Genomic DNA, 88,950 nt, shown 5'->3' with positions numbered 1-88,950 from the left:
GCGGCGCGCAGAGGCTGATCTGCGATGACACCACAGCCAAGGGGCCGCGGGGCTGGCCGGCGGCAGCTGGCCCGGCACTGGACGGCCCAGGACAGGAGCCTGGCCCGCAGCCAGGGCTATCGCCACTTCACACTGGTGGGTCGACGGGGCCGGGCGCGCGATCCGATCGCCGCCTGCGCGGCCGAACTGGAGGCGGTGCTCCAGCCCGGCTTCCGGCTGCTGGTGCCGTTGCCGGAGCTGCACGACCCCAGCCTCTGGTGCAGCGGCTGGCTGTCCCTGCCTGCCAGGGAAGATGGGGCCAGTCACCGCCGCCCCATGCAGATTCTCCCCGCCATCGACCTGCTGGCCGGTCAGTGCGTGCGGCTGCACCAGGGCGACTACGACCAGGTGACCCGCTTCAGCGACGACCCCGTGGCCCAGGCCCTCGCCTGGCAGCGCCAGGGAGCGGAGCGGCTGCATCTGGTCGATCTCGACGGCGCCCGCTCCGGCGAGCCGGTCAACGATGGGGCCGTCAAGGCGATCACCGCCGCCCTCGACATCCCGGTGCAGCTCGGCGGCGGCGTGCGCTCCCTGGAGCGGGCGGAGGAGCTGCTGGCCTGCGGCCTGGATCGGGTGATTCTGGGCACGGTGGCGATCGAGCAGCCGCAGCTGGTGCTGCGGCTGGCGGAGCGCCATCCCGGCCGGATCGTGGTGGGGATCGATGCCAAGGACGGCAAGGTCGCCACCCGCGGCTGGATCGAGGAGAGCACCGTGGAGGCCACGGCCCTGGCCCAGAGCTTCGCCGGCAGCGGCATCGCCGCGATCATCAGCACCGACATCGCCACCGATGGCACCCTGGCGGGCCCGAACCTGGAGGCCCTGCGCGCCATGGCGGACGCCAGCCCGGTGCCGGTGATCGCCTCGGGTGGCATCGGCTGCCTTGAACATGTGCTGTCGCTGCTGCCGCTGCAGGCCCTGGGGGTGGAGGGCGTGATCGTGGGCCGGGCCCTCTACGACGGGCGCCTCACTCTGGCCGATGCGCTGCAGGCAGTTGGTGAGGGTCGACTGCAGGACGTGCCACCGCTGGGGGCACCGTTGGGCTTCGGTGGGGGCGTCGTCGCCTGAACCGCTCCCCCCCCCTACAGCTGTCGCCCCCCTATAACAGAGCCATACCCACTTCGCTTGACCCGTGGTCGCCGCCCCCGCCGAATCCGTCGCTCCGGCACCGGCTGGGTCGGCTGATGCTCAAGCGGGATGCGTTGCCGCCGAATCCCTGGCCGCCTCCGGCTCCACCGAAGACTCTGGCCTCAACTCTGATGAGCCCCGTCTGCCCGGCAGCGTCGACGACGTGTATCAGAGGTGCCGCGATCTGGGGATGCGGCTCAGTCGCCAGCGGCGCATGGTGCTGGATCTGCTCTGGGCCGAACGGGATCACCTCAGTGCCCGCGACATCTTCGAGAAGCTGAACGATCTAGGCCGCAACATCGGCCATACCTCCGTTTATCAGAACCTTGAGGCGCTCCAATCGGCCGGCGTGATCGAATGCCTCGACCGCGCCAATGGCCGGCTCTATGGCTACCGCGCCGATCCCCACAGCCATCTCACCTGCAGCGAGACCGGCGCCATCCAGGACCTGGACGTGGTGCTGCCCGAAGCCCTGGTTCGGCAGATCGAAGAGCTCACCGGATTCGCGATCGAGTCGTACACCCTGCATCTCACCGGCCGGCCACGCCGCTGAGTTCACCCCGTCAAAGCACCTGGTCAGTCCATCCTGTCAACCCGCCACACCTCTGGAGTTCTGAGGCAGTGATCGGTACCTTGGGCCCACTCCGTGCCCCTGGGCGTGCGTTCCACATCGGGCTCGTCGCCCCCTGACTCCGTTCCGCAGCTGCTGCTGTTGGCCGACCCCCTGCTGCGCCATGGGCTGGCCAGCCTGCTCAGCGGTGAGCCCAGCGGCTACCGGGTGGCCCTCACTGCCGAGACGCTTCAGGGTGCGCCGCAGTTGATCCTGTGGTGCCTGGCGGCCCCCTTGCCCGCACCTGAGGCCTTGCTGACCGAAGTGCAGCACCTGAAGGAGCGCTGGCAACCGGCACCGATCCTGCTGACCCTGCCCGCCGGGGCCACCGACCGGCGCGAACAGTGGCTGGCTCTGCCGGTGCAGGGACTGCTGCAGGACCCCGACCCCGACGCTCTGCTGGAGGCGATCACGACCTTGCTGGCCGGCGGGCGGGTGGTGCACCTCGCTGCCAGCGGCAGCGCAGCGGCGGCTCCGCCGAGCAGCGCGCCGGTGCTGGGGCTGGGTCAGTGGTTGCTGCTCAGCGGTCTGCAGCAGATCGATGCCGATCTGGCCCTCTGCGCCCACCTGCTCGATCCGCCGCCGCAGAGCCTGTTGCAGCAACTGCTGCTGGAGGGCCGCCAGCGGGAGCTGCGGGTCGCCCGGCAGTTGCTGCTCTGGATCTGGGCACCGGCCCAGCTGGCCTGGAGCCAGGAGATCCCGGAGCTGCCGTCTCCCCCCGCTGAGGCCAGCGGCACGGCCCTGACCCGCCGCTCCAGCACCAGCCTCACCCTGCGCCAGCGGGATGCCAGCAGCGTCTGGCAGGCGATCCGAGCCCGCCTGCAGGAGACCTGCCGCGCCGAGCTGGCCAACCACAGTGGCCTGCTGCTGGCCCTTGAGGGGCTCAGCCCCAGCCGCCGGGAAGACCTGCTGCTGGCCCTGCTGGAGCAGTTCGACCGCCTGCGCCTGCGGCTGATGCAGGACAACCAGCGTGGTGTGGCCCTGCAGGACAGCTGGCAGGCCTGGCAGGCGGAGCTGCGCCGCGAGGCCCTGCGCTGCATGGCCGGCACCTACGTGCAATTGCCCTGCGATGGCAGCCTCCGGCCCGTGGCCGACACCCTGCTGGCCAGTGCGGCACTCACCGACGACGATCCGGAACTGCCCGATCCCCAGCCGATGCTGATCAGCCTGGTTCAGGCCCAGCCGGTGATGGTCGACGGACGGCTGCTGGCGCCGGATGAACCGCTGGCCTTGCTCCACCTCGAACTGCTGGTCAGCAACTGGCTGGTGCGCAGCGCGGAGCTGATCTGCCTCGATGTGCTGGCCTGCTGCGGGGCCTGGCCGGAACTGCGCCGCTATCTGCTGCGGCCCGAACTGCTCTCGACCCGCAACCTGGAGCGGTTGCGCAACCGCCTCAGCGCCCAGCAGCGCTGGAGCGAATGGTTCGAGCGGCCCGTGCTGCTCTACGAAAGCCGGCGGCAGTTGTTCCGGCTCGACCAGGGTGCCATCAAGACCCTCGCCCTCACCGAGCCCCGTGATCAGGAACTGCGCCGGCTGGGCTGGTGGCAGCAGCTGGTCACCCTGGCGCTGGAGGGCCGCGATGCCCTGGCTCCCCAGCTCCAGGCCCTGCTGCGCCGGCTCGGCGATTTCGTGGTGGTGCTCCTCACCCAGGTGGTGGGTCGCGGTCTGGGCTTGATCGGCCGCGGCATCCTGCAGGGCATGGGCCGCAGTGTGGGGCGCAGCTGATCCCCTGCCGGGCTGGCCAGGTCAGTCCAGACGGGCGCGCGTCACAATGGCGCCACCCGCCCATGCCCGTTGTTGTCTTCGGCCCTGCTTCGTGTTCTGCGGCGCGCCATCACCCGGCTGGTGGCGCTGTTGCTGCTCAGCCTCGGCCTGGTCGCCCTGCCCGCCGGAGCCCAGGCCTCGCTCACCAACGACAACTACGACGGCAACATCTACGCCCTCTACGCCGGCAACGGGTCGCTCGTGCCACCCCGCAACAGCCTGGCGGACGCCCTGGCGGCTCACCGGCCGTCGGTGGTGATCTACTACCTCGATGATTCAGCCGCCAGCAAGCAGTTTTCGCCGGTGGTGTCGGAGCTGCAGCGGCTCTGGGGGAACAACGTCGACCTGCTGCCCCTGGTGACCGATCCGCTCCAGAACCGCCCCGATGGCGGCAGCAGCGATCCGGCCCACTACTGGAAGGGCACCGTGCCCCAGGTGGTGGTGCTGGATGGAGACGGCACGGTGCTGCTCGACGCCGCCGGCCAGGTGAACCTCGAGGCGATCAACGATGCTGTGAGCCGCGCCACCGGGATCGCCCTGCCGGAAGGGCAGGCCACCAGCACCACCGTCAGCTTCAACGAACTCAATGCCGAGGTGGTGACCAGCCGCTGAGGGTGGCCCGATCCCTGTCCAGTTTCTGATCCAGTCCCAGCCCAGGTCCTGCCCCAGATCGTGCCCCCGTCTCCGCCTCTCTCTCCGTCCCAGCCCGGTGCTGCCGCCACCCGGATCGAAACGGACAGCCTTGGTGAGGTGGCGGTTCCGGCCGGCCATCTCTGGGGAGCCCAGACCCAGCGCTCCTTGCGCTATTTCGGCTTCGGGCAGGCCATGCCCCTGGAGGTGGTGCATGCCTTCGCTCAGCTCAAGGCGGCCTGCGCTGAGGTGAACCACGAGGAGGGCAAGCTCACCGCCGATCTGGCGGAGCGGATCGTGGCTGCGGCCGAGGCGGTGGCCAACGGCGAGCTGGATGGCGAGTTTCCGCTGCGGGTGTGGCAGACCGGCTCCGGCACCCAGACCAACATGAACGTCAACGAGGTGATCGCCAACCTGGCGATCAGGGCCGCTGGCGGTGTGCTGGGCAGCAAGAGTCCGGTGCATCCCAATGATCACGTCAACCTCAGCCAGTCGAGCAACGACACCTTCCCCACGGCCCTGCACATCGCCGTGGTGATTGGCCTTGAACGTCGACTGAGGCCAGCGCTGCAGGCCCTGATCGAGGCGCTGCGGGCCAAGGCCGAGGCCTATGCCGACGTGATCAAGATCGGTCGCACCCACCTGCAGGATGCGGTGCCCCTTGGCCTGGGCCAGGAGTTCGGCGGCTACGTGGCCCAGCTGGAGCTGGGCCTGGAGAGCCTCAAGGCCACCCTGCCCCAGGTGCGCCAGCTGGCGATCGGCGGCACCGCCGTGGGCACGGGGCTGAACGCCCCGCGGGGCTACGGCGAGAAGGTGGCCGCCCGCCTGAGCCAACGGATCGGGCTGCCCTTCACCAGCGCGCCCAACAAGTTCCAGGCCCTGGCGGGCCACGAACCGCTGGCCGCCGCCCATGGCGCCCTCACGGTGTTGGCCGGCAGCCTGATGAAGATCGCCAACGACATCCGCTGGCTCGGCAGCGGCCCCCGCTGCGGCCTCGGGGAGCTGATCCTGCCGGAGAACGAGCCGGGCTCCTCGATCATGCCCGGCAAGGTGAATCCCACCCAGTGCGAGAGCCTCACCATGGTGGCGGTGCAGGTGATGGGCAACAACACCGCCGTGCAGATGGCGGCCAGCCAGGGAAATTTCGAGCTGAATGTGTTCAAGCCCCTGATTGCTCACAATGCGATGGAAAGCATCGAGCTGCTGGCGGGGGCCTGCTCCAGCTTCCGGGAGCACTGCATCGAGGGCCTGCGGCCGGATGAGGGCCGCATCGAAGCGCTGCTGGATCAGAGCCTGATGCTGGTGACGGCGCTCACGCCGGCGATCGGCTACGACCGGGCCTGCTCGATCGCCAAGCATGCCCACCAGCACCAGCTCAGCCTGAGGGAAGCGGCCCTGGTGCTGGGCGACCTCACGGCCGAGGAGTTCGACCACTGGGTGCAACCCGAGCAGATGGTGTGAGCCTGCAGAGAAATCCGGCACATGGGTGGGGCTTCACCCGTACGGCCAACGACTCCAAGGGCAAGCAGCATTGAAGAGCCTTGCAGACCAGGCTCCAGATGGCGCAAATCCCTTCATTCTCTGCCTGAATGAACTCTTGCCCAGCAGGATGATCCCAGGTGTGCTGAACCCCTCGCTTCCGTTCCATGACCAGCGCTGCACTCCCCGCCGATGAAGCTCTGCGCCTGGAGGCACTGCAGCGGAGCGCGCTTCTGGATGGTCCCAACGAAGAGAGGTTTGATCGATTGACCCGGCTGGCCCGACGCCTGTTTGATGTGCCGATCGCCCTGGTGACCCTGGTGGATGCCAACCGGCAGTGGTTCAAATCCTGCATGGGGCTGAATACAACTGAAACCCCTCGCGATGTGGCTTTCTGCGCACACGCCATCCTGGAAGACCACATCTTCCTCATTCCCGATGCCCGTGCAGACCAACGCTTTGCGCACAATCCCCTGGTCACCGGCGAGCCGCACATCCGCTTCTACGCAGGCAGGCCCTTGAAGGATCTCCAAGGCTTTGCCCTTGGAACCCTCTGCCTGATCGATCAGAAACCCCGCGAGCTGTGTGACGACGATCTGGCCACATTGGAGGATCTGGCGCAGATCGCGGAGAGTGAACTGGCCGGCTTCCAGCTCTCGATCACCGATGAACTCACCGGGATCACGAATCGGAGGGGATTCCTGAATCTTGCAGCCTACGGCCTTACGCTCTGCCAGCGCCAGAAGCTCCCGGCAACATTGGTGTTCTTCGATCTCGATGGGCTGAAGGCGATCAACGACACCAGGGGCCACGCCGCCGGCGATGGCCTGATTCGTCAGTTCGCCTCACTGCTGGCGGTGGCCTTCCGCAGCTCGGATCTGGTCGCTCGGTTGGGAGGCGACGAGTTCGTGGCATTGCTGGTCAACGTCACCGTGAGTGACGCGCGCAGGGCAGTGGCAGCCCTGGAGCTTGCAGCCATTCAGGAAAAACAGAAACCCGAGAATACGTGGGACTTGCAGTTCTCCTGCGGGGTCGTTGCCTTCGATCCATCACGCCATGGAAGCATCTCTGATCTGATCGAGGAGGGAGATGCTCTGATGTACCAGGCGAAACGAAAGAAAAGCTAGAATCACTGAACTATCCTTTCACGTCTCCTTGCTGATTGGATGCACCATGCACTCGCGAGGCACCAGTGGATGAACCTTGGCATCCATCCGCGCCCGAGAAGGGGCATTGCAATCCTTCGCCCATCAGATCAGCTCTAGGGACCACCGTAAGCTTTCCTTACGTAGGGCTGCACTCCGACCCAGCGGCGCTTGCATCGGACCAGCGAAGGTCCTGCCATGTCCACTCCCGCATCTCCCGCCCCGGATCGGGGCAGCGCTGCCGCCTTTCTGGGTCCGCTGCGGCGCACACCGCCCCTGGTGTTCGCCATGGCGGTGCTGGGGGTTGGACTGGTCACAGCCAGTGCCGTGGCGGTGAAGGGGCTCCGTCGCGCCAATGACGCCATCACCGTGACCGGCGCCAGCACCGAACGGATCCGCAGCGACTTCGCCGATTGGATGGTGGTGGTGAGCGCCGGCGGCGCCAGCCAGCAGGAGTCGTGGCAGGCCCTGCAGCCGCTGGTGCAACGCAGCCGCACCTGGCTCCAGGAGCAGGGCATCGCGGCGGCGGAGCTCTCGCTTGATCCGGTGCGTTCGGACCGGGAGGAGGTGCGCGATCCCCGCACCGGCGAGTTGCGATCGGTGAGCTGGACCAGTCGCCAGACCCTGCGCATCGCCAGCCCCGATGTGGACCGGATCGCGCGGGTCTCGGCCGGCATTGGCAGCCTGATCGGCGAGGGCATCCCGCTCACGATCGAGGAGCCGGCCTACACCTTCACCAAGCTGGCGGAGAAGCGGGTGGACATGCTCGCCAAGGCCACCCGTGATGCGCGGCAGCGGGCCGTTGCCATCGCGCGCGAGGCCGGCAGCGGCATCGGCGCGATCACCAACGCCGACACTGGCCTGTTCCAGATCACCCGTCCCAACTCCACGGACATCGGCGACGGTGGCTCCTACGACACCCGCACCATCGACAAGGACATCACGGCGATCATGGGGGTGACCTTCCGGGTGGAGTGAGGCTCAGAGGAGGTTGGCCGCCAGTTCCGCCAGGGCCGAGCGCTCACCACGCAGCAAGGTGACATGGCCCGCCAGGGGCTGGCCCTTGAAGCGCTCCACCAGCCAGGTGAGGCCGTTGCTTTCCGCATCCACGTAGGGATTGTCGATCTGATAAGGATCGCCGGTGAGCACGATCTTGGTGCCCTCGCCCACCCGGGTCACGATCGTCTTCACCTCATGGGGGGTGAGGTTCTGCGCCTCGTCCACCACCATGAACTGGCGTGGAATCGAGCGGCCGCGGATGTAGCTGATCGCCTCCACTTCCAGCAAGCCCATCCCCTTCAGATCCGCCCAGCTGTTGCGTGGCCCCCGCTGGCCGGCCCGCATCGACCCGCGGTCTTCGCCGCCGAGCAGGAAATCGAGGTTGTCGATGATCGGTTGCATCCAGGGACCCATCTTGTCCTCCAGATCCCCCGGCAGAAAGCCGAGTTCCTTGCCCAGGGAGATCACCGGCCGCGTTACCAGCATGCGGTCGTAGCGGTGCTCATCCGCCACCTGATGCAGCCCCGCCGCCAGGGCCAGCAGGGTCTTGCCGGTGCCCGCCTTGCCCACCAATGTCACCAGCTGCACGGCCGGATCCAGCAGCAGATCGAGGGCAAAGCTCTGCTCGCGGTTGCGGGCCTGTACCCGGCCCAGCTTCACCTTCGTCACCCGCTGCAGCGGATGGATCGCCCCATCGGCCGCGTCATAGCGGGCCAGCAGGGTGTGGCTGGGCTGGGCTGGATCCACCAGCATCACCCCTTCATTGGCCTGCAGCGATCCGCCGGGAATGGCCCCATCCGGCAGCGCCGCGATCGCCAGTCCCCCATCTCCTTTGACCTGATCCATCCGGCCTGCGTCGATCCAGACCTCGCAGACGCCGGGATAGAGATCGGCGATGTCCACCTTGTCGGTGGTGTAATCCTGCGCGGTGAGTCCCACCGCATCGGCCTTGATGCGCAGGTTGGTGTCCTTGGTGACCAGCACCACCGGAGGTTGGCTGCCCATCACCTCCGAGAGCCGCTGCTCAAGGGCTACGGCCAGGATGTTGTTGTCGCCATTGCCAGCCTTCAGTTCTGGCGGCAGTTGGGTGAGGGTTTCACTGCGGCAGAACACCACCTTGAGGTGTCCGCCATCCCTGCCGTCGAGCGGCACTCCTTCCGAGAGATTGCCGCGGCTGCGCAGGTCGTCGAGCAGGCGCGACACCTGGCGGGCATTGCGCCCCTTTTCAGAGGGATCGCGCTTGAAGCGATCGATCTCCTCGACGACCTCGATCGGAATCACGACGTTGTTGTCTTCAAAGCGACGCATCGCCTCGGGGTCGTGCAGCAGCACATTGGTGTCGAGAACGAAGGTCTTGCGCATACCGGAGCTCTCGCCCGATCGGTGCTGGCGAAGCTAGGGCGGCCAGGCCATCTACGCTCCGGCCGTTCGCGCCTCGTAGCGAATCGGATCGGCGGCGCCGATTCCCAGCTCTTTTGTCCCCGCCCTTGCCCGTGCTGCTCCCCTCGATCCTGCTGGTGGCCCTCGCCTTCGGCCTCACCCTGCTGTGGCTGGAGCTGCGCCACCGCCTGAGGCCCGCATCGCCCTTGCGGCTCAGTTCCGGTGCCTGGCGGGTGCAGCGCTGCAACGCAGGCGGCAGCTCAGGTGAACAGGGCGATGCCGGCAGCGGCGGCAGCGTGGAGCTGAGCGGCAGCCTGACGCTGCGCAATCCCCACCCCCGCATGGAGGTGTTCGTGCCGGAGCTGCGGGTCAATCCCGTGCTGCTCGGCCGCGGTGATCTCTCCGCACTCCGCGTCTCCACCCGGGTGACGCCCCATCACCCGGATGAAGACGCCCGCTCCGATGGCTACTGGTTCGCCTACATCCTCAAGGGCCGCAAGAGCACCGAGGTGGAGGTCTCGGTACGGATCAGCGCAGCGGCAGACGTGGACCTCCGCTCCCTGCTCGACACCCTCTGGCTGGAGGTGTTCTGGATCAACTACGGCCCCTTCGGCCGACTCGAGCGGCGTGACGGACTGCTGGTCCCCCTGCGTAAGCCTGGTGTGCTCACCGAGGTCGAGGCCCCCTGGCGCGAGGGTGAACGCTGCCGGGTGTTGCCGATCCGCACCCATCTGCTGGGGGTGCTCGACGATCCCGAGGCTGTGCTGCAGCGCTACGCCGGCCCTCTGCTGCAGCCCGGCGACATCCTCACCATCGGCGAGACGCCCCTGGCGGTGATGCAGGGCCGCTACCACCATCCCGCCACGGTGCAGCCCTCGATGCTGGCCCGTCTGCTCTGCCGTGTGTTCCATCCCACCAGCAGCCTGGCCAGTGCCTGCGGGCTGCAGACCCTGATCGATGTGGTGGGTCCGGCGCGGGTGCTCTGTGCCTGGCTGGCGGGATCGGCCATGAAGCTGGTGGGGCTCAAGGGTGGCTTCTACCGACTGGCCGGGGATCAGGCCCGCCTGATCGACGACATCACCGGCACCACCCCCCCCTACGACCAGACGATCGTGCTGGGCCCGCATCAGCCCGAGGACGTCTGTGAACGCCTGGCTGCCGCCCTCGGTGTGGGTGTGGCGGTCGTGGATGTAAACGATCTGGGCCGCGTCAAGGTGCTGGCGGCCAGCCAGGGTTGCGATGAAGCCCTGCTGCAGCGAGCCCTGCGGCCCAATCCGGCCGGTAATGCCAACGAGCGCACGCCGCTTGTGCTGGTACGCCCGGCCTAAACTGGGAAAAGGCCTGCGAGGGTCGCCACGCTGCGGGAACGCCGTGCCAGCCGCCATCAGCCGCAACATCAGCGCTGCCCGATCCACGTCTGGGCACGCCACCAGCTCGGGTGAAGGCAGTTCACAGCCGGCCGATCACGCCGCGGCTACGCCGCCATCGGCAGGAATTCCCGCCGACTGGGGCGTGCAGCCGCTGCAGCCCTGGCATCTGCCGCTCCTCGATGATCCGGCCTTCCTGCCTCTCCAGCCGCTGCTGCAGCGGGCCGTGCTGCTGGCCCTGCCGGCCCGGCTGATCCATGCCCTCACCCCCCGCCAGCCCCTGGCTCCCCAGGTGCTGGTGGCGACACGCATGCTCTTCGGAGCCAGCCTGCCGCTCGGACTTGTGGTGGTGCGTCCCCTCAACCGCACCGGCAGTTGCTGGCAGGTGCAGCATCTGCGGCTGGCCCGTGGACTGGAGGGCGATCCGGGTCGCCGTTGCGTCGCCGTGGCCCTGCTGCGGGAAGCGATCCAGCGCACCACCGGAGCCACCAGCTGGATCGCCAGCGCCGCCAGCCTCGACACCGACCGCCAGGCCCAACTGCGCGAACAGGGTTTTCAGCCCCTGCGCACCGACCGGATCTGGCGCTGGCAACCCCAGGGGCAGGCTCCCCAACCCATCCCATCGGAGCTGCAGCTGCGTCGCCTGCAGCGCCGCTCCGGACCGTTGCTCTGGCATCTGGAGCAGGCCGCCTGCCCCGCCCAGCTGCGCCAGTTGCTCGATCGCCGCCCCGAAGATCTGCTGGATCAGAGCCAGAACCGCGGCTGGATGCTGGTCGATCCCTGTCGGGATCAGGCGGTGGCGGGGGTGCGCTGGCTCGGCGACCATCCCGGCGGGGGCCACGACGTTGAACTGAGCGTGCATCCGGGCTGGGTGGAGCTGGTCGGTCCGGCCACCGAACTGCTGCTGCAGCGCCTGGCGGCCGAGCTGACGCCGACCGAACCCCTGTGGCTGGCCTGCGACAAGACCCAGCCCTCGCCGCACCAGTGGCTGGAGCACCTCGGTGCAGAGGCCTGCGGCGAACGGATTCTGATGGCCCGCAGCGTCTGGCGCCGTCAGGAACGGGCGGTGGTCCACCCGGCGATGAAACGCCTCACCGCCCTGCTGGAACCCCTGCAGCCCCGCCGGCGCCCGGTTCCCTCCCCGCTGCGGGACCACTGAGCCAGGCCATCAAGCCTCGCCATCCAACCCTGCGCCCTCGCCCCCGCGCAGCCTCCCCACCCCCCGGATGCCTGTCCCCCGTCGCCGCTCGGTGCTCGCCCTCGACGTGGGCCGCAGGCGCATCGGCCTGGCCGGCTGTGACCCGCTCGGTCTCACGGTCACATCGCTGCCGCCGTTGCGGCGCGGGTCCTTCCCGGCCGATCTGGCTGTGCTGGAGCCACTGGCTCGCCAGCGCCGCGTTGAGGCCCTGGTGGTGGGGCTGCCCCTGGATCAGCAGCAGCAACCCACCGCCCAGGCGGTCCATTGCCGCCGGTATGGCGAACGGCTGGCCCGGCAGCTGAACCTGCCGCTGGCCCTGGTGAATGAGTTCGCCAGCAGCTGGGCCGCCGCCGAGCTCCATGGCCTGCACGGCGATCGCAGCGGCGCCCTGGACAGCGCCGCCGCAGCCCTGTTGCTGGAGCAGTGGCTGGGGGAGGGTCCCGAACCGGTCCTGCCGGCGACCCCGAATTCCTGCAGGTCGGACCATGCTGATCCATCCTGAGGGGGACAACGCTCCTCCCCCATGAGTCCCGACGGACCCACGACCCCGTCCTCCGGTGATGTGCCCACGGTGCTCGTGCGGGACAGCCAGCAGCGGCAACTGCTCTGCTTCCTCGAGCAGCTGATCCCGCTGGATGGCAACGACTACGGGCTGCTCACTCCGGTGGACACCCCGGTGTGCCTGTTCCGGCTCACCGATGACGAGACCAACCCGGAACTGATCGACACGATCGAGGGCAACGAGGCGATCTTCTCGGTGGCGGATGTAGTGCTGCAGGAGCATGACCTGACCCTGGTGCGCTCAGCGGTGACTCTTACCGTGAGCGGCGAGCTCGATGAGCCCGATCCTGACGACTTCGACGAGGATGAGGACGAGGATGAGGACAGTGAGACCTATGAGTTGCTGATCCAGTTCAAGGCGGATGGTCAGGACTATGGCCTCTTCATTCCCCTCGATCCCTTCTTCGTGGTGGCCCGGATGAACGGCAGCGAAGCCGTGCTGGTGGAGGGCGAGGAATTCGAGCGGATTCAGCCCCGCCTCGAGGCGGAACTGGAGGAGCGGGAGCAGGGGGACTGATGCCCAGCCGGCATGCAGCCAGCCTTGCCGCCCTGCCGCGGCTGCTCACACCCGATCTGGTGGTGCAGGGAACTCTGGTGGACCTCTCCCTGGAGCGGCTGCAGGACCAGTCGATCGCCGCTCTGGTGCTCGATGTGGACCGCACCATGCTGCCGCGTCACCGTTCCGAGCTGCCGGCCCGGGCCGAGCAGTGGTTGCGACGTGCCCAGGCACGGATGCCCTTGCACCTGCTCAGCAATAACCCATCGCGGCGGCGGATCGGTGGCCTCGCCCAGCAGCTGGGGCTGCCCTTCACCACCTCGGCGGGCAAGCCGCGCCGCTCCGCCCTGAGGAGGGTGCTGGCGGACCTGGACCTGCTCCCCGAGCAGGTCGCCCTGATCGGGGATCGTCTGTTCACGGATGTGCTGGCGGGTAATCGGCTGGGCCTGTACACCGTGCTGGTGCGGCCGATCGATCCGAATGGGGAGCCGTGCCGGCAGGATCACCTGCAGCGGATCGAGCTGGGCCTGGCGCGCTGGATCGGAACCCCCCTGGCCTGATCGGATGCCGACCCGTGCGCCTCACCCTCTAGGCGGATGACCAACAGCAGTCCTGCAGGCGGCGGCCTGCGTCGTGTGATCAAGGTGGGGACCAGCACCCTGCAGGGTCAGCCCGATCGGCCCACGAGCGCCGTGGTTCACGACCTGGCCGCCAGCCTCAGTCGCCAGCAGCGTCGTGGCGATGCGATCGCCCTGGTGACCAGTGGGGCCGTGGGCCTGGGCTGTCGCACCCTGGCGCTGGAGCAACGTCCCAGCGAAGTGGTGGCGCTGCAGGCGGCGGCGGCGGTGGGCCAGGGGCAGCTGATGGCCCTCTATCAGGACGCCTTCGCGGTGCGCGGTGCGCGGGTGGCCCAGGTGCTGCTGACCCGCGGCGATCTGGCCTCCAGGCGGCGCTACCAGAACGCCTGCCGCACCCTGGAGCAGCTGCTCGCCTGGGGGGTGGTGCCGGTGGTGAACGAGAACGACACCCTCGCCACCGAGGAGCTGCGCTTCGGCGACAACGACACCCTCTCGGCCCTGGTGGCGGTGGCGATCAACGCTGACGAACTGATCCTGCTCACTGATGTGGATCGCCTCTATTCGGGTGATCCCCGCAGCGATGCCGAGGCGGTTCCGATCGATGAGGTGCGCGATCTGGCGGAACTGGAGAGCCTCCGAGGCGTGGCCAAAGGAGGCGGTCGCTGGGGGACGGGCGGCATGACCACCAAACTCGCGGCGGCCCGGATCGCCACGGCCAGCGGCATCCGTGTGCGGCTCGCCGATGGCCGTGATCCCGCCGTGCTCGATGCCCTGCTGGCCGGTGAACGGGTGGGCACGGTGTTCCATCCCTCCACCACTCCGTTGCCTGATCGCAAGGGTTGGCTGGCCCATGCCCTGCTGGCCAAGGGCAGCCTCACCCTGGATGCCGGCGCCGAGCGGGCCCTGGTCCATCGGGGGGCGTCCCTGCTGGCGGTGGGGATCCGTGCGGTGGAGGGCGACTTCCGCCGCCGCGATCCCGTGCGCCTGCTGGCCGCCGATGGCCGGGAGCTGGGCCGTGGTCTCTGCAGCCTCAGCAGCGATGAGCTACGTCAGGTGGTGGGCCTCAGCAGCGAAGCCGTGCGCAGCCGGCTCGGGGCAGGTGGAGATGCGGTGGGCGATGCAGTGGTGCACCGCGACCACCTGGTGCTCACCTCCGTGCCGCCGCCAGCCTGACGGAGCCCAGCCCTACGATCCGGCCTCGATCCCTCCTCCCAGGCATGCGTTTCAGCCAGCTGCTCGGCCAGCTCAGCCAGGTGGCGGAGAGCACTCCCAGGGATCTGGCTGCAGACCCGGAGATCGGCGGCGCGGCTGCCCTGGATCAGGCCAGCGGTGGTCAGCTGAGTTTCCTGGAGCCCGGCAACGCCCTGGCGGCGGCCCTGGCTGCCACTGGCGCCAGTGCCGTGTTGCTCCCGGCCGACGCCGATCTGCAGCACCAGGCCAGCGAGCGGGGCCTGGCCTGGGTGGCCCTGGCCGATCCGCGCCTCGGATTCGCCGAAGCCCTGGAGGCCCTTTACCCACGGCGTCCCCTGCCTGCGGGGGTGCACTCCAGTGCCGTGCTCGATCCCAGCGTCCAGCTCGGTGAGGCGGTGCACGTGGGTGCCCATGTGGTGATCGGCGCCGCGGTGACCGTTGGCAGCGGCTGCACCCTGCACCCCGGAGCTGTGCTCTACGACGATGTGCAGCTCGGCGAGGGCTGTGAGATCCATGCCAACGCCGTGCTCCACCCTGGCAGTCGCCTCGGCCGTGGTTGCGTGGTGCACTCCAACGCTGTGATCGGCTCGGAGGGGTTTGGCTTCGTGCCCACCGCCGCCGGCTGGCGCAAGATGCCCCAGACCGGGCTGGTGGTGCTCGAGGATGGCGTGGAAGTGGGCTGCGGCAGTACCATCGATCGCCCCTCGGTGGGCGAGACCCGCATCGGTGCCGGCAGCAAGATCGACAACCTCGTGCACGTCGGCCATGGCGTGGTGACCGGGCGGGGCTGTGCCCTGGCGGCCCAGGTGGGCATTGCCGGCGGTGCCCGTCTCGGCAATGGTGTGATCCTGGCCGGCCAGGTGGGCGTGGCCAACAAGGCCGTGATCGGCGATCGGGCGATTGCCTCCTCCAAATCCGGCATCCACGGAGAGGTGGCCGCCGGTGAGGTGGTGAGTGGCTACCCCGCCATCCCCAACCGGCTGTGGCTGCGCTGCTCGGCTGCCTTCAACAAGCTGCCGGAGATGGCCAGGACCCTGCGGCAACTGAAAAACAGCTCCAGCTGAGGAGCCTGGTCCGGGAGCTCTGAATCCGTGCCCAGAAGGTCGCGGCGTAGCCTCGCGCCCAGCCCGCTTGTCGCTCCTCCGGCTCCCATGACCAGCTACCGGATCACCCTGCTTCCCGGCGACGGCATCGGCCCGGAAATCACCGCGGTGGCCCGGCAGCTGCTGGAGGTGGTGAGTCAACGCCATGGCTTCAGCCTTGTCTTCGACGAGCAACCGATCGGTGGTGCCGCCATCGACGCCTGCGGTGAACCCCTGCCCGCCAGCACCCTGGCGGCCTGCAAGGCGGCCGATGCCGTGCTGCTGGCGGCGATCGGCAGCCCCCGCTTTGATGCCCTGCCCCGCTCGCAGCGGCCCGAGACGGGTCTGCTGGGCCTGCGGGCCGGCCTGGAGCTGTTCGCCAACCTGCGGCCGGTGACGATCATTCCCGCCCTGGCTGACGCCAGCAGCCTGCGGCCGGAGGTGATCGAGGGCGTCGACCTGATGGTGGTGCGGGAGCTCACCGGCGGCATCTATTTCGGCCAGCCCAAGGGACGCGTCGAGGCCGATGGCCACGTGCGCGCCTTCAACACGATGGTCTATTCCGACCACGAGATCGACCGGATCGCCCGGGTGGGCTTCGATCTGGCCATGCAGCGCGGCCGCAGGCTCTGCTCGGTCGACAAGGCCAATGTGCTGGATGTGAGCCAGCTCTGGCGCGATCGGGTGGAAGCGATCGCCTGCGACTACCCGGAGGTGGAGCTCAGCCACATGTACGTGGACAATGCCGCCATGCAGCTGGTGCGGGCACCGAAGCAGTTCGATGTGCTGCTCACCGGCAACCTGTTCGGCGACATCCTCAGCGACGAGGCCGCCATGCTGACCGGCTCGATCGGCATGCTGCCCTCCGCCTCCCTCGGATCGGACGGGCCGGGGCTGTTCGAGCCGGTGCATGGCTCAGCCCCGGACATCGCCGGGCAGGACAAGGCCAACCCGATGGCCATGGTGCTCAGCGCCGCCATGTTGCTGCGGGTGGGCCTCAGGCAGGACGCGGCCGCCGCGGCTCTGGAAGGGGCCGTGGATCGGGTGCTGGCGGCTGGCTACCGCACCGGTGATCTGCTCAGCGAGGGCTGCAGTGTGCTGGGCTGCAGCGCCATGGGTGAGCAGCTGCTGGCGGCGCTGGAGGCCTGAACCAGGCGCCCAGCAGGGAGGCGGACCGGCGACCTGCAAAACTCACTACGGTTTTTCTGCAGTCCGCGCCGATGTCGAAGCGTCACCCCGTCGTCGCCGTCACCGGTTCCTCCGGCGCAGGAACCAGCACGGTCAAGCGTGCCTTCGAGCACATCTTCGAGCGAGAAGGCATCCAGCCTGCGGTGGTGGAGGGCGACAGCTACCACCGCTACGAGCGCGGCCCCATGAAGGAGGCCATGGCGGCAGCCCTGTCTAAGGGCGAGAACTTCTCGCACTTCGGTCCCGAGGCCAACCTGTTCGACAAGCTCCAGGAGCTGTTCCAGAGCTACGGCGAATCCGGCGGTGGCCAGAAGCGCTACTACCTCCACTCCGTTGAGGAGGCCGCTGATCACAACAGCCGCCTCGGCACCAGCCTGGAGCCCGGCCAGTTCACCCCCTGGGAACCCATCCCCGCCGGCACCGACCTGCTCTTCTACGAGGGTCTGCACGGCGGTGTGGTTGGTGAGGGCTACGACGTGGCATCCCTGGCGGACCTGCTGGTGGGCGTGGTGCCGATCACCAACCTGGAGTGGATCCAGAAGATCTCGCGCGACAACGCCGAACGGGGTTACTCCGCCGAGGCGATCGTCGACACGATCCTGCGCCGGATGCCGGACTACATCAACCACATCTGCCCGCAGTTCAGCCGCACCGACATCAACTTCCAGCGGGTGCCCACCGTGGACACCTCCAACCCCTTCATCTGCCGCAACATCCCCACCCCGGATGAGAGCTTCGTGATCATCCACTTCCGCAAGGGAGCCCGGGACAAGTGGGGGATCGACTTCCAGTACCTGCTGGACATGATCCACGATTCCTTCATGTCCAGCCCCACGAGCATCGTGGTGAACGGCGGCAAGATGGGCTTTGCGATGGAGTTGATCCTCACCCCGATCATCCATCGCATGATCCAGGACAAGAAGACGCTCGCCTGAGTTCCAGCTCAAGCCCGGTGCACGATTGGTCTCACCCCCTGCCAAGACCTCTAAGGTGGGTGAACCAGTCGGACAAGGTGGGGCCGATTCCCTTCACCGGACGTGCCACTTCTTCCCCCTCCTTCCTGATCCAGGGAGCCAATGGATCCACTGGCTCGTCTCCGCGGCCGGAACTTCGGCTGGATCAGATCGATAGCCGTCAGGTGTTTCAAGACGCCCGCAGGGCCTATTTTCACTACCTCGAGCAGTGCCCGGGTGGGGCTGAACCCATCGGCATCATCTGGCAGCAGGCTCCGGTTCCGCCGCGGGTGGTGTTCGAGTTGCCGGTGCTGCTGCCGGAGGAACACTTCGTCCCGATTGAGATGATCCGGGGCCGGCCCAACCGCACTGCCTCCACCCGGCTGCGCAATCCGCGCTCCAATCTGCGCCCCTGAACCCGCCGCGTCAGCCATGCTCAGCAGCAACGGGTCGCCCCTGATCATGGAGCCCTCGACCCTGCCCCTGCTTGCCGCGGTCCTCGGTGCCTGCGTGGGCAGCTTTCTGCAGGTGGTCGCCTTTCGCCTGCCTCGGCAGGAGTCGCTCATCCATCCCGGCAGCCACTGCCCCCACTGCGACACCCCGCTGGCCTGGTTCGAGAACGTGCCCGTGCTGGGCTGGCTCTGGCTGGGCGGCCGCTGCCGGACGTGCCGCCGCAGCATCAGCCCGCGCTATCTGCTGGTCGAACTGCTCTGCGCCGGCCTGTGGGTGGCGATGGTGTTTGCCCAGCCGGCCGGTCTGGGGCCGGCCCCTGCCGCATGGATGCTGGTGGCGGCGGGCTGGCTGCTGGTCAGCTGGCTGATCCCGCTGGTGCTGGTCGACCTCGACGCACTCTGGCTGCCTGAGCCCCTCTGCCGCTGGGGACTGGTGCTTGGGCTGGCCTGCACGGCGGTGATCGGCTTCAGCCAGGGTGAGGAGGTGGGCCGGGCGCTGCTGTTTCAGCATCTGCTCGCCGCCGGGATCGGCCTGCTGGGTTTCGAGGGCACCAGCGCCCTGGCCGAACGGCTCCTCGGCCGCCCTGCCCTGGGCCTGGGCGATGCCAAGTTGGCTGCCCTGCTGGGAGCCTGGCTCGGTCCCACCGGTCTGGGCCTGGCCGTGGCCCTGGCCATCGGCGGCGGAGCTGTGGTGGGCGGGCTGGCCCGCCTGCTGGGCCGGCTGGGTCCACAGCAACCCTTTCCCTTCGGTCCGTTCCTGGCCTGCGGTGGCGTGCTCGTCTGGATCGGCGGCCATGGCCTGTGGCTGCAGCTGCTGGGCTGGCCCGGTCCTTAAATGTGATCGGATCCTCCGAGTTTTCCCGTGTCGCTGTTCGACTGGTTCGCTGACCGCCGCAAGGCTGCACCAGTGGTGCGCGTCAACCAGGAAAGCGATGAAGGCGATGGTCTCTGGAGCAAGTGCCCCGAGTGCGGCCTGGTCACCTACCGCAAGGATCTGCAGGCCAACGCCAGCGTATGCAAGGGATGCGGCTATCACCACCGCATCGACAGCGAGGAGCGCATCCGGCTGCTGGCCGATGAGGGCAGCTTCGAGCCCCTTGACACCGAGCTGGCCCCCACCGATCCCCTGGCCTTCAAGGATCGCCGCCACTACGCCGACCGGCTGCGCGACAGCCAGCGCAGCACCGGCCTGCGCGATGCGGTGGTGACGGGGTTGTGCCGCCTCGATGGCCATCCGCTCGCCCTGGGGGTGATGGACTTCCGCTTCATGGGCGGTTCGATGGGTTCGGTGGTGGGCGAGAAGCTCACCCGTCTGATCGAGAAGGCCACCGATCGCCAGCTGCCGGTGCTGATCGTCTGCGCCTCCGGCGGTGCCCGCATGCAGGAGGGCATGCTCAGCCTGATGCAGATGGCCAAGATCTCCGGGGCGCTGGAGCGGCATCGCCGGGCCGAACTGCTCTACATCCCCCTGCTCACCCATCCCACCACCGGCGGAGTGACCGCCAGCTTCGCCATGCTGGGCGACCTGATCCTGGCCGAACCGAAGGCGCTGATCGGCTTCGCCGGCCGCAGGGTGATCGAGCAGACCCTGCGCGAGAAGCTGCCCGATGGCTTCCAGACCGCTGAATACCTGCAGGATCATGGCTTCGTGGACACGATCGTGCCCCGTCCCCAGCTGCGCAGCACCCTGGCCAGCCTGCTGCGGCTGCATGCGCCCAAGACCTGTCTGTCCCTGTCCTGAGCCCCCATGGACGATGTGATGCACCGCTGGATCCGTTATCTGGGCCGCCTCGGCCTGAGCCTGGCCCTGCTGCTGCTGCTTGCCCTGCCGGCCCAGGCTGGTTCTGTCGACTGGCGGGAGCTTCCCGCCACCGAGGAGGGCAAGCAGTGGTGGGATGCGGGCAGCCTGCGGCGCACCCGTGACGGCAACCTCAGCGTGTTGTCACGCTATCTGCCGCCTCCGGAAGAGGAGGGTCGCCCTCGCCTCGGTGATCTCTATGTGATGGAGCTCGACTGCGGTCAGAAGCTCTACCGCGACACTGCCGTGAACGGCGTTCCCCGATTCAAGGCCGACTGGCAGCCAGCCGGTGGTGATCAGCTGCTCGACGCCATGATCGACGCCGTCTGCGCCGCCGGCTCCGACCTGCCCGCCTGAGTGGCCCCAGTCGCTCTCCCTTCCCGATTGTCACAATGAGTCCAGCTCTGTCGACCCTTGGCGGCCGCCGTTCCAGCCAGCCGGTGCGGGTGGCCGTGGCGGGTCTGGGTTTCGGGGAGACGGTGCATCTGCCCGCCCTGCGCAGTGGCCTTCTCACCGAACCGGTGGCCCTGTGGCATCCGCGGGCCGAGCGATTGGAGCAGGCCTGTCACCGCGCCGAACTGCCCGGCCACACCGATTTCGATGCCCTGCTCGGCGACCCGCAGATCGAGGCGGTGGTGATCGCCACCCCACCGGGCCCCCGGTTTGATCTGGCCCGGCGCGCTCTGCTGGCGGGCAAGCACCTGTTGCTGGAGAAGCCCGTGGCCCTGGAGGCGGCCCAGATCGAGGAGCTGCAGCGCCTTGCCCTGCGGCAACGCTGCTGTGTGGCGGTGGATTTCGAATACCGGGCTGTGCCGTTGTTTCAGCAGATGGCAGCCCTGATCGCAGAGGGGGTGCTGGGTGATCCCTGGCTGGTGAAACTGGATTGGCTGATGAGCAGCCGCGCCGATGGCCAGCGTCCCTGGACCTGGTATTCCCAGGTGGAGCAGGGCGGCGGGGTGCTGGGCGCCCTCGGGACTCACGCCTTCGACACGCTCCACTGGCTGGTGGGCCCGACCCGCAGCCTTCGGGCCCAGCTCAGCACTGCCATCACTGAGCGTCCCCTGCCGGGGCCGGGCGAGGGTCGGGCGGCGGTGGATGCCGAAGACATCGCCCTGCTGCAGATGGTTCTGGGCACCGCCTCTGGCGTCCGCACCCCGGCCCAGGTGACGCTGGCCTCGGTGACCCGTCAGGGCCGGGGCTACTGGATCGAGCTCTATGGCAGCGAGGCCACCCTGGTGCTGGGTTCGTCCAACCAGAGCGATTATGTGCACGGCTTCCAGCTGTGGATGGCCCGGCCGGGCGAGGCGCTGCGGCCGCTCCCAGCCGATCCGTCACTCGCCTTTGCCCGCACCTGGGAGGACGGCCGGGTGGCACCGGTGCAGCGGACTCAGCAGTGGTGGGCCGAGGCGATCCGTGAGGGCCGTCCGATGCTGCCGGGCCTGGCGGAAGCGGTGGCGAGCCAGCGTTGCTGCGACTGGGCACGGCAGGGCACGTCGGGCGAAGCGTCCCTGGCGCTTGATCCCTGAGTCAGGCCGTGGAGCGGCACTGGTGAGGGCCTGGGTCTTGAGGGGGATCCCCTAGACTCGCCGCCAGACCAAGGCGGGTTGACCGACCCCGGCCCGGCTCCTGAGCCGGACCCCTTCAGAGCACGGCTCCACCCGAGCACGGCCCTACCTGTCCCCTGGTGTCACCCAGTCCCATACCCACCGATCCGAGGTTCTATCCATGGCGCTCGTTCCGCTTCGGCTGCTGCTCGACCACGCCGCTGAGAACGGCTACGGCATCCCTGCCTTCAACGTCAACAACCTGGAGCAGGTGCAGTCGATCATGGAGGCTGCCTACGAGACCGACAGCCCCGTCATCCTGCAGGCATCCCGCGGTGCCCGCCAGTACGCCGGTGAGGCCTTTCTGCGGCACCTGATCCTGGCCGCCGTTGAAACCTATCCCGACATCCCGGTGGTGATGCACCAGGACCACGGCAACAGCCCTGCCACCTGCTTCGGTGCCGCCGCCAACGGTTTCACCTCGGTGATGATGGACGGCTCACTGATGGCCGACGCCAAGTCGCCGGCCAGCTACGAGTACAACGTGGCTGTGACCAAGGAAGTGGTCGACGTGGCCCACGCCATCGGCGTGAGCGTCGAAGGCGAACTGGGTTGCCTGGGTTCCCTGGAGACCGGCATGGGTGAGGCCGAGGACGGCCACGGTTTCGAGGGCAAGCTCGACCACAGCCAGCTGCTCACCGATCCCGCTGAGGCCGCCGACTTCGTCGCCAAGACCAAGGTCGACGCCCTGGCCATCGCCATCGGCACCAGCCACGGCGCCTATAAGTTCACCCGCAAGCCCACCGGTGAAGTGCTGGCGATCAGCCGCATCGCTGAAATCCACAAGGCCATCCCCAACACCCACCTGGTGATGCACGGCTCCTCCTCGGTTCCCCAGGAGTGGCTGGACATGATCAACAAGTACGGCGGCGCCATCCCCGAGACCTACGGCGTACCCGTCGAAGAGATCCAGGAGGGCATCCGCAATGGCGTGCGCAAGGTGAACATCGACACCGACAACCGCCTCGCCTTCACTGCCGCCGTGCGGGAAGCCGCCTTCAAGGATCCCGCCAACTTCGATCCCCGCCACTTCAACAAGCCCGCCCGGGCCTACATGAAGCAGGTGTGCCTGGATCGCTACCAGCAGTTCTGGTGTGCCGGCAACGCCAGCAAGATCAAACAGCGCGACATCAACTACTACGCCGCTCTCTACGCCAAGGGCGAACTCGATCCCAAGACCGCCGTGGCCGCCTGATTGATTCCCGGTACGTCACCGGTCGACAAGCAGGCCACATTGAATCGGTCCAGGGGAGCATAAGCTCCCCTTTTTTCATGGATGCATGCCGCTCTGGCTAAGGATCAGCTATCGGTGCCTGAGGTGAAGGACTCGCTTGGGTCGCCAGGTTGGAACGACGCGGATCGAGGAGGGCCTCAATCCCTTTCTCCAGGGTCTCCTCCATGGCGATGCGAGTACCGTCGCTCACCACCACCCGCGTCAAGGTGGGCAGACCGCCGTTGCGCGCCTTGAGATACACCGGCTCGACATAGAGCAGCGCCTCGCCAACCGGCATCACCAGCAGATTTCCCTGGATCACCTGGGAACCAGCTCGATCCCAGAGACCGAACTGCTGACTGATCCTGGGATTCTGATTGATCAGGGCCTGAATCTGCTCTGGCCCGAAGATCGGTGTCTGGCTGGGGAAGCGCAGCAGCACCAGTTCACCGTAGTGGGGAGCATCGCTGCGTGCCGCAAGCCAGCCCGCCAGGTTGGGGCGTGCCAGGGGGGTGAGGGGCTGCAGCAGCAGGAATTCAGGTTGTTGCCGGCCAGCCACCTGGCCGCTGATGTGATAAGGCTTCACCGGCACCTGACTGTTGCCGTAGAGCTCCATCGGCACCTGCCAGACGTCGTCGCCGCTGTAGAACACGCGGGGATCGGTCACGTGATAGCGCAGCAACTGGGTCGTCTGTAACTCAAACTGGCGCAGGGGATAGCGGATATGGGCCTGCAAAACGTCGGGCATCTTCCAGAGGGGTTGAAACAACCCCGGGAACAGACGCCTCCAGCTGGCGATGATCGGGTCAGTGGGCTCACTCACATACAGCTGCACGGAGCCGTTGTAGGCATCGACCACGGCCTTGACGGAATTGCGCAGATAGCGGATGTCCGGGTCGCCTGGCACGGCGGCGCTGTAGGGATAGGTGCGGCTGGTGGTGAACGCATCCACGATCCAGTACTGATGCTGCGCGCGGGGGAAGTGGCCATCCTGCCTGAGTTGGACTGAAACCAGATAGGGCTCATTCTCGAAGCGGAGAAACGGCGCCAGGGTGCGAAGTCGTTCACGCACCTCGCGGCGCAGCAGCAGGCGGGTCGAGCTGGTCAGAGCCCCCTGGCTGAGCAGTTTCGGTTCGCTCAGGTAAAGCGATGCCGCCAGCCGCTGCCAGGGATGGCCGATCGGTACGCCGGCGGTGCCGCTGTACCGCGAATAGAAGTTGTCGTCTCCCTGGGGGTAATCGAACTCCTCCACCTTCGACGGAGCCAGGGCATAGGGGGAGCTGAGGGCGCCGAAGTAGAGCGCCGGCCGGCCGATCGGGATGCCGGCCTTCACGGCTGCGGCGCTGATCCCCAGTTGACGACTGCCCTGCACTCGGGTGGAAGCGCCCAGATCACTGATGAAGAATTCAGGCAGTCCATCCGGACCGCTGGTGTTCACCGGCGACACCGTGAAGCCATTGCCGTGGGTGAAGACCAGATGGCGGTTGAGCCAGGTGCGCGCCGCCGTGGGCAGGGCCGCCTGATCCATTTCCCGTGGCGTGATGATCACCTGTTGCCGCCCGCTCCCCTGGCTGTGGCGCAGTGCGTAGCGATCGACGGCCGGCTCGGAGAAGCGGTAGTAGACACGGAGCTGCTGCAGCTGGCGGTTGGTGGCCAGCAGGGGCTGGCTGTCCCAGAGGCGGATGTTGCGCAGGGTGGCCTGACCCTGCTCGACATCGGCGCGGGTCAGCCGGTCGCGTGGGTTGACATTGCGACTGGAGATCCGATCCAGCTGAAAGGCATGGCGGGTCGCTCGGATCGAGCGCTCCAGGTAGGGGGTCTCCCGCTCGAGCTCCCGCGGCTTGACCACCAACAGCTGAACCAGCGGCAGCAGCAGGGCCTCCACCAGTGGCGTGGCCGCCAGGGCGAGAGCCGTGCAGCCGATGGCGGCCCCCCGCAGGCCCCGCCGCGGCAGGGGCACCAGGATCACCACCGCCAGCGTCAACGCCAGCAGGGCAGCGAGGGTGCGCAGGGGTAAGGAGACGTGCACATCGAACCAGCCAGCTCCGGGCACGCTGCCCACGGTGCTGAGCAGGAGCTGGTGGCGTCCCAGCCAGAAGGCGGCGGCGGCCAAAAGGGACAGGGCCGCCAGGGGGGCGCGCAGGGCCAGCAGCTGGGGGGGGGTGAAGCCGGCGAAACGGCCATCGCTGAGCTGGGGTGGCCGGGCCAGCACACCCCAGAGTCCGCAGGCCAGTCCTCCGATCAGCAGACAGCTCAGCAGGGTGAGCAGAAAGGCGAGTGCGGGGAAACGCAGCAGGGCGAAGCTGATGTCGGCCCCGAGCAAGGGTTCGGTGATCCCCGCATCGCGGGCCACCAGGGCCACGCTCCAGAGGCTCCAGCCTCGAGCCAGGGCCATGGCTCCCGCGGCACCCAGCACACCCGCCACCAGCCGCGCCGTTGCCATCGGCCGGATCAGCAGAGCCAGCAGGACCAGGGCGCTCGCCAGCAGCATGGGCAGGGAGGGAGGCCCCTCCAGGGCGATCAGGCCATGCAGGCGGCTGGGATCGAACGGGGCCAGCAGCAACCGCCGGGCCAGCCACAGCGCAATGGTCAGGGCCACCACCTGCAGCCCGGCCAGCAGGGTCAGAACGCCGCCATAGGCCAGGGGCGGCAGGGTGTGGCGCTCCGGAGCGAGGCGCGGCAGACGCCAGAGATGCCGCAGCCAGAGCTGCAGCCCCAGTGCCAGGGCCAGACCCACCCCGAGCCCTGCCAGCTGCAGGGTCCAGCGCAGCAGAAGCACGCCGCTGAAACCGAACTGGGCGAACCACTGCCACTCGATCCAGAGGCGCGCTGAGCTCCAGAGCAGCAGCACGCCCATCATCCCCACCACCAGAGAGAGCAGCAGGCGCTGGGGAAGGGAGAGGCCGGACAGCCGCGGCGTTGTCATGGGCACGCGGATCGCTGATTGAGCGTAGGCAGGCGCGTTGCAGCCAGCACCAGCAGCGCGACAGCCAACGTCACGATTGAAATCCCGACTCTCAAAGTCGGGATTGGTGCAGGCTGCTCGAAACCGCTGATAGCCTCTGTTGAGCTTCAGTCGTAGCCGTGACGGTCACCCTCTCCCGCTCCACCCTGACGGGGCCCACCTTCACGGGGCTGCGCTGCAAGGAATGCGGCCACGCCTATGAGGCCACCGCCCGTCATGTCTGCGAAGACGTCTGCTTCGGGCCGCTGGAAGTGGTGTACGACTACGACGCGATTCGCGCCCGCGTCAGCCGCGCCACGATCGAGGCCGGCCCCACCTCGATCTGGCGCTATCGTGAGTTTCTGCCGATCCAAGGCGACCCGATCGATGTCGGCACCGGCTTCACGCCCCTGCTCAAGGCCAACCGTCTGGCCCGCCGGCTCGGTCTCAAGAATCTCTACATCAAGAACGACGGTGTCAACATGCCGACGCTCTCGTTCAAGGATCGGGTGGTGTCGGTGGCGCTCACCCGGGCCCGCGAACTGGGCTTCACCACGGTGAGCTGTGCCAGCACCGGCAACCTGGCCAATTCCACCGCCGCCATCGCCGCCCATGCCGGCCTGGAATGCTGTGTGTTCATCCCCAGTGATCTGGAGCTGGGCAAAGTGCTCGGCACCCTGATCTACAACCCCACCCTGATGGCGGTGAAGGGCAACTACGACCAGGTGAACCGCCTCTGCTCCGAGGTGGCCAACACCTATGGCTGGGGGTTTGTGAACATCAATCTGCGCCCCTATTACTCCGAAGGTTCCAAGACCCTCGGCTACGAGGTGATCGAACAGCTCGGTTGGCAACTGCCCGACCACATCGTGGCGCCCCTGGCCTCTGGTTCCCTGTTCACCAAGATCCGCAAGGGCTTTGATGAATTCATCAAGGTAGGCCTGGTGGATGAGAAGCCGGTGCGCTTCAGCGGCGCCCAGGCTGAAGGCTGCTCCCCGATCGCCCAGGCCTTCGCCGAAGGCCGCGACTTCATCACCCCGGTCAAGCCCAACACCATCGCCAAGTCGATTGCCATCGGTAACCCCGCCGATGGTCCCTATGCCATCGACATCGCCAACAGGACCGGTGGCAGCATCGCCGCGGTCAACGACGAGGAGATCGTCGAGGGCATCAAGCTGCTGGCAGAAACTGAGGGCGTGTTCACCGAGACCGCCGGAGGCACCACCATCGCCGTGCTCAAGAAGCTGGTGGAGCAGGGCAAGATCGACCCCAACGAAACCACCGTGGCCTACATCACCGGCAATGGCCTCAAGACCACCGAAGCCATTGCCTCCGCCATCGGTGAACCCTTCCTGATCGAAGCCCAGCTCGACAGCTTCAACAGTGCCTGGGAGCGGGCCCAGGCCCTGCACCGGGCCGACTGGGACACGATCGGCTGATCGCTCGTTCTTCGCTCTGTTTCTTCTTTCTTTCCTCCATGGCGATTCAGGTTCTGATCCCCACCCCCCTGCAGAAGTTCACCAGCAACGCCGCCAGCGTTGATGTGGACGCCACCAGTGTCGACGAGTTGCTTCAGGCCCTCGAAGGCCATTTCCCCGGGATCCTGGCCCGTCTGTGTGACGAGAACGGCAAGTTGCGCCGTTTTCTGAACGTCTACGTCAACAGCGAGGACATCCGCTTCCTTGACAACCAGGCCACCCCACTCAAAGACGGCGACGAAGTCAGCATCGTGCCCGCCGTAGCCGGCGGCTGACCAGGAGGGGAGGCCCATGGTTTTCCGCGCCCAGCTGTGCCTGCCAGCACTCAATGGGGCAGGGATTGTCCATAGGCTCAGCGCATCTTCCGTGCAGCTGGATCCATGACCCAAGCTCCCGATGCCCCCATGGCACTGAAGCCGGATCAGAGCGCCGCCCTGTCGATGGCGGCGGCGGGCAAGGCCCAGCTCTTTGACTACCGCCAGGCCGCCAATCCGGTGCGGCGCGGCCTGACCGAGCCGATCCCGGAGGGGCGCTGGGGGCCTGAGCTGCACGCCAACGGCCCAAGCGCCATCCTTCCCCTCGATCTCAGCGACGAACTGGGTTGTCGGGGTCCGGCCACCAGTCCTGCCCTGAGTGCCAACTTCATCCGCATCCTGGCGGGTGAAACAATCAGCGCCGGGGCCAATGCCACCAGCTTCCTGTTTTATGTCTGGCGTGGGGCCGGCCATTGCCTGCGGCCGGCCGGTGCCTACGGCGGTCCGTTCAATCAGCCCTGGAGCCAGGGGGATCTCTTCGTGCTTCCGTGCGGTGAGGCGGCCCAGCTGGAGGCCCAGGAGGAGAGCGTTCTCTACTGGGTCCATGACGAGCCCCTGCTCAACCACCTGGGGGTGAGCGCCGATCAGCCCCGCTTCGAGCCCACCCACTACCCAGGCGAGTGGCTGCGGCGGGAGTTGGCGGCCCTGGCGGCCGACCCCAGCAGCGCCCGCAGCAACCGCCTCAGCCTGCTTCTGGCCAACAGCGATCTGCCCAGGAGCCGCACCGTCACCCACACCCTCTGGGCCATGTATGGGTTGGTACCGGCCGGGGCCATCCAGCCCCCCCACCGCCACCAGTCGGTGGCCCTCGACCTGGTGATCGCCTGCGCACCGGGCTGTGCCACCCTCTCTGGGCCCGAGCTCAATGCTGATGGCACGATCCGCAATCCCCTGCGCATGGAGTGGGAGCCCGGGGCAGCCTTCGTGACCCCGCCGGGCCACTGGCACGGTCACATCAACGAGAGTGGCGAAGACGCCCTGCTTCTGCCGATCCAGGACGCCGCCCTGCACACTTACCTGCGCAGCCTTGACATCCGCTTTTCCGCTCCTTGAACGACACTCTGACCAGCATTGAGCAGCTGCGGCACACCGGGCATCCCTTCATCTTGGCCGATCACCAGGGTCTGATCCTGGAAGTGAACGACAGTTTTGAACAGGTGTATGGCTGGCATCAGGCCGACCTGGTCGCCAAGCCGCTCAGTGTGATCCTGCCGGATGCCTTCAAACTGTCCCATCACCTTGGCTTTTCCCGCTTTCAGGTCACTGAAGAATCGAAGGTGCTCAACCATCCCCTGCGTCTGCGCACGGTCTGCAGCTCCGGCGCCGAAGTGGTGTCGGATCACTACATCGTGGCCGAAAAGCGAGGCGATTACTGGTGCTTCGGCGCCACGCTCACACCCCTGCCTGAAGGCACCGAGCCCACCGTGGGCTGACCTGATCAGTGAGGGCGGATCAGATCCGGCAGGCTGAAGAGACCGAGGCTGCAATGTCTTCGGCCACTGCAGGCGATGGCTGGCCGGCACCGGCTGAAGCGGCGGCGGATTCATAGGCCTCCACGATCCGGCGGAAGTCCTCACCCTGCAGCGTTTCTTCCTCCACCAGGCGATCTACCAGGTCGTCGAGCAGGGGGCGGCGTGTCTCCAGAAGAGACACCGCCTGATCGAGGGCTTCCTGGGCCAGCGTGCGCACCCGCAGGTCAATCTCGCGGCCGGTGCGATCGGCGTAACCCGGACGGGTATGGATCAGATCACGGCCCAGAAACACTTCGGCGCCATCACCCTCCAGAGCCACTGGCCCGAGGCTGGAGAAGCCATAGCGGGTGACCATTTCGCGGCAGATCCTGCTGACCAGCAGCAGATCTCCACTGGCACCCTGGGTCACTTCGCTGGCCCCGAACACGACAAGCTCAGCGGCTCTGCCGCCCAGGGCCACCACCAGGCGAGCCTGCAGATAGGCCTTGGTGATCAGGCCGGAATCGAGGATGTCCTCGTCGGGCATCATGCGAGCAAAACCGCCCACACCACCAGCCCGAGGGAGCAGGGTCACCTTGTCGAGTTTGTCGGCATGGGGCACCAGCGTGGTGAGCAGGGCATGGCCCACCTCGTGGTAAGCGATCAGGCGTTTCTTGGCACCGTCCTGCAGGGGAGCCACCGTCAGCCCCATGGTGATCCGCTCGAGCGCATCGGAGAGGGCGGCATCGTCGAGAACGGTCTGCTGTCTGCGGGCGGTGAGGATCGCGGCCTCGTTCAGCAGGTTGGCCAGGTCGGCACCTGAAAAGCCTGGGGTGCGGCTGGCCCAGACCCCGAGGCTCACCTCGGGACCCAGGGGCCGGCTGCGGGCATGGACCGCCAGGATGGCCTCGCGGCCGCGTCGATCCGGCAGGTCGACAGTGATGCGGCGATCGAACCTGCCGGGCCGCATCAGGGCCGAATCCAGCACATCCGGACGGTTGGTGGCCGCCAACAGAATCACGCCGGAGTTTTCCTCGAAGCCGTCCATCTCGGTGAGCAGCTGGTTCAGCGTCTGCTCGCGCTCGTCATTGCCGCCACCGATGCCGGCGCCGCGCTGGCGTCCGACCGCATCGATCTCGTCAATGAAAATGATGCAGGGCGCCTTGGCCTTGGCTTTGCGGAACAGATCGCGAACCCGGCTGGCGCCGACTCCCACGAACAATTCGACGAATTCCGATGCCGCCATCGAGAAGAACGGCACACCGGCTTCTCCGGCGATCGCCTTGGCCAGCAGTGTCTTGCCGGTGCCGGGAGGGCCCACCAGAAGAACACCTCTGGGGATCTTGGCACCGAGGCTGGTGAAGCGCTCCGGTGACTGCAGAAAGGTCACCACCTCCTGCAACTCCTCCTTGGCCTCGCCGATGCCGGCCACATCTTCGAACCGCACCGTCACGGTGCCGTCCTCCTGAAGCCGCGGCTGGCTGCGGCCGAAGCCCATCGCCTTGTTGGCCGCCGAGGCGGAGCGGCGTAGCAGCAGACTCAGCCCTGTGAGCAGCAGCACCACCAGCAGCACGTTGCCCAGCAGGCCTGCCGCGGCCTCGTCCTTGCGGTCGTCGCGCACCGTGAGCGGCACGCGAGCCTCCTCCGCGGCGCGCAGCAACATCTGGTCGTTGCTGAACACCGCCACCGACTCCTTGCGGCCGTCCTGGAAGGTGACGCGCACCTCCCGCTGACGTGGCGACAGCTCCAGGTCCTTCACTAGGCCCTTGTCCAGATCCCGGAGCAGCTGGCTGTAGCTCAGCTCGGCAGGGCGGCCTGAACTGGTGCCAGCAGCCGAAGGAGCAACAGAAGAATCTGCGGCGGCTTTCGCCGGAGCCTCTGCGCCGGAGGAGGGAGAGGCGGCACCAGGAGCGGCACCATCAATGGGTTTGGACTTGGGATCCCCGTTCGGGGAGGCCGTTGAAGGGCTGGCGCTCACGGGATCTTCGTTCTGAAGACGAGCTTAGCGATTTGACGAAAGGCAAGTTGACCACGGAAGATCGTTGTTTGGCTGCTAAGGAAACCCAGGGATGGCTGTTCCCAAGAAGAAAACCTCCAAGGGCAAGCGCAATCAGCGCCATGCCACCTGGAAGGGCAAGGCTGTTGTGGCGGCCCAGAAGGCCCTTTCGATCGGCAAAGCCGTGCTGAGTGGCCGTGCCCAGGGCTTCGTCTACCCCGTTGCTGACGACGACTCCAGCGCAGACTGAGGATGGAGGTCGGCCTGAGGGCCTGGCCCGCTCCAGAGGCAGCGGCGTCTGCTGTCCAGCAGGATCACCGCTTCAGCGGACAGGTTCTGGTACCAGTTGGGCGGCAGGCTGTAGAGGCAGGAGCGCACCAACCCCTCCAGGCGCTCCATCGGTAAAGCCGATCCACTCAGTCGGCGTTGCCTGGCTTCGGCCTGAAAGCGCCAGCGCCGCGCCAGGCTCCAGCGCTGGGGGCGCAGTTGCCATAGCGCACTCAGCTCCTGCCAGAGGGGCTGATAGCTCTTGAGATGGCAATTCCAGATCGGCAGCCAGGCCTGTTCCTCCGCACTAAACCCCGTAGGGATGAGGCTGATCAGCCGATCAGCAGTGGCGCTGTGCGTTCCTGCGAATCTTTTTTCGGCCGCGTAGCTCTCGCTGGAAAGAAGGGCCTGAAGAGTGGCTTCCGGTATCTCCCGGCAGCCCAGGAGCCAGCCGTCGAGCAGGAGCAGCTGCGGTTCGCCTTGCCACTGGCCACAGCGATCCCCTTCCCCCTGCCGCAGCCGCTTATCAAAGCGGGGCAGCACCAGCGTTCCGCCCCGGCGCCACTGGGCGATGGCAGCCTGGGCCAGGGCGGGATCGTGGCTGCCGGGTGGACCGCGCAGCACACCGAAGGGATTGCCGGCCATGGCCTGCTTTCGCTCCGTCCAAGGCAGATAGAGGTCGTCGATCGATGCCACCGCGATCGGCAGGTCCAGCTCCCGGGCGAGGCGTGTGATCAGGGCCAGCAGGGTGCTCTTGCCGGCGCCGATCGGGCCATTCAGGCCGAGCACATGGCGTTCGCCGCTGTCGACCAGCTGGCGGCAGCGTTCCAGCAGCGGCAGCCAGCCGCCCCAGAGGAGCGATGGATGGGCCGTCGGCGCTGGGCTCAGGTGCGCCAGTTGGGTCTTCCACTTCTGAACCCAGCTGACCGGCTCAGTGACGCCGCCGATGGCCAGCAGGTCTCTGTAAGGCTGTTCAGGAAACATCCTGGCCGGTTCCGGTAGCCAGAGCGGGGCGGCGGAATCGGTATCGGTCACGACGCGACTCACGATCCCAGCTTGAACGCCTCCAGCACCACGGCGTACACCCCACCCATCCGCAGGTTGTCAACCAGAACCCAGATCAGGGGTGGCTCCTGCCGGACCCAGCGGGTGCGGAGCCGCACCAGCAGTTCGGTCCCCAGCACACAACCCAGCACCACCATGGGCCTCCCTCCTGGGGCCTTCAGCAGGAGTAGGGAGGTGAGGTTCTGGCCCAGGTAGAAGCCGATCAGCAGGGCCAGCAGGGCCAGGCTGCGCACCCGCCAACCTCCTGCCACCGCACCGCGCAGCTGCTGCAGCCAGCGGTCCTGGGCCTGTTGCCAGCGGGTCTGGCTGAGGGGAAGGCGGGTCATGGGCGTGCCGGATTTCAGGCCGGATCCAGCAACGATTGCAGATAGGAGAGCGTGATCTGCCCCTGCACGCAAGCCGGCCCCCGCTCGATCAGGTTGGGATGCTCCGCCTCACCAAGGTGATCCACCACGGCGGCGGCCTTGGCGAAGGCCTGGGCCGGCTCGGCCGCGCTGAAGGCGCTGCGGCTGATCAGGCAGGTAAGCCCCGCCCCGCAGGCGGCCCGCAGACCGTTGACGGAATCCTCAAGGGCGATGCTACGGCCGGGCGTCGCCCCCAGCTGCTCGCAGCCGAGCCGATAGGCCTCGGGGTCGGGTTTCTTGCGGGTCACGTCGCCTCCGCAGATCCACACGGGTAACAGGCTGACCGCTTCAGGCAGCTGCGCCTTCATCAGAGCTGCCACCGCCTCGCGTCCGCTGGTGGTCACGATCGCCTGGGCCAGCCCTGCTGCTGCCGCCTGCCGCATCAGCCGCACCACACCGGGTCGCAGCTCCACCCGCCCCTCGCCCAGCAGGCAGCGGTAGTGCTGTTGCTTGCGGCGTTGCAGCGCCTGCACCCGTTCCGGGTCCGGTGCGACGCCCTCCACCTCGGTGAGGAAGGCGCTGATCCGCTCGTGGCCGCCGCTGATCGCCAACAGGCGGCCGTAGGTGTCCACATCCCAGTGCCAGGGCAGGCCCGCCTCGGCGAAGGCAGCGTTGAAGGCCGGCCGGTGTCCGTCGCGCTCGGTTTCGGCGATGGTGCCGTCCACATCCCAGAGCAAGGCCTCCAGTGGCATCGGCAGGTTGACAACGTCTGACCTCAGGCTGCCAGGCCTGCGGCAGCGCCGCAGAATGGGGAGCCTTCGCCGCGCACCGTTGCTCCCTGAGCATCCCGAGCAACGCTGGCAGCTACCGCCGCCCTTGCCCGCAGGCGATCTCACGCCCTCGCTGGATGGCCAGGCATTGCCAGCCGAGCTGCTGGCGGTGTTGCGTCGCCGCGGGCTGAAGAGTGCCGCCGCGATCGAGGCCCTGCTCGATCCACCGGCAGCCCCCGATCCCCATGCCCATTTCGCCGATCTGGCCGTGGCGGTGCAGCGGCTGGAGCAGGCCTGTCGCGAGGGTGAACGGTTAGCGATCTGCGGCGATTACGACGCCGATGGCATGACCAGCACGGCCCTGCTGGTGGGGGTGCTGCAGCGCCTGGGCGCCCGGCCGATGGCCGCCATCCCCAGTCGGCAGGACGATGGCTACGGCCTCAATGCCGCCATGGTCGAACGGCTGGCCGGCGAAGGGATTGCCCTGCTGGTGACGGTCGACAACGGCATCGCCGCCGCGGAGGCCCTCGAGCGCGCCCGGCAGCTGGCCGTGGAGGTGATCCTCACCGACCACCACACGATTCCTGAACAGCGGCCGCCTTACCTGGCCCTGCTCCACCCGGCCTGCACGCCGCCCGAGTCCCCCTTCCGTGGCCTGGCCGGGGTGGGCCTGGCCTATGTGCTGGCCATGGCCCTCAGCCAGCGGCTGGGCAGCCGCCAGGGCCTGGATGCCGCCCGCGATCTGTTCTGCATCGGCACCATCGCCGACATGGCGCCCCTGCTGGGGGTGAACCGGCGCTGGTTGCTGGACGGCCTGCCGCAGCTGCGCCGCAGCCGCCTGGCGGGCCTGCAGGCCCTGCAGCGCGTAGCCGGCCTGGAGGACGATGCTGTGGACGCCCAGGTGGTGGGCTTCCAGCTCGCTCCGCGGATCAACGCGGTGGGACGCCTCGGCGATCCCGAACTGGTGGTGGAGCTGCTCACCACCGACGACCCTGCTCGCGCCCTGGAGCTGGCGCGCGAGTGTGAAGCCCTCAATCGGCAGCGGCGCGAACTCTGCGGCGCCATCGAGGCCGAGGCCATTGCCCTGGTCGACGCCGATGGCCCCCATCGCAGCCACTTCCTGTTGCTGGCCCAGAGCCATTGGCACCACGGGGTGATCGGCATCGTCGCCTCACGCCTGGTGGAGCGCTATGGACGGCCGGTGGCCCTGCTGGCGGGCGAGGGGAATGGCCGCTTGAGGGCTTCGGTGCGGGCCCCGCGTGGTTTTGCGGTGGACAGGGCTCTGCAGGAGTGCACCGATCTGCTGGAGCGCCATGGCGGCCATCCCGCTGCCGGTGGCTTCACGGTGCTGGCCGAACGGGTTGCGGCCCTGCATGAACGGCTCGATGACCTCGCCGCCACCTGGCTGGGCGGGCAGGCCGGTGGTCCGGTGGTGGAGCCGGATGCGCTGCTGCGGCTGGAGCGGATCGACCGGCCGTTCTGGCGGCAACTGCAGCGGCTCGAGCCCTTCGGGATCGGCCATGCCGCTCCGGTGTTCTGGGCCGCGGACTGCCAGGTGAGCAGCCAGAAGGTGCTGCGCGGTGGCCATCTTGAACTGGAGCTGCGCCAGGGGGAGGCGGCCCTGCGGGCGATCGCCTGGCGCTGGCAGGGCGAGGCTGTGGTGCCGCCGCGGGTGGACGTGGCCTTCCAGCTGCGCAACAACCGCTGGCAGGGCACCGAACGGCTGCAGCTGGAGTTGGTGGCCCTGCGGCCCAGCGGCGCCGAGGAGGTGCTGCTGCAACGGGCGCACCGCACCTACAGATGTCGCCGCCAGGGGGAGGCGGTGCTGATCTGTAATGCCGCTGGTGAGAAGCTGCTGTCTCTCCCCGATGGTCGCCTCACCGACGCGGATAGCGGCTGCAGCCGCCCCGACCATCCGTACCTGCGCACCCTGGTGCAGGAGGCTTCGATGGCCCTGGGACTGGTGGCCTGATGGTGCGCCCGAGCCCCCGTGCCCAGATCCAGCATCTCGGTCGCCACCTGATCGATTTGGGATTTCTCGGACTGATGGTGGGGGCCGCCTGCTGGCCCCTGAACCTGGTGGACCGCTGGCAGGATCGCCTGCTGGAGCGGCTGCCCGGTTTCGGCGGGGGGGCGTGGTCGGCCGCCAGTCTGGCGTTGGTGCTGGTGCCGATGGTGGTGATGCCCCTGCTGCTGGTGCTGCAGGCGGGTCCCTGGAAGGACGGGCGGGGATCGGGCATCCCCCAGACGATGGAAAGCCTTCACGATCCGGAGCGGCGGGAGGTGCTGCTGGCGGCCACGCCCACCTGGCGGCGCTCCCTGCTCTGGACGGTCGCCAGCCTCGCCCTGTTCTCACTGGGACGGGAAGGCCCGGTGGTGCAGGTGGGGGCCAGCGTGGCCCATGCCCTGCGACGTCGCTTCCCGGCGCTGCTGCGGGGTCTGGTGCCTGGCGGCGTGCTGGCGATCGCGGCTGGAGCTGGCCTGGCCGGTGGCTTCAACAGCCCCCTGATGGGGGTGGTGTTCATGGCCGAGGAACTCACCGGCCGCTTCCAGTCGGCCCTGATCTGGCCGGGCCTGATGGTCTGTGCCACCGCCGCCCTGATGAGCCATTGGGGTGGTGAACCGCTCTACGGACTTGGCGTGGTGGCCAATGCCACGCCTGAGACCGAACTGCTGCTCTGGGCGGTGCCGATTGGCCTGTCAGCTGGCCTGCTGGGAGGTCTGTTCTCCTCGCTGCTGTTGGCTACAGCGCGGCAGCTGCGGATTCGGGTGCTCCATCACCCCTGGCTCTGGGGTCTGGGGCTGGGACTGCTGGTCACTCTGATGCTGCTGGTCAGCGGCGGCCTCAGCGGCGGGGATGGCGAGCGCCTGATGACCCTGCTGATCGATGATCAACAACCCATTGCCACCAGCTGGCAGTGGCTGGGCCTGTTGGTTCTGCGGATTCTGGCCCCGATCATTCCGTTGGCGGCGGGTGTGCCAGGCGGGCTGATCGATCCGGCCTTCACCCTGGGTGCCGTCTATGGCTCCGGCGTGATCCAGTGGTTCGGTGGCGATCCCCACGTGGGCCTGGCCCTCGGCATGGTGGCAGCCCTGGCCGGCGCCACCCAGCTGCCGGTGATGAGCATGCTCTTTGCCCTGCATATGGCTGGAGATCAGCAGCTGCTGGCCGGTCTGCTGCTGGCAGGGGTCCTTGGGGCTTATGCAGGGCGGATCCTGTTGAAATTGCCTGTCTATCACGCGCTGGCGGCCCTGGATCATCACGATCCGAACGCACCCGCCGAAGGCTCGACGTGATGCTTCGCCATGAATCAATGTGGCGTCAGTTGGGCGCAGATCGTTTGACCTGGTGTGCTGGATCGCAGGTGCCTAACACTGATTATTGATCGGCTTGGCTCCAAGGTTTGTCTCCTCAAGAGCTTTCTCCTATCCGGTCAAGGCGCATCACCAACGAAGCTGTCCTGCGTCATCGCTAAAACCATCAGTGTGCGGAGCTGCCAGATGTCAACTGCGTAGGCGGGCGCTACCTAATCGTCGCCGTGCCATCTTCAGCCAGTACTCCGATGCAGAGGCTGACCTTCTGCTCAGGCTGTCCGACAGTATTGGCGGTACTGGCAGGCTGCCGAACAGGATTTCATTGCCGGTGATTCGGTCGTAGGCATAGGTCTGAATCTTGCCGAAGGTTCCATCGGCAAGCTGAGGTGTAGTCGATATGCCGAACCGTTCGTAGTCGAGGTTTAGTTGAGCCGAGTTATCGGATTGATTGCCAAGCCCGGTCAGGCGTACATCGGCCAAGCGGAGATCGTAAACCGTGGCTACCTTGGAACTAGCGTTCACCACGCCGACGATTTGTAGACTGTCAATCCGCTGCGTATCTGCAATCACCTGTTTAAAGAGGCTCACGGAGGAGCCCAGCTCCAGTTCGACCGTGATTGATGAGAAGTCTGGACTGCCGGTTCTTATGCCCTCCGGCTCAAAGGAGAGTCCGGTCAGGACATCCAAATCATGAGCGGAGATCCTGAACCAGCCAGCTCCGTAGCTGCTATCGAACTGCGTATCGCCGAAGACTCCATCGATGCGAATGAAATATTCTGGCTGCAGCATGGCTATCGCCCTTTAATGCTATGTATAGAGCCTAGCGCATAAGGGCTGGGCGAAGATGCATCCCTAATGATTGTATTGGTGAGTAATTGGCTGGGATTCGTTCCAGCCGAGTGAGTGTCTGGTGAAGTTTGTATGAGTTGGCCGGGTTGGGTTGCTCCAGGGTCGTTTCAGGTCTCAGTCGTGACGAGACACCCCGGTCGAAGCCAGAGCCTCAATCGCACTCGGAGGATCAGGAATGGTGATAGCGCCATGGTTGAAATCATCACGGCCTCGCCGATACCATCGACCAATCAGGCGGCCGGATGTGCCTATTAGGCTGCAGTCTTGCTGATCTGGTTCTGAGCCAAGGGATCGATGCCATTAACGGCTCATCCGAGGCCCAAGGTGGAAAAAGGTCAAGCTTGAATGGGATTGACTTCTATCTATGCACGATCGCGAGTGGTAAGTCGAGCCACCGTGTCAGCTGCTTTGGTGGGTAGCGCTTCTATCGCTGTCTCCCCAGAAAAAGGTGATGCCAGCCTGCGTGGCCGAGGGTAAAAAGATGCCTGTTTATCGTTACGATCAAGTGCAATCAAGGCTCTGCAGTCCGTAATCCTTACCTCGACGGCTGGCTACTGGGCGAGATTGACCTTGCCAATTTTGATTGCCGATTGGTCTTATTCACTGCGGCGTGACACTTTCACTGGTCAGCCATTGGGCTCGCTTCTTGGCTTGGTCTAAAGCCGCACTGTTACCAAGTTCTGCTGGTCTCCTGATCTGGGCGCTCTTCAGAGCGCACCACGGCGATAAAACAGGATGAAGATCACCGCCGGTCCGGCAATGGTGATCAGGGCCAGGGCGGCGAAGTTCGCAATCAGGTGGAAATCAATGCCCATGACTGGTCAGGCCGGTTGAGGATTTGCTCGGCACTCTACGGAGCGCCAGGGACTAGGCCTTGCCCTGGGCCGCGATTGTGAAGCGATGTCACAGCCGCTGGTGTCTGGGCTATCCGCCCGCAGGAGGGTCAGATTGAGACCAGCCCTGCTGCGCCTGGCCGTGATCCGCCGGGCAGTGCTCTACAGGGCAGGACTCCGCCATGCTGAGTGCTGGACCCTTCCCTCTTCGCCCCACGTTTCGATGAGCAAGCCGGAACGCTGGCAGTGCATCGCCTCCTGCGGCGCCTGCTGCCGGCTCGATCCCAGCCTGCGCGAGGACGCGATCGCGGCACTCAGCGACGAGCAGCGCAGCACTTATCTGGCCATGGTGGGGGAAGACGGCTGGTGCATCCACTACGACACCGGCGGCCGTCGCTGCCGCATCTACGAGGACCGACCTGATTTCTGCAGGGTCGAGAACCTCATGGGCCTGTTCGGTGCCGTGGCCGACGAGGCCGATGCCCTGGCCATCGCCTGTTGCAAGCAGCAGATCCGCAGTGAATACGGCGGCCGTGGCAGGGTGATGCGGCGATTCCGGCGCGCCATTCGCCAACGGCCATGAGCAGCACCTCCGGCAGCGACACCAGCCACGCCGGCAGCTGGGGAGCAGCCTTCCTCACCACGGCCACCACCGTGTTTCTGGCGGAGCTGGGGGACAAGACCCAGCTGGCCGCCCTTCTGCTGTCGGCTCAGTCCGGTCAGCCGGTGGTGGTGTTCATCGGGGCCTCCCTGGCACTGATCAGCTCCAGCCTGGTGGGGGTGGTGCTGGGCCGCTGGCTGGCCAGTGTGATGCCGGCCCATCAGCTGGAGCGGCTGGCCGGGCTGGTGATGGTTGCTCTGGGGCTCTGGCTCGGACGCCAGGCCGTACTTCACCTGTCGTCGCTGCACCCCGACCTGCTGCATCTCCCCCAGATCCAGCCCTGAAGGCCCCGCCGTCACCCCGCACCTGCCATGCAGCTCGCCCTCCTGGCCTCAACCTTCGCCACGGTGTTTCTGGCGGAACTGGGCGACAAGACCCAGTTGGCCATCGTCACGATCAGCGGCACGTCCAGCCGTCCCACGGCGGTGTTCGCCGGCAGTTCCGTGGCCCTGGTGCTGGCCAGCCTGCTGGGGGCGGCTGCCGGTGGCTCCCTGTCCAGTGTGGTGCCCACCGATCTGCTGCAACTGGTTGCCTCCCTTGGCTTTCTGTTGATCGGCCTGCGCCTGATTCAGCGCTCCAAGGTCAGCGAGGATGACCAGGCCGCTGGCGAAGCTCTGGTCAGTGACGATCTGGTGAGGGTCGAGGCGGTGGCGCCCAGTGGTCAGGAGCCCCCGGCCTGAGCGATCCGATCCCCGGTTTCAGCACGAACCGGGGCTGTGAATCCGGGCTGTGATCGTTCCCCCTGGCTGGTCGCCTGGGTTGTCCCCTGGCCATGGTCTCGGCCTTGTGGTGGAGCGAGGGTCGGCTGCTGCCTAAAGTCTTGTGGAGAAAAGCATCGCTGCCCCGCCCACGCTTCACGGCCGGACAGCTTCGGTGCCTTTTGCCGTCACGGTTCCACCAGCGCACCCTCGCCGCATGAAGTTCACGGTCGCCGACCTGCTCGACCAGCTCACCCCCGACACCACCGTGCCCATGGCACAACTGGAGAAGGCCCTTGGTCTCTCCGGAGAGCCTGAGCAGCAGCACCTGCGCATCGGCCTCGATGGTCTGGTGCGTCTGGGACTGCTGGAGGAGAGCGAGGCCGGTCTGCAGCGGCGTCAGGACGACTCCCTGATCGAGGCGCGGCTGCGCTGCTCGAGCAAGGGCTTCTGCTTCGCCCTGCGGGATGACGGCGGCGAAGACATCTACATCCGTGACCACCAGCTCAACCACGCCTGGAACGGCGATCGGGTGCTGGTGCGCATCACCCGCGAGGGTGGCCGCCGCCGTTCACCCGAAGGCGGCGTGCAATGCATTCTGGAACGGGCCACCAGCAGCCTCCTGGCCCAGGTGGAGGAGCAGAACGATCGGCTGTTGGCCGTGCCGCTTGACGATCGGCTGCTCACCAGCCTGGAGCTGCCCAGTGCTGATGCCGTTCACCTCGACCCCAGCCAGTCTTCGGTGGTCGAGGTCATGGTGGACCGTTACCCGGTGGGCCAGTTCGCTCCCCAGGGCCACGTGGAGCGCCAGCTGCCCATCCACGGTGGCGTGGAGGCCGACCTCGACCTGCTGCTCACCAAACATGGCTTGCGGGAGCGGCCTGCCGCACCGCGCGCCACCCTCCGGACCCCGGCTCCCAAGGATCGGATCGATCTCACTGCGCAGACCACCCTGCTGCTGGAAGCCTGGAGCAGTGAGGCCCCGGGGCTGCCGGCGCTGGCGCTGGAGCCCCGCGATGACGGGGCCGGCTGGCGGCTGTGGGTCCATGCTCCCTGCGTGGCGGAACGCCTGGCGCTTGGCTCCTCGCTGGATCTTTGGCTCAGGGAGCAGGCCGAGGCCTTCTGCGTCGGTCCGTCCTGGCTGCCCCTGCTCACCCCTGCCCTGGCCAAGGCGAGTGCCTTCCAGCCCGGCCGCAGCGAGTCGGCCCTCTCGGTGGCCCTCGAACTCTCCCCCATCGGCGCGCTGGAGCATTACCGCTTCTGCCGCACCACCATCCGCCCCACGGCGCGGGTCGACCTGGCCGCCCTCACCGCGCTGGCGGAGCGCAAGCCCAAGTCCCGCACGGTGCCGGCTGGCCTCAAGGCGCTCAAAGATCACATCCCGCTGATCGAACAGCTGATCGGTGTGGCTGAGCTGCTGCGCCAGCGTCGTCTGGAGGGGGGGTCGATCGATCTGGCCCTGCCGATGCCCGCGATCCCCGGGCTTGGAGATCTGCTCACCCCTGGCCCCGATGGCGCCAGCCAGGGCTGGATGGTGGACCTGCCGCTGCAGCATCCCGTGGCCCTGCTGCGGGAAGCCGTGGTGCTGGCCCATCGGGCTCTGGGGGGGCACCTCGCCAGCCTCAACCTGCCGGCCCTGTATGCCATCAATCCATCCGCCGATGCGAGCGAACTGAACGAAGTGGCCAAGGCTGCCCTGGCCCTCGAAATCCCTCTGGAACTCTCGGCTGAAGGCAATGCCAGTGCCGCCGAGCTGGCCGCCGCCTTCGCCGCCACCGACCGCAGCCGGGTGTTGCAGCAGCAGTTGCGCGACACGCTGGAGTCTGTTCAGATCAGTGATGTGCCGGGTCCCAATGCGGTGGCCGGCGAGGAGGTTGCGGTGGCTCCCTGGTGTTGCCCCGGCCTCCACTACGCCGACCTCTGGAACCAGCAGCTGCTCACCAGCCTGCTGGTCGATGGCAAGGATCGCCCCACGGTGCGTCACAAGGTGACCGTCGATCTGGCCAGTGATGCCTGCCGCTCCGCCACGATCGACTGGTCGTTGCTCACCCCCAGCCAGCTGACTCCCTATCAGGAGGCGATCGCCCACGGCCTGGCCCAGAGGCTTCAGGGCCGGGCTCGCTTCCTGCAGGAGGTGCTCAACGATGCCCTCGCCATGGCCCAGGCGCGCCAGGCCGAACCGCTGGTGGGTCAGGTGATGCCGGGGGTGATCAGTGGCGTGCAGAGTTACGGCTTCTTCGTGGAAGTGCCGCCCTCTCAGGTGGAAGGTCTCGTGCACGTCAGCTCCCTCAAGGACGACTGGTACGAGTACCGCGCCCGCCAGAACCGATTGGTGGGACGCAAGAACCGCCGCACCTACATGCTGGGCGATGCGGTGGAGGTGGAGATCCAGAAGGTGGATGCCCTGCGCCATCAGATCGACCTGGTGGTGCTCTTGCCCGACAGCGATGACCTGACAGACAGCGGCGAGATGACCAACGGCTCCGGGCCTGATGCCCTGGGTGCCACCTCCGTCGACAACCCGGGCTTCGCGGCCTCTGCTGACGAGAGTTCCCAGTTCGGTGCTGACGAGGACGAATCCTCCAGCGACGACGATCTCAGCCAGGACTGAGCGCGTGACCCTGCCGGTGGTCCTAGCCGTGTCCGGGGCCTCCGCTCAGCCCCTGGCAGAGCGGGGCCTGCAGCTGTTGCTGCAGGCCGGAGAAACTGTTGAGATGGTCACCAGCCGTGGTGCCATCGGGGTCTGGCAGGCGGAACTGGGCCTGCGGGTTCCATCTGAGCCCGACCTACAGGAGCGGTTCTGGCGTGAGCGCACCGGTTGCAACGGCGGTCAGCTCCGCTGCCACCGCTGGAATGACCAGGGGGCGGCGATTGCCAGTGGCAGCTACCGCACCCGTGGCATGGTGATCCTGCCGGCGAGCATGGGCACGGTGGGGCGGATTGCCTCGGGCGTGGCCCTCGATCTGGTGGAACGTGCCGCCGATGTTCACCTCAAGGAGGGCAGACCGCTGGTGATTGCCCCGCGGGAAACCCCTTGGAGCCTGGTGCATCTGCGCAATCTCACGGCCCTGGCCGAGGCCGGCGCCCGGATTGCGCCGCCTGTTCCCGCCTGGTATCAGCAGCCCCGCAGCCTCGACGACATGGTGGATTTCCTGGTGATCCGCATCTTCGACGTGCTCGGGTACGACCTCGGCACGCTCAACCGCTGGCAGGGCCGGCCGGCGCTGCGTTGACTCTGCGTCGCCTGCTGCTGCTGCCCCTGCTGGCGCCCCTTCTGGCGGTGCTCGTGGTGGCTGCCCTCAATCCCCGTCCGCCCTTGCGGCTGCGGCTGCTGCTCTGGGTCAGCCCGCCGCTGCCGAGCGGGCTGTGGCTGGCCTCCGCTGGCCTTGCCGGAGCGGCACTCAGCGCCACCGCCACGGCCCTGGCCCTGCGGGGGGGATCAGCCGGCTCCGCTGCGGTGGAGTCGCCGCCCTTTGCCGCCAGGCGCCGCCCCCGCACGGGTGCCGAGGCCGGTTCGGAGTCCTGGTCGGATGGGGTGGGTCGCCAGGAACCATGGGACGCCCCCCGCCCCACCACTGCCGGGCCGGGGCGCCCCCCCGGCGAACCGCCGCCGACGCTGAGCGTTCCCTATCGGGTGCTCCGACAGGGATCGGCAACGGCCCAGCCGACCACGTCCACTGCGGCCCCTGCTGCGTGGTCTTCTGAACCGAGGGCCGCTGCCTCCAGGTCTGCTGACGCAACTCCCACGGGTGGGTCCAGCGCAGACCTTGGAGACTGGGGAACGCCGCCGCCCAGTGAAGACTGGTGAGCAGGTGCTCCGTCAGGACTGCCTAGAGTCGATACCAGCACCCCGCCATGAGGCCAGCTCCGGTGAGCGATTCCGCCAGTCCCGCCCCCCAGCCTGCCGCCAGCCCGGCTCCTGCCAGCCCAGCCGCCGCTGCTCCTGCCGCTGCGCCCAAGCCCAAGGCCAAGCCACCCGCCCCGGAAGACCAGCCTTTCGCCAGCTTTGTGCCTGACCTGCTGCTGCCGGCCCTGGCCAAGGAGATCGAGGCCTATGGCGGCGCAACTCCGGAGCTGCGCTTCTGCGAAGGCCCGATGCCGGTGGTGGACAGCCCCTGCTGGATGGTGCAGGGCAGCCTGCCGGGGGATCGCCGCTTCTGGCTCTGCTTCACCCAGCCGGACATCTCCAGTGCCAAGACCGTGGCGGTGGCCGAGTCCGGCAGTGAGCCCAGCCTGCTGGAGTCGTTTCTGATCGACGAGCGCAAGATCACCCTGGCCCTCCTGGTTTCTCGCCTGGTGCAGCGGCTCAATGGCCAGAAATGGCTCGGCCCGAACTGATCGCTGCACTCTCCAGATCGAGACGCACTGTCACATCCAGCCGGCAGCGGAGTTGCCCCCACTACGATGGGGTCACGCTCGATGCCGACCTGCGCGATGGTGCCACCCGCTGCCACGACCGCCCCAGCCGCAGCCGCGAATCCCGATGCCGCCATCGGCACCGCGGATGCGCCGGCGTTCAAGGATCCGGTCAAGGACACGATCCTGACGCCGCGCTTCTACACCACGGATTTCGACGCCATGGCGGCGATGGATCTGCGGCCCAACGAAGTGGAGCTGGAGGCGATCTGCGAGGAGTTCCGCAAGGACTACAACCGTCACCACTTCGTGCGGAACGAGGAGTTCGAGGGCGCGGCCGACAAGCTCGACCCTGAAACCCGCAAGGTGTTCGTGGAGTTCCTTGAGCAGAGCTGCACCTCCGAGTTCTCTGGCTTCCTGCTCTACAAGGAACTCAGCCGTCGGATCAAGGAGAAGAATCCTCTGCTGGCGGAGTGTTTCGCCCACATGGCCCGTGATGAAGCCCGCCATGCCGGCTTCCTCAACAAGTCGATGAGTGATTTCGGGCTGCAGCTGGATCTTGGCTTCCTCACCGCCAACAAGGCTTATACCCACTTCAAGCCAAAGTTCATCTTCTACGCCACCTATCTCTCTGAGAAGATCGGCTACTGGCGTTATATCGCCATCTATCGGCACCTTGAGCAGCATCCCGAGAGCAAGATCTTCCCGATCTTCAACTTCTTCGAAAACTGGTGCCAGGACGAGAACCGCCACGGCGACTTCTTTGATGCCCTGATGAAGGCCCAGCCCGACACCGTGCGCGGCTTCACTGCCCGCCTTTGGTGCCGCTTCTTCCTGTTGGCCGTGTTCGCCACCATGTACGTGCGCGACGTGGCTCGCAAGGAGTTCTATGAGGCCCTGGGGCTGGATGCCCGCGATTACGACAAGTATGTGATCGCCAAAACCAACGAGACCTCAGCCCGGGTCTTCCCCGTGGTGCTCGATGTGGAGAATCCCAAGTTCTACGAGCGCCTCGAGCGGCTTGTGCAGAACAACGCGGCCCTCGCCGCTGCCGACAGCTCCGAGGCTCCCGCTCCGATCAGGGCCCTGCGCAAGCTTCCCTTCTGGGCGGCCAATGGCTTGGAGATGGCGAAGCTGTTCCTGATGGCGCCGATCCGCAGCGAGCGTTTCCAACCGGCTGTGCGCTGAGGCCTGCCTGAAGGGAAGCTCGCCTGGATCGATCGAGCTCTTAGCTCTTACTGGATAGACCCTGGCCTGCATGCAACCCGGCCTGCTGGCTAGCCTCATCGCCATCACCACTGGTTTGCAGCCCCCTGCAACTGGCCGGTGATGGCCTTTTAATTTCTGCAAGACACTGCCTTGGTCGCGTCTCTCCCCAGCAACGCTCCACCGGCCGATGCGCTGCACGCCAGTGCCGGCCCTTCGGGTTTTGATGCCAGCTGGAGTGGTCGCCTGGAGCCGCTGCTCAGCGCTGGCCGTGGGGCCGGTGCCGATCTGGTGGAGGTGTTCCTCGAGCGCACCGACCACCTCGGCGTGCTCGCCGAACAGGACACGATCACCAATGTGAGCCCGGCCTTCGGCATGGGGGCCGGCATCCGCGTCTTCCTGGGGGAACGGGATGGCTTTGTCTCCACCAATGATCTCAGTGCGGCGGGTCTGATGGCCGCCCTCGATCAGGCACTGGGCATGCTGGCTCTGGTGCGCAGTTCCCCGGATCGATCCCCCTTCGAGGGCCTTCCCGGTCTGCATGACTTTGGTGCCGCCAAGCTTGACTGGCTGGCCCGCTGCCCCGACCTGCGCGAAGCCACCCATCGCCTGCTGGAAGGCACCGATCGGCTGCAACGGCACGGCAACCACCTTCAGGCCCGCCGCGGCAGTTACGCCCGCGATTGGCAGGAGGTGCTGGTGGCCGCCAGCGATGGCACCTTTGCCCGCGACATCCGCCTGCACCAATCGGTGGGGCTGAATGTGCTGGCCGCCGATGGCGATCACCGCGCCGGCGTGGGTCGCCGCTATGGCACCTCCGGCCGACCGGACGACCTGCGCCACTGGAACGCCGAGACCTCGGCTCAGGAGGTTTGTGAGAGTGCCAGCACGATGCTTTACGCCGATTACGTCGAGGCGGGGCAGTGCCCGGTGGTACTGGCCAACCGTTTCGGTGGCGTGATCTTTCATGAGGCCTGCGGCCATCTGCTCGAAACCACCCAGGTGGAGCGGGGCACCACTCCCTTTGCCGATCGGGTCGGCTCCGCGATTGCCCATGAGGCCGTCACCGCCATCGACGAAGGCCTCAGCGATGGTGCCTTCGGTTCCCTCTCGATGGATGACGAGGGCATGGAGCCCCAGCGCACCGTGCTGATCGAGAACGGCGTGCTGCAGCGTTTCCTCAGCGACCGCGCCGGCGAACGGCGCACCGGCCATGCGCGCACCGGCAGCGGCCGGCGCCAGAGCCATTCGTTTGCCGCCGCCAGCCGCATGCGCAACACCTACATCGCCGCCGGACCCCACACGCCCGCTGAACTGATCGCCTCGGTGGATCGAGGTCTCTACTGCAAGGCGATGGGTGGCGGCAGTGTGGGGCCCACCGGCCAGTTCAACTTTGCCGTGGAGGAGGGCTATCTGATCGAGAACGGTGAACTCACCAAGCCGGTGAAGGGCGCCACCTTGATCGGTGAGGCCAAGGAGGTGATGCCGCGCATCTCCATGTGCGCCAATGATCTGGAACTGGCGGCGGGCTTCTGCGGCTCGGTGAGCGGCAGCATCTTCGTGACCGTGGGCCAGCCCCACATCAAGGTGGATTCGATCACCGTGGGAGGCCGCTGAGTCATGACTCGCTCTCCTTCCGGTCTCGACGCCGAGACCCTCCGCTCCCGCCTCGATCAGATGGCCGCCCGTTCGGGCATCCGCCAGTGGGATCTCGGTGCCGCCTGCAGCACCGACACCTCTGTGCAGGTCGACCGCGGTGAGGCCAAGCAGATGAAAGGGGCTCAACGCAGCTCCATCACCGTGCGGGTCTGGAACGACGACGGCCTGGTGGGCATCACCAGCACCTCCGATCTGTCGGATGCCGGCCTGGAGCGGGCCCTGGCCGGTGCCAGTGAGGCCAGCGCCTTCGGCAATGCCGACGACATCCCCGCCTTCTCCCCCCTGGCCACAGCGCCGCTGCAGCCCCTGGATCAACCGATCAAGGAGCCGGTCAGCATCCTCGATCTGCTTGCCACCCTCAAGGAGGCGGAGCACCAGCTGCTGGAGAGCCATCCCGCCATCGACACCGTTCCCTACAACGGCCTGGCCCAGCGCAGCAGCGACCGCATCTACCTCAACAGCGCCGGTGCCTGCCGCCATCAGCAGCTCACCACCGCCAGTCTCTACCTCTATGCCCGGGCCGAAGAAGCCGGCCGCAAACCACGCAGTGCCGGCGCGGTGCGCCTGGCCTACGGCGCCGGCGATCTCGACATCGCCGGCTGCATCGAGGAGGCCGCCGGCCTCACGGCGTCCCATCTCGATTACGCCCCGATCGAGACCGGCCGTTACACCTGCGTGTTCAGCCCCGAGGCCTTTCTCGATCTGATCGGCGCCTTCAGCAACCTGTTCAATGCCCGCGCCGTGCTCGATGGCGTCAGCCTCAGCAACCGGGAGTCGCTGGGGGAGACGCTTGCCGTTCCCTTCCTCGATCTGCACGATCACGGCCGCCATCCCGGCAACATCGGCGCCTCCTCATTCGATGGTGAAGGCACCCCCACGGCCCGCCTGGCCTTGCTGGAAGGCGGGGTGCTGCGCCATTTCCTTCATTCAGAAGCGACCGCCCGTGCCTTTGGTGTGGCTCCCACGGGCCATGCCGGTATGGGTGCCAAGGTGTCGGTGGGTCCCGACTGGTTCGAGATCGGAGCCACTCCCGGCAGCGGCGGCGGCCAGCAGGGCCTGAATCGCTTCACCGCTGAGGATCCGATCGTCTGGATCGACTCGCTCTCGGCTCTCCATGCCGGCGTCAAGGCCAGCCAGGGGTCGTTCTCCTTGCCCTTCGACGGCTGGTTGCTCAGACGCGGTGAACGCCGCTCGATCGAGGCCGCCACCGTGGCCGGGGACATCCGCCAGGTGCTGAAGGCGATCGTCGGTTTTGAAGGGGAGCCCGTGATCACTCCAGATGGCCTCTGCCCGCATGTCTGGGTGGAAGGGCTCTCGATCACCGGCGAGGCCTGACGCACAGGGCTCCCGATGGCGTTGAAGATCCTGTTCTGGGGCACCCCCGCCTATGCGGTCCCCAGCCTTGATGCCCTGGTGGCGGCAGGCCATCCGGTGGTGGGCGTGGTGACCCAGCCGGATCGCCGGCGTGGCCGTGGCAAGGCGCTCCAGCCTTCGCCGGTGAAGGCACGGTCCCTGGCGCTGGGCCTGCCGGTGTTCACACCCGAGCGGATCCGCCGAGAACCCGCGTGCCAGGCCGAGCTGGCTGTCCTCGGCGCCGACCTCTACGTGGTGGTGGCCTTCGGGCAGATCCTGCCGCCAGAGGTGCTGGCCCAGCCGCCGCTGGGCTGCTGGAATGGCCATGGCTCCCTGCTGCCCCGCTGGCGTGGCGCCGGCCCGATCCAGTGGAGCCTGCTGGAGGGGGATGCCGAGACCGGCGTGGGAATCATGGCGATGGAGCAGGGGCTCGATACCGGGCCGGTGCTGCTGGAGCGCCGTCTGCCGATCGGCCTGCTCGAGAACGCCGAGCAGCTCGGTCAGCGGCTGAGTCAGCTCACCGCCGAGCTTCTGATCGAGAGCCTGCCCTTGATCGAGGCGGCCGGAACCGGCCCGGAGGCGCAGCGGCTGCAGCGGCTCGGGGTGCGGACCCAGAGCGAAGCGGGCATGACCTACGCCCGCATGCTCACCAAAGACGACCTCCAGATCGACTGGGCCAGCTCGGCGCTGACCCTGCATCGCCAGGTCATGGGCCTCTACCCGGGCGCCGTGAGCCAGTGGCGAGGGAAACGCTTGAAGCTTCTGGCCACCGAACCCCTGGTGCATCGCCTGCGGGACCAGCTCAGTGAGGCGGGGGCGGCGTTGTGCGATCGCTGGAGTCAGCCACCGACAACGGATCAACGACCTGCGCTGCTTCAGACAGACCCGAGCCAGGCAGGAATGACCGAGGCCCCGAAGACGCAGTCAGGAACACCCGATCTTGCCTCTGAAATGGTGCCTGGCTCGGTGCTGGCCGTGGAACAGGGGGTGGGGCTGGTGATTGCTACGGGCGGTTGTCCGGTGCTGCTGCGTGGGGCTCAACTGGAAGGCAAAGCTCCAGCGGCTGGCCAGAGTCTGCTGCAACAGCTGGGGGCTCAGCCGGGGGATCGCTTCGGCGACTGAGCCTTGATCAGGCCGCTGTTGCCTCTTCTTGAGCCGAGGATTCAGACAGGGTCACTTTTGGCGCTATGCGCTCGGACCGTTCGGCAGGCATCAGTCCCACATCGACACCCAGGTGCTGATCTGGGCGACCGGTGATCAGCAGGGCTGTGCGTTGACGCGTGGCGATCTGCCACATCCACTTGCTGAACAGCGCGATCCGGTTCTCCGTGTCGGGAATGAAGGCCAGATGGGCCAGGGCCCAGACGATCCAGCCGGCCAGTCCGGTGAGATGCAGGCCACGCAGATCCGCCACGGCATACCAGGGGCCGATCACCGCCATGCTGCCCAGATCCGTCCAACGGAAGGGTGCATGGGGCTGGTCGTTGAGCTTGGCGAGCAGGTCGCTGGCCACCCAGCCGCCCATCTGCACCGCCGGTCCGGCCATGCCAGGCACGGCCTTGCTGTCCTGGGTGTGGCTGTAGCAGCAGAGATCACCCACCACCCGGATTTCGGGATGGCCCGGCACCGAAAAATCGGAGTTGACCACCACACGACCGCCGCGATCCAGCTCACAGCCGGTGGCGTCCGCCAGACGCTTCCCCAGCCTTGAGGCCCGCACTCCCGCCGTCCAGCAGATGGTTGCCGCCTCCAGTTCGTCTCCGAGCTTGGTGGCTGTGTTGCGCAACAGAACCCGGCCAGGCTGAATGCTCTCCACCATGGTGTTGAGCCGCAGATCCACCCCCTGACTGGTGAGATAGTGACCGGCATCGGCGGACAGGGCCGGCGCCATGGTCGGCAAGACCCGATCCACGGCATCGAGCAGCACCACCTGACAGTCTTCGCGCTTCAGTTGCTTGAAGTCGCAGCGGACGGAGCGATGCATCAGCTCAATCAACGAACCGGCCAGTTCGCAGCCGGCCGGACCTGCACCCACCACCACGGCGGTTTGCAGAAAGCGCCGACGCTCTGGATCACGCGTCTGTTCCGCCTCCTCAAGGGCCATCAGCAGGCGCCGCCGGATTTCATCGGCATGCTCCAGGATCTTCATCGGTGGCGCCAGCGGCCGCCACTCCTCGCGGCCGAAGTAGGTGCTGCCCGACCCGCTGGCCAGGATGAGGTGGTCGTAGCTGAGGCGGCGATCGTTGAGCACCACCTCACGCTTGTCGGCATCGAGGTCCACCACCTCCCCCAGCAGGATCTGCAGGTTGGGGGCCTGCCCCACCATCTGCCGCAAGGGTGAGGCCACATCGGCCTCGGAAACCAGGCCCGAGGCCACCTGGTAGAGGAGGGGCTGGAACAGGTTGAAGTTCCGCTTATCGATCAGGGTGACCCGAACATCCTTGTTCTTGAGGGTGTGGCAGACCTTGAGACCCGCAAAACCACCACCGACCACCACCACATGGGGACAGCTGCGCAGCGACTCCTGGGGAGGATCAAGTTCGAGGTAGTAGTGCTGGTTTGCCAATGCCGGCTCAGGGGTAGCAGTTGGGAACAAAGAACTGCTCATTCATCGGCGGCCGCTGGTAATCGCCAACGCTTTTCCGTGGTGGGAGTTCAATGGCTTCGGGAGTCATGTCCTTATAGGGCACCTTGCTCAGCAGGTGGCGGATGCAGTTGAGCCGTGCGCGACGCTTGTCATCGGCCTCGACGGTGAACCAGGGAGCTTCCGGAATGTTGGTATGCAGGAACATGTCGTCTTTGGCCTTGCTGAATTCCACCCAGCGATCCCGGGATTCGAGATCCATCGGGCTGAGCTTCCAGCGGCGGGCAGGATCCTGCAGCCTGGAGCGGAAACGGGCTTCCTGCTCGTCATCACTGACCGAAAACCAATACTTGATCAGGGTGATACCACTTCTGACCAGCATCCTCTCGAACTCGGGGCACGACAACATGAATTCATCCACCTGTTCCGGTGTGCAGAATCCCATCACCCGTTCCACGCCGGCCCGGTTGTACCAGCTGCGATCAAATAGAACAAGCTCCCCGGAGGTGGGAAAGTTTTCAACGTAGCGCTGGAAATACCATTGATTCTTCTGACTGTCAGACGGGGTTCCCAAGGCCACCACATTGCAGCCGCGTGGATTGAGGGGCTCGGTGATGCGCTTGATTGTGCCGCCTTTGCCGGCAGCATCACGGCCTTCAAAGAGGATGACAATGCGATAACCAACATGTTTGATCCAATATTGCATCTTCACCAGCTCCACTTGCAGCCGTTCCAGCTCTTTCTCGTACAACTTTCGATTCAGCTTGGGTTGCTTGCCTTCGGAATGGGCGGAGAAGTCGTCGAGGAACGGCGATGGATGGTAGAGGTCAAGCGAGCCAGCCTTGTTGCGGCCATGCTTGCTCTTGCTGCTGGTGAGATAGTTGGCATTCTTCTTTTTCTTCTTCTTTTTTTTCTCTTTCAAGCCAGTCTTGATCTCATTCTTGTCTGTGGCCTCTTCGGTCGGGTCCCTGTCCAGTTCATTGTCTGCCATGGGGACGAAGTCGATCGGCGGCATTGACCAAGTTAAGCCCCCTGGGCCTTCAGCCGTTGGCCATCGTCGCTACAGCATCTCAAACCCGTCACTATTTGCGTGATCTCGACGGAATCAAGTGGTGTCGTTCGTGTTGTTCTTTCAAGACTTCAGGTCGAACCTGGCAGGCCTGCTCTGAATTCAGAGGCTCTGCTGGATCCTGTCGGGGTGGCCTAGGCAAGTGACGTGGGCAAGAGACTGGAGAAAGATTCGTCATGGCACGGATGTGAGTCTGAAGCTCAGATCCGACGAGTGCTTTGGCTTGCCCGCCCCTCCTTGATCCATGTGTTCCGATGGATGGCTAGCGCCAGATTACAAGATGATGATCAGATTAATCTGCTCTGGAGACGAATTGTGATTGCCATTGCTCGTGATTGATGACATCCACAAGATGGCAAGGATTCAGGAATGGCCTCAACTACAGATAAACCATGGTGCACGAAAGCCAGGGGTTTGACCAATGGCACAAGTCGAATCAGTGGCAGAAGCTCAGACCAGTGTCGAGGAGCGGTGGCTGTCGTGGAGACCTTCGAGCTGGCTGTAGACCGACACCAGCTGATCACGGATGGGCGCCGAATCGGAGATGCGATTCAGCGACAGGAGCATCGATTCGATCTGGGCCTTGCAGTCGATTAGAACGCGGCATTCGGTGCTTCCGGGTTCGTAGGGCATGGAGCTGCGAGAGCTGGAGGCAGGGACACCGCTATCTGAACGCACTCTGCTGATTCGGACTGTCAAAACGACTGCGGTTTTGACAGATGCTCAGCCCCGTCGCTGGGGCCGCCGGCCGGATTCAGGGCGACCTGCTTCGGACCGCCCGCCGCCCCCACCACGGCGGCCACTCGGTGCAGATGATGAAGGCCTGCGGCTGCCTGTGCGGGGTGGGCCGCCCCGGCCCCGGCCGCCGCTCAGATCCAGGGGAGGCGCTGACAGAACCTTGGGTTCAAACCCAGGCACCTCCTGGCGCGGCAGGGCGGTGCCGATCATCTTCTCGATGGCACGCAGCAGCTCATGCTCCTCCGCCGCCACGAGAGACACGGCGTGGCCGTTGTGGCCGGCACGGCCGGTGCGGCCGATGCGATGGACATAGTCTTCCGCCTGGTTGGGCAGATCCAGATTCACCACGTGGGGCAACTGGTGAATGTCGATGCCGCGGGCGGCAAGATCGGTCGCCACCAGAACCCGCAACTCGCCGCTCTTGAATCCCGCCAGGGCCCTGGTGCGGGCCCCCTGGCTCTTGTTGCCGTGGATCGCCGCCGCCGCCATCCCCTCCTGGGTGAGCCGTTCGGCCAGGCGGTTGGCGCCGTGCTTGGTGCGGGAGAACACCAGCACTTGCCGCCAGTCATTGCTGGCGATCAGATGGCAGAGCAGATCCGGTTTCCGCCCCATGTCGCAGGGATGGAGGATGTGCTCCACCGTGGTGGCGGTTCGATTCTCGGGGGAGGCCTGAAGCTGCAGGGGGTTGTGCAGCAACCCCGTGGCCAGTCGGCGGATCGAGGGGTTGAAGGTGGCCGAGAACAGCAGGTTCTGACGCTTGGCCGGCAGCAGGGCCAGGATCTTCTGGATGTCTCGGATGAAGCCCATGTCGAGCATCCGATCGGCTTCATCGAGCACCAGGATCTCGACGCGATCCAGGCGGAGGGCCTTCTGCTGATGGAGATCCATCAGCCGACCCGGCGTGGCCACCAGCACGTCAGTGCCACGCTGCAGACGGGAGATCTGGGGATTCACCTTCACCCCGCCGAAGACCACGTCGGAGCGCAGATCCAGGTAGCGGCCATAGGCGGTCACGCTCTCACCCACCTGGGCGGCGAGTTCGCGGGTGGGGGTGAGCACCAGGGCTCGAACCACGCCGGCCCGGGCATGGGGCCCATGGCGCAGACGCTCCAGCATCGGCAGGGTGAAGCCGGCGGTCTTGCCAGTGCCGGTCTGGGCGGCGGCCATCACGTCGCGGCCGCTCAGCACTGCCGGAATGCAGTCCCGCTGGATCGGCGAGGGAACCCGATAGCCCTTGTCGGCCACTGCCCTCAACAGGGGCTCGCCGAGCCCGAGGGAGTCGAAGTCGACGGCGGGGGGCTCGCCGGTGGAATCGGGAGAGCGCTGCAGGGGAAGCCATTCGTGGCCCATCACCCTAGGGGTTGGGGTCGAGTAGGCCTGGTTGAACAGCTGGCCTTGCCCCGAAGCCGGAAGATCGACTGGAGGCCTGCAACTTGACGGGAGGCCGGCAGACTGCATCGAGGACCTTCGGCCGCCGGTCGTGGCTTCCGGGTCGGCCCACCAGCGCCGGACAGGCAGGCTCCCGATGGAATTCAGCCTTGATGGCGCGTTCTGCTCCTCCACCCTGCAGCTGGGGCTCCTGTCCGAACGGTTCCGGCTGCTGATCGTGACCGGCAATCGGGCCTATGCCCTGGCGCTGGCCACCCATTTCGCCATGGACCCCCATGCCGGGCCGGCGCATCTGGTGGGGATCTGCACCACCACCGCTGAGGCGCTCGAGCATGTGCGGCACGAGGTCGAGCAACCGGACAATCCCGATCTGCTGGTGTTCGTGAGTGAGGTGCTCGAGGATGGTCTGGGCGTTGATCTGGTGCGGATGTTGCGGAGCGCTTCCGGACGGGTACGCACCCTGCTCACCCTCACAACCTGCCACCGCCAACCGATTCGTGAGGCGATCGCCAGTGGCGCCGATGCGGTGGTGAGCCAGGTCGGCACCGGCCCGGCCCTGCTGCTGGAGGCCCTGACCAGCATCGTGGCGGGGAAGCCGTTTCTGGATCCCATCTGCCGCCATCTGCTCGAGGGTGGCGCCCGCAGCCCGCAGGGGGAACTGACCGAGCGTGAGGTGGAGGTTCTGCAGCTGGTGGCCCAGGGGCTCACCAACCGGGAGATGGGACAACGGCTCCACATCGCCGAAACCACGGCGCGCGGTCACGTGCAGGCGATCATCCAGAAGTTGCAGGTGCGCGACCGCACGGCCGCGGCAGCCGAAGGTCTTCGCCAGGGCTACGTGCACTAGGGCTGGCCCCGCACCGCCCTGGCCGATAACCCTTCAGTCGAAGGATGGAATTGGCAGTCGCGCCGACCGACGATCAAGTCACACGGCGAGACGGCAGCGATGGACAGCACGAATAATGCAGCGATGGCCGTCACGGTGGACGGAACCCTCTGGTGGGGCGGCATGAGCGGCGAGCTCCACCTCACCAACACCGGCACCAGCACCTTGAACGGCTGGAGCTTCAGCTTCACCACTTCGGTGCGGCAGTTTCAGGGTTGGAGCATGGACAGCTCCGTGGTCGACAACGGTGATGGCACCTCCACGGTGACCCTGCGTAATGCCCCCTGGAACGCCACCTTGCGGCCGGGCGAGAGCCTCACGTTGAGCTTCAACGCCAGCAGCCCCGAGGGGTTCGCTGTCTCCGGCCCCCTGACCGAGGCCCTGCTGTTCGGTGAGGGATCGACACCGAGCCAGCCCAGCCCGTCCGATCCGATTGTTCCGGATCCAAGGGTTCCGGATCCAACCCCGCCTGAACCCATCGTTCAGCCTCCACCGGCCACAAGCGGCGGCACGGGTGGCCCGGTTGGTGCCGATCGGTGGGGCGATCAGGTGTTCGCGCCCTACGTGGATATGGGTCTTTACCCCGTGCCTGATCTGGACGGCCTGGCCCGTCGCTATGGCGTGGGACTTCTCAACCTCGGCTTCCTGCAGGCCACCCCCAATGGCCAGCTCGGCTGGGCCGGACTGGATGCCCTGGCCCTGGGCAGCGACCACGAGCAGAGCAGCACGATTGCGGCCGAAATTGCCGCCTTGCGGGCGGCCGGTGGGGATGTGATGGTGTCGCTGGGCGGGGCCGCAGGCCAGGGCCTGGCTCAGGCCTATCAGCAGCGGGGCCTGGGGGCTGATGCCCTGGCCGCTTCCTACGGCGAGGCGGTGCAACACCTGGGCTTGCGCCGGATCGATTTCGACATCGAAGGCGCCGCGATCGCGGATCGGGCCAGCCTGGAACTGCGCTGCCAGGCGATTTCCCTGCTGCAGAGCCACTTCCCAGAGCTGGAGGTGTGGTTCACCCTGCCCGTGCTGCCCCAGGGCCTCACCCATGAAGGGCTGGAGGTGGTGAACCTGGCCCTGGAGGCCGGTGTTCGCCTGGCGGGGGTGAATGTGATGGCGATGGACTACGGCGACAGTGCCGCCCCGCCAGCCCTGAAATCGATGGGGGCCTACGCCATCGACGCCGCCGAGGCCACCAAGGGCCAGCTCGATGCCCTGTTCGCAGCCCACGGGCAGAGCTTTGGCTGGGACCAGCTCGGGGTCACGCCGATGATCGGTGTGAACGACGTGACCAGCGAGATCTTCAGCCTCGCCGATGCCGCTCTGCTGGAGACCTTCGCCCGCGACCGCGGCCTGGGTCTGCTGTCGATGTGGTCGCTGGGGCGGGACAATCCCGGCGTGCTCGGCCAGGTGACGGCCACCCACTCCGGTCTGGCGGAGGCGAGCGGCAGTTTTGCCTCCCTCTGGGGCGACTACGGCAGCGATCCGGTGCTGCAGGCAGCGGCCTCAGGGACTGACCCGATCACCGGAACGGATCCCAGTAATGGGCAGGTGCCGATCAACGGAAATCCCAGCACTGTCGATCGCCTGGTGGGCGGCAGCACCACCCAGATCAGCGCCGTCGATGGGGTAGCTGAACGCTTCAGCCTCTCCTACTCCTGGGGCCGGAATCTGGTGCTGCAGCAGTTTGATCCGCTGAACGACCGGATTGATCTGCGTGGGTTCTGGCAGGAAGGCCAGCAGGCCAGCGTGGTGGCGATCGCTGGGGGCAGCCAGCTGCAGCTTCCTTTCAACCAGCAGGTGGTGGTGGTGCCTGGTGTCACGCCGGAGCAACTCGGTGGCGCCCTGGAGATCTGGCGGGGTTGAGCCGCGGCCAGGCTTCAGACAGACGGATTTCTCCAACGGGCCCTGCTGTCTGCTTACAGGTACAGCTGCCGGGCCTGCTCAAGGGTGGCGGCCAGATCGGCATCGCGCAGGTCGAGGGCTTCGCCCCAGCCCGCCGCCGCCAGCCAGGAGCGGAAGCGATCGAGATCCAGCTGCTCCTTGCCCTGGCGCAGGTCGTCGAAGAAGGTTTCCTGGGCCGCCAGCACCCGGAACTTGAGGAACTCCAGCAGGCGGGCGCGCAGGCGAGCGGGCTGGATCACACGGCAGCGCCGCGGATCGAGTCCCAGCTCCATGGTCGTCTCGGGGGCCAGCCCCTCGATCCACGGGGCCAGCACTTCCAGCACGCCGGGCTGTTGTCCATGGCGCTGCTTGGTCTCGGGGTGGGGGTGATAGACGAGGCAGGTGAGGGGCTCGGCTGCATGCGGAGCTGCACCTGAAGGGGCAGCCGGAAGCCGCAGCTGTCCCCACCAGAAGGAGAACGTTTCCGGTTGGTGCAGCTCGCTCCAGCGCAAATGCTCCACCTGCGCATCCGGCTTCTGCAGCCTCCACTCACCCGGGGTCACATCGAGGTTGAGGGTGCCGGGATGGAACGGGGACAGATCGATCCCGTGTTCGGCAAACAGGGGCGCCTGGGTGGCGATCGTGCCGGCGGGATAGGGGCTGCCCGTGCCCTGCCCGGAGGCCACGCCATAGCCCCGCCGCAGGATGACGCGATGCCAGCTGAGCGGATCGGGCAACGCGTCAGGTGGCGGTGTAGTGGGCACAGCGATCACAGGGGCCTTCCGGGAGCACGGCGCAGCGCAGCAGGGGCGTGCGGGCATTGAAGCGGCAGGAGGGGTCACCGATCACCCAGCGGCCCTGCCACCAGCGGGCATCGGCGGGCTGGCTCTGGGCCTTCACCTCCAGGGCGATGGACGCCAGCTCGTAGCGGCCGTTGCGCAGTTGATAGCGGTGCCGGCGTTGCAGCACCAGAAAGCTGGTCTCTCCGCAGGTGATCCAGCGGCCCGGTTGGGGGATGTCGCTGAGCTCGGCCACCTCCAGCCGATCCAGCAGCCGGTCACTGCCGATCTGGCGCAGCTCCACCCGCAGGCGGCTGGCGGGCTCAGAGTCGGCCATGGCCGCTGTCGTCGAGGTCGAGGCTTCCGGCGTCGAGGCTGCCTGTCTCCAGGGCGGCGACGGGGCGGCGCGCCGAGAAGCCCCAGGCGAACAGCAACCCCACCACGATCAGCAGCGACCATTCCGGCGGCACCACCTGGGGCACGGCCAGCCGCAGCAGCAGGCGGATGCCCACCAATCCCACCGCCAGGTAGCCGGCCGTCTCCAGATGGCGGAACACCCCCAGCCAGCGGATGAACAGCTCGGCGGTGAGCCGCAGGGCGATCACCCCCAGAACGCCGCCGAGCATCACCAGCCAGAGCCGATCACTCACGGCCACTGCCGCGGCAACGCTGTCGAGCGAGAAGGCCAGGTCCGTCAGGGCCAGGGTGGCCACCACCGAGCCCAGGGAGGCGTGGTGATGCTGGTGACCTGTGGAGGGGTGGGAGCCATGGGTTGTCAGGGCCTCAGGCGTGGCTCCCCCCTCAGACTCTTCCTCGTCGTTGTCTTCATTGAGGCCGAGCAGCTGGCTGCCGCTCAGCCAGAGCAGATAGCCGGCCGCCAGGAGCTGCAGGGGCCAGAAGTCGAGCACCCATTCCGCCGCGGCGATCAGGCCGAGACGGAACACCAGAGCCAGGAGCAGGCCCAGGTTGAGGGCCTTTTCCTGGCCTGCCCGATCGCCCACCCGGCGGGAGATGGCGGCCAGGGCGATGGCGTTGTCGGCCGAAAGCACCGCTTCGAGGGCCAGCAGCAGCGGCAGCAGCAGCAGCACCTCGCCCCACTGATCCGCCGACGCCAGTAATGGGGTGATCGACTCGATCGACTCCGCTTCCATTGCGCTTCCCGGCGACCGCAGCGGGGCCTGAAAGAGCCACTCTAGAAACGCGCCTTCCCCTTTCCGCTTCGATGTTGCTCGAGGTCCAGCTGGTCCACGCTGAAGTGGGCGCCCGGGTGGTGCGGGCCCATGCCGTTGCCGCTGGCGTGCCCCTGGGCAGCGCCCTGGGGGAAGGAGCCACGGCCGAAGAGGCGGAAGACCGGGCCCGCGCCCGCCTGCTGGCCCAGATCGGGCCCCTGGCTGTTGCCACCGCAAAGCCTCGGCAGGATTCGAGCGCTCCATCCGGCCCTGTCGATCCCTCGCACGCCCCCGGTCGGTCCAGGTCCGATCCGGCTGCGCCCGTTCGGATCCCCGAGCCAGCCAGCCTGGAAACTCCAGAACCAGGGGAACCCAAACCTGAACCTGCCGCCGAGTCTGAAGTCCTCTCTGAACCCGCCGCCGTACCCGCAGGCCAATCCGAACCTGAAGCCCCCCCCGAGCCCGCCGGCGAACCGGAGTCCGTCGCCGAACCGCCGCCGGATCCGGAAGACTGGAGCTCCGAGCTGGCCCGGCTCGATCTCGCCCTGCAGCGTATGGGTTGGAAGCGGGAGCAGGAAAGCCTCTACCTGGAGAGGGCTTTCGGCCATCCCAGCCGCAGCCGCCTCACCACCTACGCCGATCTGATCGCCTACCTGCGGGCGGTGGAGAGTCTGGGAATGCCCTGCGATCCAGCGGTCGCGCCGCTGCCGCTGCGCCGCCGCGATCTGCTCAGCCAGTGCGATGGCTTGCTGCAGCTGCTGGGCTGGGATGCCCAGCGGGGGCGCCGCTTTCTGGAGGAGCAGTTCGGCCGTGGCAGCCGCCAACAACTCAGCGATGAGGAACTGCTGCGCTTCAACATGCTGCTGGAAAGCGCGATGCTCGAGCAGGCCGCGAGCTGAGCGAGACACCAGGCCTGGCTCAGCTCAGACAGTGGCTCAGCTCAGGCAGTGGCTTTCGACCAGGGCGGTGCCGAGTTCGAGATGGTGCTGGTTGGCGTAGGCCTCCCGTTCCAGTTCCTGCTCACTGGCTGAGGCATTTTCATAAATCGGCTCATCCAGGTTGCGTTCCAGGCGCGCATCCATGCGCGTGGTCAGCCCCAGAGGCCGCGGCGCCGCGCGCAGATTGCCGTTTCCGCAGCTCTGGGCGACGTGAATCGCCTCGTGGTTGAGCACCTTGGCAAATTCAGCACTGCCCTTCTCCACCACGTCCGGGCGGATGCGCAGGGTGCCGGCCCTGGGATCCCACTCGCCTGCAGCCCCCTGCTTGTGGGGCCGCACCAGATCGATGCGCACCTGAGCCCGCTCCAGGGTGTCGAGCAACGCCACGATGGCGTTGCGCTCCCGCAGGAAGCTGGGGGGACGATCGATCAGGTCCTGGATCTCGGCGATCGAGAGCTCCGGATCGCCGCTGCGGCGCTTGTAGAGGTAGCGGGTGCCGCCCTCGGGCAGGGCTTCGGCGCGGGGAATCCACTCCTGATCGGCAGCGGCCAGCTCGTCCATCAACTGGGCGCGGGCCTGGGGATCCAGACCGGCCGGACCCTCCTCTACCCGGGCGTCGAGGGCGGCGCTGGTGCCGATGGCCTGGTCGGGCCCGAGCAGCCGCGGCAGGGTGAGTGCTCCGAGGCCCAGCAGCAGCAGGGTTCCGGCCAGCATGGGCCAGGGGCCTGAGGAGGCCAATCGCACCAGCGGCTGGCCGCAGCGGCCGCAGAGCAGGATGCCGTCAGCGCGGCGGTGGGCCCGCAGGGGCTGGGTTTGGCAGGCGGGACAGCGGTAGACGGCCAGGACCGGAACCGGCGCGCTTGCCGGACTCGCTCGCTCCAGTCTGGCCAGCCACAGGCCGGCAGTGCCGCCGCAGCAGCTGCAGGCTCAGATCGAGCTGGTTGTGGTTGGCGTAGGCCTCCTGTTCCACGATCCGTTCGCTGGGCGAGGCCTTGGCATAGACGGGGTGGGACAGCTGGCGATCGAGGACCGCAGAGGTGGGCTTCGGCAGGCCGAGCGGTTTCGGCATGGCGCGCAACTGGCCGGTGCTGCAACTCTGGGCCACATGGATCGCCTCGTGGTTGAGCATGCGCGCGAAGCTGCGGCTGCCCCGGTTGGCGGCGTCCGGCCGGATGCGCAACACGGCCGTCTTCGGTTCCCACTCCGCCAGGGCGCCGCTCTTGCGCGGTGGGCCCAGCACCAGCGTGACCCCCACGCGACGCAGGGTCTGCAGCAGGGCGGTGATCACGGCCCGTTCTCTGTCGTACTGCGGCGGATTGGCAACCAGACGGCGCAACTGGCTCGCCGTGAGCGGCGCCTCGCCGGGTTCCTTGAGGTAGGTGATGGCGACCCCGCCGCCGGGCCCGGGGATGGGGGTGATCCGCGGCCTGCCGCGCTGATCCCCCTGATCCAGCTGGCGAAACAGCAGCGGCTCGTGGCTGGGGGTGAGGGCGGCGTCCTGGGGCCGAAGGACTGGGGCGGCAGCGGCCAGGGGCAACCAGGAGCCGCTGAAGCCCAGGCCGGCTGCCAGCAACGGGGCCAGAGCCAGCAGCGATCCTGCGAGTGCAGCAGCTCCAACGCCACCCCTGGCCCCTTCAGGGCAGCCGGCAGGGCAGCGCCAGGCGAATCGGTAAGCGGTTCGGATCACGTCCTCCAGGCTGCCCCGCCCACGCCCACCTGGCCAGAGCCTCCTCGGGCCGCAATTCCCGCCACCGGTTGCGAAGATCTGGGGCCGTTCGCCCCAGCTCCCGATGCCGCTCACCGCCCTGGTGCGTCAACTGCAGCAGGCGACCCTCACCGGTGAGGTGCTGGAGCGCAGCAAACGGCCCCAGCGGCTGCGGCTGAGCGGTGCCGGCCGGGCGGCGCGGGCCCTGGTCAGCAGTGCCCTGGCGGGGGCCGCCGACGCGCCGCTGCTGGTGGTGGTGCCCACCCTGGAGGAAGCAGGCCGCTGGGCGGCACTGCTGGAGCTGATGGGCTGGGGCAGCTGCCAGCTCTACCCCACCAGCGAGGGCAGCCCCTACGAGCCGTTTGACCCCACCAGTGAGATCACCTGGGGGCAGCTGCAGGTACTCAGCGAACTACTGGATGGGGCGGAACAGGGGGCGAAGCCTGGCAACGTCCGTCGCCTCGCCATCGTCGCCACGGAGCGGGCCCTCCAGCCACACCTGCCACCGCCCGAGGCCCTCAGAGCCGAGTGCCTGAGCCTGCGCAAGGGCGACACGGTCGATCTCGAGGCGCTTGCCGTAACGCTGACACGCCTGGGTTACGAGCGGGTGCCCACGATCGAGCAGGAGGGCAGCTGGAGCCGCCGCGGCGACATCGTCGATGTGTTTCCGGTGAGCGCCGAGCTGCCGGTGCGGTTGGAGTTCTTCGGCGAGGAGCTGGAGAAGCTGCGGGAGTTCGATCCGGCCTCGCAGCGTTCCCTCGATGGCATCGCCGTGGTGCGGCTCACCCCCACGGGCTATGGCCCGCTGATCGCCGAGGCCCTGCGCGAGTCGATGCCCGATGGGCTGGAGCAGCTGCTCAGCCCCGAGGCCACTGAGCAGTTGCTGGAGGGTGGCACGCCGGAGGGGATGCGGCGCCTGCTGGGCCTGGCCTGGGAGCGACCCGCCTCCCTGCTCAGCTATCTGCCGGCCAACACCCTGATCGCGGTGGATGAGCGGCGCCATTGCCTCTCCCATGGCCAGCTCTGGGTCGACCACGCCGGCGACCACTACCGCGATGTCTGCGAGGAGCTGGCGCGGGCCTCGGGCGACACCGATGCCGCCGCCATCGCCGCCCTGCTGCCGCCGCTGCTGCACCGCCCGCCGCTTGAGGCCCTGGAGCAGACCGAGGGCTTCGCCGGCTTCGATCTGGCGGAACTGCACGAGACCGACAACCACCCCAACAGCTTTGATCTGGCCAGCCGCTCGGTGCCGGCCTACCCCAACGCCTTCGGCAAGCTGGCGGGCCTGGTCAAGGGCTTTGTCGCCGAGAAGGCACGGGTGTGGCTGCTCTCGGCCCAGCCCAGCCGCGCCGTGGCCCTGCTGGAGGAACACGACTGCCCCGCCCGCTTCGTGCCCAACCCGGCCGACTTTCCGGCCATCGATCGGTTGATCGAGCAGCACACCCCCGTGGCGCTCAAGACCCGGGGCACCGCCGAGATCGAGGGCCTGCAATTGCCGGCCTGGAAGCTGGTGCTGATCACCGATCGCGAGTTCTTCGGCCAGCACGCCCTGGCGGCCACGGGCTATGTGCGCCGGCGCCGCAAAGCCGCCAGCCGCACGGTCGACCCCAACAAGATGCAGCCTGGCGATTTCGTGGTGCACCGCAACCACGGCATCGGCCGCTTCCTCAAGCTGGAAAAGCTGGCGATCAGCGGTGAATCACGCGATTACCTGGTGGTGCAATACGCCGATGGTTTGCTACGTGTTGCCGCCGATCAGCTGGGCAGCCTCGGCCGTTATCGCGCCACCAGTGACAACCCGCCGGATCTGAACCGCATGGGCGGTGTGGCCTGGACCAGGGCCAAGGAGCGGGCCCAGAAGGCGATCCGCAAGGTGGCGCTTGATCTGGTGAAGCTCTACGCCGAACGGCACCAGGCCCCGGGGTTTGCCTTCCCCGCCGATGGCCCGTGGCAGAACGAACTCGAAGACTCCTTCCCCTATGAACCCACCCCCGATCAGGTGAAGGCGATCGCGGACGTGAAGCGCGACATGGAGCAGTCCAAACCGATGGATCGCCTGGTCTGCGGCGACGTGGGCTTCGGCAAGACCGAGGTGGCGATCCGCGCCATCTTCAAGGCCGTCACGGCAGGCAAGCAGGTGGCGATGCTGGCCCCCACCACGGTGCTGGCGCAGCAGCACTGGCGTACCTTGAGTGAGCGCTTTGCCCCCTATCCGCTCAAGGTCAGCCTGCTGAATCGTTTCCGCACCACCACCGAACGCAAGGCGATCAGCGAGGGTCTGGCCGCCGGCACCGTCGATGTGGTGGTGGGCACCCATCAGCTGCTGGGCAAGGGCACCCGCTTTCAGCAGCTGGGCCTGTTGGTGGTGGATGAGGAGCAGCGTTTCGGGGTGAATCAGAAGGAGAAGATCAAGGCGCTGCGGAAGGATGTGGATGTGCTCACCCTGTCGGCCACGCCGATCCCCCGCACCCTCTACATGAGCCTCTCAGGTGTCAGGGAAATGAGCCTGATCACCACACCGCCGCCGATGCGTCGCCCGATCAAGACCCATCTGGCCTCCCTGGATGAAGAGGCGGTGCGCAGTGCCATCCGCCAGGAACTGGATCGCGGTGGCCAGGTGTTTTATGTGGTGCCGCGGGTGCAGGGGATCGAGGAGGTGGCCGCCCAGCTACGGGTGATGCTCCCCGGGTTGCGGCTGCTGGTGGCCCACGGCCAGATGGCGGAGGGGGAATTGGAGAGCGCCATGGTGGCCTTCAATGCCGGTGAAGCCGATCTGATGCTCTGCACCACGATCGTGGAGAGCGGTCTGGATATTCCCCGCGTCAACACGATCCTGATCGAGGATGCCCACAAATTCGGTCTGGCCCAGCTCTATCAGCTGCGCGGCAGAGTGGGGCGCAGCGGCATCCAGGCCCACGCCTGGTTGTTCTATCCCGGTGATGCGTCCCTCAGTGAAGCGGCGCGGCAACGGCTGCGGGCGATCCAGGAATTTGCCCAGCTCGGCAGTGGCTACCAACTGGCCATGCGCGACATGGAGATCCGCGGCGTGGGCAATCTGCTGGGGGTGGAGCAGAGCGGCCAGATGGAAACGATCGGCTTCGATCTCTACATGGAGATGCTGCAGGAATCCCTCGCCGAGATCCAGGGTCAGGACATCCCTGCCGTGGACGACACCCAGATCGATCTACCGATCACCGCCTTCATTCCAGGAGACTGGATCACCGAGAACGACGAGAAGATGGCGGCCTACCGGGCGGCGGCCGATTGCTCCAGCCAGGAGGCCCTGGTGGAGCTGGCCGCTGGCTGGGTCGATCGCTATGGCGCCATTCCGGCACCGGTGATCTCTCTGCTGCAACTGATGAAGCTGAAGCTGCTGGCCAGATCCTGCGGCTTCTCGCGGATCAGATCCGAAAAGCCCAACATCGCCCTGGAAACGCCGATGGAGGAACCCGCCTTCCGGCTGCTGCGTCAGGGTCTGCCCCAGCACCTGCATGGCCGGCTGGTCTACCAGGCCGGCAGTGGCAGCACGGCCAAAGTGTTGGCCCGCGGCTTGGGTGTATTGCCGATGGACAAGCAGCTGGAGCAACTGATGGAGTGGCTGAACCAGATGGCTGCCCAGATTCCCGGGGCGGACGGCCTCACCGACACCGAGCGGGCCGCCCAGATCAAGGCCCAGAACCAGGCGGTGCTGAGCCTCTGAGTTCGGAGGAGGAGAAGGGGTGCGATGAGGATGGCAGAGACCTCATCGCACCCCTGATGTTCAGTCAACTCCTGCCCGCCTCGAAGGCGTCCACGGCTCTGATGCAGCGATTGCGTCTGATTCTCAATTATCAGAACGATGTTTTCCCCCCACAGTTTCGTCGTGACAAGCTGATCTTTCTGCCGATCCCTGGCAGCGGCGGTGATCTGTTCCTCGATGCCTATCTCGGATTTCAGATCAGGCCCCTGACCGTGGAACAATGCTTTCGCTGCGATCGCCTATTCTTCAGTTCAGCCTTCGTGTATGCCTTTGTTCGTCATCCGATCGATCGCTTCCTCGTGTCTTTGCGCCGTGTTGAAGCGGGCCAGCTGATGGGTGTCGATCAGATGGCGCTTCGCTGCGAACTCGCCCGCCTGGGGACTGGAGCCGAGGCCATTGCCACCAACCTGTCTGCCGAGGGTCCGTTGCTGGAGCATGCCCTGTTCCGGCCTCAGCACAGCTTTCTGCAGTTCAAAGAGAAGCTCTATGTCGATCGTGTGTTCAAGGCGGAGACGTGGAAACAAGACCTGGCCCTGCTGCAGCAGATCACGGGCATCCAGCTTCGCGAGCCCGATCCCCGTCTGGTGGATACTGCCTTTTCCATTGACGAGCGTTCCACTGTCCTTGGTGAGTCGGCGATCGCCAACCTGCGTAGGCTCTATGCCAGAGACTTCGAACTGTTTGGTTATTGCTGATCTGTTTGAGCTCGGTCTGTCTTTCTCTGATCTGTCTTTCCTTGGTCTGTCTGTATCTGTTTCATCGACGAAACTATCGTGCACTCTTCTTGATATCTGGAATGGATAATCTTGCTTCTCACAGGGTCGCCCAGCACATCTTTGCTGAGATCAGAGATCGACCCTATGCATGGGCAGTGTCGCCTGGAGTCCAGGCCAATAACTGCTATGTCAAGGGGATCGAGTTACTTCAGCGTCTGGGGATTCTGGGATATGCCGTGCGTGGACGTGTCGGGGAGATGTCTTTTGGTGATGTCATCCCAAAACGGATTCAGAGATTGCATCCCAGCGCATTCCCGCCAACCCATTTCTGGATCGAGGTGTGGCTGGATGGCCATTGGCATCGTCTTGATTGCAGTGTTGATCCACCGCTCGCAACAGCAGGTTTGGTTGTGAATCAGTGGGGCAGCAATCAGACTTGCTTCGATCTCACGAAAATCTATTCTCAGGCAGAAGTGATTGACTATCAGGTGCAATGGAAAAATCAGGATCTTCTGCGTCGCTACTTTGTCATGGTTGCGCCGTTTGCCCGCGCCTTGAATCTGTGGTTTGAACATGTGCGGCTCCATGCTGATGCCAAGGCCACAGTGCCAAGGGCGTCTTGGCCTTCTTGGAACTCTTCGCAGCAGTCATTGAAGCAGTCATCTCAACAGTCGACGCGAAAGCCATCAAAACAAGCCTGAGGTGGTTTGCCTATCTTGTTTTCAGATCGTGCAGGATGGTGGTGCTCTTTGATTGCTGGCGTGATCTCTCCAGGGCGAAATGGTTGCATCAAGGTGAGATCGTCATACCGCCATCAAGTGGCAGCGAAACGCCATGAATAAAGTCTGATGCAGCGCTGGCAAGGAACAGGGCAACATTGGCCACCTCCTCGGGCTCGCCAAAGCGATGCAGGGGAATCCGCTTCTCTTTTTGTTTTCTCTGTTCTTCCATGGCCGCTTGATCCCAGATCGCGTGGCCCATATCGGTGAGGATCACGGTTGGGCAGATGGCGTTCACCTGAATGTTGTGTGGTCCCCATTCAACAGCCATGGTTCGTGTGAGCTGATTCAGTGCCGCTTTAGATGCGGCATAGGCGCTCAGGCCCGGTGTTCCGACAAACGCCCCGATTGAAGAGATGTTCACGATCTTTCCCCGTCCTCTCTCGATCATCTGAGGTATAAGGGCTTGAGAAAGAAGCAAGACTGGTCGCAGATTCAACGCGAAGGTGTCGTCCCACTCCTGCGGCGACGTCTCCAACAGCGGTTTGACTTTGGCGATGCCTGCATTGTTGACCAGAATATCCCAAGCCGGCCAGAGTGCCAAGGCTATCTCTCCTGCTCGCTGCGCTCCTTCGACACATGACAGGTCTGCAGTAATCACATCGCAATGGCGCTGTCTGGCTTCCACAAGCCGCTTGGTGTTGTTCAGCCCTTCGGTGTTTCTGCCGATTACTCCGATATCGGCCCCGGCTTCGGCAAACTTTTCAGCGATTGCAGCGCCGAGACCCTTGGATCCGCCGGAAATTAATGCTCTCTTGCCGTCAAGTCTGAAATCTTTCATTCTCAAACACTCTTTGGCCAAGCCTAGCCCAATTTGCCTTGCCGACTTGAAATCTAGCCAGAAGAGGTCTGTTCGCCAAGCTTTCTCTTCGGATTCTCGACAATCATTGTCACGCGCCCTGAGCTCTGTGGGTAAATCTGCTAGGAAACCGAATCAGATCATCGGGTGTGCAGAATTTAGGGCACCACGAAAAATACCGATTTACCTTGGAAGCAGCGATTGAGACTCATGTACTGGCCGGCGTCGGCATTGGCCAATGGTCGCGACAAGGCCGATTTTTCGTGGTGCCCTTTATTCTTTCCACCATTCCATCCATGGAGTTGATCGTGTACCTCGCCGTAGAGTGTGATGAGATTGTCGACACTGTCGGCAAGGTTTCTGTATTGCTGCTTTGAGTATAGATGATGAGGCTCGAGATTTAGCTTGTCCTCTTTATTGCGGTCTCGAAAAGTGATCTGACAGGTTTTCTTGCCACGTTGCTTGTCGAGTATACAAGCTCGTTCAAATCTGGCCTGTCGCTGAGCCTCTGCGCTGGCAAGCATCTTGATCGTCTTATTTCCCGTCACCTTGACAGCCTGACACCAGAGCTTGCGCTCCTTGGACGATAGCTTGTTATCTCGATCCTCGGCGAGTCGGCTGACACTACGAATGGTGGAATAGCGCACTCCATCCTCGTCGCGAAAGCCAATCTTCTGTCGCATCTGGCTGGCAACCTGTAGCTCCTGAAAGGAGCGGTTCAGGCGAGCGAGGCTGGTTCCAAGAATTTTTGTGGTATCTGGCTTCAAGAGATAGTTACACTTGGATCACACCAGCAGCGAATAACTCTGTTCAGGAGAAAGTTCCTGCCTCAGAGGTTGACGAGGGGACCTGTTCAGAATGTCCAGTTCGCCTCAACTGGCTATGGACCGCATATAACTGAGCTCGTGATCATGCTTTTGGCTTAACCATGGAGGCATCTTGATTCTTCCAGAGACGTTGTAAGTGCCAATTCTAAAGCATCCGGTAGCGGCGGTATTTACGACCAGAGATCTGAGATTTGATTAAATACAACTTCGCCTATCTGCTGCCCAAGCAGGAGCCCACCCTGGTTTGCATCGTCAAAATGAATGCCACCATAAATACGAGAAATCCCTGATTCCAGCCAGGCGTCTTGCCATGTAGCCCAGGAAAGTGTAATCGGGATATTCTTTGACTTCTCAATTAGTGATGTTGTGGTCACAGAGGCGCCAAAATATGCGTTGCCAGTGATAAGATCGATGATCTTTCCAGCGGCAGAGGAAAAAGTACTGTGCCCAGATACAAATTCGGCAAAAGGCGGAGAGTATCCTGCTCCAAGTGTCTGATACGTTTCCCAATCGACGCCATTGATAAGCTCTCGCTGCTGTGTCTCCCTAGAGTAGGCAAAGACTTGAATTCCAGGAGCCAGTAAATCCTCGTCGCGTAGCAGGCCAAGACGACTGAGTTCTGTGATCGCTGATTGAGGCCGAGCATAATCAGTCTCTGTCTTTAAGCCCCAGGCGGCCACCCCAGCCGAATGAAGGGCTTGTCCGATGGCAAAGAAGAGGCGTGCGTCTTCGCTTCGATTGTTATCGTTTAGCTCGGATGCAAATCTGCCGAATTCCATCCATGTGCCAGGCGGGAAGCCGGTTCCTGCTCCATCCTCCCAGAACTCTGCAATCAGCTTTTCCTCTTGCGTAAGATTTGCGCTGGCGTCGACAACGCGCTGAGCCTGAGCGATGAACCTGGGGTTAATCAGTGTACCTATGAGCTCAGTGGTAATGGGCTGGGTTTGTCCATCATAAAATATTGTCCCTTTGGCCAAGTCATATGAAGCGCCATCAACAAGTAAGAAAGGCTCGGGCCGTGAAACACTATCCTTGAGAGCATCCAGCTTTTTCCCGCCAAGAATCTGGCGTACATCTCCCCACTGCGGCGTCAAGAATGTTTGCAAGCCACTGGATGGATCTCCACCTACACGGTACTCGGGGCTCCAGCGATCTATGACCCGAATCTCTGTTGGCCCGCCATTCACGGACTCGTAATTGACAGAAACAGTAGAGCCGTCGTTGGCATAAAAATCATTGACGCGGACTGCAATCTTATTGCCAAGCTTGCGTGCCTTCGCATCTAACTTGGATGGAATTGATTTTAGAATACTTGGCAGTGATAGCTCAATCAGCGGCGCTGAGTCGGGAGCTTGCGCAAGCATCGTTGCGCCTGCTGCGTAGGCAGTTACATTGTCTATGAACTTTTCACGGAGTTCATCGCTTAGATCTTTGGTGAATTTTAAGGCTTGACGCTCAAGTAGTCGGTCCGACTTCTTCGATCCTAGGCTTGTGAAACTATTGGGGTCAAAAAGTTGATCAGCTTCGTAAAATGCCGAGCCTGCTGCTGCATAGAAGCGTGCCGCAATTGTCGGTCCGATGAGGCCGTCTATCTTGACGGTCTTCGATGCAACCGCTTCGGTCGCTAGATGTGCGAGTTCGAAGATGACGGTCGTATTGCCATCTGTGCTTACTGTTTCGGTGTTAAGGGTAGGGGAGTCGAGATCAACCCGCTGCAGGATTGGTGTCGAGACTTCTATCTTGTCGAGGGCGCGCCTTTCTGAGTTCGACACAGTTCCAAGATATGGGCACCACGAAAAATACCGATTTACCTTGGAAGCAGCGATTGAGACTCATGTACTGGCCGGCGTCGGCATTGGCCAATGGTCGCGACAAGGCCGATTTTTCGTGGTGCCCATATGATATGACGAGTTTTCAGTCTAACCCATCGTGGTCCCGAACCATCTCTTGGGCCTGAATCGGCTAGAAGTCATCTGACTTTATTCAGGGCTGATCGCCTGAGCTGGTTCTCGCCAGCCCAGCAATGGCAGCAAGCCCTTGATGTCGTGCGACAACGCGGCCAGGTCTTCGATGATCGACCAGAACCCATCGAAGCGCAGCGCATCCATCGTCAGGCTCCTGAGCGTGGCCATGATCTGAACGCCGTTGTCCTCGCGGTCGTGTTGGGCGCCTTTCTGTCGCTGGGTATCGCGAGACCGGTGCCAGCTGTTCTCCATGTTCCGGCGATCACAGACCTGCTGCGGCAAGGCCCCGGCACCGACGAACCGGTAGCAGAAACTGCCCTGGCTCATCCACGGCATCCACTGCTCGCCTCACCTGCTTCCAGATCGCTGGTGTCTACATCCAGCAGCTCCGCAGAGGCGGCCAGCTGCTGGACCATGCAGGGGGGCGTTGCAGCACAACAGGCAATCCTAATAATGCCGGAAATGCCAAGCTTCCGATGCAGGAAGACGTGGGTTTTGATGCAGCCAAGAACGAGACGGCATAGGCGTCTCGTCTGGGCACCAGCTTCTACTCCCTCTTCTGTTCCCAATCACTCCTGCTTCTCACGGGCGGCCGTGGCGAGTTTCTGACCCCCTGTGGCTCAGCAGCTCGGTCTTCACCGTCTCATCGGTGATGTCGTTCCATTCCAGAACCCCCTCAGGTTGCTTTGTTGCCTGCAGATCCGCCCCTCCCAAGGCCGTGAGCGGCCCCAGGATTGTCCTGAAGCTCGGCAGCGTCGCTGAGGTGGCTCCTGACGGTCGTGGTCAACGGGGGCACTGCCCTGTCTCCAATGATCCCAGCAGGATTGGGGGCCGACAAGCTTGATGTGCCCTGCAACGGCTCAGAACCCGTTCTCGACCACCAGCTCCTCCAGCGGCAGCTGGCCGGGCTTCGGCCAAGGCTCCTGGGTGCCCTTGCCGATCGCCACCATCGGCCCCATCACGTGGTCTGCCGGCAGGCGGATCCGCTCGGCCAGTTTCTCGATCTCGAAGCCGATCATCGGACAGCTCTGATAGCCCATGCCGGTGGCAGCCAGCATCAGGGTCTGCATCGCCAGGCCGATCGAGCGCTGGGCTTCATCGCGCTGCAGCCACTCCCTTCCTTCATGGAACGGCCCCATCCAGCCCACCAGCAGATCGGCCACCGGCTTGGGAGCCTCTGCCCAGTAGCGCTGCGGCTGCTTGCTCCAGGCCTTGACGTCGGCGGTGAACAGCACCAGCAGCGAAGCATCGGTGATCTGGGCCTGGTCATTGCCGTAGTCCTTGCGGATCGTGGCCCGCAGCGCTGGATCGCGCAGGATCACAAACCGCCAGTGCTGGATGTTGAAGCTGGTGGGCGCCTGGATAGTGGCCTCGAGCAGCTTCCGTTCGTCCTCCGCGCTAGAGGCGATGGCTGGGATCGAAGTGCTTCACGGCTCGCCGCGCGTAGATGGCGTCGATCACGTCCATGGCGTTGGGGGGGGGGGGCAGGTCTCGTTGGGCAGACCCTAATCAGGCTTCACGATCGGGTCTCAACGGAGACCGCCACCGTTGGGTTCCCGCTGTGGTGGCACCAGTGCAGGCGCATTACTCCGGTTCACTGCCGGCGGCGGCGCCCCGCTCGGCCACAAAGTGGCCCTCCAGCGGCTCGGCGCTGATCCCCTCGATCTCACGCAAATAGCGGGCCAGGCCATCGGCCTTGCCATGGGTCACGTACACCTGCCGGGCGCCAGTGTCTTTGACCGTGCGCACCAGGCCGTCCCAGTCGGCATGGTCACTCAGCACGAAGCCGCGTTCGAAGCCCCGGCGCCGCCGGGCGCCCCGTACTGCCATCCAGCCGCTCACGAAGGCCGTCTGGGGCAGTCGGAAGCGCTTCATCCAGGCTGAACGATGGGCGGCCGGTGGCGCGATCACCAGCCGGCCCGCCAGGGAATCACCTCGTGGGATCGCGCTCACCGGCTGGGTGGGTGGCAGCGCCACGCCCGCCTCCCGGTAGGCCGGCATCAGGGCCTGAACGGCGCCGTGCAGCAGCACCTCCTCGCCCATGCCGATGGCGTGAAGTTCCGCCAGGATCCGCTGGGCCTTGCCGAAGGCATAGGCGAACAGGATGGATGGGCGATCTGGAGCGGCCTGCCACCACCGCTGGATCTGGGCGGCCAGCTCGGCGCCGGGGCGCCAGCGATAGATCGGCAGGGCGAAGGTGGCCTCGGTGATGAACACATCGGCCTGCACCGGCTGGAACGGCTGGCAGCTGGGATCGGCGCAGCGCTTGTAATCGCCGCTCACCAGCCAGCGTTCGCCGCCGGCCTCCAGGCGCACCTGGGCCGAACCGAGCACATGGCCGGCGGAATGGAACGACACCCGCGCCGCGCCGATCTCCAGCTCCTGGTCGTACTCGACGCGGTTCAGCTGGATCCCGGCGCCAAGTCGCTGCCGCAGGATCGCCTCACTGGCGCCGATCGCCCAGTATTCGCCGCAGCCGGGGCGGGCATGGTCGGCATGGGCGTGGCTGATCAACGCCCGCGGCACCGGTCGCCAGGGATCAATCCAGGCCTGGGCCGCCGGGCAGTACAGCCCCTCGGGGGTGAGCTGCAGCAGACCATCCGGCGGCAGGGGCATGGAGCTGACCGAACAGGGCGCTGGCGCGACCACCGCATCCTGGCGATGCCGCGCCGTTGACGGCGCGCTGCAGCCCCTCTAGCCATGGACTAACTGATGCAGCAGGCCCATGGCGCTCGAGGCCTTTCGCGAGGAACTGGCGAGCACGGCGGCCGCCCTGGCCGCTCCAGGCACCGGTCTGCTGGCGGCCGATGAATCCACCGGCACGATCGGCAAGCGCTTTGCGGCGATCGGTGTGGAGAACACCGAGGAGCATCGCCAGGCTTACCGCACCCTGCTGGCCACCGCCCCCGGCCTGGGCGACGCGATCAGCGGCGTGATCCTCTACGAGGAAACCCTGTTTCAGGACGCCCCGGACGGTGGCTCGATCCTCGATCTGTTCAAGGCCCAGGGTCTGGTGCCGGGGATCAAGGTCGATCAGGGGGTGGAGCCCCTGGCCGGCGGGCTGTCCGGTGAGAGCTGGTGCACCGGCCTCAAGGGTCTGCAGGAGCGGGCCGCCCGCTACTACGAGCGCGGTGCCCGCTTCGCCAAATGGCGCGCGGTGCTGCGCATCAGCGCCGATGGCTGCCCGTCGGAGCTCTGCGTGCGCGAGAACGCCTGGGGGCTGGCCCGTTACGCCCGCACCGTGCAGGAGGAAGGACTGGTGCCGATCGTGGAGCCCGAAATCCTGATGGACGGCGACCACGACATCGAGACCACCGCCGCGGTGCAGGAATGGGTGCTCCGCCTTGTCTACGAGGCCCTGGCGATCAACGGCGTGTTCCTTGAGGGCAGTCTGCTGAAGCCGTCGATGACCCTGCCGGGCATGGGCTGTGCCCAGGCCCCCAGCCCCGAGCAGGCCGCCGACTACACCCTGCGCACCCTGGAGCGGACCGTGCCCGCCTGCGTCCCGGCGATCCTGTTCCTCTCCGGTGGATTGAGCGAAGAGGAAGCCAGCCTCTACCTCAACGCCATCAATGCCGCCGCCGATCGGGCTCCCTGGCATCTGGGCTTTTCCTATGGCCGGGCGATGCAGCAGTCGTGCCTGAAGCACTGGGCCGGCGTTGACATCGAGGCCGGTCATGCGGCCCTGCTGACCCGGGCTCGGGCCAATGGGGAGGCGGCCCGTGGGATCTATGTGACAGGTTCGCAGCCCTCTGATGGCACGTCGCTGTACGTGGCCAACTACAGCTACTGAGCAGCCCAGGCAACCTCCAGGGGGCTGCTCAGCGGCTCATCTCCAGCATCCGCTGGATCGGCATCAGGGCTCTCTGGCGGATGGATTCATCGAGTTCGATCGCCGGGCTGAGATCCCGCAGGCAGCGCCACAGCTTCTCCAGGGTATTGAGCCGCATATAAGGGCAGCTGTTGCAGCTGCAGCCATCGGCTCCCGGCACCTCGAAGAACGTCTTGGTGGGCGCCGCCTTGCGCATCTGGTGGAGGATCCCGGGTTCAGTGAGCACGATCAACTCCTGGGCCGGGCTGGTTGCGGCGCGGTGCAGCAGTTTGCTGGTGGAGCCGATGTAGTCCGCCAGGTCCAGCAGGTGCTGCTGGCACTCCGGGTGGGCCAGCACTTCGGCGTCCGGGTGCTCCAGCTGCAGCTGCAGCAGCGCCTGCTCACTGAAGGTCTCGTGCACGATGCAGCTGCCGGGCCAGAGGGTGAGCTCCCGGCCGCTCTGGCGCTGCACCCAGCGGCCCAGGTTCTGATCGGGAGCGAACAGGATCGGCTGGTCGGCCGGCAGTTGCTGCACCAGATCCACCGCGTTGCTGCTGGTGCAGATCAGATCGCTCTGGGCCTTCACTGCCGCGGAGCAATTGATGTAGCTGACCACGATGTGCTCGGGATGCTCGGCACGAAAGGCGGCGAAGCCATCAGCCGGGCAGGCATCCGCCAGGGAGCAGCCGGCTTCCAGGTCCGGCAGCAGAACGGTCTTGCCGGGATTGAGGATTTTCGCGGTCTCGGCCATGAAATGCACGCCGCAGAACACGATCACGTCGGCGTCAGTGCTGGCCGCCTTTCTGGAGAGTTCGAGTGAGTCGCCGATGAAGTCGGCGACGTCCTGGATGGCGTCGTCCTGGTAGTAGTGGGCCAGAATCACGGCCCGGCGCTCACGGCTCAGCTCCCGGATCGCCGCCGCCAGATCCCTGGGCACCTCCTGGGTGTCGCTTTCGTTGGTGAGCTGGGCGGCTGAAACCAACCGGAACCTCGGGGCAGGCAGGATGCCCCCAGCCTAGGGATCCGCTTTGGCTGAAGGATCGGTCACCGCAGCCGGCGGCTCCCCATCGGGCGGCTCCCCATCGGGAGCGTGCTCCGGGGCGCTGTTGAGAATCGCCATCGCCGGTGATCCCCACGACCAGTGGGACCAGAGCGATCACGCCCTGCTGGAGCTGATTCGGCCCGATGCGCTTTTGCTGGTGGGGGATTTCAGCGACGGCAAGCCCCGCATCCCCTCCCTGCTGCGCCGGCTGGAGCTGCCGCTGGCCTGCATCCTCGGCAACCACGACAGCGGCCACGATTCCAGTGGCCGCACCCTGCAACGCCAGCTGGACCTGCTCGGTGATCTCCACTGCGGCTGGGATCTGCGTCAGTTGTCTCCCCCCGGCCTGGCCGTGGTGGGGGCGCGACCCGGCAGTGCCGGCGGCGGTTTTCACCTGTCCCGCGCCGTGCGGGCGGTGTTCGGACCGGTGGAGATGCGGGAATCGGCCCGGCGCATCTGTGAAGCGGCGTTGTCCGCCGATCCCTCCCTGCCGCTGCTGGTGCTCTCGCACTGCGGTCCGAGTGGCCTGGGCAGCGAACCGGGCGATCCCTGTGGCCGCGACTGGAAGGCCTCCGCCGGCGACTGGGGCGACCAGGATCTGGCCCTGGCCCTGGAAGGGATCCGCCGCCAGCGGTCCGTTCCCCTGGTGGTGTTCGGCCACATGCACCATGCCCTCAGGCGCGGGCAGGGGGAGCGGCGGAGCTTCTGCCGCGATCGCAGCGGCACCGCTTACCTCAACACCGCCTGTGTGCCCCGCCATGGCGAGGATCAGGCCGGCCGCACCCTGCGGCACTTCAGCTGGGTGGAATTCCGGGGTGTGGAGCTGGCGGCCGTGAGCCACCGCTGGTATGGCCTGGATGGCTCATTGCTCTACGAGCAGAAACTCTGGCGGTCTGAGCCAGCCAACGGCCCGGCCCCCCTGGCCGCCCCTGCCGCGGCCTGCTCAGCTGCGGTGTCCGACAGCACGGCCTGCTCCTCATGTTGATCCTGGCCTGCGTCAGCGCCCACGGGTTCGGGCATGGCTCCCGCACGGCCTCGGTGCTGGCCGAACTCGCCAGGCTGCGGCCCGACTGGCGGCTGGTGCTCAGCACGGCCCTGCCCGCCTCGTTCCTGGAGCTGGCTCTGGGGCCTGTCCCCCATGAGCAGCGCCGCTGCCGCTGGGATGTGGGGGTGATTCAGGCCGATGCCCTCGGCGCCGATCCGGCCGCCACCCTTGACGCCCTCGAGGCGGTGGAGCGGGCCTTGCCGGATCAGCTGGAGCGCGAGGCGGCCTGGTTGGTGGAGCAGGGGGAGCCTGCTCTAGTGCTGGGCGATGTGCCGCCGGCGGCCGCTCGGCTGGCCGGCCGCACGGGTCTGCCCCTGGTCTGGTTGGCCAGCTTCGGCTGGGATGCGATCTATGGGCCGATGGCCGCCGATCCCCAGCTGGAGTCGGATCAGGCCGAGCGTTTCGCAGAGTGGGCCGAGCACTGCCGCACTCTGTACCGCCGCGGGGATCTGCTGCTGCGCTGTCCGCTGGCCATGCCGATGCCCTGGGACCTGCCCGAACGGGCGATCGGCCTCACCAGCAGCAGCCCCCGGCTCGACCTCGCCGATCTGGCGGAGCGGCTGCAGCTGCCTCCCGATCGGCAGCGCTGTGTGCTGATCAGCTTCGGTGGCATGGGCTTCCCGCTCGATCCGGCCTTGCTGGCGCACTGGCCCCAGCATGTGTTCCTTGGGCCAGATCCCGCCATGACGGCCGCACCCAATGGCCGGCTGCTGCCCCCTGGGGTGCGGCCGCTCGATGCGATGCCCCTGATCGGTCGTTTGATCACCAAGCCGGGATACAGCAGTTTCTGCGAGGCCCTCAGCCAGAACGTGGGCATCCACCTGGTGCATCGCGAGGGTTTTGCCGAGGCGGCGGTGCTGGAGGCGGATCTGCAGCGGATCGGCTGGCATCGGCTGCTCAGCCAGGAGCAGCTGCGCAGTGGCGACTGGCAACTGGACCAGCCCTTGTTGCCTCCCACCGGAACCCCGCTGCCAACCGATGGGGCCGCCGAAGCCGCTGCAGCGATCGTTACCTTTGCCGAGGAAAGATCAGCAGTGCCGATGTATGCGTCGCCCACAATTGGATGATCTGTACTCTCAAGCCCCATAAATCCTGTCAGGACGGTGCTTTGAATGCTGCAGCGTCGTTTTTGATGCGAGTGGACACTCGTGCGACCGTCACGGTCACGATCGCGTTCGGGGCCGTCGTTAGCCAAATTGTCGCCGCATTGAGTCTCATGCTTCCAGCGTCAACTCAGGGTTTCCGCCGGCGATGGGTCGGATGGTCGGCTCTGATACGGCCATTCAGCCAACAAGTAAGGTTCAATTCCTCAATTCTTTTTTATTCAACTTTTTAATCTCCGCGTGATGCGTCATGCGGACTGCGCCATTCCACGGCTAAGGGATTTGTTTCCTTGCCCTGCCTTGACCTGTCCTTCGCTGCATCCGTTTTGCTTCGTCGCTCCTTCTCCCTGATCTCGGCTCTCTCGTTGCTGGGTTCCGCCAGCGCCGCTGTCCTGGCAGCCCCGGCAAGAGCCACCGAGGTCACCGATCCCTGGAGTTCCCTGCCACAGGCTCCTGCGCCCCGCGTGTCCACCCGAATGGTGCTGCCGTCGACCCCGCCGCCGGCTCCGGCCACCTACGCCATCACCCCTGAGCGCCGCGCCCTGCTCAACACGATCCGTTATGCGGAGGGCACCTGGGCCAACGGTGGTGATCTCGGCTATTGGATCATGTTTGGTGGTGGTCTGATGGACAGCCTTGAGCGCCATCCCAACCGCGTGGTCCGCTCGGCCCGTTACGCCAGTGCCGCTGCCGGTGCCTACCAGTTCATGCCCTTCACCTGGACGATGGCCAGTCAGGCCCTTGGTCTGGTGGGTTTCAATGCCCAGGCCCAGGACCAGGCGGCCATCTTCCTGGTGCAGCGTCGCGGTGCCCTGGCCCTGGCCGATCAGGGTCAACTGAGTCCGCAACTGGTGGCCAAGCTCGCTCCGGAGTGGGCGTCCTTCCCAACCCTGGCTGGCTCCAGTTTCTACGGCCAACCTGTGAAGCGCTACAACGACCTCAGACGTTTCTACGACGACAACCTGGCCCGTCTGCGCAGCGAACAGCAGAACGAACTCCAGCTGGCGTCCGCTCCAGCACGTCCCTCCTGCGACGACGACTCCCTGCAGTGCCGTCTCGAGGCGGTGGGATCGGCGCGTTGAGCCTCTGAGACCTTCGCAAAACGGCGCGATTTCACTCTGAACCGGCAGCGCCAGACCACGGCGTTGCCGGTTTTTTGTTCCTTGATCGGAAGCCGAAATCCGGATCTGAGTCAGGGTCTGAGGCAGAGGTCCGGCTCAGCTGTCTGAGCCAGGATCCGCCCCATCGGCCGGAAGCTTGTGTCGACCAATGGTGGCGCCGGCAATCTGATAGGCCGCAACGGCGGCGCCGAGGAAGGCCAGGGTGTTGCGCGCTACCGGCAGCAGATCACTGGTGCGGGTCACCACCGGCCCCAGCCCCAGGGCGCCGAACAGGATCAGCCACAGGGGAGAGAGCAGCATCACCCAGGCCCACTCCACCCGGCGCCCTTCCTTGCGGGGGTAGGCCGCGATCCCCGCGATCACGCCGCCCAGGATGGAGGTGGAGAGGGTGAGCAGCCATTGCTCGCGGGGCAGGCCCGGCACCACCTGACAACCGCCCCGCTCCAGGCAGCCCTCGACGGCGGTGAGCGCATCCACGATGGCGCCGTCTTCGCCGTGCTCGCGCACGTAGTACTGGTTGCCGTAGCGGGTCTGCAGCTCCACCCAGAAGGTGCGCGGCATCAGGGCGAACAGGGCTTCACCCACATTGAAGTTGAGCAGGTTGCCGCCGCGGGGATCGGCCACCAGCAGCAGGCTGCGCTCATCGAGATCCCAGAAATCCCGCACCGCCAGTCCCGGCGTGCGCTCGTACTGGGTCAGCACCCGTAGCTTCCAGCCGCTGCTCTGCTCGAAGCCTTCGAGCTGCTGCTCGAGGCTGCTGCGCTGCTTGTCGGTGAGGGCCTTGGCCAGATCGATCACCGGGGTGGGGTGATCGGGCAGCAGATCGGGGTTGTCGTAGGCGAGGGCGGGGCCGGCTGCCAGGCCGGCGAATCCCAGGGTCCCCAGCAGCAGCAACAGGCCCAGCGCCAACCCCGACAGACGCTGTCGCAAGGTTCCACGCTCACTGTCAAGGTTCTGGTCGATGCTGCCCATGCCGACTGCTTCAGTAGCTCTGCATTCTCTCCGTCCAGGCCGGCTGACGTGACCCGCCCCACCGCTCCCCGGCCTGGTCCCGCCAGTTCCGCTTCAGAGGCCTCCTCTCCGCCGGCCTGGCTGCTGGAGCGGCTGCGCAGCGCCGGCGGTTCGGTGCCCTTCCGCACCTACATGGCCTGGGCGCTGCACGATCCCGAGCACGGGGCCTATGGCAGCGGCCATCTGCGCATCGGCCCCCGCGGAGATTTCGCCACCGCCCCTTCCCTGGGAGGCGAGTTCGCGGCGCTGCTGGCTCCCCAGCTGGCCGCCTGGCTGGAGGAGCTGGCGGCCCAGAGCAGTGGCCCCCTGGCCCTGGTGGAAACGGGCCCCGGCGAGGGTCAGCTGGCCCGCCAGCTGGCCGAAGCGCTGCAGCAGCACTGGCCCCAGCTGGCGGCCCGCACCGAACTGGTGCTGGTGGAGCCCAATGCCGGCATGGCCGAACGCCAGCGGCGCCAGCTCGAGGGCCTCAGCCTGCCGCTGCGCTGGGCCAGCTTCGAGCAGCTGGCGGCGCGGCCGCTTCAGGGGGTGGTGCTGGCCCACGAGGTGCTCGATGCCCTGGCGGTGGATCGGATCGTCTGGGACGGGGCCCTCTGGCGCCAGCAGGTGGTGGCCCTGCACGAGGGGGCCAGCGCTGGGCTCGCGCTGCGGCTGGAGCCCGGCGAACCCCTGGAGCCGGAGGCCCTGGCGCAACTCGCAGCCCTGGGGCTCCCGCCCAGGGCCAGCGAGGCCGCTGCCGGCCCCGCCGTTCCGCCGCTGCCTGTGGGCTGGTGCACGGAGCTGCATCCCGAGCTGGCCCCCTGGCTGCGCAGCTGTGCCGCTGGCCTGAGCCGAGGCCGGCTTCTGGTGATCGATTACGCCCTTGAGGCCCGCCGCTACTACGCCCCCCACCGCCAGGACGGCACCCTGATGGCCTACCGCGACCAGACGGCCAGCGCCGATCCCCTGCGGGACCCTGGCCACTGGGATCTCACCGCCCACCTCTGCCTCGAGAGCGTTGAGGCGGCGGCCCTGGCGGAGGGATGGCAGCCCCTGGGGCAGTGCCGCCAGGGTGAGGCCCTGCTGGCCTTAGGCCTTGCCGAACGGCTGCACGCCCTGCAGCAGGGCAGCGGCGCTGATCTGGCCAGCTTATTGGCCCGCCGCGAGGCCTTGCTGCGGCTGGTTGATCCCCACGCCCTCGGCGATTTCCGCTGGTTGGCCTTCAGCAAGGGGGAGCCGGGCGCGTTGCCTGCCGCAGCCTTTCTGCGCCATCCCTGAGCCGCCGCCGCCCTGAGCCCCATGTCCTCCGGAAGCTCAGCCTGAGACCACTGCTCTCTCAGGGCCTCAGCCAGGCACTCAGGGTCTGGGGAGGCAGGGCGGCACTGCTGGTGATCTCCACGATGCGGCCGATGCTTGCCGGGGTCTCGAGGGCCTCGAGACAGACCTTGGCCACCAGCCGCCGGGGAATGCTGTCGCTCTCCTGCTCGTCCGGGCCGCTGAACCGCACACCCTCGCTCTCCAGACCCTCCTCCCGCTCGCTCAGCCCCCCGGGCCGGATCACGGTCCAGTCGAGGCCGCTGCTTTCCAGCCAGGTCTCACCGAGCCGTTTCCACACCAGGATCAGACCGAACAGGTTGAGGGGATGCAGCCAGCGGCCGGCGCAGAGCGAACTCACCAGCACCACCCGGTGCACGCCGGCGTCGCGGCAGGCGGCGATCTGGTGCCGGATCGCCAGGGCGTCCACCTTCAATGGACCGAGCAGATCCACCGATGGCCGGGCGCCGGTGGCGATCACCAGGGCGTCGCAGCCGCTGAGGGCCGCCGCAAGGGCGGCCTGATCGTGGAGCTGCAGCCGCACCACCTCCGCCCCTTCAAGCCCAGCCGGTACCTGGGACTCGGGGCGCACGATCGCCCGCACCGCCTGGCCGTGTTTGAGGGCTTCCTGCACCACCCGCCAACCGGTCTTGCCGGAGGCGCCGCTCACCGCCAGAGTCATGGTTCCGATCGCTTTGCCTGACCCTAAAAAGCCCAGGCTGATGTTGAGTGCTGCTGATCACCAGGAGGCGCTGATCAAGCGGAACGGATCCATCGGATCTGATCAAGCAGTCCCGATCAGCTCCGGCGGAGCCAGCGGCTCCGGTGTGGCGATCCGATCCAGGGCCGCCAGGATCGTGGCGGTGTCCACGTCGTCGCGGATCTCCACCGTGCCGATCGCCGTGGGCAGCACGAACCGCACCCGGCCCTCCTTCACCTTCTTGTCGCCCTGCAGGCAGGCGAGCACCGCTTGCGGCTGCAGCGACGGCCAGGCCAGGGGAAGCTGGGCGGCGGCGATCAGGCGGCGCTGCCGCTCCTGGTCGTCTTCGCTCCACAGACCACGTTCCACGGCAATGGCGCCGGCGGCCAGCATCCCCAGCCCTACCGCCTCGCCGTGCAGGTAGGTGCCGTAGCCGCTGAGGGTCTCCACCACATGGCCGAGGGTGTGGCCGTAGTTGAGGATCGCCCGCAGGCCCCCTTCCCGCTCGTCGGCGGCCACCACGCGCGCTTTGGCGGCGGCGGAGCGCAGCAGCAGCTTGTCGAGCAGGGCCGGACCCACCGCCTCGCGGCTGGCCAGACCTGCGCGTGCAGCTCCGACCGGGGGGGCGGCGGCGGCCTCCAAGGCCCCGAACAACTCGGGATCACCGATCACGCCGTACTTGATCACCTCGGCCATGCCCGCCCGGAACTCCCGCTCGGGCAGGGTGGCCAGGCTGAGCGGATCGATCAGCACCAGCTTCGGCTGGTGGAAGGCGCCGATCAGGTTCTTGCCGCCGGCGTGGTTGACGCCGGTCTTGCCGCCGATCGCCGCATCCACCATCGCCAGCAGCGTGGTGGGCACCTGCACCAAGGCGATGCCCCGCAGCCAGGTGGCGGCGGCGAAGCCGGCCATGTCGCCCACCACGCCGCCACCGAGGGCCACGATCAGCGAGCCGCGCTCCAGCTTGCGGGCGAAGGCGGCGTCGTGGATCAGGGCCACGGTGGCGGGAGTCTTCTGGTCTTCGCCGGCTTCGATCACCAGGGTGCTGGCCTCGAAGCCGGCGGCCGACAGGCTCGCCAGGGCGGTGGCGCCGTAGTGCTCCTGCACCACCGGATTGGTCACCACCAGCACCTTGGTGCCGGCCCTGACCCCACGTTCGCGGATCTGCTCTCCCAGCTGTTCCAGGGCGCCTGCGCCGATCACCACCGGGTAGCCGTTCTGCTCCAGGGCCACCTCGATCGTGCGCAGGGGCTGGAGGGCGGTGCTCATCGCGGTGGCGCGGCTGACGGGTATTGAGGCTACGGCGGCGGGCTGGCGCTGGAGGCCAGCAGCTCCAGCAGGGCGGTGCCGTAACGCTCCAGCTTGGCGGCGCCGATGCCGCCGACACTGCCCAGCTCCGCCAGGCTGCTGGGCCGGCGGGCGGCGAGTTCCAGCAGGGTGCGGTCGTGGAACACCACGTAGGGGGGCACTCCCTGCTGGCGGGCCTGGTCGGTGCGCCAGCTCTTCAGGGCCGCCGCCAGCTGCGGATCGGCCTCGCCCCAGTCCGTGGAAGCGGCCGCCGCCGCCGAGCTGCTGCGACCGCTGCTGCGCCGCCGCTCCTGGCGTGGCGGTGGCAGGGGCAACTCCAGGGGCGTCTCACCGCGCAGCACCGGCCGTACGGCGGCCTCAGCCCCCCAGCGCAGGCCGCCATGGCCCTCCGGCACCGGCTCCAGCAGGCCCAGGGCACCGAGCTGGCGGATGAGGGCCCGCCACTGTTCCTTGTCGAGCTCCGTACCGATGCCATAGACGCTGAGGCTGTCGTGGCCGAGGCTGCGGATCCGTTCGGTGCTGGCCCCCAGCAACACATCCACCAGATGGGCGGCGCCGAAACGGTGGCCGGTGCGGTGCACCGCCGAGAGCAGTTTCTGGGCCGCCACCGTCACGTCCTGGCGGGTCTGGGGTTCGAGGCAGGCGTCGCAATTGCCGCAGGGCTGATCCAGCGCTTCACCGAAGTGGCGCAGCAGCACCTGGCGGCGGCAGCTGGCGGCCTCGGTGAAGCCGATCAGGGCGTCGAGCTTGCCGTGCTCGATCCGCTTCTGGGCCAATGGGGCTTCGGAGTCGTCGATGAAGCGGCGCAGCTGGGGCACATCGCCCGGGCCGTGGATCATCCAGGCCACCGCCGGCAGGCCGTCGCGGCCGGCCCGGCCCGTCTCCTGGTAGTAGGCCTCCAGGCTCTTGGGCAGGTCCACGTGGGCCACGAAGCGCACGTCCGGTTTGTCGATACCCATGCCGAAGGCGATCGTGGCCACCACCACCACACCGCTGCCGCGGCGGAAGCGATCCAGGGCGGCACTGCGGGCAGCGGCCTCCATGCCGGCGTGATAGCCCACGGCGTTGAAGCCGGCCCCCTGCAGCGCCGCCGCCAGCTGGTCCACCCGGCTGCGCGAGCGGGCATAGACGATGCCGGAATCGCCGCGGTGCTCCTCCAGAAACCGCAGCAGCTGGGCCTTCGGCTCCTCCTTGCCCCGCAGCAGATAGCGGATGTTGGGCCGATCGAAGCTGGCCAGGAACACCCGACCCTGCTGCAGGCCCAGCCGGTCGACGATCTCGTCACGGGTGCGGGGATCGGCTGTGGCTGTGAGGGCCAGCCTGGGCACCTGCGGGAAGCGGTCCGCCAGGATTCCCAGCTGGATGTACTCGGGCCGGAAGTCGTGTCCCCACTGGGAGACGCAGTGGGCTTCATCGATGGCGAACAGGGCCAGTTGCCGTTCCGCCAGCCGCTCCAGCAGGTCGCCGGCCAGCAGTCGCTCCGGCGAGACGTACAGCAGATCCAACGCCCCCTCGTTCAGCTGGCGCCAGAGGGAGGCACTCTCCTGCGGATCGAGGGCGGAGTGGAGCGCCGCCGCCGCCACACCGGCCTGACGCAGCGCCTCCACCTGGTCCTGCATCAGGGCGATCAGGGGTGAGACCACCACCGCCAGCCCGGGCCGGCACAGGGCCGGAATCTGGAAGCAGAGCGACTTGCCACCGCCGGTCGGCATCAGCACCAGGGCCGAGCCGCCGTCGATCACGTGGCGCACGATCGACTCCTGGGGCCCGCGGAAGCTGGCATAGCCGAACACCTGCCGCAGCACCTGCAGCGGATCGTTGATAGCACCCTCCACCCTGTCGTTGCCCTGCGACACGCTTGTGGTCAGTCCGTTGCTCTCTTCCACAATGGCGCCATGACACGGTCTTCCTCCCAGGATTCCCCAAGGCCGCCGGCCGCCGCCGCTCCGGGGACCGGTGCCCGCAGCGCCTGGACCTTCCTGGCGCCGGCGCTGCTGCTGCTGGCGTTGTCGGTGCTGATCCCAGCGGCGATGGCACTGCTGATGAGCTTCACCCAGTCCGGGCTGGACGTGAACGAGCCGCTGCGGTTCATCGGCCTGGCCAACCTGCGCCGCCTGCTCGCCGATCCGATGTTCTTCCGGGTGAGCGGCACCACATTCCTCTATCTGGTGGGGGTAGTGCCTCCGATCGTGCTCGGTGCCCTCGCCCTGGCCGTGCTGGTCAACCAGTCCTTGCCCGGCATCCACTGGTTTCGCGCCGCCTTCTACACACCGGTGCTGGTGTCGATCGTGGTGGCGGCGATCGCCTTCCGCTGGCTCTATGCCGAGAACGGCCTGATCAATGGCTGGCTGGTGGCCCTGCTGGGGGAGCGCTTCTCGCCGATCGCCTTTCTGTCGTCGCCCGCGCTGGCCCTGCCCTCGGTGATGCTCGTGACCCTCTGGAAGGGCCTCGGTTACTACATGGTGATCTTTCTGGCCGGTCTGCAGGGCATCCCCACCGACCTCTACGAGGCCGCCGAACTCGATGGCAGCAGCGGCTGGCGCAAGCATCTCGACATCACCCTGCCGCTGCTGCGCCCCTACCTCACCCTCGTGGCGGTGATTTCGGCGATCGCCGCCACCAAGGTGTTCGAGGAGGTGTATCTGATGACCCAGGGAGGTCCGGCCGATTCCACCCGAACCCTGGTGTATTACGTCTACGACCAGGCCTTCGCCGAGCTGGAGATCAGCTACGCCTGCACGGTGGGTCTGGCCCTCTTCCTGGCGGTGCTGCTGCTCAGCCTGCTGCGCTACCTGTTCGCCGGCGATCGGGGGTTCACCTGAGCGGAGTGGCAGGATCGTCGATTGGCCCGATCCCGCCGCCCTGATCCGGCAGCCCCGATCCCACCGAGGTGCGATGACCCCACTGGACGACTCCAAAGCTGCCGCGATCGGCGTGGTGGGCGGTGGCCAGTTGGCCCGGATGCTGGCCCAGGCTGCGGCGGAGCTGGGGGTGCCCCTGCATGTGCAGACCCCCTCGGCCAGCGATCCGGCTGCACCCCTGGCCGCAGAACTGGTGCTGGCCGATCTCAGCGATGCGGCCGCCACCCGGCGCCTGGCAGAGGATTGCGCCGCGATCAGCTTTGAGAACGAGTGGCTCGACCTCGAGGCCCTCGCACCCCTGGCGGCCGAAGGAATCCGCTTCATTCCCAGCCTGGAGGCCCTGCAGCCCCTGATCAGCAAGCGCAGCCAGCGGGAGCTGCAGCAGCGGCTTCAGTTGCCGTCCCCCCGCTGGTTCCCCCTGGATCTGGCCTTGCCGCTGCCCCAGCCGGTGCCGGCCGCCGCGGCCGCAGGCCCCGACGCTGTGACGGCCGCTTCCTCTGACGCTCCTCTCCCCTCCGGCGAGGCTGGTGGCCTTGGGGCTGTACCGATCGATCCCCGTGCTCCCCGGCTGCCGCAGGGATTCAGCTACCCCCTGATGGCCAAGGCGGCTCGCGGCGGCTACGACGGCAAGGGCACCGCCCTGCTCCAGGGTCCTGAGGATCTTGAGGAGCTGCTGGAGCGTGTCGATCCGGCCACCTGGATCGTGGAGGAGTTCGTCGCCTTTGAACAGGAGCTCTCGGTGGTGGCCTGCCGCGACCGGCATGGCCGGGTACTTTGCTACCCGGTGGTGCAGACCCACCAGCATCAGCAGGTGTGCGACTGGGTGCTCGCCCCAGCGGCCGTACCCCATGCGGTGCAGGCCTACGCCCGCAATGTGGCCTCCTCCCTGCTCACGGCCCTGGACTACGTGGGGGTGCTCTCGATCGAGTTCTTCTACGGACCCGCCGGGTTGTTGATCAATGAGATCGCGCCCCGGACCCACAATTCCGGCCACTACACGATCGAGGCGGCACGCACCAGCCAGTTCGCACAGCAGGTGCGCATCGTGGCCGACCTGCCGATCGCCTCCCCCGACATGACGGTGCCCGGTGCCCTGATGGTGAACCTGCTCGGATTCGAGCAGGGCAACGCGGACTACGGTCCCCAGCGCGCTGCCCTGGCCCAGCTGCCTGCAGCCCATGTGCATTGGTATGACAAGACCGGCAGCAGCCTGGGGCGCAAGCTGGGTCACGTCACCCTTTTGCTGAAGGGAGCCAGCCATGAGGCCCGGGCCACCGAGGCCGAGCGGCGCCTGGCTGAGGTGCGCACGATCTGGCCCCTGCCTGCGGCGCAGCCGGATGGGCTAGAGGACGCTCGAAGGGCACCAATTTCCGCTTAAGGTGGTTTCGGGCTGCTGTGTTGGTGACTGCCTTTCACAGTTTTCTGATCTGACTCCCTTTCGATATGGGGGGTCTGCAGCGACGGCAACGTAAACCGGTCTCGAGCCGGAAACGAAGCCCCGCCTTTGACCCCCCTCCTGGTTCTTCCAGGTCGAACACTGGGGCAAGACGGCATGGCGGTCCACCCCATTCCGGGTTCCCGGAACCCCGGATTCAACCGGGAGTTCTTCGCGGTGCCTTCTCCATCTGAGTCCCCCCCCAGCCAGGGCTCGTTGCTCCACATCCTCGGCGCCAGCTTTGGCCTCGCCGGTGCTGTGGGTAGTTCGATCGGTGCCGGCATCCTGCGGACACCGGGCCTGGTGGCCGCCCAGCTGGGCAGTGCTCCCCTGATGCTGCTGGTCTGGCTGGGCGGTGGGATCTACTCCCTGTTCGGCGCCCTGGCGGTGGCTGAGCTGGCCGCAGCCTTGCCTTCGGCCGGTGGCTGGTACGTCTACGCCCGCCGTGCCGCCGGCGATCAGGCCGGCTTCTCGGTGGGCTGGATCGACTGGCTGGGTCAGTGCGCCGGTCTGGCCTGGGTGGCGGTCACGATCGGTGAATACAGCGCAGCGCTGTTGCCCTGGCTGCCAGTCGGCAGCAAGGCGATCGGCCTGGTGGTGTTGTTGACCTTTGCCCTGGTCCAGTTGCTTGGCCTGGCGGCGGGCAGCCTCAGCCAGAAGCTGCTGAGCCTTGCCAAGGCCGGGGCATTCCTGATCCTGATCGCCGCCTGTTTCTGGTTTGCACCACACGCGGCCAGCAGCGCAGCCCCGGCGGCCACCGGTCCCCTGACGGATCCCACGCTGCCTCCACTGCAGGGGCGAGCTCTGGCCGTGGGCCTTGTCTTTGCGCTTCAGGCGGTGATCACCACCTACGACGGCTGGCACAGCCCCATCTATTTCGCGGAGGAGTTCTCCGATCCCGCCGCTGCCCTGCCCCGATCCCTGGTCGGTGGCGTGCTGGCGGTGACCGGCCTCTACCTGCTCGTCAACCTGGCGCTGCTGCAGGTGCTGTCGCTGCCGGAGCTGGCCGGATCGCGGCTTCCCCTGGCCGATGCGGCCCGGCTGTTGTTCGGCGGCGGAGGGGCGCAACTGATCACGGTGCTGGCCTTGATCTCCTGTCTGGGCCTGATCAATGCCGTGATCATGGCGGCCCCGCGGGTGCTCTACGGCCTGGCTCGAGACGGACTTTTCCTCAATGCCGTGGCAGGGGTCAGCTCCGCAGGAACACCACTGTTCGCCCTCGGAATCACGACGCTGACGGCGGCGGCGCTGCTGCTGGTGGGCGACTTCGCCATCCTGCTGGGCATGGCCGCCTTCTTCTATGTGTTGCTCTATGCCACGGGGATCGCGGCCCTGTTCGTGCTGCGCTGGCGGGATCCAGAGCTGGCTCGGCCCTTTCGCGACTGGGGCTATCCCTTCACCGCAGCCACGGTGGGGATCACCTCCTTGGCCTTCCTGGTGGGGGAGGTTGTCTCCGATACGCGCAACAGCCTGCTGGCCGTGGGGTTGATCCTGCTCAGCTGGCCGTTGCATCAGGCGTTTCGGCGGCTCAGCCTTCGATCAGCTGAATGCATCAGCTGAACCAGTCAGCTGAAGGACACTTCGAAATTTACAAGATTTGCCAGCCTCTGATCACCATAAGGGCACCACGAAAAATACCGATTTACCTTGGAAGCAGCGATTGAGACTCATGTACTGGCCGGCGTCGGCATTGGCCAATGGTCGCGACAAGGCCGATTTTTCGTGGTGCCCATAAAAAATGCCTTTCGGCATCGTCGCAGCAGATCGTAAGTGCTCAAGCAATACAATATTGTCGGCAAATTGCTTCGTATTGGATACTGCTTAGGCAATAGTCAGGGCGTTAGTTGATCGTTGGA

82 protein-coding genes, 1 other RNA gene and 1 pseudogene are annotated in these 88,950 nt (G+C 66.4%); 56 read left to right on the top strand and 28 right to left on the bottom strand.

Translation table 11 applies throughout. The annotated features are described in order from the left end of the window. Positions 1-24: 24 nt before the first annotated feature. From VB777_RS08675 to VB777_RS08640, 8 genes and pseudogenes are all read left to right on the top strand, one after another. Positions 25-258 (top strand): annotated as a pseudogene (locus VB777_RS08675) (TIGR02450 family Trp-rich protein); the annotation flags it as partial. A gap of 57 nt (positions 259-315) precedes the next feature. After that, positions 316-1,104, top strand: coding sequence for a 1-(5-phosphoribosyl)-5-[(5-phosphoribosylamino)methylideneamino]imidazole-4-carboxamide isomerase (gene hisA, locus VB777_RS08670; protein WP_322758813.1), 789 nt, complete (start codon positions 316-318; stop codon positions 1,102-1,104). 250 nt (positions 1,105-1,354) lie between these two features. Beyond that, positions 1,355-1,717, top strand: coding sequence for a Fur family transcriptional regulator (locus VB777_RS08665; RefSeq protein ID WP_197159322.1), 363 nt, complete (start codon positions 1,355-1,357; stop codon positions 1,715-1,717). Positions 1,718-1,822: 105 nt separating this feature from the next. Continuing rightward, positions 1,823-3,499, top strand: coding sequence for a DUF3685 domain-containing protein (locus tag VB777_RS08660; RefSeq protein ID WP_323248362.1), 1,677 nt, complete (start codon positions 1,823-1,825; stop codon positions 3,497-3,499). 72 nt (positions 3,500-3,571) lie between these two features. After that, positions 3,572-4,150: a thylakoid membrane photosystem I accumulation factor gene (locus tag VB777_RS08655; protein WP_323248360.1), complete on the top strand. Its 579-nt coding sequence runs from the start codon at positions 3,572-3,574 to the stop codon at positions 4,148-4,150. A gap of 60 nt (positions 4,151-4,210) precedes the next feature. Next, positions 4,211-5,629, top strand: coding sequence for a class II fumarate hydratase (gene fumC, locus VB777_RS08650; RefSeq protein WP_323248358.1), 1,419 nt, complete (start codon positions 4,211-4,213; stop codon positions 5,627-5,629). 185 nt (positions 5,630-5,814) lie between these two features. Continuing rightward, on the top strand, positions 5,815-6,774 hold the full coding sequence (locus VB777_RS08645; protein ID WP_322758658.1) for a sensor domain-containing diguanylate cyclase: 960 nt from the start codon (positions 5,815-5,817) through the stop codon (positions 6,772-6,774). Positions 6,775-6,990: 216 nt separating this feature from the next. Continuing rightward, a complete protein-coding gene (locus tag VB777_RS08640; protein ID WP_231597934.1) occupies positions 6,991-7,770 on the top strand; it encodes an SIMPL domain-containing protein in 780 nt (259 codons plus the stop codon). Positions 7,771-7,773: 3 nt separating this feature from the next. Here the strand turns inward: VB777_RS08640 and VB777_RS08635 are convergent, their stop codons facing one another. Beyond that, positions 7,774-9,153 (bottom strand): PhoH family protein, encoded by a 1,380-nt coding sequence (locus VB777_RS08635; RefSeq protein WP_323248355.1) that lies wholly within the window; start codon positions 9,151-9,153, stop codon positions 7,774-7,776. A 125-nt stretch (positions 9,154-9,278) separates the two neighbouring features. Between VB777_RS08635 and VB777_RS08630 the strand changes: the two genes are divergently transcribed. The 15 genes from VB777_RS08630 (at position 9,279) to fba (ending at position 22,834) form a co-directional block, all read left to right on the top strand. Next, on the top strand, positions 9,279-10,499 hold the full coding sequence (locus VB777_RS08630) for a F420-0:Gamma-glutamyl ligase (protein ID WP_322758660.1): 1,221 nt from the start codon (positions 9,279-9,281) through the stop codon (positions 10,497-10,499). 43 nt (positions 10,500-10,542) lie between these two features. Next, a complete protein-coding gene (locus VB777_RS08625) occupies positions 10,543-11,697 on the top strand; it encodes a hypothetical protein (RefSeq protein WP_323248353.1) in 1,155 nt (384 codons plus the stop codon). Positions 11,698-11,764: 67 nt separating this feature from the next. Then, on the top strand, positions 11,765-12,238 hold the full coding sequence (gene ruvX, locus VB777_RS08620; protein WP_197156104.1) for a Holliday junction resolvase RuvX: 474 nt from the start codon (positions 11,765-11,767) through the stop codon (positions 12,236-12,238). Positions 12,239-12,259: 21 nt separating this feature from the next. After that, positions 12,260-12,814, top strand: coding sequence for a DUF3727 domain-containing protein (locus tag VB777_RS08615; protein WP_197156101.1), 555 nt, complete (start codon positions 12,260-12,262; stop codon positions 12,812-12,814). Next, positions 12,814-13,353, top strand: a complete 540-nt coding sequence (locus VB777_RS08610; RefSeq protein ID WP_197156099.1) for a YqeG family HAD IIIA-type phosphatase — start codon at positions 12,814-12,816, stop codon at positions 13,351-13,353. The genes VB777_RS08615 and VB777_RS08610 overlap by 1 nt, the downstream gene beginning before the upstream one ends. 36 nt (positions 13,354-13,389) lie before the next feature. After that, positions 13,390-14,544, top strand: coding sequence for a glutamate 5-kinase (gene proB / locus VB777_RS08605; protein WP_197156096.1), 1,155 nt, complete (start codon positions 13,390-13,392; stop codon positions 14,542-14,544). A gap of 44 nt (positions 14,545-14,588) precedes the next feature. Next, a complete protein-coding gene (gene lpxD, locus VB777_RS08600) occupies positions 14,589-15,626 on the top strand; it encodes a UDP-3-O-(3-hydroxymyristoyl)glucosamine N-acyltransferase (RefSeq protein ID WP_323248349.1) in 1,038 nt (345 codons plus the stop codon). An 87-nt stretch (positions 15,627-15,713) separates the two neighbouring features. Continuing rightward, positions 15,714-16,793, top strand: a complete 1,080-nt coding sequence (gene leuB, locus VB777_RS08595) for a 3-isopropylmalate dehydrogenase (protein WP_197156091.1) — start codon at positions 15,714-15,716, stop codon at positions 16,791-16,793. 71 nt (positions 16,794-16,864) lie between these two features. Beyond that, positions 16,865-17,767: a phosphoribulokinase gene (locus VB777_RS08590; RefSeq protein ID WP_197156090.1), complete on the top strand. Its 903-nt coding sequence runs from the start codon at positions 16,865-16,867 to the stop codon at positions 17,765-17,767. 59 nt (positions 17,768-17,826) lie between these two features. Beyond that, positions 17,827-18,201: a hypothetical protein gene (locus VB777_RS08585; protein ID WP_231597933.1), complete on the top strand. Its 375-nt coding sequence runs from the start codon at positions 17,827-17,829 to the stop codon at positions 18,199-18,201. 16 nt (positions 18,202-18,217) lie between these two features. Next, a complete protein-coding gene (locus VB777_RS08580; RefSeq protein WP_323248344.1) occupies positions 18,218-19,072 on the top strand; it encodes a prepilin peptidase in 855 nt (284 codons plus the stop codon). Positions 19,073-19,099: 27 nt separating this feature from the next. After that, a complete protein-coding gene (gene accD / locus VB777_RS08575; protein WP_322758664.1) occupies positions 19,100-19,978 on the top strand; it encodes an acetyl-CoA carboxylase, carboxyltransferase subunit beta in 879 nt (292 codons plus the stop codon). Between the two features lie 18 nt (positions 19,979-19,996). Continuing rightward, positions 19,997-20,392 (top strand): hypothetical protein, encoded by a 396-nt coding sequence (locus VB777_RS08570; protein ID WP_197159316.1) that lies wholly within the window; start codon positions 19,997-19,999, stop codon positions 20,390-20,392. 35 nt (positions 20,393-20,427) lie between these two features. Next, the gene (locus VB777_RS08565; protein ID WP_323248341.1) at positions 20,428-21,561 is read left to right on the top strand and encodes a Gfo/Idh/MocA family oxidoreductase; all 1,134 of its coding nucleotides are present in this window, start codon (positions 20,428-20,430) and stop codon (positions 21,559-21,561) included. Between the two features lie 199 nt (positions 21,562-21,760). Then, positions 21,761-22,834, top strand: a complete 1,074-nt coding sequence (gene fba / locus VB777_RS08560; RefSeq protein ID WP_197156084.1) for a class II fructose-bisphosphate aldolase — start codon at positions 21,761-21,763, stop codon at positions 22,832-22,834. A gap of 97 nt (positions 22,835-22,931) precedes the next feature. Here the strand turns inward: fba and VB777_RS08555 are convergent, their stop codons facing one another. Beyond that, positions 22,932-25,778: a UPF0182 family protein gene (locus tag VB777_RS08555; protein ID WP_231597930.1), complete on the bottom strand. Its 2,847-nt coding sequence runs from the start codon at positions 25,776-25,778 to the stop codon at positions 22,932-22,934. 158 nt (positions 25,779-25,936) lie between these two features. Here VB777_RS08555 and thrC point away from each other — a divergent pair, with 158 nt between their 5' ends. From thrC to VB777_RS08535, 4 genes are all read left to right on the top strand, one after another. Next, entirely contained in the window at positions 25,937-27,235 is a 1,299-nt protein-coding gene (gene thrC, locus VB777_RS08550; RefSeq protein ID WP_197156082.1) for a threonine synthase, read from the top strand. Positions 27,236-27,273: 38 nt separating this feature from the next. Beyond that, positions 27,274-27,549 (top strand): MoaD/ThiS family protein, encoded by a 276-nt coding sequence (locus VB777_RS08545; protein ID WP_197156080.1) that lies wholly within the window; start codon positions 27,274-27,276, stop codon positions 27,547-27,549. Positions 27,550-27,678: 129 nt separating this feature from the next. Further along, positions 27,679-28,641 (top strand): cupin, encoded by a 963-nt coding sequence (locus tag VB777_RS08540; protein ID WP_323248337.1) that lies wholly within the window; start codon positions 27,679-27,681, stop codon positions 28,639-28,641. Beyond that, positions 28,638-29,021 carry a PAS domain S-box protein gene (locus tag VB777_RS08535; RefSeq protein WP_323248335.1) on the top strand — a complete coding sequence of 128 codons (384 nt, stop codon included), beginning with the start codon at positions 28,638-28,640 and terminating at the stop codon, positions 29,019-29,021. Before VB777_RS08540 ends, VB777_RS08535 begins: the two co-directional genes overlap by 4 nt. A 19-nt stretch (positions 29,022-29,040) precedes the next feature. On the opposite strand, the gene ftsH is transcribed toward VB777_RS08535, so the two are convergent. Beyond that, positions 29,041-30,840, bottom strand: a complete 1,800-nt coding sequence (gene ftsH / locus VB777_RS08530; RefSeq protein ID WP_231598327.1) for an ATP-dependent zinc metalloprotease FtsH — start codon at positions 30,838-30,840, stop codon at positions 29,041-29,043. Between the two features lie 268 nt (positions 30,841-31,108). Here ftsH and rpmF point away from each other — a divergent pair, with 268 nt between their 5' ends. Beyond that, positions 31,109-31,285 carry a 50S ribosomal protein L32 gene (gene rpmF / locus VB777_RS08525; RefSeq protein ID WP_197156077.1) on the top strand — a complete coding sequence of 59 codons (177 nt, stop codon included), beginning with the start codon at positions 31,109-31,111 and terminating at the stop codon, positions 31,283-31,285. Here the strand turns inward: rpmF and VB777_RS08520 are convergent. From VB777_RS08520 to VB777_RS08510, 3 genes are read right to left on the bottom strand one after another with little or no spacing between them, the layout of a single operon-like run. Then, complete coding sequence (locus tag VB777_RS08520; protein WP_323248333.1) at positions 31,249-32,349, bottom strand: hypothetical protein; 1,101 nt, start codon at positions 32,347-32,349, stop codon at positions 31,249-31,251. The two genes, rpmF and VB777_RS08520, sit on opposite strands and share 37 nt — an antisense overlap. Beyond that, positions 32,346-32,693 (bottom strand): DUF565 domain-containing protein, encoded by a 348-nt coding sequence (locus VB777_RS08515; protein WP_197156073.1) that lies wholly within the window; start codon positions 32,691-32,693, stop codon positions 32,346-32,348. The genes VB777_RS08520 and VB777_RS08515 overlap by 4 nt, the downstream gene beginning before the upstream one ends. A 14-nt stretch (positions 32,694-32,707) precedes the next feature. Continuing rightward, positions 32,708-33,463, bottom strand: a complete 756-nt coding sequence (locus tag VB777_RS08510) for an HAD-IA family hydrolase (protein WP_322758668.1) — start codon at positions 33,461-33,463, stop codon at positions 32,708-32,710. 55 nt (positions 33,464-33,518) lie between these two features. On the opposite strand from VB777_RS08510, the gene recJ reads away from it, so the two are divergent. After that, positions 33,519-35,453: a single-stranded-DNA-specific exonuclease RecJ gene (gene recJ, locus VB777_RS08505; protein ID WP_416238328.1), complete on the top strand. Its 1,935-nt coding sequence runs from the start codon at positions 33,519-33,521 to the stop codon at positions 35,451-35,453. Next, the gene (locus VB777_RS08500) at positions 35,453-36,778 is read left to right on the top strand and encodes a chloride channel protein (protein ID WP_323248329.1); all 1,326 of its coding nucleotides are present in this window, start codon (positions 35,453-35,455) and stop codon (positions 36,776-36,778) included. The genes recJ and VB777_RS08500 overlap by 1 nt, the downstream gene beginning before the upstream one ends. Before the next feature lie 207 nt (positions 36,779-36,985). On the opposite strand, the gene VB777_RS08495 is transcribed toward VB777_RS08500, so the two are convergent. Both VB777_RS08495 and psb30 read right to left on the bottom strand, forming a co-directional pair. Beyond that, the gene (locus tag VB777_RS08495; RefSeq protein ID WP_323248327.1) at positions 36,986-37,585 is read right to left on the bottom strand and encodes a hypothetical protein; all 600 of its coding nucleotides are present in this window, start codon (positions 37,583-37,585) and stop codon (positions 36,986-36,988) included. A 767-nt stretch (positions 37,586-38,352) separates the two neighbouring features. Continuing rightward, on the bottom strand, positions 38,353-38,460 hold the full coding sequence (psb30, locus tag VB777_RS08490; protein ID WP_197156052.1) for a photosystem II reaction center protein Ycf12/Psb30: 108 nt from the start codon (positions 38,458-38,460) through the stop codon (positions 38,353-38,355). 241 nt (positions 38,461-38,701) lie between these two features. Here psb30 and VB777_RS08485 point away from each other — a divergent pair, with 241 nt between their 5' ends. From VB777_RS08485 to fmt, 11 genes are all read left to right on the top strand, one after another. After that, positions 38,702-39,061 (top strand): YkgJ family cysteine cluster protein, encoded by a 360-nt coding sequence (locus tag VB777_RS08485; protein WP_323248325.1) that lies wholly within the window; start codon positions 38,702-38,704, stop codon positions 39,059-39,061. Next, a complete protein-coding gene (locus VB777_RS08480; protein ID WP_323248323.1) occupies positions 39,058-39,423 on the top strand; it encodes a TMEM165/GDT1 family protein in 366 nt (121 codons plus the stop codon). The genes VB777_RS08485 and VB777_RS08480 overlap by 4 nt, the downstream gene beginning before the upstream one ends. Positions 39,424-39,450: 27 nt before the next feature. Further along, positions 39,451-39,819 carry a TMEM165/GDT1 family protein gene (locus VB777_RS08475; protein ID WP_323248321.1) on the top strand — a complete coding sequence of 123 codons (369 nt, stop codon included), beginning with the start codon at positions 39,451-39,453 and terminating at the stop codon, positions 39,817-39,819. A gap of 235 nt (positions 39,820-40,054) precedes the next feature. Further along, a complete protein-coding gene (locus tag VB777_RS08470) occupies positions 40,055-42,448 on the top strand; it encodes an RNB domain-containing ribonuclease (RefSeq protein ID WP_323248319.1) in 2,394 nt (797 codons plus the stop codon). A gap of 28 nt (positions 42,449-42,476) precedes the next feature. Then, positions 42,477-43,070: a flavin prenyltransferase UbiX gene (locus tag VB777_RS08465; protein WP_323248318.1), complete on the top strand. Its 594-nt coding sequence runs from the start codon at positions 42,477-42,479 to the stop codon at positions 43,068-43,070. After that, positions 43,067-43,645 carry a hypothetical protein gene (locus VB777_RS08460; RefSeq protein WP_323248316.1) on the top strand — a complete coding sequence of 193 codons (579 nt, stop codon included), beginning with the start codon at positions 43,067-43,069 and terminating at the stop codon, positions 43,643-43,645. Before VB777_RS08465 ends, VB777_RS08460 begins: the two co-directional genes overlap by 4 nt. Positions 43,646-43,707: 62 nt before the next feature. Then, complete coding sequence (locus VB777_RS08455; protein ID WP_323248315.1) at positions 43,708-44,175, top strand: DUF2996 domain-containing protein; 468 nt, start codon at positions 43,708-43,710, stop codon at positions 44,173-44,175. 96 nt (positions 44,176-44,271) lie between these two features. Beyond that, the gene (gene acsF / locus VB777_RS08450; RefSeq protein ID WP_323248313.1) at positions 44,272-45,381 is read left to right on the top strand and encodes a magnesium-protoporphyrin IX monomethyl ester (oxidative) cyclase; all 1,110 of its coding nucleotides are present in this window, start codon (positions 44,272-44,274) and stop codon (positions 45,379-45,381) included. Between the two features lie 213 nt (positions 45,382-45,594). After that, positions 45,595-47,016 carry a TldD/PmbA family protein gene (locus VB777_RS08445; protein ID WP_323248374.1) on the top strand — a complete coding sequence of 474 codons (1,422 nt, stop codon included), beginning with the start codon at positions 45,595-45,597 and terminating at the stop codon, positions 47,014-47,016. A gap of 3 nt (positions 47,017-47,019) precedes the next feature. Next, positions 47,020-48,393 (top strand): TldD/PmbA family protein, encoded by a 1,374-nt coding sequence (locus tag VB777_RS08440; RefSeq protein ID WP_323248311.1) that lies wholly within the window; start codon positions 47,020-47,022, stop codon positions 48,391-48,393. Positions 48,394-48,414: 21 nt separating this feature from the next. Continuing rightward, positions 48,415-49,533, top strand: a complete 1,119-nt coding sequence (fmt, locus tag VB777_RS08435) for a methionyl-tRNA formyltransferase (protein WP_323248372.1) — start codon at positions 48,415-48,417, stop codon at positions 49,531-49,533. 7 nt (positions 49,534-49,540) lie between these two features. Here the strand turns inward: fmt and VB777_RS08430 are convergent, their stop codons facing one another. The 4 genes from VB777_RS08430 to VB777_RS08415 all read right to left on the bottom strand — a co-directional run bounded on the left by VB777_RS08430 (position 49,541) and on the right by VB777_RS08415 (position 54,152). Further along, positions 49,541-51,019, bottom strand: a complete 1,479-nt coding sequence (locus tag VB777_RS08430; protein ID WP_323248309.1) for an NAD(P)/FAD-dependent oxidoreductase — start codon at positions 51,017-51,019, stop codon at positions 49,541-49,543. After that, positions 50,985-52,010 (bottom strand): polyphosphate kinase 2, encoded by a 1,026-nt coding sequence (gene ppk2 / locus VB777_RS08425; protein ID WP_323248307.1) that lies wholly within the window; start codon positions 52,008-52,010, stop codon positions 50,985-50,987. Before ppk2 ends, VB777_RS08430 begins: the two co-directional genes overlap by 35 nt. A 504-nt stretch (positions 52,011-52,514) precedes the next feature. Then, on the bottom strand, positions 52,515-52,697 hold the full coding sequence (locus VB777_RS08420; protein WP_197156020.1) for a hypothetical protein: 183 nt from the start codon (positions 52,695-52,697) through the stop codon (positions 52,515-52,517). A gap of 90 nt (positions 52,698-52,787) precedes the next feature. Further along, entirely contained in the window at positions 52,788-54,152 is a 1,365-nt protein-coding gene (locus VB777_RS08415) for a DEAD/DEAH box helicase (protein ID WP_323248305.1), read from the bottom strand. Positions 54,153-54,327: 175 nt separating this feature from the next. On the opposite strand from VB777_RS08415, the gene VB777_RS08410 reads away from it, so the two are divergent. After that, on the top strand, positions 54,328-55,038 hold the full coding sequence (locus VB777_RS08410; protein WP_323248303.1) for a response regulator transcription factor: 711 nt from the start codon (positions 54,328-54,330) through the stop codon (positions 55,036-55,038). Between the two features lie 99 nt (positions 55,039-55,137). Then, positions 55,138-56,934 (top strand): cellulose binding domain-containing protein, encoded by a 1,797-nt coding sequence (locus VB777_RS08405; RefSeq protein ID WP_323248301.1) that lies wholly within the window; start codon positions 55,138-55,140, stop codon positions 56,932-56,934. Positions 56,935-56,987: 53 nt separating this feature from the next. Here the strand turns inward: VB777_RS08405 and VB777_RS08400 are convergent, their stop codons facing one another. From VB777_RS08400 to VB777_RS08390, 3 genes are read right to left on the bottom strand one after another with little or no spacing between them, the layout of a single operon-like run. Continuing rightward, positions 56,988-57,689: a hypothetical protein gene (locus tag VB777_RS08400; protein WP_323248299.1), complete on the bottom strand. Its 702-nt coding sequence runs from the start codon at positions 57,687-57,689 to the stop codon at positions 56,988-56,990. Between the two features lie 4 nt (positions 57,690-57,693). After that, a complete protein-coding gene (locus VB777_RS08395; protein WP_323248370.1) occupies positions 57,694-58,041 on the bottom strand; it encodes a DUF6464 family protein in 348 nt (115 codons plus the stop codon). A gap of 13 nt (positions 58,042-58,054) precedes the next feature. Next, positions 58,055-58,882: a TerC family protein gene (locus VB777_RS08390; RefSeq protein WP_323248297.1), complete on the bottom strand. Its 828-nt coding sequence runs from the start codon at positions 58,880-58,882 to the stop codon at positions 58,055-58,057. Positions 58,883-58,953: 71 nt separating this feature from the next. Here VB777_RS08390 and VB777_RS08385 point away from each other — a divergent pair, with 71 nt between their 5' ends. Then, positions 58,954-59,799 carry a hypothetical protein gene (locus VB777_RS08385; RefSeq protein ID WP_323248295.1) on the top strand — a complete coding sequence of 282 codons (846 nt, stop codon included), beginning with the start codon at positions 58,954-58,956 and terminating at the stop codon, positions 59,797-59,799. A gap of 36 nt (positions 59,800-59,835) precedes the next feature. Here VB777_RS08385 and VB777_RS08380 read toward each other — a convergent pair whose 3' ends face one another. Together VB777_RS08380 and VB777_RS08375 are read right to left on the bottom strand one after the other, a co-directional pair. After that, the gene (locus tag VB777_RS08380) at positions 59,836-60,552 is read right to left on the bottom strand and encodes a hypothetical protein (protein WP_323248293.1); all 717 of its coding nucleotides are present in this window, start codon (positions 60,550-60,552) and stop codon (positions 59,836-59,838) included. A gap of 67 nt (positions 60,553-60,619) precedes the next feature. After that, positions 60,620-61,525, bottom strand: a complete 906-nt coding sequence (locus VB777_RS08375) for a hypothetical protein (RefSeq protein WP_323248291.1) — start codon at positions 61,523-61,525, stop codon at positions 60,620-60,622. A gap of 103 nt (positions 61,526-61,628) precedes the next feature. Between VB777_RS08375 and mfd the strand changes: the two genes are divergently transcribed. The 3 genes from mfd (at position 61,629) to VB777_RS08360 (ending at position 66,699) form a co-directional block, all read left to right on the top strand. Continuing rightward, entirely contained in the window at positions 61,629-65,243 is a 3,615-nt protein-coding gene (mfd, locus tag VB777_RS08370) for a transcription-repair coupling factor (protein ID WP_323248289.1), read from the top strand. Positions 65,244-65,299: 56 nt separating this feature from the next. Next, positions 65,300-65,977, top strand: a complete 678-nt coding sequence (locus VB777_RS08365; RefSeq protein ID WP_323248287.1) for a hypothetical protein — start codon at positions 65,300-65,302, stop codon at positions 65,975-65,977. A gap of 101 nt (positions 65,978-66,078) precedes the next feature. After that, positions 66,079-66,699 (top strand): hypothetical protein, encoded by a 621-nt coding sequence (locus VB777_RS08360; RefSeq protein WP_323248285.1) that lies wholly within the window; start codon positions 66,079-66,081, stop codon positions 66,697-66,699. An 88-nt stretch (positions 66,700-66,787) separates the two neighbouring features. Here VB777_RS08360 and VB777_RS08355 read toward each other — a convergent pair whose 3' ends face one another. The 6 genes from VB777_RS08355 to VB777_RS08330 all read right to left on the bottom strand — a co-directional run bounded on the left by VB777_RS08355 (position 66,788) and on the right by VB777_RS08330 (position 72,983). Continuing rightward, a complete protein-coding gene (locus VB777_RS08355; protein WP_323248283.1) occupies positions 66,788-67,579 on the bottom strand; it encodes an SDR family NAD(P)-dependent oxidoreductase in 792 nt (263 codons plus the stop codon). A gap of 155 nt (positions 67,580-67,734) precedes the next feature. Further along, entirely contained in the window at positions 67,735-68,343 is a 609-nt protein-coding gene (locus VB777_RS08350) for a hypothetical protein (RefSeq protein WP_323248281.1), read from the bottom strand. Between the two features lie 230 nt (positions 68,344-68,573). Continuing rightward, positions 68,574-70,175 (bottom strand): vanadium-dependent haloperoxidase, encoded by a 1,602-nt coding sequence (locus VB777_RS08345; RefSeq protein ID WP_323248279.1) that lies wholly within the window; start codon positions 70,173-70,175, stop codon positions 68,574-68,576. A 207-nt stretch (positions 70,176-70,382) separates the two neighbouring features. Then, positions 70,383-70,694, bottom strand: a complete 312-nt coding sequence (locus tag VB777_RS08340) for a hypothetical protein (protein WP_323248277.1) — start codon at positions 70,692-70,694, stop codon at positions 70,383-70,385. 533 nt (positions 70,695-71,227) lie between these two features. Next, entirely contained in the window at positions 71,228-71,707 is a 480-nt protein-coding gene (locus VB777_RS08335; RefSeq protein ID WP_323248368.1) for a nitroreductase family protein, read from the bottom strand. Positions 71,708-71,951: 244 nt separating this feature from the next. Continuing rightward, positions 71,952-72,983: a ligase-associated DNA damage response exonuclease gene (locus tag VB777_RS08330; RefSeq protein WP_323248275.1), complete on the bottom strand. Its 1,032-nt coding sequence runs from the start codon at positions 72,981-72,983 to the stop codon at positions 71,952-71,954. Positions 72,984-73,092: 109 nt separating this feature from the next. On the opposite strand from VB777_RS08330, the gene VB777_RS08325 reads away from it, so the two are divergent. Next, positions 73,093-74,160 (top strand): class I fructose-bisphosphate aldolase, encoded by a 1,068-nt coding sequence (locus tag VB777_RS08325; protein ID WP_323248273.1) that lies wholly within the window; start codon positions 73,093-73,095, stop codon positions 74,158-74,160. A gap of 28 nt (positions 74,161-74,188) precedes the next feature. Here VB777_RS08325 and nadA read toward each other — a convergent pair whose 3' ends face one another. Further along, on the bottom strand, positions 74,189-75,115 hold the full coding sequence (gene nadA / locus VB777_RS08320) for a quinolinate synthase NadA (protein ID WP_323248366.1): 927 nt from the start codon (positions 75,113-75,115) through the stop codon (positions 74,189-74,191). A 169-nt stretch (positions 75,116-75,284) separates the two neighbouring features. On the opposite strand from nadA, the gene VB777_RS08315 reads away from it, so the two are divergent. From VB777_RS08315 to VB777_RS08305, 3 genes are all read left to right on the top strand, one after another. Next, positions 75,285-76,205 carry a TIGR04168 family protein gene (locus tag VB777_RS08315; protein WP_323248271.1) on the top strand — a complete coding sequence of 307 codons (921 nt, stop codon included), beginning with the start codon at positions 75,285-75,287 and terminating at the stop codon, positions 76,203-76,205. Further along, positions 76,199-77,332 carry a hypothetical protein gene (locus VB777_RS08310; RefSeq protein WP_323248269.1) on the top strand — a complete coding sequence of 378 codons (1,134 nt, stop codon included), beginning with the start codon at positions 76,199-76,201 and terminating at the stop codon, positions 77,330-77,332. Before VB777_RS08315 ends, VB777_RS08310 begins: the two co-directional genes overlap by 7 nt. Before the next feature lie 362 nt (positions 77,333-77,694). Beyond that, positions 77,695-78,450: an endolysin gene (locus VB777_RS08305; RefSeq protein ID WP_416238327.1), complete on the top strand. Its 756-nt coding sequence runs from the start codon at positions 77,695-77,697 to the stop codon at positions 78,448-78,450. A gap of 135 nt (positions 78,451-78,585) precedes the next feature. On the opposite strand, the gene VB777_RS08300 is transcribed toward VB777_RS08305, so the two are convergent. Next, positions 78,586-79,461 (bottom strand): TPM domain-containing protein, encoded by an 876-nt coding sequence (locus VB777_RS08300; protein ID WP_323248267.1) that lies wholly within the window; start codon positions 79,459-79,461, stop codon positions 78,586-78,588. A gap of 48 nt (positions 79,462-79,509) precedes the next feature. Between VB777_RS08300 and VB777_RS08295 the strand changes: the two genes are divergently transcribed. Next, positions 79,510-80,754 carry a class I SAM-dependent methyltransferase gene (locus VB777_RS08295; protein WP_323248265.1) on the top strand — a complete coding sequence of 415 codons (1,245 nt, stop codon included), beginning with the start codon at positions 79,510-79,512 and terminating at the stop codon, positions 80,752-80,754. A gap of 58 nt (positions 80,755-80,812) precedes the next feature. Here the strand turns inward: VB777_RS08295 and VB777_RS08290 are convergent, their stop codons facing one another. The 3 genes from VB777_RS08290 to recQ form a co-directional block, all read right to left on the bottom strand. Further along, positions 80,813-81,472: an SDR family oxidoreductase gene (locus VB777_RS08290; protein WP_323248263.1), complete on the bottom strand. Its 660-nt coding sequence runs from the start codon at positions 81,470-81,472 to the stop codon at positions 80,813-80,815. A gap of 102 nt (positions 81,473-81,574) precedes the next feature. Continuing rightward, positions 81,575-82,759, bottom strand: coding sequence for a 3-dehydroquinate synthase (gene aroB / locus VB777_RS08285; protein WP_323248261.1), 1,185 nt, complete (start codon positions 82,757-82,759; stop codon positions 81,575-81,577). Positions 82,760-82,788: 29 nt separating this feature from the next. Continuing rightward, positions 82,789-84,654 carry a DNA helicase RecQ gene (gene recQ, locus VB777_RS08280; RefSeq protein ID WP_323248260.1) on the bottom strand — a complete coding sequence of 622 codons (1,866 nt, stop codon included), beginning with the start codon at positions 84,652-84,654 and terminating at the stop codon, positions 82,789-82,791. A 39-nt stretch (positions 84,655-84,693) separates the two neighbouring features. Here recQ and VB777_RS08275 point away from each other — a divergent pair, with 39 nt between their 5' ends. The 4 genes from VB777_RS08275 (at position 84,694) to VB777_RS08260 (ending at position 88,654) form a co-directional block, all read left to right on the top strand. Next, positions 84,694-85,620, top strand: coding sequence for a carbohydrate ABC transporter permease (locus tag VB777_RS08275; protein ID WP_197170298.1), 927 nt, complete (start codon positions 84,694-84,696; stop codon positions 85,618-85,620). 73 nt (positions 85,621-85,693) lie between these two features. Further along, positions 85,694-87,037: a 5-(carboxyamino)imidazole ribonucleotide synthase gene (locus VB777_RS08270; protein ID WP_323248258.1), complete on the top strand. Its 1,344-nt coding sequence runs from the start codon at positions 85,694-85,696 to the stop codon at positions 87,035-87,037. Positions 87,038-87,043: 6 nt separating this feature from the next. Next, a non-coding RNA gene (ssrS, locus tag VB777_RS08265) (6S RNA) lies at positions 87,044-87,225 on the top strand. Beyond that, positions 87,212-88,654 (top strand): APC family permease, encoded by a 1,443-nt coding sequence (locus VB777_RS08260; RefSeq protein ID WP_323248256.1) that lies wholly within the window; start codon positions 87,212-87,214, stop codon positions 88,652-88,654. Before ssrS ends, VB777_RS08260 begins: the two co-directional genes overlap by 14 nt. The last annotated feature ends 296 nt before the right edge of the window (positions 88,655-88,950 follow it).

This window comes from Synechococcus sp. CCY9202, assembly GCF_034931685.1.
Lineage (GTDB): Bacteria > Cyanobacteriota > Cyanobacteriia > PCC-6307 > Cyanobiaceae > CBW1002.
Note: the sequence above shows the minus strand (reverse complement) of the source record. Positions and strands in the feature narration are given on the sequence as shown.

Bases quoted from the DNA above. Each gene is read 5' to 3' on its own strand.
- hisA (WP_322758813.1), top strand. From the start codon at position 316: ATGCAGATTCTCCCCGCCATCGACCTGCTGGCCGGTCAGTGCGTGCGG.
- VB777_RS08665 (WP_197159322.1), top strand. From the start codon at position 1,355: ATGCGGCTCAGTCGCCAGCGGCGCATGGTGCTGGATCTGCTCTGGGCC.
- VB777_RS08645 (WP_322758658.1), top strand. From the start codon at position 5,815: ATGACCAGCGCTGCACTCCCCGCCGATGAAGCTCTGCGCCTGGAGGCA.
- VB777_RS08640 (WP_231597934.1), top strand. From the start codon at position 6,991: ATGTCCACTCCCGCATCTCCCGCCCCGGATCGGGGCAGCGCTGCCGCC.
- VB777_RS08635 (WP_323248355.1), bottom strand. From the start codon at position 9,153: ATGCGCAAGACCTTCGTTCTCGACACCAATGTGCTGCTGCACGACCCC.
- ruvX (WP_197156104.1), top strand. From the start codon at position 11,765: ATGCCTGTCCCCCGTCGCCGCTCGGTGCTCGCCCTCGACGTGGGCCGC.
- VB777_RS08615 (WP_197156101.1), top strand. From the start codon at position 12,260: ATGAGTCCCGACGGACCCACGACCCCGTCCTCCGGTGATGTGCCCACG.
- VB777_RS08610 (WP_197156099.1), top strand. From the start codon at position 12,814: ATGCCCAGCCGGCATGCAGCCAGCCTTGCCGCCCTGCCGCGGCTGCTC.
- proB (WP_197156096.1), top strand. From the start codon at position 13,390: ATGACCAACAGCAGTCCTGCAGGCGGCGGCCTGCGTCGTGTGATCAAG.
- lpxD (WP_323248349.1), top strand. From the start codon at position 14,589: ATGCGTTTCAGCCAGCTGCTCGGCCAGCTCAGCCAGGTGGCGGAGAGC.
- leuB (WP_197156091.1), top strand. From the start codon at position 15,714: ATGACCAGCTACCGGATCACCCTGCTTCCCGGCGACGGCATCGGCCCG.
- VB777_RS08590 (WP_197156090.1), top strand. From the start codon at position 16,865: ATGTCGAAGCGTCACCCCGTCGTCGCCGTCACCGGTTCCTCCGGCGCA.
- VB777_RS08580 (WP_323248344.1), top strand. From the start codon at position 18,218: ATGCTCAGCAGCAACGGGTCGCCCCTGATCATGGAGCCCTCGACCCTG.
- VB777_RS08570 (WP_197159316.1), top strand. From the start codon at position 19,997: ATGCACCGCTGGATCCGTTATCTGGGCCGCCTCGGCCTGAGCCTGGCC.
- VB777_RS08565 (WP_323248341.1), top strand. From the start codon at position 20,428: ATGAGTCCAGCTCTGTCGACCCTTGGCGGCCGCCGTTCCAGCCAGCCG.
- fba (WP_197156084.1), top strand. From the start codon at position 21,761: ATGGCGCTCGTTCCGCTTCGGCTGCTGCTCGACCACGCCGCTGAGAAC.
- VB777_RS08555 (WP_231597930.1), bottom strand. From the start codon at position 25,778: ATGACAACGCCGCGGCTGTCCGGCCTCTCCCTTCCCCAGCGCCTGCTG.
- VB777_RS08545 (WP_197156080.1), top strand. From the start codon at position 27,274: ATGGCGATTCAGGTTCTGATCCCCACCCCCCTGCAGAAGTTCACCAGC.
- VB777_RS08540 (WP_323248337.1), top strand. From the start codon at position 27,679: ATGGCACTGAAGCCGGATCAGAGCGCCGCCCTGTCGATGGCGGCGGCG.
- rpmF (WP_197156077.1), top strand. From the start codon at position 31,109: ATGGCTGTTCCCAAGAAGAAAACCTCCAAGGGCAAGCGCAATCAGCGC.
- VB777_RS08515 (WP_197156073.1), bottom strand. From the start codon at position 32,693: ATGACCCGCCTTCCCCTCAGCCAGACCCGCTGGCAACAGGCCCAGGAC.
- VB777_RS08510 (WP_322758668.1), bottom strand. From the start codon at position 33,463: ATGCCACTGGAGGCCTTGCTCTGGGATGTGGACGGCACCATCGCCGAA.
- recJ (WP_416238328.1), top strand. From the start codon at position 33,519: ATGGGGAGCCTTCGCCGCGCACCGTTGCTCCCTGAGCATCCCGAGCAA.
- VB777_RS08500 (WP_323248329.1), top strand. From the start codon at position 35,453: ATGGTGCGCCCGAGCCCCCGTGCCCAGATCCAGCATCTCGGTCGCCAC.
- VB777_RS08495 (WP_323248327.1), bottom strand. From the start codon at position 37,585: ATGCTGCAGCCAGAATATTTCATTCGCATCGATGGAGTCTTCGGCGAT.
- psb30 (WP_197156052.1), bottom strand. From the start codon at position 38,460: ATGGGCATTGATTTCCACCTGATTGCGAACTTCGCCGCCCTGGCCCTG.
- VB777_RS08485 (WP_323248325.1), top strand. From the start codon at position 38,702: ATGAGCAAGCCGGAACGCTGGCAGTGCATCGCCTCCTGCGGCGCCTGC.
- VB777_RS08480 (WP_323248323.1), top strand. From the start codon at position 39,058: ATGAGCAGCACCTCCGGCAGCGACACCAGCCACGCCGGCAGCTGGGGA.
- VB777_RS08475 (WP_323248321.1), top strand. From the start codon at position 39,451: ATGCAGCTCGCCCTCCTGGCCTCAACCTTCGCCACGGTGTTTCTGGCG.
- VB777_RS08470 (WP_323248319.1), top strand. From the start codon at position 40,055: ATGAAGTTCACGGTCGCCGACCTGCTCGACCAGCTCACCCCCGACACC.
- acsF (WP_323248313.1), top strand. From the start codon at position 44,272: ATGGTGCCACCCGCTGCCACGACCGCCCCAGCCGCAGCCGCGAATCCC.
- VB777_RS08440 (WP_323248311.1), top strand. From the start codon at position 47,020: ATGACTCGCTCTCCTTCCGGTCTCGACGCCGAGACCCTCCGCTCCCGC.
- VB777_RS08430 (WP_323248309.1), bottom strand. From the start codon at position 51,019: ATGAGCAGTTCTTTGTTCCCAACTGCTACCCCTGAGCCGGCATTGGCA.
- ppk2 (WP_323248307.1), bottom strand. From the start codon at position 52,010: ATGCCGCCGATCGACTTCGTCCCCATGGCAGACAATGAACTGGACAGG.
- VB777_RS08420 (WP_197156020.1), bottom strand. From the start codon at position 52,697: ATGCCCTACGAACCCGGAAGCACCGAATGCCGCGTTCTAATCGACTGC.
- VB777_RS08415 (WP_323248305.1), bottom strand. From the start codon at position 54,152: ATGGGCCACGAATGGCTTCCCCTGCAGCGCTCTCCCGATTCCACCGGC.
- VB777_RS08410 (WP_323248303.1), top strand. From the start codon at position 54,328: ATGGAATTCAGCCTTGATGGCGCGTTCTGCTCCTCCACCCTGCAGCTG.
- VB777_RS08405 (WP_323248301.1), top strand. From the start codon at position 55,138: ATGGACAGCACGAATAATGCAGCGATGGCCGTCACGGTGGACGGAACC.
- VB777_RS08390 (WP_323248297.1), bottom strand. From the start codon at position 58,882: ATGGAAGCGGAGTCGATCGAGTCGATCACCCCATTACTGGCGTCGGCG.
- VB777_RS08385 (WP_323248295.1), top strand. From the start codon at position 58,954: ATGTTGCTCGAGGTCCAGCTGGTCCACGCTGAAGTGGGCGCCCGGGTG.
- VB777_RS08380 (WP_323248293.1), bottom strand. From the start codon at position 60,552: ATGCTGGCCGGAACCCTGCTGCTGCTGGGCCTCGGAGCACTCACCCTG.
- mfd (WP_323248289.1), top strand. From the start codon at position 61,629: ATGCCGCTCACCGCCCTGGTGCGTCAACTGCAGCAGGCGACCCTCACC.
- VB777_RS08365 (WP_323248287.1), top strand. From the start codon at position 65,300: ATGTTCAGTCAACTCCTGCCCGCCTCGAAGGCGTCCACGGCTCTGATG.
- VB777_RS08360 (WP_323248285.1), top strand. From the start codon at position 66,079: ATGGATAATCTTGCTTCTCACAGGGTCGCCCAGCACATCTTTGCTGAG.
- VB777_RS08340 (WP_323248277.1), bottom strand. From the start codon at position 70,694: ATGAGCCAGGGCAGTTTCTGCTACCGGTTCGTCGGTGCCGGGGCCTTG.
- VB777_RS08330 (WP_323248275.1), bottom strand. From the start codon at position 72,983: ATGCCCCTGCCGCCGGATGGTCTGCTGCAGCTCACCCCCGAGGGGCTG.
- VB777_RS08325 (WP_323248273.1), top strand. From the start codon at position 73,093: ATGGCGCTCGAGGCCTTTCGCGAGGAACTGGCGAGCACGGCGGCCGCC.
- VB777_RS08310 (WP_323248269.1), top strand. From the start codon at position 76,199: ATGTTGATCCTGGCCTGCGTCAGCGCCCACGGGTTCGGGCATGGCTCC.
- VB777_RS08300 (WP_323248267.1), bottom strand. From the start codon at position 79,461: ATGGGCAGCATCGACCAGAACCTTGACAGTGAGCGTGGAACCTTGCGA.
- VB777_RS08290 (WP_323248263.1), bottom strand. From the start codon at position 81,472: ATGACTCTGGCGGTGAGCGGCGCCTCCGGCAAGACCGGTTGGCGGGTG.
- aroB (WP_323248261.1), bottom strand. From the start codon at position 82,759: ATGAGCACCGCCCTCCAGCCCCTGCGCACGATCGAGGTGGCCCTGGAG.
- VB777_RS08275 (WP_197170298.1), top strand. From the start codon at position 84,694: ATGACACGGTCTTCCTCCCAGGATTCCCCAAGGCCGCCGGCCGCCGCC.
- VB777_RS08270 (WP_323248258.1), top strand. From the start codon at position 85,694: ATGACCCCACTGGACGACTCCAAAGCTGCCGCGATCGGCGTGGTGGGC.
- VB777_RS08260 (WP_323248256.1), top strand. From the start codon at position 87,212: ATGGCGGTCCACCCCATTCCGGGTTCCCGGAACCCCGGATTCAACCGG.